Below are 115,343 nucleotides of genomic sequence, written 5' to 3'. Positions count from 1 at the left end.
TGGTCACCACCGTAATATCCGAGCGGTGCACCAGATTTCTGGCAATATACTGCGTCGTGGTTCCGGAATCGATAATTATGTGATCCCCGTCCTCCACGAGACTTGCTGCCATTTTGCCGATTCTCATTTTCTGCTCCAGATTCTGGGTTGACCGTTCGTTGAAGGAAGGCTCGTCATGCGTCCACTGCTCCACGATAACCCCGCCATGGGTTCTCTTCAGCTTGCCCTCCTGCTCAATCTCGGCCAGGTCGCGCCTTATTGTCGCTTCATGGACACCAAATACGCCGGCGAGCGTACTGATCGTTGAGCTGTTATGAAGCCGGACATATTCCACAATTCTCATTTTTCTCTCTGCTGCCAACAAACGAGGTCCCTCCCCATGCAAGTTCATTCACTATAATGCTTGTTTATATCCACTGTTGCGTAAATTCGTTCATTTTGATTATAGGGATGGACTATCAAACGAAGGTTAAATCCATATGAAGATCATGTAAGGATAAGGGAGCAAATCCTGGGAGTCCGCATAGAAGGCCTAACTGCGCATGCAGAAGCAATTCCGCCTGCTCAACCGTTTAGTCAACGGATTCCCAGTTCATTGTAAGCCTTGAGCAGCGTGCGGCGTTCAGGCCTGACCTGATGGGCTTCGCGCAGGCTGCGTTCAAGCAGCTCCCTGCTTACGGAGAGCTCCTCCACGGACAGCGGGCCGCCAACCTGCCGCAATAACTCTTTGAGCGCCCCCGCAGGCGGGATCTGTGCGATCTCCTGCGTAATTTCGCTCCATCCGGCTATAATTCGCCTGCTTTGGTTCGCATGCTCCCCCGCATTATTCCTGTGCCACAGCTCCGGTCCCTCTTCCGCAAGCTTGTGGTACAGCTGGCTGATCTCCATGCAGGCGACGCCTACTTTGGCGCCGTGCAGCAGCTGCCTGCGGCCAAGGCGGATATATTCCATTTCCCAATAATGCGAGAGATGATGCTCCGCCCCTGATGCCGGGTGGGATTGACCGAACTGCAGCATGGCAAGCCCGGAATCGATCAGGGAGCGGATCAGAATCTGAATGCCTTCCTGCTGCCTGCCTGCAATAAGCTGTGCATGATTGACGCATTCCATAAGGGCGGATCGCGTCCTATCCGCAGCGGCTTGCAGATAGGGCTCGCCGGCGGTAATCGCTCCGAACCGCCAATCGAACAATGAAGTGTATTTGCCCAGCATATCGCCGAAGCCTGCAGCCACCATGGCAGGCGGCGCCTCGACCAGGATGTCGAGATCGGCAAAGATCGCATCCGGACCGATGGCCGGAATCGTTTTTTTCTCGCCCCTGATGATGATCGGGGCTCCCTTGGAATTGAACCCGTCCACGGACGGAGCCGTCGGCACGGAGATAAAAGGAATCCCTGTGGTATAAGCGGAATAACGGACAATATCATGCAGGGTCCCTCCGCCTACCGCTATGACTGCCTGTGCATGATGGCGTTGAATATCCAGAATCAGCTGAATGAGCGACGCTTCATCGGCGATCACATCATCCTGGGCATCCGGCTTGATGAAGGTAATGTGGACCTTAATGCCCGACCGCGTGAGCGATGAAGCCAATGCCTCGCCCGCCGCCTTATAAGTTGCCAGGTCGGCAGCGAGAACCACCTGATGGTGCGATTTCTGTTCCAGGTAGGCAGCAACCTCCAAGGCAGCGCCGGGATGAATTCGAATCAGATCCAGTTCCGTCATCGTTGTAATCCCTTCTCCGCCGGGGCCAGAATGGATTTCACATCGGCCAGCGAGGGCCAGATCCAGTCCGGCTGAATATGGCTCGCCTCCGCTTCCTCCATGCTCACCGAGCCCGTCAGAACCAGCGCGGTTTGCATGCCTGCTTTCTTGCCCAGCCGGATATCCGACTCCAGACTGTCTCCGATTACGAGACAGCGCTCGGGCGGAAGCTGCAGAACGTTCAATGCGGCTTCCGCCATCAGCTGCGAGGGTTTGCCGATCACGATATCGACCTCTCTTCCTGTTGCCGATACAATCGCCCCGATCATTCCGGCCACATCGATGGAGTCGCCGTCATCCCGCGGAAACGTCTTGTCTGCGTTCGTCGCGATAATTCTGGCGCCATGCCTCACCGCGCGAAAGGCATCATTCAACTCCTCATAGGTTAATGTCTCGTGGAGGGTAATAACCAGCCACTCCGCAAGCTCCGGCCTCTCCGCCATCAGAATATCCCCAGCCTCCAATTCATCCTTCAAACCTTGATCGCCCAATACCCACACGGGGGAGCTTTCGTAATAGTCCTTGAGAAACCGGGCTGTTACCGTCGAGGTCAGAAGGATTTCCTCCTCGCCGATATCAAGACCAAGCCTGCCAAGCTTGTCATGGCACATTTTCCGGGAGATATTCCCCCGATTGCTCAGAAAGACGATGCGCTTGCCGAGTTGTTTCAGCATGGCGACAGCTTCTGCTGCTCCATCGATCAAATTCGAGCCCTTATAAACCGTCCCGTCCAAATCAATAACAAATCCCTCTATGCTTGTTTTCATCATCCGTTTCCAGCCTTTCACGAGCATGGCTTGCCATCTGCATAATCCTTCCATTTGCGCAGATTCAAGCGTATTTTCTGCTTACTTATGCACTCTTTTGCTCAGGTTCACTATAAAGTTATACTGTTATGCGAATGTCATCAGCATGTTTAGAATATGTAAATTTGTTCCGGCCGCCATCCCTCATGGTCTTCAGCGTGCAGCACGCCTGCCTTTCCGGACGCAATAAAAAAACCGAAGCCCCAATCTGCTTCGGTTCATCACTGCGTGTTTATGCAAATTAAGTGTGCGCGTCTGTGCAGCTTTGTATTGCGCGATTAATCAGCCGTTTTTATATTTGCGGTCATTGCGGATTGATAGCGGCGGGCAGAGGCATGCCTTCCGCTATATATTGTACGCCTTCCTGACAGACGCCATAGGATTGCCAAGGACAGCTCGCGCACAAATGGCCGATATCCGCCGGCACCACCTTTTGCGATATCCGGTCGCATACTTCCCGCCAGCTGAGGCTCTCTCCCGGCTTAAACCCAAGCTTGGCCAGAACGGCATCATCCAGCTGATGAACGGTTCCCCTGCAATGATTCAATTCGTCCGGCGGATACGCCCGGCAGATGTCGTCCGGACCGGTTACAAGCTCCACCACTGATTCCGGCTCGGTCCGCAAAGTCTCATATATAGCTGTCATATTCGCGCAGAAATCCGCAGAATAGCCCATGCCCCGATACCCGAGAAGACATAGCAAGTGATGTCCGCGCAATCGGATCGCCATCGTCCCCAACTCCCCTGCCATGATTATTCATATGTTAACCATTATAACAGAAGAGAGGTTAACCTATCACATGGAATTTATCTGGGAGCCGCAGCAGGTGAGGCCTTTTCGAAAACTATCAACAGTATTCAGTGCGGAGCTCCTTCAAATTCATTCCCGCAAGCTCCCGGACTTTCTGTTTTCGCCCTGTTAACGACCTCTCCCTGCCCATTATATAAATCATCATGGATATGATGGCCGATGCGAAGCGTGGACGACCCGACATAATGACAAATAAAAGAACGCCGGAAACGGTCAAGAGACCGGTTGGGATACGATCCGTGAATGGTGCTGCCATTGAAAAACAGCACATCGCCCGCATCCATGTCCACAGGCACAATCCTGCCGCCCTCCGGCAGATTGACCTCATCGCGAAAATAGGAAAGCGCCGGATCCGCCTCATGCGGACATTCGATATCCAGATTCTGCGTCCGGGGTACGATAACCAGACCGCCGTTCTCCTGATCAACCGGATCGATCGCGGTCCAGGCTGCAATGCACGTCCCGGGCTCCACGCGCAAATAGTAATTGTCCTGATGCAGCGCCTGCCCTCTGCCGCCGGGCGGTTTGAAGTAGAACATGCTCTGCGCCGCCAACGCCTCTTCCTGGAACAGCTCCTTCAGCAAAGCCATGACCGGAGGATGCAGCATATAGCTCTTGGCTCTGCCGATTACCCTGTGCGGATACAAAATCCGCGGAAACAGCTTCAGCGGATCGCCCTTGGCCTCCTCCGGCGAAGCGGGCTCGAAATATCCGGGAAGCACGCCTTCTGCCTGTATGCGCATGAACGTCTCTTTAATCTCGGCAACCTCGTCTGGCTGAAACAAGCCTTTGGCGATCAGATAACCTTCTTCATGGAACTGTTTTTTTTCCGCTTCGCTCAAGTAATACCTGTCGTTTCCCGCTGACATTCAATCACCCTCCATTCACCCTTTTGCCTGTTGCCCCTTACTGCATCAGCCGAAGCTCCCGTCCCAGGCTCTCCATTTATGGTCGGCCGTACGAAAGGATGAGCTGTGGAACTGATAGGAAGACATCTGCGGCGTTCTGAACAAGGAAGCTCCATCATATAAAATGCCGCAGCCGTTGACGAAGCCATACCGGCCCGGTCCTGACGGCCCCTGGCGGACAAAGGAAAAATCGGCATCGGTATGGATCAGACCGTAATCCAGCCTGCTCCGGTCCCATTCGTATTTGGGAAAATCCCTGCTTCCGCTGATCAGCCCCTTATCCAGATCCAGCTTGTATGCCAGATGACAAGTCCTGCCATCCGCCTCATATTGAAGCGATAAGCAATCCTTCTCCTGCGTGAGCCGGATGATCTTCACCCTGCGCATCAGCCGGGCCGATTGCTCATCCAGTGCGAAAGGGGTAAGCACCGTGACAAAGCAGTTCATCGTTCCGGCCCGGACCCGGCTGCTGTCCAGTTCGTAGACCATCTCACTGTCCGCATAACATCTGCGGATCGTCTCGTGCCCCGTCTGCCGGCCGCTTCCCGGGAACTCGATCAGCAGTGCCAGCTCCTTCCGGTTGATGATGGGATTTGTGTCGCCAGGATGCTGGTGGATATGCTGCACCTGACCGGTATACCAGCCATCGCCGGCCTCCAGCACCGCGCCCGGATGCCACAGATTGGCCGTACTGAGCTGCCGGCTGCCCAGCGACTTCGTCCAATCCACCACAATGAATACGCCTTCCTCCTTCAAATAGGTCATCGCCCGGTCCCATATCACACCGTGATAGGGATCCGTCACCCGGGTCCGGCTGTATACCAGCTCCTCGAAGGTCTGAAAATGCAGCTTTTCCGCTGCCACACGCCTGTACGTACCGTCATCGTGGATAAAATCATAGAGGGAGCCGTCCGCATCCCGCTCCCCTTCCCTGAACACCAGCCGGTTATGATAAATATCGGCGCGGTATTTGCCATTGGGAGCGGAATCGCGGTATCCGCCGTCATGTAATAAAATATGCGGCCCGCGGGCAAAAAACACGATGGAATTCTCATCCGCATGTCCATGGTGAGCCTTTTCCGCCGGCGCCTGAATCGTCCGCCGCAAATATTCCCTGGCGACATAGGCATAATCGCCTTCATCGCGGTAGTTAAGCAGGAGATACGTGGAATCCTCTTCCCAGCCGTCGCGGAAGGCGATTTTCTTCCCGATCACATCCTCCAGCACCAGCTCGCTCTGCCAATCCGGCTTGACCGGCTCAAGCCCGTCATCCGCCCAGAGACAGGCGTTTGAGAAATAAGCGGCAAGATAGACCGAGGGCGGCCCCTCCTGATGGGACAGCGCATGGTCCCAGATTTTGCGGGCGGCATATTTCATATGACCGCATCTGTATACGGCAGCCCCTTTCTCCAGACAGGCCAGCCACAAATACCAGAACGAATTGTAATGGGCGTCTCCGAAATCCGGCAGCTGACCATAGGGCGTCAAGATATGCGTGATGTAATCAAAATAATACCTTGTCTGCGGCTTCGCATAATAGTCCGCTTCCTTGTCTGTATGCTGCGCAACCATTATGCAGGATCCAAGCCACAGAGGCAAATACAGCTCGGCATCCTCGATGGACCAGCCGCCCATGGACTCCTGGGCCAGGTAATCGCGAAGCTTCGCCCATTCCCGCGTTTCTTCCGTATCGCCCAGCGCCGCAACCGCCAGAGAAACCGTGAAGGCCCGAAGCATGGAGCGGTTGTGCGCCCCCCACTCCGGATAATGCATGACGGCTTGCACGGAGCTGCGGATGGAATCCTCTATCTGGCGCTTGTCCTCCCGGGAGAGCAGCGCCGAATCCTTCATAAACAAATACCCCTGGATGTAATGGGTCCCCTGGAACATTGGATCAAACGATGTAATACCCTTCTCATATTCCGGATGGCGGTCCCGGAGAGAGTCCGGCACAATCTCCTTGAACGACTCGATGGCGAGCAGCATTTGTCTTGCCTGCACCCCGTACTCTTTCTCGCCGGTAATATGATACAGAAAACCTTCAGTCTGCGCCTGGATAGCCAGGTTTCCCGGAGGGATGTACATGCCGAGAAACTGGTCGGGACGATACGATTCCCGCCAATGCGAAATAGCGGCCTCGTACTGCTTCCTCCCCTCCAGAACCGCCTTCTTGATGTAGTCCAGATACGTTTGCTTGTTCATACCAGGCTCCTCTCTTCAAGTTAAGATACAACAAACTGATATTGTCCCGATCCCGCATGCAGAAGAAGATGATCCGGCTGTTCTCCGGCAACGGCAATGCCCTCGGCCTGCTCCAGTTCCGCTCCATTCTCAAGCACCTGCTGCCCCGGAAGCCGTGGAATCCGTATAGTCGCGGTCGTGTTGGCAGGAATGCGGACATGCATATGCAGCTCCGATCCGTTGACCCGCCAATTGCAGACGATCGGTCCCCGGACGGATTCGTAGAGGCAGTTCACATAATCAAGCCCGCCGCCAATTAGGGGATGAATACGGATATGCTTATAGCCCGGCTGCTCCTCATCCAGATCAATCCCGCCGACGAACCGGTAGATCCATTCGCCTACAGAACCCAGTGCATAATGATTGAAGGAATTCATTCCCGGCCTTTGAAAACCCTTCGCTTCCGTCCAGCCATCCCAGCGTTCCCAGATCGTCGTCGCGCCCTGCAAAATGGAATAATACCAGGACGGATAGCTTTGCTGGTTCAGCAGCCGGTAAGCAATTTCCTCGTGACCGGCCTCCACCAGCACCGTCAGCAGATATTTGGTGCCATGAATGCCTGTCGACATATGCCAATCACTCTCTTCCAGCAGGTGCAGAAGGCGGTTGACCGCATACGCCCTTTTCTCCTCCGGCAGCAGATTCATGGATAAAGCCAGCGCGTAAACCGACTGCGTATCTCCTTTGATCTTCCCTTCTCCATTCACATAAGCGTCATTAAAAGCCGCTCTTACTTCGGTATGCAGCTTTTCAAACCGCGAGGCGTCTTCGGCTTTTCCAATCAGGGAGGCCATTCGCGCCATCAGCTGCACCGAGTAGGCATAATAGGCCGTCGCGAAGACATCATAAGGGGTCGTGGAATGGATGGAGGTATTGGGATAATCATCTGCTCCCCGCGCTTCCGCCATGGAGAGCCAATCGCCGAACTGCGGCAGATCCCCGCGCAGATGACCGGGATGCAGGTCGCTCAGGAACCCGATCCAGCGGGTCATGGCATCATAGTGCCGCTTGATGATGGCTGCATCTCCATAAACCTGATACATCATCCAGGGAACGAGAATGCCTGCGTCTCCCCATCCGGCAGAGGCTGTGTGATCATAGGTCATATCCCCGCCATGCTCTGTTTTGCCGCCCGCGATAAACGGGGCAAAATCCGTAAAAGCTCCCGTCGGCCGCTGCGCATCAGTCAAGTCCGTCAGCCATTTGCTGAAGAAAGGGGCGGTGTCCATCAGATAGCTGGCCGTCCGGAAGAATACCTGGGCATCCCCGCTCCAGCCAAGTCGTTCATCCCGCTGCGGGCAGTCGGTCGGCACACTGACGAAGTTGCCCCGCTGAGTCCATTCAATATTTTGCAGCAGCTGGTTGAGCAGCGGATTGGACGTATCCATGAACCCGGTTTGAGCAAGGTCTGAATGGACCACAATACCGGTAATATCCGTAAGCTCCAGCTCCCCGTCATCATCGCTGCTTATTTCCGCATAACGAAATCCATGCAGCGTAAAATGAGGCTCATAAATCTCCCCCTCCGGACTGCCCTTCAGCACATAAGTGTCAATCTGCCTGGATAGACGAAGATTCTCCGTATAGAGTCTGCCTTGCGCATCCAGAGCTTCCCCATGACGCAGTATAATGGTGATTCCGGTTTTCCCGCGCGTTAGAATCCGCAGGTAACCTACCATGTTCTGACCCATATCCACGATCCGGCTGCCGCTTTCCGTCACCGTCATTGACACAGGCGCAAGCTTCTTCACACTGCGGATTGGCGGACACAGACCCGATACGATCCGGCCTTTATAATCGTAGAAAATATCCGCTTTGCTCCAGACCGAATCATCATAGCCCCGGTCCTCCCATCCGGGCATTTCAAGCCGGGCGTCATAAGTCTCCCCCATATGAAAATCGGTTGCCAGCAGCGGACCGAACGAAGCCTTCCATGAGGGCCCGGAAACGACCGATTGCGAAGAACCGTCTTCATAGTCCACATTCAGCTGCAGCAGAATGCGCGGATCCTTGCCGTAGCGCTGGTAGCCATACATGCCGATATAGCCGGAATACCAGCCATGTCCGAGCAGAACACCCAGCGCATTCTCGCCGCCGGCAAGCGCTGCGGTCACATCGTAAGCCTGGTACTGGAGGCGGATATTGTAATCCGTCCATTCCGGCGCGAGGATGTCTTCCCCGATGCGGCTTCCATTGATATAGAGCTCGTAAGCGCCAAGAGCCGCCGCATACAGCACCGCTTTCCGTATCTGCCGGCGGGCCTCGAAGGTTCCGCGCAGATAAACGGCCGGCTTGGGCCGTTCATGAGTCGGCTGATGGCCTGATTTCAGACCGATCCATTTGCCCTGCCATTCCTTGCGGGAGAGCAGTCCCATGGACCAATGGGCCGTCCTGCTCCATGGCGATTCCTGCCCTGCCTGATCCCAGACCTTCACTTTCCATACATATTCGCAGCCGGAAGCCAGCTCCCGGCCTTCATATGGAATGGGATTCGACAGATCCGACTGGACCCTGCCGCTGTCCCACATATCTCCGGTATCCTGGTCCAGCTGCTGCCGGCTTGATGCCGCCAGAATGCGGTAAGCGGTTTGGCCCGAGCCGCGCCCGGCTGAATCCAGCATCCAGCCGAGCCTCGGCTCCGGGACATCGATTCCGGCCGGGTTCAGCAGGTATTCGGCGCGGAGATTATATGCATGCAAAACCATTCGCTTTTCCTCCTTCAGCCTGATTCTCTTCTTCACCGTGCTTCGATGCGAAGAGACCGCTTAAGAAGTCAGCGGTCTCACGGCACTTTCCTGCATGACGGCAATTACGGCTGGTAGTTGACTTTTTTGTAGGCTTCCGTTAATTCGTTGTCGTATTCTTCACCGCCAAGCTTTTTCCAGCCTTCGATCATGGCATCGTATTCTTTGTCCGGATCGGAGGAAACGATGATCTTGGTTATCGATTCATTGATGAATTTCTTGATTGTTTCCTGATTTTTCTGCGCAAACGGCCGTGGATCCGTAATCTCAACCGTCTTCGGCGTGTATTTGGCAAAAATATCATTATATTTGGTGTTCACGGCCGCATAATATTCAGGATCGAACAGCTTGCCTTTCTCGCCCAGTATTTTCAAAGTGTCATATGAGCTTAACGGCTGTCCCTGCTGGATAATCGCGAGGTCACCGCTTCCGGCATACCATGTCACTTCCCTTGCGTTTTTATCGGGATCGATCGGTATTTGAATGCCATCCGCATCAAGGGTGTAGTGCGTTCCTTCAATGCCGGATTGCAGGGTCTTGATGACTTCGGGATCCGCCATCCAGTTCAAATATTTCATCGCGGCAATCGCCTGCTCCTCTTTGCTGGCTTTGGGCACCATTATGAACATCCCGTAGTCCGCAGCGCCCCCGGCATATTGTTTGCCATCCGAGCTGATGAGCGGATCGATTGGCATCCATCTGGCTTCCGGTACCGCTTTCATCGTCGAGTCGGTCAATGCCCAGCCGGAGTCATTGTTCTCCATGAAGCCGGCCACGCCTTGAGCAATATATTGATTAAGCTGCTGATTGTTTACGTCCGTACCGAATTCCTTGGGGATTAAGCCTTCAACATACAGCTTGTTGAGGAATTTGAACATATCGCGGGCGCCCGGCGCAGCAATATTGGAGATGAATTTGTCATTCTCCCATACCCCTCCGGCCAGGTCCGTACCGTTGCTCATCAGCTTCGGATTAATTCCGAATGCCGAGGACAGCGCATACATGAATGCTTTGCCGATAGCCGGAAAAGCGTATGGCACGACTTTGTCCTTGCCTACGTTGCCGGGATCCTTTTCCTTAAACGCTTTGAGCACCTGATAGAGCTCATCGACAGTCGTCGGCGCCTTCATATTCAGTTTATCCAGCCAGTCCTGGCGGATTTTGAAAACCGCTCCGACATTCGGGTTCGCTCTGAGTGCCGGAATGGCAAAGCGTTTGCCTTCATAGGTGCCCGCTTGATCCAGCGCTTTTTGATTATTCGCCGTAATCTGCGGACCGTACTCCTTCAGCAGATCGTCCAGCTCCCAGATCCCGCCCTGCTGGGCATACTTGAAGAGCGTATTGGTGTCATAGGTGAATATTATATCCGGCGCCTCACCGGAGGCAAGCCAGACATTCAGTTTATTCTCGGCTTCCGCCCGTGCTACAGGCACCATCTCCAGGTCGATGCCAAGCGGCTTCACCTGCTCCTGGGCCCATTTGACAAGCGGAGCATCCGTCAGCTTCATGCCCTCCGGTGCGTTCCCGCGATCATAAATCATAACGCGAAGCTTGACCTGCTTGACGGGCTCATCCGAAGGCTCCGGCGCATCCGTACCCCCTGTGTTTGTGTTGGTCGGCTCCGGCGTATTGGCAGCTCCGGAGCTGGTATTCCCTTCGTTTTTGCCTGAATTCGAGCATGCGGCCAGCAGCAGAAGCGTGAACACCAGGAAGCATGTCAGGCTGATCCTGACCCCTTTACGTACATTGACCATTGTCGTTCCTCCTCATGAATTTGGTAAAAACATCATTTCATCTGCCTACTGCCACAGGAGTAATCAAATATAAGAAAGTATCAGACTCCATCATACTTTGCTTATATTTCTGAGGAAGAATCCTGACTCTGCCTCCAAGGACGGCGAGAGCCGTTTCTTCTTGAAATATAAGAAAGTATCAGACTCCATCATACTTTGCTTATATTTCTGAGGAAGAATCCTGACTCTGCCTCCAAGGACGGCGAGAGCCGTTTCTTCATGTATGAGACGGATGGCTCTTGGGGGAGCTGTCCGGTCCTGCCGGGCGTATCGGGAGGTTACCCTTTTACAGAGCCAAGAAAGGAGCCTTTGACAAAATATTTTTGCAGGAACGGATATACGATCAGAATCGGCACCGTCGCGAAGATGGCTGTGGCGGCTTTTAAGGATTCCTCAATGACCTGAAGCTTGCCCTGCTGCTGCATGACTTCAAGCGAGGTATCCATTTGCGAGAGGAGCAAAATGTTGCGCAATCGAACCTGAAGCGTAAACAGATCGGAGTTGTCGATCAGAATAATCGCGTTCATGTAGCTGTTCCAGTGTCCAACCGCATAGAACAGGCCGATTGTGGCCATCACGGCCCCGGAGAGCGGAAGCACAATGCGCAGCATGTAGCGGATATTTCCGCAGCCGTCCATAACGGCGGCCTCGCGCAGCTCCTCCGGCATATTTTGAAAGAAGGATTTCATTATGATGACATTAAACGCGCTGATTGCGCCGGGAATCATAAGGGCCCAGAGGGTATTGAGCATGCCCAAATATTTGATGAGCAGGTAGCCGGGAATGAGTCCCCCGCTGAACATCATCGTGAATATCATATAGTTCATGAAATATTTGCGCCCTACCAGATCCTTGCGGGAAAGCGGATACGCCGTAAGAATCGTGAAAACCATATTGATCGTTGTCCCGACCGCCGTAACGTAAATGGTGACCAGCAGCGAACGGATGACATTATTGTCCCAGAACACCGATTTCATGGCATCCAGCTGAAAATCAACCGGCCACAGGATAACCTTGCCTGACTGAATGGCATGGCTGCTGCTGAAGGCATTGGCAAAGGTATTGATAAATGGAAAGATACAGACAAAAGCGATGATCGTAATCAAAGAATAGTTGATGACATGGAACGAAACGTCCCAGAACGAGTATTTTCGCGTCCGGCGATATTTGTTTTTACCTGTAGAATCCGATAGCTCTGTCATAGGCTCACTCCTTTATAAGACTTGATTCCAGTTCCATTCATGTTCCAAAAATTCCGGATGCCGCCCGCTCCGTTACCAGATTCCTTCGCGGCCCATCTTATTGGCGGCATAGTTTGCAGCAATGATCAGCATCAGGTTAACGACCGATTGCACCATCCCGATTGCGGTCGTCAGACCGAATCCGCCCTGCCTGATTCCAAGATCGTATATATAGGTGCTGAGAACATCAGCGACATCCATGACCAGCGGGTTCATCAAGGCATAAGGCTGCTCGAAGCCGATGGATACCATATGGCCGACATTCAGAATGAGCAGAATAATGACGGTTGGCATGATGCCGGGAATGGTGATATTGATCATTTTCTTCCATCTGCCTGCTCCGTCAATCGAGGCCGCTTCGTACAAGTGAGGATCAAGCGTCGTCATGGCTGCCAGATAAATAATCGTTCCCCAGCCAACTCCGCTCCAGATGCCGGAACCGACAAAGACGCTGATCCACCAGTTGTTGCTGGCCATAAAATAAATCGGCTCCATGCCCATCCACTGCAGAACCTGGTTAACGATGCCGTACTTGGGCGAAAGCAGCGCATAGATCATCCCGCCCATCAGCACCCAGGACATAAAATGCGGCAGGTACAGCAGCGATTGCGAAATCCGCTTGAAATATTTGTTCCGGACTTCGTTGAGCATGATGGCCAAAATAATCGGAGCCGGGAATCCGAACACCAGCCCCAGCACATTGAGCATCAGTGTGTTCCGTACGATTTTATAGAAATCCGGCAGATTGACCATATCCCTGAACGATTGAAAATGGTTCCACGGACTTTCCAGTACGCCCTTGAACATGTTGTAGTCCTTGAAGGCAATCAGAAGACCGAACATCGGTATATAGGCAAATATAAAGAAGAAGATTAAACCGGGGCTCAAGCAGATATAAAGGTCGAGATTTTTCCGGATTCTTTTCCACAGAGAACTCTGTTTACTCGCAGCTATGCCCAGTGGCAGCTCAGTATTTGCTTTTGTTTGCGCTTCCATAGAATTCCTGCCTTCCTGATAGGATAGTCTTATTGTAAAGCCTGCCGTAAGCGTTTTAAATGAGTCTATCTTTACATTTTATTAGTTTTCTTGCTGTGAGCTGCGCATGCGAAAAACGTCTTCCGATATGCGCAGGGTGTTATAAGCGGGTTTACCGCTTGTCACTTGTCGAAGAAGCTGATGTACCCCTGAATTTTTGGTTTATGGATGGCCTGGTGCAAAGATAAACGGTATGGGTTGTGGACAGCATTGTCACCTTGGTTCAAAACCAACCACGGTATAAATGTGACTGGTTTTGAACCCTATCTGTTAGATTCGGGGTTGAAAGGTCGAAAGTGGATGCTTCCGAGGCAGCTTTCTTGCAGAAAGCTTTGGGCTTATGCTTCTTCAAACTGTCTCCACCTGCTGCGACTGTTAATTGCCGGTCTTCTCTATACGCCGGTGATTTTGTTTAATGAGGCATCCAAATCCTCCATCAGCGAGTCCGCATTTTCCAGCCCGATCGAGATTCGCACCAGGCCCTGAGGGATGCCGCTCTCCCTGGATCCTGCTTCGCTCAGCCACAGGCCGGGCGAGTTAATCAGACTTTCGAAGCCGCCCCAGCTAGGTCCCTCCTCGAACAGCCGCAGCCGCTTCATGAAGCCCGTGATCTGCTCCCTGTCTCCCCTCGGCACGAAGCTGAACAGCCCCGAGTTTCCGGACATCTGACTCTTCGCCAGCTCATACTGCGGATGGCTCGCAAGTCCCGGATAAAGCACGCGCTCCACCATGGGATGCCTCTCCAGAAATGCGGCCACCTTCCCGGCATTCTCCTGATGCTGGCGCATCCGGACAGGCAAGGTCCGAAGACCACGGATCAGCAGCCAGGCCTGATGGGGATCCATCACAGCGCCGAACATCCCCCGCTCCCGGTGGGTGATTTCTTCCATAAGCGTTTTGCGGCCGATCATCACGCCCGCAAGAATATCGCTGTGCCCGCCCATATATTTGGTGGCGGAGTGTACAACAATGTCGATCCCGAAGGCAATCGGATTCTGATAGAGCGGAGTTGCCCATGTATTGTCGACGATGGTCACAATCCCTCTGGCTTTGGCTATGGCCGCAATGGCCTTCAGATCCTGCAGCGTAAACACATTCGATAAAGGCGTTTCCAGATAGATCGCTTTGGTGTGGGGGCGAAGCGCCGCTTCAATCTCATCCGTGCTCTCGCCGGATACGAATGATGTTTCGATGCCGAACTTTGTCATATAGGATTCGAGGAACCCCTTCGTCGGCGGATAGACATGCCGTGGACAGATGATATGGCTGTCTTTCTCCAATACATTCATCAGCGCTGCCGTAATGGCAGCCATACCGGACGAGAAGCATCTGGCTTCCTCCCCTTCCTCCAGTGCAGCGATCTTCTTCTCCGCGATCTCGGTGGTTGGATTGGACACGCGAGTGTAAGTATAACCATGGTTGATCGTTTTGCGTGTAAAGAGCGAGTTCTGGAAAATAGGCGGCACAATGGCTCCCAGGTACCGGTCGTAATCATCGCCATAATGCGTGCATATCTCTTCCTTGGTTAAAGCAGGTCTGTTATCGTCCATTGTTCCACTTCCCTCCGCGAGAAAGGCGCCCGAGTTGATCCGGGACGCCTCCTTCCTGTCATTTCATATGCAATTGTGAGGAATCGTTCATCCTGCTCGAAAAGTTGTATTCCGCTTTATAAGCCGCAGCGGTGCCGCGCCGTCTGACCATGACGCCCCAGCGCATCACATCAAGCCGGTGCTCATATCCCCTGAACAGATATACGGTTGTTCCCGGACTTCCTTCCATCTTCAGGGTCAGCTGTTTATCGGGCATCGTCCAGCTTACTTCCCAGTCGCTGTCCGTATCGCAGACCATGGTTTCCAGCATGAGCTGATAGCCATCCGCATCGCCTGGCGGGCCGGTTTCGCTAAAGTTCAGGTCCGATTGCGGCTCGCCGGAGCAGTGGAACAGCCAGTCGAAGACATGCTCCTCTTCATGTCCCGGCGCAGGGATCACCTGAAACTCGTCCTCCAGCCGGTCTTCATGAAGCTGGAGACGGCGGGCGTAATGGATGCCGTCATAGACATCATCGGCCGCCACCCTGCAGCTGCTGTTCTCCCTGTCGAATTCCTCGATCCGGCCCACCGGCCGGTTCGGCTGATTCAGCCTGTCGACCATGACTGAATTATGGGCAATTGTTTTGCGCTGCCATTCACGGAACAAGTCTGAGCCGTAACCGCTGTTGGAAATATCCCGTGAGATGACTTCGTCCTTATAGAACAGCTCAAAGTTCATCATGTCGGCATGGGAATGGCCCCGCAGAACAAATCCATATTTGAGGAAGACGGACGCATCTCCATTTTGCAGCAGGGCAAAATGTATATCCGGATCCACCCGCGACTCTGCGTCCGGCAGTCCTTTTCCGCGCAGCTCCCCGTCGATCCGTTCCTCCTCCCAATTCCTGCCGAACAGCAGTCTGGCGACGCCGCCGATATTGGCATCCGCCTTACCGGTATTCTCTTTGTCGTAGCATTGGGCAAGGGCATAACGATAGGCGGCTTCATCGTGAATATTGCGAATCCATTCATACTGATGGGCGTAATTGCCGAACTTCAGCAGCGGCCAGCCATCATTCGGATTCGGTAATTCGCCGTTCGGGAAGGCATACATGACCGGATACCGGTACATTCTCAGCAGAGCGTCTTCCATCTCGGGAAATTCATAGCCATAAAGCTTGCAGAAAGCCAGATAGTAGGTCATCCCTTCCGCGCAGTAGAAATGATAATGGAAGGAGGCTTCATACCAGAAGCCCTGGGGAAGCAGGCCGTCGGACAGCTTTTTCTTGATCCCGTATTCGCCCTCCGCAGCCAGCTCGCACCATTTGCGCTCATTGAAGAACAGGCCGATCATGCCTGCCGCAGCTTTCATCCAGCAAATAATATTCGGCGTGACGCCGACCTTCTCGATCAGAAACTCGGCCTCGGGAAGGAAGAAGCGGCGCTTGTACGTCTCCAGCTCATCCATCGTAAATTCATCCCGCACCAGCTCCATCCCGTTGAGCAGCCATATCACGCATACCCCGTCCGTCAGATCGGTGCCGGAGAAACGCCCTTCCTGTCTTGGCGGTGTCCGGACGATGAAGCTGCCATAATTGTCACTGAGAAAGCTGAGCACCTTGCGGATAAACGCCATGTAGGCAGAACCGCCGTACAGGTTGTGCAGCACGGCTGCCGAAAACACCTGCGAGCATACGTTTGCACGGTACATATAGCACCAGGCATCATCCACCTCCTGGGCTGCGCGCAGGCGGCCGCAGCCGCTGCATTTATGCTCATGCGGCTTCTCCGGATCAAAGATAAGCGCAGCAAAGCATTGGTCGCAGAAATAATGATGGCCCCATCCGGCAACCCGGGAGGCATCGTCCTCGTAGCGGGCGACCCATTGGTCGGTGACCGGCTTCATCCTGTCTGCGATCTGGCGGGCCCATGAATGCGTTTTGATTTTATCCCGCACGACCTGCCAGTCCTCTACCAGATTCATCGTATCCTTCATTCGGCTGTTCTCCTCTCGGGCTCAAGCTGCCGATCCCGGTGCTTCAGGCTCTCCACCAGCATCAATAACGTCATTGCCTGTCCATAAGGCATCGGGCAGACCGAAATATCCTTGTAATCCTGCATTGTATCCCCGACACAGGTGCCGTAGGAAACTTCCTGCACCATGCCCTCACCGTCGATGCGGCTCATTACCGCCTGCATCGCCTTCAGCCCGACCTCGCGGTATTTGGCCGGCAGATAGCCCTTGCGTACCGCTTTCAGAATCCCGTAAGCGAAACCCGCCGTTGCCGAGCTCTCTACATAGGAGCTTGAATCGTCAAGCAGCGTATGCCACATGCCCTCTTCCGTCTGCAGGCTGGCGAGCGTCCCGACCTGCCGCTCAAGCGAAGTAACCAGGAATTTTCTAACCCCTCCCGGTACCGGCACGATATCCAGATAATCCACCAGGCCAGCGGTATACCAGGCATTCCCGCGTCCCCAGAGAGCTCCGGCAAAATGATTGTTCTCCATAAAAGTCCAGCCATGATAGAACAGGCCGCTGCGGATATCGGTCAAATATTTGAGGTGGACGAGAAACTGGTGCATGCTCTCCTGCACATAATCGTCCCGGCCCAGCAGCACGCCCATCCGCCCCAGAAACAGCACGGTCATATACAGCGTATCGTCCCATAACTGGCCTTCATTGGCGCTCGTTACAGTCAGATGGGAGATTCCGTCCTCCGGCGTGCGCGGCATGTCCTCCTGGACATATTCGGCCCATTCCCGGCATATTTCCAGATAATCCGGCCGCCTGAGCTCTTCATAGAGATAACTCATCGTCAGCAGCGGGCACATCGTATTGACATTTTTGCCCGGCAGACCCTTCGCAATATGGCGGTCAAACCACGCTGTCAGTTCGTCCAGGATTTCTTTCCTGCCGGTTTCCTTGTAATACAGATAAAGAGCGAACAGGCCGACGCCCTGAGACCAGTCCCACACATCCATCGAGATGATGCTGTCCTTGACGTTCTCCTTGATGGTCGGCTTCAGGTTCCTCATGCCATGCAGTACGTGACCGATCGTGCCCTCAATTTCAGCCCTTGTTAAAGCCCCGATCATTCATCCCACTCCCTTCAACGCTTGATCAACTCCCATTTTACAAGAAATGCAAGCGTTTACTATTGGAGATTCTTGCGTTTATATTAGCTATTTTGACACGGGTCAAGAGGATTTCTCCTCACTTTCGTGCAGTACAGGCAGCCTTATCCGGATCTTCGTTCCCTCACCGACGGCGCTGTTTATAGTCAAGCCGTATTGATCGCCGTACAAAATCCGGATCCGTTTATGGACGCTGATGATGCCCACATTGGTATGCCTGTTTTTCTCCAAATAGTGACCGTACAGCTCGGGGGCCAGCAGCCGCTCGACCATTTCGGATTCCATCCCTACGCCGTTGTCACTCACTTCGATCAGCAGATCACCCTGCTCGGACCAGCAGTCTATCTCGATGATGCCTTTGCCCGGCTTCTCCTCGATACCGTGAATAATAGAATTCTCGATTAGCGGCTGCAAGATGAATTTGGGCACGCGGGAATCCATCAGCCTCTCGTCAAACCGGTAAATCACCTCGATTTTGTCTCCGTAGATGATTTTGTGAATGGACAGATAGTTCTGGATAAAAGCAATCTCCTCCTGCAGCGCCAGCACATCCCCCTTCTTGCCGATGCTTTCGCGCAGCAGCTTGCCCAGCAGATAAACCATCTCGCCGATTTCGTCCTCGCCTTTGATTTTCGCCATACTGTATATCGATTCCAGCGTGTTGTAGAGAAAATGCGGGTTCATCTGCGCCTGCAGCGCCTTGTACTCAAACTGCAGCGTCCGGTATTCCGCCTTCTGCTTCAGCAGCTTCTCCCGGTAGACCGAATTGAACAGATCGTTGATCTTCTCGGCCATAGAGTTGAATTTGGCGGCAAGCAGCCCGACCTCGTCGCGGCTTTTTGGCACAATGACGTGATGATTGAAATCCAGCGAGAAGCTGGACATGCTCTGCAGCAGCAGCCTGATATTCGCCGTAATGTTCTTGGAGATGAACGCCGCCATCAGAAAAGCGATAAACAGCGAGACCAGAATGGTGCTGATGGTCCAATATTTGATGCTGTCCGTACCCCGGGTCAACTGGCCGACATCGATAATCTGAACGATTTTCCATTTGTCGTATACCGTTGAGATCAGCGTGGAAATATAATGCCGGCCGCCGAACGTAAATCCATTTTTGGCTGAATCGAACAGGTACAGCTTGTTCTCCAGATAATATCGGGCGAGCTCCGTAGTATCCTTCTCCCCCGGTACAAACAGCTCATTATTTTCATTCAAAATCAGAATATCGCCGTCCATCAGCGTATGGACATTGGTGATGATGCTGTTGACATAGCTGCTCTCAAGGCCGATCGCGATCAGTCCGATATATTTGTAGGTGCTGATATCATAAAGCGCCCGGGCCATAAATATGGTGCCGTTATCGCCCTGGAACCAGGCCGCTTTCCCCCGTTTATCGCGGATGCTGTCCATATCAAGCCGCTCCATGAGCTTCTCGTTGTAGTTCTGGAACATATTGCGTTCAATCGAATACTGCTTGTCGTTCACATCGAGGATCAGTACGGATAAGAACGTATCCTTGGTAAACAGCAGCTCGCTGAGAAAATCCGTCACATATTTGTCTCTCACATAGATTTCCTCTGCCGTGACCGCCTTCTGGCCAAGCTTTTCATTCAGACTGGAATTACGGAACTGCTGAAACGCGACTTCTTCAATATCCGTCGTGCGCTTCTCCAGATTGATGCCGATCTGGCCGATCAGATATTCCGAGAATTCCCCCGAATTCCGCTTGATTGCCCCGACGGAGACAAAATAATTGATCCCGCTGATCATGAGCACCGTAACCAGGATGATCGCCGTGAACGAGATCAGAAATTTGGTTCTCAGCTTGGCATTGATAAAATAATTGATGATGGTGCGCAACAGCGCCACCCCCGGCTGAAGAATATGAATCCAGGCAGCGGCTGCTGCCGCTTTCCTGTACGAAATGTCTGGCTGGCTTGGTACGGACAATTACCATTCATTCCATGTAAACGTTATCATTTAGCTGGATTGTTTGTCACTGAGATTCGATATCACGAACCTTTGGCGGGTATGAACGGAACAGTGCAGTCCTGAGAGGTACTTTCGGCATCTCGCGCTAAGTGCGACTAATAGATCGGGTAGTGATACATTGACGAGGTACTTTTGGCATCTCGCGCTAGGTGCGACTAATAGATCGGGTAGTGATACATTGACGAGGTATTTTCGGCATCTCGCGCTAGGTGCGACTAATAGATCAGGTAGTGATACATTGACGAGGTATTTTCGGCATCTCGCGCTAGGTGCGACTAATAGATCAGGTATTCATAGTGATATATTGACGAGGTACTTTCGGTACTCTGCCCGGAGTGTGACGGAGCATGTTGACTGTCAACCTCTTTCGGCATAGCAGCTGCCCATCTACATCTCGCTGCCCCTGTTCTTGTATTCCTTGGGAGAGATGCCCTCGATTTTTTTGAAAACCTGATAGAAATAGGCGTATTCCTTGTAGCCGACCATTTCACCGACCTCGTTGACTTTGTTCTTCGGATCCTTGAGCAGCCGTTTGGCCGCTTCAATTCTCGCTTTATAGACCAGATCGACAAAATTAATGCCAGTTTCCATGCGCAGCAGGCGGCTCAAATAGCTGGAGCTGATGCCGAGATGGTCGGCTACGAGTGTCAGACTCAGGTTCTCTGCGAAATGGTTGTTAATATAGTCAACGGACTTCTTGACGACCAGACTGTATTCCTTGTCGCCATTCTCCAGCTTGGTCTTGATCCCCTTGACGAATAAGGCCAAATAATCGGAAGCTGCCTGCATATTCGGCAGACGGTAAACATCATCCAAGATTTCATCAATCCGTTTGTTCATCCCGAATTCATCTCCGGTCAGACGGAAGTAATAACGGGCCGCTACCAGGCAGACATCGGACAGCAGTCCCTTGGCAACCAGAATATTGCCCTCGCTGTAGCCCCTGATTTGTTCAAGCACCTTCTCCAGATGCATGATCATTTCCCCGCTGGTCGCATGCTCAAGCATCTGGTTGAACTGCTCCAAATCGCGGATAATGGATTGCTTGCCCTTTTCCCCGGCCGCATGACCGTTTTCCGGGAACAGAACAGGCTCCTCCGCCCGGAAAAAGCTGCTATCCATCAGCGTCGAGGCTTCGGCAAACGCTTCAGGCAGCTCCCTCAGCTGCTTATACTGCGAGCTGACGGCAATACAGCACAGCAGTCCGTACTGCTCTCTGGCCTGCTCGATCAGCTCCTGGCACACGGCCTGGAGCTTCATTTTGATCTCTCGCGGAGGCAGCGCTCGGGGGAATAGGCCAGCTAATACAAGGTCATCCTGATGGAGCGACTCGATGATCTCGAAGTCCCGTTTGGCTGCCGACTGCCTTGCCATTTCTGTGAGCTTGGCCTGCATGCCCAGCCTGATTCTGGCACTGTCCGCACCCTGCAGCGTAGCGAATGTCTGCTTGGAGCGCACGATCAGAACAGCAATGCGGCTGCATGAGATGCCTAACTGCTCGCAGATGATATACGCTTCCGTCTCCGATGCCCGTGCGCCGCCGATCTGCTCGGAAATAAATTTGCTCCGCAGGAAGGGCAGCGAGCTTTGATGACGCTCTTCCAGTCTGTTGATCGCTTCGGTCATATTCTCATTCAGGCTCAATTCCAGATGCCGGTTCTCCAGCTCCATCACGGCGAGCGCGATTACCCGCTCCAGTTCGTCATTACGCACAGGCTTGACGATAAAATCATAGGCGCCAAGCCGGACAGCCCGCTGTGCGTAGTCGAAATCCTGGTAGCCGGTTATCAAAATCGTTTTGGACAGCGGGAAGGTCGATTGCATCAGCTCGGCGAGGTCCAGTCCGCTGAGTCCGGGCATCTTGATATCCGTGATCAATATATCCGGCTTGTTGTCCAGAATGACCTGCTTCCCCTCGATCCCGTCCTCCGCCTGCCCGACAACCGTGCAGTTCAGCTTGTTCCAATCGATCGTCTGCACGATTGCCTGCCGAATGAGCGGCTTGTCGTCTATCACTACCACACGTTTTTTCACAGGATTTCCTCCTCACGTTTACCAGTTAGCACGATTATAACCGAAGTCAACCGCTTTTTCCCATACTTCGGTAAGAAATGGCCCTGTCGCCCTCTGAAGCGAAATAGTCCGCTCTTTGAAAATAATAAAATAGTGAAAGACTTACATGTGAATCTCGGCCTTGTCTGATATGAAGAGTAGAATTTTTTGCCTTCACATGAGCTTCTTCCACAACTTTGGTTGACAAGTATGGAGACGCACCGGGATGATCGGAAGAGCTGCAGCGGGGTTTTTCCGGCTTACATGGCCGACACCGGGGCTCATTGGCGTGGAAGCCGGTTTTTTCCTTGCTGGGACTGCCGGTTGGGACGGGAGAGCGCCAACTCGGCGCTGCAGCGGGGTTTTTCCGGCTTACATGGCCGATGCCGGGGCTCATTGGCGTGGAAGCCGGTTTTTCCTTGCTGGGACTGCCGGTTGGGACGGGAGATCGCCAACTCGGCGCTGCAGCGAGGCCGGCACTATCGCCGTCGCTTCCATGCAGCAAAGGATTCTCTCAAAAAAGACTCCCCAAACAACAGCAAGCAATTCTGCCCCGCACAACAACGCAAAGACGCCTCCAAAACCACGATAGAGTGGCGGTGGAAGCGTCTATTTAAATACCAGAGCCGGAATCTTAAAAAGCAAAAATGTCTATTGGGACAGTCCCCGAATGGAAAAAAGAGATCTAGCCTTAACACGCACAGCAAGCGGCTCAGGACGCGAAGGCCTGGACATTAACGTTTCGTGTCCAGCGGCTTCAGTTTGGCTTCAATGGATTGGCGCTGATTCTCCAGGAATGGCGGCAGCGCAAGCGATTCGCCCAGGGTCTCGAACGGTTCATCCGTCGCGAAGCCGGGACCATCGGTAGCCAGCTCGAACAGGATGCCGTTCGGTTCGCGGAAATACAGGGAGCGGAAATAATATCTCTCTACGAAGCCGGAGTTATGCAGACCCGCCTGATTCAGGATCCCGATCCATTCCATGAGCTCTTCCTTGTCTTCAATCCGGAATGCAACGTGGTGAACGCCGCCTCTGCCCAGACTGGCTGCAGATAAATCGCTGCGCGGCTCGACCTGCACCTCAGCGCCGGAGCCGCCGTCCCCTACCTGCATAATGATAATATCCTCCTGCCCTTCAACCAGTGCCGGCACCCGGCTCTTCTCCGTGAAGCCAAGCAGCCGAAGCGCCCCTAGCGTAGCATCCGGTTTACGGACCGTCAGCTTCACGGGACCAAGCCCCGTAATGCCGTAAGCAATGGGAACAGGGCTCTTATCCCAGGGTATCCCGCCCTCCACGCCAACATTGCGCTCATCCGAAACCAGCGCCAGCTTCTGGCCTTCCGGGTCCTCGAAGAAAATCACGTTCCTGCCCGCATGGCCGGTAATCGGTGAATGCCTGACGCCTTTCTCAGTGAAGCGTTCGGTCCAGTACCGCAGCGCATCGTCATTCTTCACCCGCAGCGAGGTTCCCGAGATACTGCTCACCCCTTCTTTGTTCGGCCCGATTCCGGGAAAATCGAAGAAGGTAAGCTCCGTGCCCGGCTTGCCCCGTTCATCCCCATAGAACAAATGATAAGCCGAGGTGTCGTCCTGATTGACTGTTTTCTTAATCAGCCGCATGCCGAGGACATCCGTATAAAATTGATAGTTGCCTGCTACGCTTCCTGTCATAGCTGACAGATGATGAATTCCTTTTACATTCATGAGTTTGCCCCGCCTTTCATGCTCTTAGTTTTCTTAACAGCTCAAGCAGCAGCTTCTGCTCGCCTTGGTCCAATGATTGAAATTGGGATGCCTGAAACTGCTCCTGGAGCGGAATAATTTCATTGTAAAGAAGCTGCCCGGCTTCCGTAAGCGAAATATACTTGGTCTTCCATTCCTGCTCACGTCCGATAAGTCCAAGCTCCTCCACCTTGTGAATGAGCTGGGTGATATTTCCTTTGGTGACGACCAGCTTCTCTGCCAGCTCCTGCTGACTGATTCTGCCTGCTGCACCTACCTGAGCCAGGACATCGAACTGTGCGGCAGTCAGCCTCCACTTCTTCAAGTGGTGATTGGTTTCGCGGATGCTCCGGTTGTAGAAACGGGACAGCCGAAACCACAGCAGGATGCCCAATCGTTCTTCCTTCCCGGTTAATGCACTCATGTCCGCATCCTCAAGCACCCGCTTCACCTCTTTCCTGCAGCATTACCGACAAAAATAATTTCTAAACTTGATATCAGTATATAACTAAACTGATAACAAGACAATCCATCTCATCCTCCGCCGATGGCATTCGGAAGCCCTGTATCCGTCATTACCTCAAGGCGATATCATTGAACCGGTTATCCACCGTTTCACGCATCAGCCCCTTCAGCGACCGGATTGCCGTCTCTTCCACTCTCAAGGCATTGTCAAACAAATCAATCATTTCCTTGGCTTTGTTCGCATTCAACCTCCGGACCGGCATCGTGCCGGCATTAATCATCGCCAGCTGTTGGAATATTGAATCCAGCCTGGCATAGGAATCCGCGGCTTCACAGATCTGCGGCATCCAGCGCTCCAAAGCGGCGATGTAAGCATGGCTGTCTCTTTTGGCAGCCCCGTAACAGCGGATAATTTCCCTCAGTCCGGCTTGATCGTAATCACCGCCGCGAAGAGCATGTATGATCGCCCCATAAGCCGAACGGCCGCAGGCATACTCCTTCTCAGGCAGCATCAAGTCATGGGATTCCCATTTATAAATAGCCTGCAGAAGAGACTCCCGGCAAATCTCCAGCTCATCCGATTCGATCCGGGTTTCAAAGGTCTGAACATACCAATAAGGCGATCGGTTACAGCCAAAATCGCCATACGGCAGCGCCTCATAATCTTCTGCGGTGCCATCGGAGATATAGAGCACTTCCCGCTCATCATCATAGCCCGCGGCTATCACGAATTTATCTTTCCAGATAACAGCGCCTGTCCCGCGGTCAAGGGAGTCTTTGATAGCGGCCACCGCCTGCGTCTGATAGAGCGGAAACGTGGGCTGAAAATGAAATCCGGCATTCTGCGAAGCGGTTACGCCCAGAAAATCCGCAGCCAGAAAATGTTCCGCCATCCAGTTGTATGCCGTGACGGATTCCGGGGTCAGCCTCCGGTTAACCGTGAACCGGAAAGCTGCCGTAGTCATACCGGCAAGCATAGATTTGGAACAGGCAATCCATCCCATCGGGAACAAAATCCCGTGCATGGCATCGATATAGGATTCGGATTCTGCGGTCATCCACTGACCGGTTAATAAGACGGCTCCCACTAGAATCACTCCTTCCTTAAAAGCTTTCAGCTTACGCTTCCCGAGACTATATCCGCCTGCTCCGCCGGTTATCAGCGGCCTTCTTATTCAAATTGCATTATCGCGGGGAATGCGCTCCCCACCTGGGGATTGTAGTTCGTTTCAGATCCGGATATCGGGCGGATAATGTCTGGAATAGCTCCATTGCCTGCTGCTCCAGCATTTCGGCAGTCTTTAGTGCTGCAATCAGCTCCACGCTTCTCTCCTGTTCAACATGCCTGGATCCCCCTGTCTCCACGATGCAGCTCTCTATAGCGGCCGTCTGACCCACAAGACGGTCATAGAGACTGAAGGCCACGTCTGCTTCATGCCAAATCCCCAGGATATCATGCAAATAATCTCTGATTTCTTTCCTGGAATAGAGGAAGGAATCCAGAATATAGACAGCTCCCCGCTCATCATATTCGCCTTTCTCCAGTGCTTTCATAAGAAAGGTATAAGCCAGCTTCCCGGAAGCAATTTCCCGTCCAGGCAGCGTTTTATAAGGCGTTTCCCAGTCATAGACTGCCAGCCGGAAGGATTCCAGAATCATTTCCTCCTGCTGAATCTCCACTTTCTCTCCGAAGCTCTGGCAGTACCAGAAGGGCGTGAAATTAAGGCCGAAATTATCATATAGCACAATCCGGTCCTCATCCGTCATCCCATCCTGTACATAAAAGATCCCGTCCTCATCGTCATACCCGTGAATGACACCAAATTCAGGAATCCAATAGATAACGCCTATGCCGTTGTTCAGGCTCTCTCTCACCCATTTCACGGCCTCCTGCCGGTAATGGGAAAAGGTAGCATGCCTCGTTCTTCCTCCATCAATCGCTGTCCATATGCCCAGATTATCGATGGCAGGCTTATGCTCCGTCACCCACTGCCCGTAAGCGGATACGGACATCGGTAGGAGCTGCTCGTGAACAGAGAATTTGAACGCCATTCCGGTATAGCCGGAGAGCATATATTTGGGGCCGGCAAACAGGTTGGCCGCAGTCAATACCGCATGGAGGCTGTCTGTGAACGATTTCGATTCCCGCTTCATAATGAGATGGTCCAAATAAATACCGGACAATATTCCCCGCCTCCTCATTTCACACCGTGCACCGTGCACCGCGCACCCCTCACAGCTGCCAGGCAATGGTTTGTGGCTCCGCATCGCGGCGGTCCAACATAATCCGCTTGAACATGTATATCCTTGAGCCGAATTGTCACCGGCCGCCTCACTCACGCTCCACAACTCCTCCCAGCCGCTGAAGCGTTTGTTGACACAAATGAGCCAATTTCTTCTTCAGCCACTGAGGAGACTCAAGCTCCTTCCATTCTGCTACAAGCAAATGCTGCAGGAAGGCATCCGCATCATAGAAGGTTATCCGGTAAAGGAGTCCATCCCGGGACAGAATCGGGTAGCCCTTCCATGTATCGCCATGGACCGGACGAAGCATCTGTATCCGCGCTGTATAAGGCTTGAGTACTGGGGGCGGATTGCCCGGGCTGTCCGTCTCCATATCCTCGGAATATTCGTAATGCGACTCCGTCAATATGAGCTGCTGAATCTGATCCAGACGCACTGTTATTTTCAACCGCTGGCGGGCACAATAAGCGGCAATATAATCAGCGTTCACTTGGGAAATCAGCTTTAACGGATAGAGTTGCGCTTGCCGGGCGGCTCCCTGATCGGTATAAGTCATCTGAACGACAAGCTTCTGCCGGACGGCATGGCTGAGCAGCTCCAGATTATGCATCATGCGCGGATTAGCTTCAAAAACGGGCAGGCGAAAGCTGCCGCCGCTCCCCTGTTCACCCGTAAAACGCTCAAGCAGCTGCGCAACGCGCCGGATGGCGTCCCCATTATCGTAATTGTAATTCCGGTACCGGTGGGCCAGGTATTTCAGCACCTTCTTCTCATCCTCCGTCATATAGAGATGAGGCAGGACGTAGGCTTTGTCTTCGTAGCAATAGCCCCGGTGCCTGGCAACATATAATAAAGGCGCCCGCAGGGACATTTCCAGATATTCAATATCGCGCTGCGCCTGACGTTTGGAAATTTCGAACTGCTGCGCAAGCTTCGTGCTGTTCGGGTAGCTGCCCTGAATAATCTGCTGGTCAAACCATTGAATCCGATGCATATTGCTCACTTTCAGCAGCCCTCCTTAACGGCAGATGCCCGTTTCCTTCCATTACAGCACTGAACAGTCTTTGCTTGCAAGCGGAATTTATGGAAAAAGGCCCGCCCCATCCAGGGAACGGGCCGTCTTGCGGAAGCCTAGCTGATGGCTTCCACCTTCTCCTGCGGTGCGTTGATGCATCTTTTGCAAACCTTGACCGGCGTTCCATCTGACTTTGTCCGTGGATAAAGCAGTTTTATTCTGGTCCGGCTGCAGACCGGGCATGTTCCCCGGCCGCGCGAGGGCAGACTCCACAGCACGCGGCCTCTTTTAGTTTTTGCCACATGTAAACCCCATTTCATGCCTCAGCTCTTTTTTTAACTATCACAAGTGGTCTGTGACCGGCAGGCATCCGGCAGCCCGGCTGGCTGGGCTGGAAGAATCACGCCTTTCACTACACTTGCACTCATTATAAAACAGCTGGTGCGACATAAAATGTCATCCCAATTGCACTCAGGAAAGAAACATCCGGGCCAAGCAGAAGCCTCCCGCCGCAAGCTTGTATTTAAGCCTGCCTGATTATCTGCTATATTGAAATAGCAAAGGAGCGGAATAACACATTATGGCAGTAACATCCACTACCCCCGAAACCGCTGCAGGCGGCCAGCCCCTGACCAAAGGATTAATTTTGCTCATGAGCGCGGCCTCCGGCATGGCTGTGGCGAACTTATATTACAACCAGCCGCTGCTTGCGGATATCGGGCGCACGTTTCACGTTTCATCCGACGCTGCCGGGCTTATTTCGATGTTTACGCAAATCGGATACGCGCTCGGCTTGTTTCTGTTCGTCCCTCTCGGCGACATCAAAGAGCGCCGCGGTTTGATCACCGCCTTATTGGGTGCCGTCACCGTATCGCTGCTTGGCGTCTGCACCGCTCAGAGCTTAACCTGGATCTACATCGCCAGTCTGGCAGTGGGCATTACGACCGTAGTGCCGCAAATTCTGATCCCCCTGTCCGCTCAAATGGCTTCGCCCCAGGAACGCGGCAAAGTAATCGGCACGGTAATGAGCGGGCTGCTGCTCGGCATCCTGCTTGCCAGAACCGTTGCCGGTCTGATCGGCGGAGCGTGGGGCTGGCGGACCATGTATGCAATCGCCGCCGCGCTCATGCTTGGGCTGCTGATTGTTCTTCGTGCGAAGCTTCCGCGAAGCCAGCCGGGTATGACGGCCTCCTATACGGAATTGATCAAATCGATCGGCGGTTTGATCCGCCAGTTCTCCACGCTGCGGGAAGCCGCTCTGATTGGAGCTGCAATGTTCGGGGGCTTCAGCGTGTTCTGGACATCGCTGGCTTTCTTCCTGGAGGGCGGCACTTATGGCTACAGCAGCCAGGTTGCCGGATTATTCGGCCTTGTCGGGGTCGTCGGGGCCTCCGGGGCTCCGGTTGTCGGACGATTGTCGGACCGATTTCAGCCGAAGGTTCTGGCAGGTCTGCTGATTGCGGTTACGTTCGTTTCGTACCTTTTCTTCGGCTTTGCCGGCACTTCGTTATGGGGGCTGATTGTCGGGATCATTCTGCTCGACCTTGGCGTGCAGGGAACCCAGATTTCCAATCAGGCCCGTGTGTATGCCCTTGATCCCGCTGCCCGCAGCCGGTTGAACACCGTATTGATGGTCAGCACATTTATTGGCGGCGCCATCGGATCAACTCTTGGAAGTTACGCCTGGCATAATTGGGGATGGACTGGAGTCAGCTGGGCAGGAGGCAGCCTGATTGCCGCTGCATGCCTGGTATGGGGCAGTCACAGACTGCGCGGCAGATGACAGATCGGTTTCTATGCATGCCGAAACAAAAAAAAAAGCTGTTCACCGGATCATGGGACTGACCCCCAATGTCCAGTGAACAGCTTTTTTCCTTATATTGCCCAGCCGCCTTTGCGGAATATGGGTACAGTGGAACCATCATGCAGAATGCCGTCGATATCCATCTGATCCGAGCCAATCATGAAGTCAACATGCGCTATACTGTGGTTGACGCCATGCTTCTCCAGCTCCTCAGGCGGCATTGATGCGCCCCCTTCGATATTGAACGCATATCCGCTGCCGATAGCCAGATGATTGGAGGCATTCTCGTCGAACAAGGTATTCAGGAACAACACGCCGGACAGGGAGATTGGCGATTCATGCGGCACCAAAGCCACTTCCCCCAAATAGTGGGAGCCCTCATCCGTATCCACCAGCTGCTCCAGAATATCCTGTCCTTCCTCTGCCTCCACCTTGACAATCCGGCCGCTCTCGAAGGTCAGCTTGAACTTGTCGATGATATTGCCGCCGTAGCTGAGCGGCTTGGTGCTCGATACAATGCCGTTCACACCGTTCCTCTGCGGTACGGTGAATACTTCCTCCGTCGGCATATTGGCCATGAACAGGACGCCATTCTGGCTCGTACTGCCTGCGCCCACCCAAGTATGCTTCTCGTTGAGCTCGATAGTCAAATCCGTTCCAGGCGCTTTGTAGTGAAGCTTATATATCTTCTTCTCGTTAAGCAGCGACACTTTCTTATGTAAGGCTGCGTTATGCTCCTCCCAGGCTCTGACAGGATCCTCCGCATGAAGACGAACTGAATCGAAAATAGCCGCCCACAGCTTATCGATCGCTTCCTGCCCGGATAATGCCGGGAATACCTTCTGCGCCCAATCCCTGGTGGAAGCCGCAGCAACGGTCCAACTGACCTTATTGGATTGGATCGCTCTGCGGAATTCCTTCAACCCTTGACCGGAGGCCTTCTGGAAATTGCCGATCCGCTGTGGATCGATTCCTTTCAGAAGATCCGGATTGGGAGAGATGATGGAAATAAAGGCTGCTCCGTTATCCACAAAAGCTTGCCGTTTGGCCGTTTCCCATTCCGGAAACCGTGTGAACACTTCGTCAGCAGCCTTCTCATATTTCAAGCGGGCTAATGCCTCGTCCGTCCAATCCACATGGACATTGCTTGCTCCAACCTCATAGGCCTTGCCTGCCACAAGGCGGATAAATGAGGCGATTTCGATTGTCGCTCCATTAATAAATACCTCTTGCCCCGGTTGGACGTTGACGCCTACCTTCACAATCAGCTCTGCATAAATTTCCAACAGCTGTTCGAAATTTTTCAAGGACATTTACCTCCTGCACAATAATCTGGAACTAATTCATTATACCCGCAGCGGAAAGGCTAAACAATCGCCGCCCTTACAAACTTCTTTCCCATGCTTTCATAAGGCTTAGCCGGACGGGTAGTGAAGCTAACGAAATGGTCACGATATCTCCTTTAATTCGTCAGCTGCTCCAGCCTTTGTCCGATCCGTGGAAAAACCCGAAAGGCGTTATGATAGAATACTTCTTCATGAAACTTCTCGGGAATCAGCTGTCTGACGAAATTAATATACACCCCGATGGGAGCGAGCGGCCAGTCGGTTCCGAACAGCATCTTCTCATAATTGTCCGCATAGACGAGCGCCCTTCTGAAATGATCCATGAACAGCGGCTCATTCTCGAACCGGTCGAACTTGAGCTGGTCTCCTACAACCAGCCCGGACAAATCGGCGTAAACATTCGGATTTTTGGAAACGACCTCCGCAGCATCCATAACCCAGGGATCGCCCAGATGGCAGATCATGAAACGCACCCCCCTTTGCTGATAAGCCAGCTCGTCGACGGTGAGCGGGTGGGAATATTTCAGAAGGCCGTTCATGGAATACGTATCGCCGGTATGAATCACCACGGGAACATCGTAGTGCTTGGCCAGCTCATAGATCGGACCATAGGTTTTGTCCGTTACATAATAATGATAGTAACCGGCGTAAAGCTTGATTCCCGCCACATCGGAGGATGCAAGCCGCTTCTCTATCCTGTCGAGCTCCTTCTTCTTCTCCGGAGAATCAAGCCTGACCGGATTGATCCCGACGCATTCCATCAGGAAAGGAGGGACGGATTCGGCCAGATCCAGCCCCATGGGATTGGAGGCAAGAGAATCCGGGAAAGCCCCGGCTGTTTTTTCCTGCACGCCCATCCCGATGCCCAGGACAACATCGCTGCGGTCAAACTCCGCTTTAAGCCCTGCTGCGGAATAATCGACACCCGACAGCTCGCGCGCCGTACGGTGAAAGCTGTCGATGTCCGACAAATGAATGTGAATATCGATGATTGGCATAGCTACCTCCATTACGTTTGATTACCGTTGAAAACCTGGCTGAGCATGCTCCGCCAGTTCATTACCCGCCAAAGCTGAAATCGGCTAATGCCCGCATATCCGTGTACGATAACGGGGTGCCGGCGAACGTGTAAAATACGGGAGCCGCCCATACCGTGCTCCCGGCCGGCACCAGACTGCTCTGAGAGACTCCGTGATGGATAACGAGATTATTGGTATACATCCACGCTCTTGATCCCGGATACCGGTTCAGCGCATGCAAAGCAGCGGAGCGGTTATCGCTGCCAAGACGGATTACGCCTTCCGATTCGATTTCCACTCCTGCTTTGCCGCATCTGTAACGGGTCCCGTTGTCCTTCTCCATCCATCCCTGCTCCAATGATTCGCCGGGGAGGAGAAAGCTGTTGATCGTGCTTTGGAAGCTATTGTAGGCCATTTCCGTTCTATTGGTCAATCGGGTAACGCAGCAGAGCACAGGAGCTCCCGGCAGCAGCAGCGCAAATAATGTCAGCTCCATACCGCGGTACCGCTCATGCTTCTCAATATGTGTGTGAAGCGCTATTCCGCTCCACTTATTCCCCCGGTTGTCGGTCAATGAAGCAAACGCGGCGCTTCGCCGCTCATCCTGCTGGCTTAGCGGTGATATACCCTGAACGGAAGCGGAGATTCCGCCATGCCATGGATTCCACCAGGAACGCGGTCCTGCTTCGGGATATGAACTATCCAGCCATTCTTCTCCGTTATGCCTGAGCGAGTGAAGACCTGCGCCAAATGCCGGAGATGCCTCGATGGTCAATGTGCCGTTCGAACAGCGGTAAGTCTGGCCGTCTTCGCTTTGGCGAATTTCCTGTTGAACAGGCGCAAGGCCCACAGGGATCAGTACGGTTCCGCGTTCGATGCTCAGCTCCTCGGTCTCAAAGCGCATCCGGACCGGCTCGATTGAGCCAGGGACCAAAGACTTGAGCGGGAATACTGCCGAATGAAGAGCGTCATCACGGCGGAACGTTTTATGGAAAACCTCCGGCGCGGTCTCAGGCAAGGACAACCTCATCTCGCCGGCAAGCGGCTGATTCCGGTGCTGCTTGATACTCACATCCGCATCCTGCACGACGAATGGATTTCCCCCGTTTACGCTCAATTCCAAATGATCCTGCAGCAGAGGCTGAACCGGATCTCTCCTTTTGCGCGCGAAGGAACGGAAATCCCACCAATCCGGGAATGTGCCTATCGCCAGAAAAGTCGATGCCGTGCGGACGGTTTCACCTGCTGCAAGCCCGCCGAGCTCATATTCGACGCCAAAATGCCATTCCATTTTTACCAGTCTTGCCGAGGGCTCCCAGCAGAATCCGTGGGATAATTTCTCATTCCGGCTGAACAGCCAGTTTTCGCTTATCCGGTTAATATCCCAGTCGTCGTACTGCGCGGCAAAGCGGTCCTTCAGATCGTAATAACGTCCGTCATAGGGAAGCACCAGACCTTCCGAATGATGATAGAAGCCGTCGATCAGGTACAGGCCCTCTCCGCTTGAATCCAAGGAAACCGAAGCATTGCGCACTTCAAAATAACGTTCCACAATTCCGCTGGCATTCAGACGGCTGAAGGCTGTAAAAGCCATGCCCGGAAAATCCTCCGACCGGTAATCCGCTTCCAGCACCATCGCATCTCCCTGCGGATAAATCCTGACCTCTTCCGCTTTCTTCTTGCTGAATTCCGGGGAGTAGGGCTTCCCGATTCTGGGGAAGGTCCAGCTGGTATGATGGCTTCTCCGAAAATGGGAGGTCCAAAGTTCATTGTTGTTCTTGTTCAGTCCCATTGAATACGGTCCGTTCACGGCGACCCAATGGTCCACGATATCTCCCCCGTAACGGCCGGTGTTTCCTTTGAAAATACCCCAGATACGGGCGGTGAATGAAACGGGCTCCGAGCCTTCGGCGATCGCTTTAATCACCACATTTTCGGAGAAAATACCGAAATCCTTTAACAAGTAGGGAACCGCTACCGCGGCCTTGCCTTTGGCCGAAATACGGATTGAGATACGGGGATTCTCAAACTGTATAAATTCGGATGGCGGAAATTCAAGCTCAAATACCGCCTGTTCCTTGAAATTGTTCTCAAAGGTAAGGAAGGCTTCCTCCCCGGCACCAATGTACTGCTCCTGGTTTTTCACGTCCAGCTTCACTCTTGCCGGAAACTTGGGTGCGATCCCCGTCCGAAGCTCCGCATGCCTCCCATTAATCGTCCAATCAGATACAACCGCAGGATGCGTTCGCCAGTCGCTTTGGTCTTCATGGATCGGGAGGAGTTCAAACTCGCCCTCTACGACAACAGTATCCGCAACCTTGACGGTTTGCTCCAACGCGAATTGAACCGTCTTGTCATTGCGTCCGCGAATCGTACACTCCAGAGGCTCTCCCGTCTTGTTCCGAATCCGGTAACGAACGGGATAGCGGCTGCCAAACACCAGATCGTGATCGTCAATTTCCGTATGTATCGCATATTCGCCGGTTTCAATCAGGCTTATTCCCCTGCCTGTTTTCTCGAACTCCACACGCAGTGATGTCCCGTCCTTCTCCCAGGCGTATTCAAAGTAATCAAAGCCGTTCTCCGAACGCCCGTCAGGGCGAATCTCCAGCTTGCGTTTGCTGTCGGCATACCAGTCGAGCCGCTCCAGAGAGGGCCGGAGAGCATCCGTCATCAGGACAGTCGGAATAAAATTCATCAGATGGACCGAATCTTCCTTCTTCTCCCAGAAGAAGCCGGTCTTCTTGTACATGGGAACCGCTTTCGTGTTTCCTGCCCAAGTAAACAAATCCAGCCTGGGCCAGCCCATCTCCACGGTAGTGTCAACGGCTTTGAGAATGAGATCCCTGCCAACCTTTCTTCCGTGATAATCCGGCCTTACATTCAGGAGCGGCACATACAGAGCTCCTTCGTCATGCTGGTATTGGGAAAAGCTGCAGTAGCCCACCACTTCTTCTCCGTCTACAGCCAGAAACACCTTCAGGTTGCCGGCATTCTGAAGCTCCCGCTTGACTCCGTCCGCGCTGCGGATACGGCTGCCCCCTCCCCAGCTCTCCTGGCTGCGGTTCCACATGTCGGCAACAGCCTGCGCATATTGCGGGGTATATTCTATAATCTGGATATGTTCTTGTGAATGACTCAAGCTTAATCTCACCTCTTGTCCGTATAATGGCTGATAGCTGAACGAATTTATTCTAAATTGTAAGGGATATTCCGAGGCCGGTAAAGTGCCACCCTGCCTATATATTCCATCATTCCCCTTTCCGCAATTATTAGGCCGTCCATCGGCATCTGCATAAATAAGAAGAAACGGCTGTCGCCGTCCTTTGGCGGCGCAGCAAGTTTCTTCCCTCAGACCTTACAGAAATCGATAAATGTGAAATTTATACCTGCTATAAGTGGAAAAATGGCAGCTGCTCCAACTCCAAGCCTGCTGCCATTTTTGATCGATGCTCGATTGCAATTATGCTTATCCCAACTTGTCCAGAATATTCAGCAGCTTCGATACTCCTGCCTGCTCATACATCTTAATGGTTTGCAGCAGTTCGATGGATTGCCGTGCATTCTCAGGACTATTCGGATCTCCGCCTTCCGGGAACGGGAACATTTGATGCAGTGCCCCGTAACGACCGGAAATCACTTCATACAATTCTGCCGTTTCCCCAAGCAGTCCCCGTATCTGCTGATCCGCTTCATCCTGCTTGGGCCATCCCGACAATACTTCCTTCACAAATTCCAGCGCGTTTCTGCGGCCGTCGTTGATGACAGCGATGTTATAGGCATTCCCGTTCGGTTCCACATTACCTTCCCGGAATGCTTCGCACCATACATCGTAAGCCTTCAATCCTTTGACGGAATCAGAAGGCGTATTCGTTTCTCTTCCCTCATAATGGTCCACAATCATGCGCAGGGCGTTCCTGACCTGGTCGCGCCGGTTCGTTTCAATAGGCGTATCAAGCGCCAATACGAATATTTCTTCGAGCACGCTACGGCCCAGATTCTCGTAAGCGAGCGTATCCCGTCTGCCGCATTCTTCAGCCAGCAGCAGCCGCTGTTCATCATCATAGCCGTATAGAATCCCGAATTCGGGGAAGAAAATATCCCAGGCCAGGACAGGGTAACCCCGGTCCAGCGAATGATGAATCAGATCGAGCGCATCCGGCAGCGCATGATGAATCTCTCTTTTGTCCATCGCTTCTTTCGCAAGCAGAGAAGGATCGATCAAATTGGTGTTGAGGCCGATTGAAGCTGACAGACCATCGACAAACCTGGCGTGAAATCCCGCGTTTCGCAGCCCCTTTGTCATGCTGTCGCCAAAGTTGTATGCCGTCGGGCCGGCGATATGAACAGTCTTCGGTATAATGTTGATGCGAAAAGCCTGGCCAGTCAGCCCTGCGACCATCGGGTAGGATAAACGTTTATCCGTGTATTTCAGCATCGTGTAAAGGGCATCCACTGCCGTATTCCAGGTTCTAACCTCAGAGATCGTCTCCGAATCCGGTAAAATGACTTTCTTCATGCTTCCCATATCCTTCCTCGTCTTGATATAGGAGTCAACGGTCACACGGATTTTCTCCTGGATAACCTTCTTGCGGGAGCGCGAAATAATCTGGTAGACATTGGCCGTTGAAAGCTCAAATAATTTCGCAATCTCCCGGGGAGACAGCTGATCGAAAAAATGGGACTCGAAAACGAGCCTTTCCCGCGGCTTAAGGCATTCGATAATCCCTGTCAGCACATGAAGCGTTTCCTGCCGCAGCAGTTGTTCTTCCGGGACATCTTCACGGGCAGAACGCTCTTCTGCCGATCGGCTCAGGCGATGAAGAATCGCATCCAGATTATTCCATTCGCCGTGTACAGTCTTCTCCGCCCCAGCGGCCAGCAGCGCAGAGAATGTTTTCTCTCTGGCAGCTGGACTGCTTTTCAGCCGGGTAAAGGCCTGGTTCCGAACGATCCGGTGCACCCACGGCAGGAAGCGTTCCATATCAACCAGCTTCCCAAGATGCATAAACGCTCTTACAAGAGCGTCCTGCACAATATCCTCCGCCAGAAAGGATTCCTGCGTAATGGCTCTGGCATAGCCATACATCTTGGACCGGTGCCGCTTGACCAGCTCTCCGAAGGCTTCCCGCTCGCCCGCTTGGGCGTGCCGCACCAGCTCCGCATCCTCCAGCAGTTCCCAGTTTATGATCTCGCCGCTCCAGTTATCCAAGGGCAAATCCCCTCGCAGTAATAATTGTTGACTCCCTCTATTGACTTACAAGGAACAGGATTTCTGACAGCTTCATAAAAGTTCCATAAAAAAATTCCGGCTGCGCGTGCAGAAGCGGTTTGTCATCGGACTTTTAAGTTGATTATAGCAAAAGAAACCGTTATCGGTAGAGCCGCTGCCAATATCCTTACGGCTTGGTATGGATATCACGTCGCCGGTGTTTCAGCCTCCACTGCCGCGGTGCCGGATCCTTGTGCAGGCTGTTCCTTCACCTTGGCCTGCTCCTCGACCATCGCCTGCTGACCTTTGACCTGAGCCGATGCAAGCGCTTCAGCTAGTGGCTTCTTGCCGTCGAACGCGGCCTTGAGCTCTTCCTGGGCAATGCCGGTAAACTTCGCGAAGAAGTTTTGCGGCAGCTTGTCGAAGTCTTTATAGATGGATGATTTTACCGGCTTCAGGCTGTAGAAGGCTTTAAAATTATGGTTTTCCTCATCTTTCAAGTAATTGGTGCGGACGGAGAAGGTGCCGTCTTGAAGCTTCGATGTGACTCTCGCATAATCATCGCTTGTAATATAGCGAATGAATTCTTTGGCCGCTTCCTGGTTCACAGACTTGGCATTGATTGCAAAAATTTGGCCAAACGACATATTCGAACTGGTGTCCGGACTTTGCGGATCGACAGGAGCCGTGACAATATCCCAATTCTGGATAGCCTTGTCCTTCGCATTCTTCTGCGCTTCCTTGATCTGGGTCATGATATAAGCACTTTCGAACTTCATCGCCAGCTTCCCGGAGATGAACGGATCGCGCAGAAGATAATCCTCATAGGAAGTTGAGCCCGACGACATCATCCCGTTTGGATCTTCGGTATATAATGCGCCGGACTTCAGCCCCTTCATCGCGACTTCAAATACATTCTTCCAAGCCGGCGTATCAATGGTAACCTGTTTGCTCGTCGCGTTGAACATGCTCAGATTCTGTGAGCTGCCAATCAGACTGCCTAACTGATAAAGCTCGCTATTGTAGCCCAGGCTTAATCCATAGACCCGTTTGTCCTTCGCGCCATCTGTCGGAAACCGCTGCGCCAGCTCAAACAGCTGATCCCAGCTCATCTTGTCTTCCGGCATTGGTATACCGTATTTGCTGAATAAATCCTTGTTGTAGAAAATAGCCTGGCTGTAGAAGTTCGGGGAGAGGCCATATATTTTGCCTCCGCCAAGCTCTCTCATATAATCGAGAAGGCCGGGGATCAGCGTCTCTTTGTCGTAATCCTTTTCTTCCGTCATCGTATCCAGCTCCAGCAGGCTGCCGTCCTCCGCGTACCGGGTCAGCTGATCCGCTGACAGCATGATGATATCCGGCTGCTCTTCTTTAATAAAGGTATCGAATTGGGCTTCCATATCCATCTCAGGATCATAGGGACCTGTTTGCTGATTGGTAACGACCGTGATGTCCACATCCGGATGAAGAGCCGAATACACCATCCCCAACTGGCTGTAAAAAGATCTTTCATCATAATACATAATTTTCAGCGTCGACTTTTCATTGCTTGGCTTCGCCCCCCCGTCAAACATGCTGCAGCCTGACAGTATGATCGAAATACCTAAGGCACCAATCACACCAATACGCTTTAAACCTTTCAATTCATCCTCTCCTTTTCCATTTTCCTATTAAAATCTTCCAAATTCCTATTATTGTAACATATTACCGCCTATCAAATTCCAAATTTTCCTTTAAATCTTATCCCGCTGCTTCCAGATGCTGAGAACAAACCTCATTGACATATGTAATTAAATTAGTTACAGTTAAGTCGTAAGTAGCCCATTATGACGAAAGAAGGGATACTAATGAAAATCGGAATTATTGGTACAGGCAATATCGGAGGAAACCTTACCCGCCGCCTCACGAAGCTGGGACATGATGTGCACATCGCGAATTCCCGCGGTCCTGAGACGCTCTCCGACCTGGCTGCTGAAACCGGAGCCAAGCCCGGATATGCGGCAGATGTCGCACAAGGAGCAGACGTGGTGATCGTGACCATACCCCAAAAGAATATCCCCTTGCTGCCTGCAGGCGTCCTTGACGGAGCAAGCAGTCATGCAGCCATCATTGATACCGGAAACTATTACCCGCAGCAGCGCGATGGTCTGATTGCGCCCATTGAGGCCGGCTTGCCCGAAAGCCGCTGGGTGGAACAGCATCTGGGACGGCCAGTCATCAAGGTATTCAACGGCATTTATTCCCAGCACATTCTGGACCGCGGTCTGCCGGCAGGATCGCCGGGACGCATCGCCCTGCCGGTTGCAGGCGATGATCAAGCCGCAAAAGCTGTCGTGATGCAGCTTGTCGAAGAGCTTGGATTTGAAGCGGTCGATGCGGGCGGTCTCGACGAGTCCTGGCGGCAGCAGCCCGGGACTCCTTCCTACGGCGCGGATGCCGGCCGTGACGATCTTCGCCGCAAACTGGAAGAAGCGAGCCCGGAGAGGCCCGCGAACTTCCGCGCTTAAGATATATGCATAAACAGGCCAACCGATATTTTCGGTTGGCCTGTTTTATTTCAAATTTATACCATGTATAACATAAAGCGTCACAGGGCGTCATGGCTGTGATCAGCAACATATTTTTTTACATATATAACTGGCATCAACACAATTATACAGCAGCAAGAGACCATTTTGGCCTCCTGCTGCTTGAACTCCTCTATTTATCTGCTTTAGGAGAGTAGACATTCATATGATCTATATGGGCTATGCTCCCTTTTGCGACACTTTTGGGGCCAACGAATTTCAGCTGGAAGCTGCCGGCATTATACATATAAATTTTGTCTTCGCCGCTGAACCGCACCTCTTTGGGCATGCCCAGAGCTGAAATAATGGATGTGAAGGTCAATGATTTGATTCCGGTAGTCGGGTCGATATTTTGTCCGAATGTGCGGAGATCAAACACGACACCGCCTTTTCCCACCCCGACCGCAAACGAGCCTGTGCCCATGCCAAAATTATAAAACTCATATTTGTTGGAAGGCCCCAAAGTGGGATCGCCCCATTTTTTGTGAACATCCTTGATTAATGTTTTTCCGGATACAAAATCGGAGCCGGGTATTTTGCCCTGCTTGGCAAGGGCATACAGGCTTTTCACATAGGCGCTGGAGCTGTTTTTGACTGCTGCTGAAGAAATCGGTTGCGTGCTGGCAGCCTTCGCATTTGCAATTTGTGCTGCAGCTGTAATCGAGCTTACGGAGATGACCGCAGCCAAGCTCAGCTTGGTCCATTTTTGCAGCGTTGTTTTTTTTGTGTTGTACATGATGAACACCTCGATGAGTAGAATTTTGTTTTTCTACTGCAATCATAAGGGAGTTTTATTCTTAAAGAGTTACAGAAAAGTAACATTGTCATTGCCGGTTTTAAGCGGTTATCCTCTTAATAAAAGTAATATTTTCCATAATATAATAACTTATCAATAATCAGGATCTGCTGAATTTTAATCCAATCTTCTACACAAGGAGTCTGTCCAGACCGATCGCACTAATCAAAAGACGCTCCTTCTTCGCGCCCAATAACTGTTGTGTCCAGTCCACAAAACCGCCGTCACCGATATTGAGCTCTTTCCCCTGAATCGTAGTCTTGATTGTAAACTGCAAACCTTTGTAATACTGATTATCCATCTTTGGTTCCGATACGGTTATATTTAATTTAACGTATTGCTCCTGGGCGAACTGCACAACTCTTGTCAATAGTCCCTCCGTGTCCGGGTAGCCGGCACGACCGCTGAGAATGATTTCGATTTCAGAACCAAATAGGGAATGAAACAGGTCTCTGTAAACCATGATGTGCTCCCAAAATGACTGCTTCTCAAAACCATAGGAGCCTTTATCCTCGCCTGCTGTGACCATGCAAAACAGGTGGAAATGCGGCAGCATCCCGGGGATATTTCCAAAATATTGCGCTCTCACATGCCTGTGCGTCGTACATAGCCGGATATAATCATCGCGGTTTTTCACGGAATGTGTTTTGATCATGTCACCAATATAGAGTGCCAGAAGATTGGTCGCATCCGACACCACTTCCGTTCCTCTCAGAGCGGAAATGATTTTATTCTGGTCGACGGCCGCGACCACCGAAGAGCTCCCAAGCGGCGCTACGGGCGATAATTGTACCGCTGAGAAGGTATGCCTTGCCGCCATTTTCAATACATCCAGTTCAAGCTGCTTCAACAAAATCGCATCGGCATTTGCTGGTTGGACAAAACGGTTCTCGCCGTATCTTTTGAGTAGGTCGCCGGCAGAGGACAGTTCCGCTTTTTCCTGGAACACTTTAAGAAGAAGCGTGTTCAACTCGCTTCCCGACAAGCGCCCGGACAGTAATTCTACAATATCCTGCGTACCCAGCTTGCGTAAAATCCTCGTGAGGTCAGGCTGTTTCGATGGTCCCATACGACGCAACTCCCTCCATTTGACAAAGAAGCCCTTAACCGTTAAACAGAAAAGGGCGCCTTAATCTTGGTTGCACAGCTGTTATTTAACCCTGTCAGCTTCATAAACAGATTTCTGGTTTCCGGCTGTTTTTGAGCTTGCATATGGATTAAATAAACATTAACATACTGGCACAAATGGAGAAATAGAAATTTTAACGCACCGGCCCGTTAAAGCGGTCCTGAATATAATGCCGGCCCCCTGCCTATAGAGAGTCAGGAAGTAGTATACAATCGGAATTTCTAGCTTGCCTTCATTCCAACCCGCCGGATGCTCACCTTGCAGTCCACATCAACTGTCAAGGTCTTGAAGACCTCAATCCATTTCTCATCCGTTTGAATGCTGCGGTTCCAGTAATCCGGCATTTTCGCCCGAAACTGTTCGCCAAATCCGAGTATATCCGATCCTGCGAGCTGCAATTTTTTAATTAATCTCGTAGTACCTTCATCTGTCATGGAGGCAGATATTTGGGACAGCTCCTTCAGATCCTTCTGTTTTCTGATTTTGGAGTTCTCGTTTGGATTCTCATCTATGTTTTCCTCCAGTAGCACCTCCACATGCACCTGCGGCTTCCCATTTTTCAACGAGATTTTTGTTGTTGTTTTTCGATGGGTGGCGCTGATCATCACCATCTCCCGGCTCCCCGGGTGTCTTGGAATAAAGGCTGTATATCCGCCCCGCTTCCTGCCGGTTAAAGCCATATAAAACCCGATTTCGAGGGAATTGGTGTTTCCAACCATTTTATCACCGCTAAAATAGGCAAGTCCCGTTACTTCAATGCTTCCTTCTTCTTCATTCAGTTTGAACAGCGGCAGAATCGGGTCTATCCCTTTGCTCGTTCTCTTGCTCCAGAAAACCCCGATAAATTCATTCGGATATTCCCCTCTCTCGACAGCTTGTTCAAACATGCCCAGCAAATAAAGCGCAGGAACCCTTTCCAGCTGTGGAGCCGCTCGAAGCACCTTCTCCGCCCTGCCTTTGGCGACGCCGAGCCATGCGAGCCTTCGCACCTCCGGGTTCCGTCTTAAATAATCGTTCAAATTCTGAAGTCCTTGACGGGCGACTTTCTCGGAGACCATGATGACACGAAGATGCCCAAGAAACAGCCGGTCCGCCAGCTGCTGCTGCAGCACGCTCATGGCGTCATCCAAGGTATGTCCGCTTGCCGATACAATCCAGACCGGCGATGTGCCGCCTCCCCCTCCCTCATTCGCAGGACCCAAAGGAATACGCCCCGGCACGGCAATTTGCGCGGTAATCTGAAAGTCTATCCCCTGCGGTTCCGGAAAGGATTCCTCCACATGCGTGACCTCCATTTGCTCTCCACCCCTGTTTGGGATTGCAACATCAACAGCAATAGCCAGAACAACAGCCCTTTCTTCAATTTCCAGGCGGTCCCAGCAACCTGTCAGCAACGGGCAGAAGATGCATGCAAGCAGAATTGAGCTGCAGGTTCTTTTTATAAGCTGCGCCGACACTTTCTACACCAATGCAGAGCATAATATCAAACTTGGTATTGGGGTCATAATCATATCAACACACTCCATTTTTTTATCATGACAATAGTAATAATGCATATTCTTCCCATTGATTCCTGTTGTTATGTGAGAGCTCATGGCGCCCGTCGTTTGTTCGCAAAAAAAATAGCACCGGCAAAGGTGCTTCAAAGTGCTTCTTGGCAATTTTTTTATTTTTTTATGCTGAGACGAAAGGTTGTATTATTAACGGTATCGTCTCGGCTTGCGATATACCTGTTGAGAAGCTTCTGGGCCTGAATCGTGGACGTAGGTGACTGAAATCCGGTCTCTCGCAGATTTTTCACAAATTCGCCTTCAAAATCTTTCCGGGCAATGCTTGTGTTATTGAGAAAGGTGTAAGAAATGACATCGTTAGCGGGCTTGAAATGCGAATTCGTATTTTCCCTGGAATTGAAGCTATAAAATTCAATCTCATTGTCACTGTTCAGACCGCCAAGCGCAAACATAACCGTCAGGTGCTCAGGAACGAGCTTTTTTACAGCGGATATTAAGATGGTCTGAACAATGTCAAAGCTTATTCCTTCTTCAATGGCGTTTTTAAGATTTAACGCGATTGGTTCACACGATTCTCTATTGCCCGCATAAGCAATAAAAGCCTTTGAATCGTTGGCTTTTATGAACTTTTGGAAATCTTCCTGAATGATTTCTCCTGACACGGTGTCCTTTACTCTTCCATCACTCATTACGGTAACAAAGCCAGTAGTCGCAACAATTGAAACAAAACTCATATCATGTCCCCCTTTACATACAATGTTCAACAAAAGAAGATAAATTTCCTCTTTCCGTGACGAATTATGTCACAACTGAATATATTCCCCTACGCTTGATTGAAGCAAGCCGATCAGCTCTTCGTTCAAATACTCGTATTCATCCGGTATATGCAGGCAGATCAGCTTTTTACCGGCAAGGGCACCGCTGAATTTTTCCTGCAGTCTGCGGACATGCTTCTTCTCCATCGCGAACAGGATGTCCGCCCAGCCGACATGCCCTTCCGTTATCCTGATCCGGGCATTCTCTTTTGTACCTGCCGAGCGTACAGCGTGACCGCCTTTACCCTGGAAAACCGTCTCGGCCGTCAGGCTCCTCCATCTATTTCGGCTGCATACAAATAATAGATTGATGTTGTCTTCACTCCTGCCCGTTCATTTTAATGTGTCTTATCGAAAAAAGCCATATTCCCCCGCAATCTGACCGATAACCCGGGACATGCTCGCAGTCATCCATCCATCCGTTTCATGGAAAGGCACATAACGGTAACCATCAACCTCGGGGAGCAGTTTTCGGCTTCTATAGTGTTCAAAAAATGACGTGCACACCATATTCTTGACATCAGGCAGGTCGTCCGTTATCCACATATACAGGTGCAGATTCTTGTTTCTCAAATATTCATGAACCCCCAGGTCCCTCAGTTTGCCAGGTTCGAGGATTATTCCGGTTTCCTCCAGCGTTTCCCTGCAGCATACGTCAATCGGCTGCTCATCTGCTTCCTGCAGCCCTTTGGGCAGATCGTAGAAGGAATTGCCTGTTGAATGGCATGCCAGAAATGAATGTCCATCCGTTATTAGAATACCGACCGAGGTTGCTTTCACCGCCATTCTCCCTTTCGTGCCTGCAGAATTCATTCCTCATTGATCATAACATTTTTCAACAGCAAGAAGCGGCTGCCGCATCCCTCTGGCGGTACGGCAAAGTGTGGAGGAATTAAACCTTTCTTAACGTTCAAGAAAAAAACCTTTGCCAACTACCGGTTACCCGGCTGATGCAAAGGCTCCTCGTATTATCAAGCTAAGCTTCATTCCACAGCTGCATAGCAATTTCCTTGAGCAGCAGCGCCTGCTGCCAGCGGTCCGATAGTTCCCGGCTGTCACTATCTGTAATGGCGTAGCCCGGAGGGCCAAGCTCGGTTACAAATGGAAGCACATCACCAGGCATCGCCCTGCTTTTCCAGTAGGACATTCCGCTTGACCACCAGCGCTTGAAATGAGGCAGCATGGGATGCTCGCCCCGTTCTCCGATATCCGCCTGAATCTGCTGTCCGTTCGATACTCTCGCATGGATGGAGGAGGTTCGCTGCAGCAGCTGATCGAACAGCGGTTCAGCCTTCTGCTGCACATCAATCATCTCTCCGGCGGCCACATAATGGGACAGATCAATCGTCAGGCGGAGCTGCTCGACCTCGCGCACATAGCCGGCGGTCCGGATCAGATCCTGCGTCAGCTTGCCCCGATGCGTCTCCACGTGATAGGGAATCTGTACGGCAGCCGCTTCCTCGTACAACCCCTCGAGCAGTGATACAGCCTCGCTTCCGGTGACGAAGGCGTCCGCCACCTGGGAATTGACATAGCTGACGCCAAATGCCTCGGCCTCCTTTAAGAACAGGCGAAGCTCCTCCCGGCTGCCTGGAAAAGATTGTACGCCAAAGCTGAACTGGTACTGATCCAGCAAGCTGCGCCAGCGCCGGGCTTCCGTGGGCTCCGGAAGACGTCCCAGGATGCCGGTAAATCCGGCCTTCGCGATATGCTCGAACTTCTGCTCGGCGCTCCATTCCGTACCGCCTTCCCCAAAGCCGTACATGGCCCACCAGGACTGCTGGATATCGAGCCTCGGAGCTTGCTCCTGATCAGTCCGACTGTCTTCGCCACGCGGCTGATTCCATTCTGTCAATTTCAAGTCCTCCTTCTCTGCCTTGACTCATCGGCCCGCATTGCTGAAGCCCTCATCTCTATTCAATGGAATAGATATGCGGATTCTGACGGCGGCACTGCTCCATGACTTCCATCTGCGCCCTCACCTGAAGCGGCGTTATCTCAAGCTCCGCCCCTTCCGTCAGCGTCCTGTACAGCATCAGGTACACCTGCTCTGTCATATGATCGAAGGCTGACTTGCCGTCCTCAATTTTCAGGTCCCATGAATCATGATGCCAAATCAGCTGCTCACTGCAGTATGCAGGCCTGCCGTTCGCGTCAAGCAGCGGTCCTCTGATCAACTGCTGGGGCGGCGCCTCCGCGGTTTTGTAATATTTCCATTCCAGGCGATGGTTATTGCCATGAAGGCCGCCATGCGTTCCCTGTATGACGAAGGGTTCGCCGGGAAATGCGCTGCAGGAGGAAATCTCGATATCTATGGAGGGATGCCCCACACCATGCAGAAGCAGCTTGACATAATCCTCGGCATCTCCGAAGGTATTGGCTCGATCCATGATGCAGGTGACATTCGGCATCGTATCGCTGCCGAACAGCTGAAGAGCCTGATCGAGCGGATGGGGACCCGTATTCATCAAATTCCCGCCGTTATTGCTCTGCAGCGTCTGCCAATCCCATCTGCGGGCAAAGCCGCTGCTCGTCAAATCGATCTGCACGATTCTGCCCAGCACGCCGGAAGCGATGATTCTGCGGATCTGTACGAAGGCCGGCTGATAACGCGAGTTCTGGAAGACAGCCAGCACCTTGCCGGAGCTTTGCGAAGCGGCAATCAGGCGGTCTACCTCTTCCGGCGTTTTCGCCAAAGGCTTTTCACATAAAACGTGGACGCCGCGGTTCAGCAGATCAAGCGAAATGCTGTAATGCTGCTCGCTAGGCGAGGCATTGACAACAAGATCAAGCTCCTCATTCGCGAGCATCTCTTCCCAGCTCCCGTATGCGCGGCAGCTATATTCCTTCTCGGCCAGCTGCCGGCGATCCGGGAGCGCATCCGCAACGGCTGCGATCCGATAGAAATCCGGAATCTGCTGCAGCAAATTCCCGTGTATGTCCCGTCCGCTCCGGCCCTGCCCGATAATACCAACCTTTAATGGTCCCTGATTCATAATGAATTTCCCCTTTTCAGTGGTAGGATGTTATGCCAGGCGGTCAGGATGAGCCAGCCAGCTTTTGACTTCCTTATAATCATGCTCGAAACGCTCCACAACCGGCAGCGGAGCGAAGCATTCCAGCGTTGCCCAGCCCTCGTAACCGGTTTCAGCGAGAGCCGCGAATAAAGGCTTGTGATCGACGGCCCCGTCGCCAAGCCTGCATTGGATAAACGCTTCTTCCCCGTGACGGGTCAAATTATTAAAGCTGCCTGCCGCTCCGGCTTCTGCAATCCGAAGCTCATCCTTCACATGCACATGAAGCAGTCGGCTGCCCAGCTGAAGAACGGATTCACGGCCGTAACCGGTGTCCGTAATGTACATGTTCCCGGCATCATGAATAAATCCGACATTGTCCTGCCGGATATACTGCAGCAGCCGCTTGCAATCATCCGTCGTCTCCAGAATCGACTGATTATGAATTTCAAGGGCGACGCGGATTCCATAGGCTTCGGCTTCCTCGGCGCACCGGTTAATAAAATAAGCGGCCTTCCGGTAATGGTACTCCTGAGCCAGGAACCCGTTGGGCCCTCCCTGCTGAACGCGGAAGAGTGAAGCTCCAAGCTCGGCCGCCATTGGCAGCATACGCTTGAAATTCTCGAATTCCCCGTTGCTTTCCTTGTCTCCAAGCTCGGAAAACCGCCCCATATATCCCCCGATCGCGGGAATTTCCAGCCCCAGCTCTCCGGCAAGCCTCTTGATTTCCTTGACCCGAAGATCACTGGTGGTTGGCGACAAATGCGGCTCGCGGCCGGCAACTTCCACGCCATCCACGCCAATCCGATGCGCGATTTGCATTGCCTCATGAATGCTGTAGTCGATTAAAGCGCCGCTGAATATAGCAATTTTCATAACTAATCCCTCCATCCGATGAAAGCGGTCAATCCAGCCATAGTTCCATTCCAAGCTTCGAGCTCTCATAAATTTTCCGCACAAGCAGCACGCTGATATAGCCATCTTTTCCCGTGACCAGAGGCTCCCGTTTCTTCTCCAGCGCATCCAGAATATCCTCAATCTGCAGCCGGTGGCAGGTAATCTGAATACTTAACGGATCGGATATGCCCCCGCTTGTACCTGTCTGCTGGAGAGTCGGCTCCTCCAGTCCTTCCACCGACCAGTATGTAATATCGGTGCCGAGGATTTTAATGGTTCCTTTATCGCCGTACAGATTGAGTCCTGCCGGAAAGCCGGGCTTGATACTGGTTGACGCCATAATCGTCCCGAAAGCGCCATTATCGAAATTGACGATAGCCACTCCCAGGTCTTCCGCTTCCATCTGATGGGTTTGCGTGGCGATTTTTCCATAGACGGAAACCGGCCTGCCAATCAGCCACAAGAGAAGATCGATGGAGTGGATACCCTGATTCATGAGCGAACCGCCGTCTTCACGGATGGTTCCGCGCCAGGCGGCGCTGTCATAATAGTCCTGGGTGCGGTAATAGGGAACCGAAACCTCGGCGAACAGCAGCGACCCCAAGGCATCCTGCTCCAAAAGCTGCTTGAGCAGCTGATGCTGCGGCTCGAACCGGCGCTGCGAGATGACCGATAACAGCAATCCCCCCGCTTCGGCGATTGCCGTCAATTCTGCGGCTTCGGCATCATTCATCGCCATCGGCTTCTCGACTACCAGATGTTTGCCCGCCAGCAGCACATCCCTGCCAACAGCATAATGGCTTCCGCTGGATGTCGTCACCGACACGATATCGATATCTTCTCTTGCGAGGAGTTCCTTGTAATCCTCCGTCCAGGCGCAGCCTTCACGCTCACCGACCGCTGCGGCCCTGCCGCTGCTGCGGCTGGATACCGCGATGAGCTTCGCATGTTCAATTTCGTGGATGGCCTTGATATGAAAATCCGCTATCCCGCCGCAGCCGATGATGCCGAACCGCCAACGCTTCATCAATCGTTCACCTCGCGAAGCAGTGCCCGCAGCGCATCCAGGGTCATGCGCGTGCCGGTCATTTGTGAACCTCCCGCCGGAATGAAATGCGTCTCGATCGTAAAAAGCCCCTCGTAGCCATCCTCGGCAAGAGCCTTCAACTGCGCGATAACGGGCACATCGCCGGAGCCGAGCGGCACGCATCTCGGGACTCCATTGCTGCCAATATAGGCATCCTTCAAATGAACATGGCCTACGGCATTCCTGATCCGCTCGTATCCGAGCGGGTAAGCTTCCCTGCCGCCGTAAGCCTCATTGCCGGGATCCCACAAACCGCGCAGGGCGGGAGAGCCGACCATGCCGACAATTTCGGCTACCTCGCCAGCGAAGCCGGCATTGCAGGACGGCTCGTTCTCCAGCAGCAGGACCACACCGGCCTGCCGGGCAATCCCGGCAGCTCTCCCCAGATGCGCTGCGATTTCCTCCAGATACAGCTCAGGCTGCGCTTCACGCCAGAACGAGAAAACGCGGATCCGCCTGGTGCCCAGCAAGAGAGCGATTTCAATCATCCGGTCGAGCTTGCGGAAATGCGCGTCTACGCTTTCCTCCTGCTGCCCGAAGGTATCCCCCGTAGCAGCCGCACGGCTGGGGTCCAGCTTGCATTTGAACAAGGGCGATGCCAGCGCGGACACATACAGCCCGCGCGATTCTACCATTTCGCGTACAACATGCACCTCGTGATCTTCCAGATCCGCAATATTCCGTCCATTAATCACTCGCAGCTCGACATGCGCCAGCCCCTGCTCGGCAGTCCAATTCAGCGCCTCCGTCAAATCCTTCGAGACCTCATCGGTCAGAACACCCAGTCGATTATTTAGCATCTTCTAACGCCTCCTTTGCCGCCCGTTACAAGAACTGTACCTAGAACTATATCAACCTTGACTGAAAAATAATTGACTGATTTATTAACTTATTTGACAATTTAACGTTGGTTCCTTCATCCAAGCATAAACGGTTTTATACATGCCATAAGGTCAAGCAGAACCGGTTGCGCGTTCATTGGCGGCTCAGCCGGTTCTATCCACCATGCAAATACAAGCGCCGTATAGGCCGAATTATACGCAGCCACTCTCTTTTTACGACGATTAGCGCTTGCGCAGCTCGGACGGCGCTACGCCTCTGTACTGCTTGAATTGCCGGCTGAAATAATAGACGCTGCCATAATCCAGGGCATCGGCAACCTCGCTAACATTCATGCCATAGTAGCGAAGCAGATGCTCGGCGCGCTCAATCTTCATATCGATCACATAAGCCTCCAGCGTTCGGCCCATAATCGCGCGGAACTTGCGGGAGAAATACCGCTCGGACAAACGCGCCCGCTCCGCCAGAGAGGATACTGTATGCTTCATCCCGGGAAATTGACGGATGTGGCCGGCAACCTCATGAATGATCGACATCAGCTCCTGATTCTCACTCAGCCCGGCTTCCTCCTCGCATGTCTCCTCGCCAGCGTATTGCAGCAGCAGCAGATAGAGCAGATGTGCAGCCTCTGTCTCACTGCGCGCCTGGTTCTCCACGAGCGTGCGGGCGTAGCGGGTCATGTACGTTTCAAAGGTAAGACGATCCTTAATCTGATGATAGAAAGGATAATCGCATGAAGCTTCCAATGGCATTTGAAAATGTATATAGGATATCGTGAGCGGAGATCGCTCATCATGGCGGCCGACCGTCTCGTCACCCGGCCGAAACAAAAAGCAGCTGCCCGCAGAAACGGGACGATGCACCCCATTCACGATCACTTCTCCTTCACCGCTCCAAACATACCACAGATCAAAATCGTCAAATGGACGGCCAACCGTATTCCACCTCCAGCTCGGTTCGCAGAACACTTTGCCGAATGATGGTGTAAGCCTCAAATCCTCAACTGTAAAAGACATTGCTGAAGCACCTTCCTTCCCAGATAGGCCAAATCGTATAAAAAGTTTGTCTTTACGTGAATGTATTTCCACACCCGGATTCGATAATCTGAACATTAAGAATCACTATATGAAAAAAACCAGGAGGAATCGATATCATGCTGCATCCATTTATGGGTATCAAGGATTGGGATAAAATCGGACTGTCCGTCGCCGACTCGGCCGAACGGCTGCGCCGCATCGCCTGCTTCGACAGGAAAGTTACGCGGATAGCCGCTGGACGGATGATCGCTTGTCCGGAATACGAAATCAAGGGGCTACTTGCCCGTATAGCATGGCTTGACGCCACGCATCACGATCAGCTGCGCAGCCGCTGCAAGCAGCTCCGCATGAGTACGTCCGCCTTCGACAAAAGCCCAGGAACCTCTGTGGATAAGCTGATGGATGCCGTGCTTGATTCCGGCACCACGCTTGAGCTGCTCAGCGCCCTGTTCACCGTGATCAAGCCGGCGCAGATACGAGCGATCCGCGACTATATGGAGCTTGCCCAGCCTATCGTCGATCAGCCGACCCTTCACATCCTGCGCCACCAGCTGCTCGATCGCGAGGATGAAATCGCCTGGGGACAGGAAGCGATCGCTTCTCTCTCTTCTGCTGCCGGCCGGGAGGAGCTGGATAAGGTGCAGCGATGGATCGCTTATCTGGAGCAGCTGCTAGGCGCAGCAGGCGGAGCGGACGGAACCGGTCCGGAGTCAGCACTGCCCGAAGCAGGAGAATTTCAGAACGAACCTTTTGCACTGCCGGACCATAGCCCGCGCGACAGCCGCTACACATCCTCGGTGACCAAATTCAGGGATATTCATTTTGAAGACAGCGACGAAGGACGTTTCAAGATGATGATGTATTCCCGTTACTTTGAAATGTCGCCTGCGGAAGGCGTAGCCTTTGTTCTCTTCGAGACAACCGGCAGACCCTGGGCCTTCTACCTGGATACGGCGCGTCATCTCTGGGATGAGGTGCGCCATTCCTGGTTCGGCGAGGCCGCGCTGCGGAAGCTTGGCTATGACGTATACGAAGCTCCTAACTGGACCGGGTTCTATGAGGTATCCAAAAATCTGTTCGGCGCAGAGGAAGCTTATGTGCATCTGACGGTAGCCATTGAACAGGCAGCCATGAAATACCCGCCCGGCAAGCGCGAGGAATGGGAATTTGCCCGGGATACGGCCAAGGACCCGCTTATGACCACCTTTCAGGATTTCGACTGGGCCGATGAGGTCGTCCATGCAGGCTTTGGCAAGAAATGGGTGATCGATACCGTCTATGACGGCAATATGGAAGCAGCCCGCAGGGACGCCGATCAGACATGGGAGAAAAGGAACCGCTTTATGGAGCAGGTGTCCGACAGGGAGGACAAGCAGCAAAGTCCCTTCGCCGGAAATTATTAATTGCCGCGTTGCCGCACCACAGCCCTAAAGTATTAGGACAGGCCTGGCCGCTTCAGAACGCATAAATGCCGGCCAGGCGTTGTTTTTGTGCAAACTTATAGAACATGAAACTGGGCTTGCATGCTGCTGAAAATACTTGATGAGCTGCCAAAGGACGCGATATACGATTCTTCTTTGCCCTCAATGGAGGGCGAAGTTGTTTCTTCCTGTGCCCTGTTCTGGTCTAAAGAAGCTTGCTGTACATCGCATACGTGCGCCACAGCCGGTAGCCCATATTCTCATAGAAGGCGGCAATCGGCGTCGCGTCAATGACAATGTTGTCAATTCCGCGGCTGCGAAGCATGGCGATGCCCGCCTGTACGATTGCCGCCCCATAGCCGAGGCCCCGGTAAGCGTTGTCAATGCCCAAGGGTCCCACGCCTCCCAGCTCCTCCTTGAACAAGGGCGACCAGTATATATTTTGTGTCAAAAGAGGCGAAGCCGCGTCATTGATGCGGCAAAAACCGATTAAACGGTCCCCGCGCTCCATAATGACAAATTCCCGTCCGCTGCCGCCTTCCTCCCAATACTGGCGGGTGGAATACTCCCATCTTCCCGGAAAATGCTCTCTCATGAAGCTCTCTATACGGCCCCGCTCGTCTTCATGGAGAACGCGGATTGCGGCGTCCTCGAGAACAGGCATATGAATGGGTTCATCCGAACGATATTGGCGCAGCAAATCCTGCAGGCTGCCTGTAGAACGGTAGCCTTTGCTCTCGAACCATTCCGCCGCAGCGTCTCCCTGGTCCGGAAGGCCTGGGAATATGCGTCTGTGAAGATCATTCCCGAGATCGGCTTTAATCACGCCCGCGTCACGCAGCGCCCGCTCCGCTTTCTGCAGCAGATAGCTGCCGATCCCCCGCCCCCGGTAGTCCGTATGAACAAGCAGCGCGCTGATCCACCCCTCATTACCCGGGAACGAAATACCCTCCATGGGATCCATCCATTTCTTAGCGGCTGCAAATCCCACAAGTCGGTTCGTGGATTCATCGATCGCCGCCCAGGAACCGGCAGCGAGCATATTGCCATCCTCCTGCCAGCATTGCCGGAGCAGCCGCAGACGCATCGGAAAGTCGCTGCCGAGCTCTTCGTTCCACAAGTCAGCCGCAGCCTCAAGCTTCAATTCTGCCAAAGGTATAAATCGAACCATATTAATCCATTTCCCTCCTGAAGGTCAAGCTCCCCTGTATTCGCCTGGCGTCGAGCCGGTATGCTTCTTGAACAGCTTGGTGAAATAGCTCTTATTATCGTAGCCCAGCTTCTCTGCAATCTTCTCTACGCTGATGCCGGTTTTATCCAGCAGCTCCTTGGCCCGCTCCATCTTGGCGAAGGTGACATAATTGATAAAATTGTGGCCGGTTTCTTTTTTGAACAGCCTGCTGAAATAACTGGAATTGATATGAAGAATATCCGCGACTTCTTCAAGCGTGATTTTCTTGTTGATATGCTTGGTCACATACTGCTGCGCCTCAAGAATCTCCGAGCGTCTGGACTGGCTGTAAATCAGCTGGACCAGCGGTATCCGCTCGCGGAAAAACTTCTGCACCCAGGCGGCGAGCTCATCCAGCGTACTGATATCCGCAATGGTCTGGTGCAGCACTTCAAGGGAGAAGGTCGTCTGGTAATGCTGCAGGGCCAGAAGCCTGGATTGAATATCGTAGAGTATCTTAAGCGTCCATTCCTTCACGATTTCAGGGGGATAACGTCTGCTGCGGATCAGCGCCATCCACCGGATAATGATGCCGCCGAGCCTGTCTTCCTCTTCCTCCAGAAACGCATCCCGGATTTCCCCGAGCGCATCGGAGTAATGCTCGTACAGATCTCCGCCTGCAAATTCAGTAAACGCCGATCTCGGGTATATGCCACCCTCTGCCAGATAAAAACGATAGGCCGACCCGCCGAGCAGCCAGGAAATTTCCGCGCTCAGCTCGAGAGGATCACCTGCCGCATTCCCGTAGATAAAGGTCGCTACCATTCCGAACTGCCTCTTCAACTGCAGGTGCAGCTCCCGGATCAACGGCTTGAACGCCTCGTAGGCATTTTCCTTTAGCGTCCGGCGATAGGGAATCAGAATAATATATTCCCTCACATTATTCGGAAGGAGCAGGACGCCAGGCTGGGCCTGCATGACTTCCGTCACAGCCGTCATCAACGCCAGCATTATCGGAGAATCCTGAATCAGACGTTCGCGGACCTGGGCATCCGGATTCAGATAGCACATAATCGGCAAGTAGCTCTTCCCTTCAAGCTCGACGCCAAGCAGCTCCGCTTCCCTGATCCAGGCCGGGACTGCTGTTTCGGTCCCATGAAGCATCTTGTGCAGCAGCGTTTGTTTCCGGGCCATCTCATTCTCTTCGGCAATGCTCTTGAAGCTGTCGATTTGGGCGGAAATCCGGCTCCTGTCGGCAAGCTCGCTGCGGATCCTCGTCAACAGCTCAATCATTTGCTGCTGATTCATCGTTTCCTTCAGTACGTAATCGTCAACCTGCAGGCGGACCGCCTTCTGCGCATAGCCGAAATCATCCATGCACGAAAGAATGACAACCCGGATATCCGGTTTAAGCTGCTTGAGCTCGGCTATCAATTGGATGCCATCCATCAGCGGCATGCCAATATCGGTCACCACAATATCCGGCGGCTGAGCCCGGGCTTTCTCAAGCGCGGCGGCGCCGTTCTTGCAGGCGGAGTGGAGCTTGAGCCCAAGCTCCTGCCATGGAATCATGCCGGAGAGAAACTCCAATACCGGGAAGTCATCGTCAACCAACATAACGGAGTACATCAGCGGATCACCTCTCAAGGTTGTTTATTCCGTCGTCAGAATCGGAATCATCACTTGCAGTACAGTCCCTATGCCAGGCTTGGAGTCAATCGCCAGCCTGAATTGATTGCCGTAAATCAGATACAGACGCTCATATACATTGGAGATGCCAATACTCGACAGCTTCACTGACGGCTCAGCCGGATTAATATCCCGGTTACGGCTCATTTCATGCCGCAGCAGCTCCAGCTTCTCATAAGCGATTCCTTCCCCGTCATCCTCAATTGTAATGGTAAGCAGCTTGTCCGCCTTGTGGGCGCTGATGCGGATCAGTCCCGCATTCTGATTCAGCCCGTGAATATATGCATTCTCGATTATAGGCTGGAGCAGGAATCGCGGAATCGGGACAGCCAGACAATCGGATGCCGCATTAATCTCCAAATCGGCCTTCTCGGACTGTCTGAAATTCAGCAGTTCCACATATTTCTTTACAATATGCAGTTCCTCATGAAGCGGCGTAAATTCATTATCCCGCTGAATCGTCATTCGCAGAAGACCCGATAATGAGGACAGGAGCTCGGCATTCTCCTTGTCGCCTTTCATGAGAATACGGAGCCGGATCGAATTCAGGATGTTAAACAGAAAATGAGGGTTGATCTGGGCCTGAAGCATGGCGAGCTCCGCTTTGCGCTTTTGCGTCTGTTCCATCGTGACCTCCGCCATCATCCATTCAATGCTTTCGAGCATCTGGTCGAACATTTTGCCCAGATGGCCGATTTCATCACGGCCCCGGATGTTGGAGCGGATGGTCAGATCGCCGGCTTCTACCCGCGCCGCAACCTGCCCAAGCTTGATCACCGGCTTGGTGAATTGTCTCACCATGTAAATAAACAGAACGAGGAACAGCAGCACCGCCGCGATTTGAATGGCAAAGCTTAGTCTGTACACGGTATGAATCTGGCTGACCGCTTCCTTGTAGGGCTTGAGACTCGCCAGCTCGTACCCGCCGTAAGATAGGCTGTGTCTGCTGAGAAGAAAGGATTCATTCTCATATTCAACCAGGTGGGAATCGGGATTCCGCGCTTTGCTGCTGAATTGAAACGGTTTGCCGACTTTACTGCTGTCCTTGCTGGCGATAATCATCCCCTGCTTATCAAGCAGAACGGTTTCCTGGCGTCCTACATCGTGCCGGAAAATCTGACTAAGCTGATCTTCCCCGATACTGACGATAAGATAAGCGTAAGTCTCATTGGAGGACATACGCAAATTACGCGCGACGGCGATTGAGAAGGGAATGCCGGAACGGCTGGAATCGGGGGTTCTTTTGATCAGACCCACCCAGTCCACCTCGAATGCCGGCAGATCCCTCAGCCGTTCCATCCATGGTTCATTCTCAATGTCGGATGGCTTGAATGCGTCATCCAGCTTAAGCGTGCTGGTAAAGTATTGTCCTTCTGTCGTTATGAGCGTGATATATACATTATCCATAGCGTAAGCAATATTTTCGAGCTTGTCATCGATAAAATATTTGGCCGCCAGCGTATCCTTCGCATAGTCCTGCTGTTTGGAACGGCTGCGCTGCCAGATTTCTTTCAGGGATACGTTGATATCATTCTCAAACATGATGGAATTGGAGATCCGGATCATGCTGTCGAACAAGCCCGATATATACACATCCGCAAGCTCAAGCGATTTTCTCTCATTGTCAACAACCTGGGCCCGGACAATATTTTTGGTCAAATAATCGCTGGCCCACAAGGTGAGCAGGGAAGGCAAAAGCAAACAAAGCACAGAAGTAACGACGAGCTTGTAGCGCAGACTTCTTCTCCAGCTTTTATTTTGAAAAAATCCGGCCATGATTCCCCCCCTGAGCGCTCTCAAATGTAAGTAAGCTGTGCGAGCATGGAGAACAACTAATTGGAGTGATTTTATAGGCTTTCCTATAATTAGAAAAAACACCCTTTCCCGAAAAGCTGCGGATAAAATAAAGTTCGGGAAAGGATGCCGTGCTTATTCTATTTTAACATATTTTGAGCGATTATTTGTTAGCGTCGACTACTTTTTGCAAAGCCGCATTGGCGCTCTTGATCGTGGTTTCGAGATCCTGCTGTTTCAGTATGAATTTCTCCGCTTCCTTCACAAACGCATCATCCAGTTCGGTTTGATAAGCCGGCGGGATATTAAGCGGTGAGGTCGGGCTGTTCTTGATGACATACGACAAGGAATCAGCGTCGATTTTATCGGGGCTTTGGACTTTTCCCTTGACGCCCGCAATAAATTGATCAACATCCTGGTTCTTCCATGCCGAATAAACATTGTTCAGCTGCTCGCCTTTGGTCGTGTACCAGCGGATGAAATCATAAGCGGCCTGCTTCTGCTCCGATTTGTTCAATACCGCCATGAAGTTGCCGTTCGCGGGGCTCAGGCCTGTCTGCCCGTCCGCCGAGCTGGATGGCATTGGCGCAAACGCCGAAACGAAGGTTGCAGGGAACTCATCCGAGCCGCCTGCTTCGGTTATCATCCAGTTGCCGGTAACAATCATGGCCGCTTTCTGGGCGAAATAAACGGAGCGGTAAGCCAGCTTTTGAGAAATCGTGTCGGTATACGGAATTGCGCTCTTATCCACATTCTCCGCCTGATCGCGGATTTCCAGCGATTTGCGGATTTCCGGGCTGTCAATTTTGAGCACGCCGTTATTGATCAGGTTGTTATCCTTCGGCTGGTTGATCAGGCCAAGCTCAAAGTACAACGGCCAGGAGTGAAAGTACGTACCGAATATTTTATTTGCGCCCTCCCCGCCGGAAAGCTTTTTGGAATAGTCGAGATAGTCCTCCCACGTCCATTTGGTCGGGATAGGCAGACCGGCTTTGTCCAGCATATCCTTGTTCAGCAGTACAAAATAATTCTCGTACGTGTCCGGAAGGGCATACACTTTGCCGTTGATGGAAGGATCGACGATATATTCGTCGGTTACGCTGATTCCTTCGGCAGTAAGCATATCATTGAGCGGGGCCAGCAATTCAAGACTCGCGCGTTTCGAATATTCGCTTGAATTGGGGAACAGGGCGATATCGATATTTTCTCCGGAAGCCACCAGCAGATCGAGCTTCTGCATGCCTGCCACGGAATCGTTATTGTCAACAAGCGGAACATATTCCACTGTCACATCCGGTTTCTCCTGTTTATACGCTTCGATGGCCGGTGCCATCTGCTCCTCCGGGAACCACGCAGCCACTTTAATCGTAACCGGTTCAGACGAAGCTTCGCCCCCTGTATTCGCGTTCGTGGAATTCGCGGGCTTGTTCGCATCGGCAGACGTTGAATCCGCATTATTGCCGGAATTACCGCCGCATCCCGCCAACAATCCGACAGCAAGCGCAATCGTAACCGACATACCCCATGTTTTCTTAAACATATGATTCCTCCTCAGGTCTTTTGCGTGGCGCTTTTACGCTCAGCAGCTGGATTTTCCGCTTTAGCTAATCCTACCATCCAGCTTTTTATTAAGAAGCGAAAAAAATTGACCGGTTTAAAATTATTTTTACATTTTTCGGCAGTTTTCATTATTTTTCCACTCCTATCCTTTCACTCCGCCAAAACTGATTCCTTCGATTACATGCTTCTGGCCGATAATAAAGACGGTCAACAGCGGAATAATCGCAGATACCGAAGCTGCCATAATCAAGGAATAGAACTGTCCGTTGCGGTCGGCAAAGGCGCTCATGCCCAGCTGGATCGTGAAGAGCTGCTTGTCGCTCAGGAAAATAAAAGGCGTTTGAAAATCATTCCATGTCCAGATAAAGCGGAGGATGCCGTAAGTCGCCAGGGCCGGTCTTGCAAGCGGCAGCATAATACGCGTGAAGATCGTAAAATGGCCTGCGCCGTCCATTTGCGCCGATTCGATAAATTCATTGGAAATGCCCTGGAAGAACTGGCGCAGCAGGAAAGTTCCAAGGACGCTGAAGCCGCCCAGCAGAATAAGTCCGGTATGCGTATTGTAAAGACCCACAGAGCGGAACATGACGAACAGGGGTACCAGCGTGGCTTCGGCAGGAACCATATAGGTCGCCAGGATGAAAAAAAACAGAATATTCCGCCCGCGAAAATGAATTTTTGTAAACCCGTAAGCGGCCAGGCTGGAAACAATAACGGAAAGCAAGGTGGTGAGCAGTGTTACTTTTATAGAGTTCCAGTAAAACAAGGCGAAATTCGCTTTGCCCGCCCAGACGGCGCGGTAATTATCAATCATTTGCCAGTGCTTCGGAATCCATTCCACGGGATAGTTGAAGATGTCCGTCTCCGGCTTGAAGGATGAGGACAGCATCCAGAAGAACGGCAGCAGAAACAGGAGTCCGATGATGGACATCATGACCGTCATAATGACTTTCCCGGCATTTCCTTTGCGTGAACCCGCGATTCTTTCCATTAATCATGCACCCACTTCCGCTGCGCAATCCATTGCAAAAACGTAATCAGCAATACGACGAAGAAGAGCACGACGGCCATGGAGGAGGAGTAGCCGGTCTTCAAATTAACGAAGCCCTCCTGAAACATGCGGGTGACAATGACAGAGGTGGAATCAGCCGGTCCTCCGTCGGTCAGCACCTTAATGAGCGCAAATACTTTAAAGCTGCCGATGATGCCCGTAATCAGAAGAAAAAAGCTGGTTGGCGTAAGCAGCGGGAACGTAATGCTTTTAAACTTGCTCCAGGCCCTTGCCCCGTCAATATCCGCCGCTTCGTACAAATCATGCGGAATATTATTGATTCCGGCGATATAAATAATCAGCGATACGCCCATATCAATCCAGATCATCAGCATCATCACCGAAGGCAGCGCGTAATGAGTATCTGCCAGCCATTTGGGCGGGTTGTCCATACCAAGCGACATCAACAGCCCGTTCACTGGTCCGTAGGACGGGTGAAACAGCACCTGCCATACGACTGCCACCGCAACGACACTGGAGATTTGCGGCATAAAGAAAATGATTTTGAAGAAGCTCTGCGCGTATACATGCTTCGTCAAAATAACGGCAAACAGCAGCGCCACGGCCATTCCGATCGGAACCGCCAGGATCAGAAACAGATTATGCAGCAGCGTATGGATGAACGCCTCATCCTGAAACAGCTTGATGAAATTATCCATTCCGATGAAGCGGATTTTACTGTAACCGGTTACGAATGACCAATCGGTGAGACTTAACGTAAACAGCATAATAACCGGAATTAATGTGAAGACAATGACGCCCAGAAGCATGGGACCTGTGAACAAATAACCGGCAAGCGTCTCGCGCCTTCTCCTGGCGCTGCTTGATCTTATCCTGACGCCGGGGACTGCCGCGCTCTTTTCCTGTAGCCCCATTTTATCGCCCTCCAACCCTATTCGAACTCATATCTTATTATAAGATTCATCAGAATGGGCACATAAGGCAGGATTATGACTCTTTTGTAATTTTTTTGACTGATGCAAGCGGTTTCAGAGAGATACAGGGAAAAACCCGGAATCTAAGGATCCCGGGCAATTCTGAAAATGTGATAGAAATCGCTGTCGGTTATCAAGGTCTTCATCCGCTTCTTTGATCACGGTATTGACCGGGTGTCAGCCCCTCCGCCTTGCGAAAGACGCGGATGAAATACGAAGGCTGATAACCGACAGCCTCCGCAATCTCGTTCACCCGCAAATCCGTTGTGCGCAGAAGCTCCTTGCCCTTGGCAATACGCACGGCCGCGAGATATTCAATAAAATTGATTCCATGGATTTGCTTGAACGCCCGGCTCAGGGAGAAGGTGCTAAGCCCGCAGGATTCCGCGCAGCTCTCCAGGGAAATGTCTCCTGCAAAGCTTCTCTCCAGCTCCTCCTTGACTCTGTCGACGATCTGCTTCAATTCCCTGTCCTGCTGCAGGAAGATCCATTTCATATAAGCGCCCAAGACTTTATTCTGCAGCAGCTGGAGCATCGCTTCCGGCTCGCGGATCGACAGCAGCTGCTCGTAGAGGCTGCCCCCTTCCTGCTGGCCTGGAGGCTGGAAGCCCGCCTCCATCATCGTGTGCAGCAGGCTGCCAAGCAGCTGCAGCGCGCCCTCCTGCACCGCCTTCTCCGTGACGCATCTGTGGGTCAGCTCCCGGAAGAAGGCTTCCATCCTGCCTGCAGACTCCTCTGCATGCCCCAACCGTACAGACTGGATCAGCTCCTTCTCCAGCGAGAACGGATAGCTTCCGGCTTCACCGCCTGCAGGAAGCATATCTGCAAGCTCCATCACCTGCCAATCCTCCTTGAGATCGCGGTGACGGACTGCTCCCCGCAGATAGGACAGCAGCACCGGAACCTCCTGGACCCTGTCGGGACCGCCATAGCAGATCACCGCCTGCAGCTTGAGCAGCGAGCGGAGCATCTGAGCCAACTCCCTTGCCAAAGTGAGCAGCTGCTCCTTCGTCTGCTGCGGCGTTTCCCAGGCCGGGCACGGGATCAGAATCGCCACGGTCGTGTCTTGAAAATTAATCACTTCCGCCTGCTGAATTTTTCCCTGCACAAATTCCTGGGCGACATTGGCCGCGGCAAACGTCATCAATTGTTCTTCGTTCTCGCGGAACCTCCGCTCTGGAGAAGACAAGCGCCCGATCTGGAGCAGCAATACGGCAATCCGGTCCCCTGCGTTTAGCGGCCAACCGAAGCCTGCCATTCTGTCCATCAGCTCCTCCTCGCTCAGCGTATGGTAATGGCCATTCACTAGCTGCATCAGAAAGCCCGCCCGCAGCGACGGATAAGCACGCTTGAGCTCTGCCTGAATAGCCTGCTTCTCATCGGACATATCCCGCCATCGGCTCTCGATATACCCCATCTCATCTCCGTCGTAGCCTGTACTCCTGTCCTGTTTCCTGGAACCCGGATGATTCGCAGAATCGCCATACCCGATGTCCTGCTCCATGGAAGCGGTATCCCGCCGGGGTTCTCTCACCAGCGCCACCAACCGGTGGATAGGCCGGTACAAGCGGCGGGATCCCAGCCATGACAGCAGTACAGCCAGCAGCAGGCCCGTCAGACTGACGGCAAACAGCGACCGGGATAATAAAATTATCGGACCTGTCATCGCCGATAGCGGCGAAGCGGTTACATAGGTCCACGAGGTTCCGGATCTGGCGAGTTTGCTGTAAGAAACGGAATAGCTTTCATGATCCCACTTGAACAGATAGGAGCCGCTCTTCGCTGCTTTGCTGTTCGCGCCCCTCTCCTTATTTTCCTCCTGCCGTTTTCTGACATCTGTCATTAATGCGGCCCTGAACGGTTCCGAGCCCTCGGCAGCACTTGTTTCCTGAACGATCAATTCCCCGGCATCGTCAATCAGAAGTGAGGTTCCTTCCTTCTCGAGCGCCGTCTCCTGCACCATCGCCGTCAGCTTGGCGCGATCCATGATAAATAATAATGCCCCGTATGATTTGCCGTACACCGGAAGCCTGTTGACCAGCACCACCTTCTCCTGCGGACCGGCTGCAGTCTGACTAAAGTGCGTAAGCCAATAGATGCCTCTCGTATTGTCCAGCAGCCGATTCAGCTGATCCTGTTCTTCCTTGCCGGCAATCTGCCTGATTCCGCCGCTATCGGAGAGGACAACGGGCAGATCCTGCTTGAGATACAGCTGCACCTCGCCGATATACGGATAAGTTGCTTTAATCAGACCGAGGAAGCTGAACAACGCATAGGATGTATTGTATTCCCGCTTCAGATCCGTTTCCTTCAGGCTGGCATCCATTCTGGGATCCAATGCCCATTGGGAAGCAGCCAGCTCCAGCTGCGAGAGGGTCTCGTCCATCCTCGCCGTTGTTCGCCCGAGCAGCACCTGATGGGCGCTAGCCACCGCCCGTTCGATATTGGTTACACCAAGCACATAGGAGGCTATTCCAATCACAGCAGTCGGCAAACTCGTGATGCATAAGACGAGTATCAGGCTTTTCTGATAGAAACGTCCACGGCTTGTCCGCTGTTTCCACCACCGGTTTCCCATATTCCAGCCACGTTTGATCATCTGAACACGCGCTCCTTTAGAGGGATCAAGAAGTCCAAATAGGATCACGGGGAACTTTTTGAACCTGCATGATTAGCCAGTTTTTTTGATGCTTGCCTTCTGGCTTGACTACCAGTTTAACATGTTCAATTGTGAAACCGCCGGTTACGCTTACCCCTCTTGGCGCTTCGCATAAGAGGCATTAATCTCTTCGGTAATCTTCAGCATGTCGGGATCGGACTTCAGTTTGTTCACATAGTCGTCCCAGTCGCTCATCGGCACCTTGCCGAGGATCACTTTGGTCTTCATATCCTGAATTTTCTTGCGAAGCTCCGTGCCTGCCGTCACATTCGTTTCGGAATACAGGCCGGTGGACGGATCGGGAACGCTGACCTTCTCGCGCTCGTCGATGATTTTCTTGTTGCGCTCCAGCATATCGTTTGGCATGCCGCTGCGGTAAGCTCTCAGATATTTATCATATTTGATGAAAACCTGTCCGAGCGCCTGCTGGGCAACGATGTCCTTTTTCGCCTGCTCCGTCACCGTCTTGACGCCGTTTTCTTCCGTATAATGGGTTCCTTTGATGCCGAAGCTCGCCAAATCGCTGCCTTCATCGGAAGCTCCGTAATCCATCAGCTCCAGCAGCCTCTTCATTTTTTCCTCGGGCACCGTCTTGGGGATGGCAAACATGCCGAAAAACCCGCTGTCCTTGTTCACATAACCGTTAAGCGACACCAAGGGAAGGAAATCCGCATTCGGGTCGCTTTTGCGAAGCTCCTCCGTCGGCTCCCAAGCCGCCTCTACCGTATCCTGGAATCCGCCTGCACGGCCCGCCTTCAGCATATCCTTGGCCTGACTGTTCTTCAGCACCGCCAGATCCTCGGGGATGAGCTTCTCATTATAAGCCCGGTTCAGCCACTGGAGCGCTTCCTTCATCTCCGGCAGCAGATTCACATTGACCAGCTTGCCGTCTTCTTCCTTCCAATCGCCGGTGGTATGGGTGAAAGCATTCACAAGGGTACTGAAGTAGGCCATCCCGTTCTGATCCACAAAGCCTGCGTAGCCTATTGTATCCTTCTTGCCGTTCCCGTCGGGATCCTGCTCCACAAAAGCCTTCAGCACCGTGTACAGCTCATCTGTTGTAGTCGGAACTGCGAGGCCCAGCTTGTCCAGCCAGTCCTTGCGGATATAGGGGAAGCCTCCACCCTCCACAGGACGGACCCTTGGAATGCCGTAATTGTTGCCATCCGCCTGCTTCGTATTGGTCCAGGAATCCTCAGGGAATTTCATCAGATTGGGATAATCCTTCAGGAAGGGAGTCAAATCCCAGAATGCCCCCTGCTGGACCATGGTTCTCACCTGTGCCGTGAACGGGTCATCCAGCAGCATCAGATCGGGAATATCGCCCGAAGCGAGCGTGACATTAACCTTGTCTCCATAGCTGTTGGGAGAGACCCAGGTAATATTAAGCTCCGTATTGGTCTTCCTGGCAAACTCCTGCACAACGACATTGTCCGGTCCAGGCGGCTCCGCTGTGTAATACATGGTCATAATATTGACTTTCAATGGAGCTTCGCTGCCTGTTCCTCCATCGTTCGAATTCCCCGCGCTGCAGGCGGAGATAATCATGGTCATCACCAGAACGACGGCAAGGGTCAACCGTTTTTTTGTTAAACGTTTCATAGTTTCATAGCCTCCCGATAGTTTATTTGGTCCAGTTGCTTACTCTTTAACGGCACCGATCATCGAGCCCTTCGCAAAATGCTTCTGCAGGAAAGGATAGACCAGCAGAATGGGAACCGTCGCAATGACAACCGCCGCCATCTTCAGCGTCTCCGGCGGAATCTGCTGCTCCGAGACCATCTCCGCCGCCGCAGCGCCGCCCGCAGCCGTGGAAGAGTCAATAAGCATGTTCTGCAGGAGCACCTGCATGGGCTGCTTGTCAAAATCATTAATGTACAGCAGCGCGCTGAAGAAGGTGTTCCAGTAGGCGACGGCATAGAAGAGGCCGAAGGCAGCCATAGACGGCAGGGATAAAGGCAAAATGATCCGCCACCAGACACTGACATCGTTGCATCCGTCAATCCTTGCAGCTTCCTCGAGACTCGCCGGAATGCTGTCGAAGAAGCCCTTCATCAAGAGGACGTACCAGCCGCTTGTCAGCACAGGCAGAATGAGCGACCAGGTGCTGTTAATCAGATGCAGATCGCGGACAAGCAGGTACGGCGGGATAATTCCCGGATTGAACAGGGTGGTAAGCAGAATCAGCAGCATCATGATGCGCCGGCCCTGCAGCCTTCGGCGGGAGAGGGAATAGGAAAGCCCCGATGTCACGAGCAGACTTAAGGCCGTGCCGACAACGGCGAGAAATCCGCTGTTGCCCATGGCCCGCAGAAACGCGTCCGTGGACATCAAATATTGATAGGATACAAGGCTCCAGTGCGCCGGCCACAGCGTTGCCCGGTTCTTGATGAATTCCGACGGGTCGGTGAAGGATACCACGAATACATAATAAAGCGGAAACAAGGTGACCAAGCCGATGACGGCAAGCAGAGCCGCATTGGCAAAGGTGAACATACGGTCACCGTAGTCTCTTTTCATAATCGACCTCTCCTTTCATTTTTACTTTGTGTAGTTACAAGCCTGGGCCATCTGCACCGACAATCCTTCGAGCGCCAATTCAGTAAACGCCTTCCTCGCCGAATTTTTTGGCCAGGCGATTGGCGCCTATGACCAGCAGCAGTCCGATGACCGATTTGAATACACCCACTGCCGTACTGAAGCTGAATTGTCCCTGCTTGACCCCCAGGCGGTAAACATAGGTGTCAAACACGTCCGCAACCTCGGACACCGCTCCGTTCATCATCAGAAATACCTGCTCGAAGCCGACATCCATCATATGGCCGATGCGGAGAATCAGCAATATGATGATAACCGGCCGTATGCCGGGCAGCGTGACATGCCAGATTTGACGAAGCCTCCCCGCTCCGTCAATCTTCGCCGCCTCGTACAGCTGCGGGTCAATCCCCGCCATAGCGGCAAGGAAAATAATCGTCCCCCAACCTGCGTCTTTCCATATGGATTGCGCCGTCAGCAGCCCCCAGAAGTAGTTCGGGGTCGTAAGAAAATCTATTTTGTTCAGACCCGCTGCCGCAAGCAGCTGATTCACGATGCCTTCGCCTGTGGAAAGCAGCAGGAACGTGATGCCCACAATAATGACCCAGGATAAAAAATGCGGCAGATAGACGATGGTTTGAATGACGCGTTTGTAGGCGATGCTGCGAACCTCGGCAAGCATGACCGAAATGAGTATGGGAAGCGGAAAAAACAGCAGCAGCGACAATAGGTTAATCGCCATTGTATTGCGGAACAGCATCATGAAATCGGGATTGGAGAAGAACCGTACATAATGATCGAAGCCTACCCACGGGCTGCGCCACATCCCCTGATACGGCGAGTAATTCTGAAATGAAATGATGATTCCCCACATGGGCACATATTTGAATAAAATAAAGAAGACAATTCCCGGCAGCGCCAGCAGGTAAAGAAACTTGTCCCGCTTGATTCCGTTCCATAAGCTCTGCTTGCGCAGTTGCTTCACGGCAGAAATGTATGCGGTTTCATCACTTTGCTTCCGGTTCGCCTTATAATACGAAGACATCCTTCCTGCCACCTCCTTTGACTGTATGAACCCAAGCCGCCACCAAGGGTTCGGGTAAGGCCACTTTACGATATGCGGTCATTTCCGGCAATCGCAACTTTTTGCAAAGCGGGCCTGCATGTGCCTGATTGCCCTCTGCTGCGGGGTTCCCGACCTGGCAGCTCCCGCTGCCAGGAGACTTCGCCGTGGATTTCCACCAGTTGACTTTTCTTGCATAATGACTGTCCAGCCAAGAAACTGCCCGTTGAAAATACAAATTGTTGAATGGGGATGCGGATTCCGCGCCGTTATTAGAATGAAAAAACGGCAGCCCTGGACGAAATAAAGTCCGGACTACCGCCGTTATTTGGAGGCGTTTAACCGGGAACGGGAATTTCCCATCCCGGCTGTTTGCTCCCAGGTCTAAGCATTCAACTCTTATTCAGGTCATAATTGGATTCTAAATATAAGCCGCCAGGCTTGCACAAATACGCTCTGAATTGGAGCGGTATCGCCAGAATACGCCTGTTACAGCTTCAGATAATTAACATTGCTGATGTAGACCGTATCATCCGCAGCCGCAGCTGCAGCCCCGGCTGGTTCGTCATGATCCTTTTCGGCGGGCCGAACGTCGATGACGCCTTCATTCTTGATCAGCTTCGTTTGGACTATGCCATACTGTTCGCCCTCGACGCTGATGACGCCATAATTTACGATCGATCCGAGCGAATCGAACAGCAGCTGCGGATCAATCTCCGGCGCAACATCAAGCACCCCGTGTACGATGAAAGAGAGTGGTTCCGGCGTATATTTCAGCTCGCTCGGTGTCAAGCGGTATTCGCCTTCAACGACGCGCAGCTTGCCGACGTAGCTCAGCACCTCCACGGCGGGATCGGTCGTTACGGCCAGCACGCCGTCTTTCAGTTCCACGGGGCACAGGATCGTTCTGTCAGTGTGCAGACGGTCGACTGACGCGGCAAGCCGCTCCGGCGTTACGTCGCGCTCGAACCGGAGCATACTGGCCGCATGGATGCTTCTATGCGGCAGTCTCTGCAGCACGCCCGCATCCAGCGTCAGGTCGCGGTCGATATAGTACGTATCTGCAGGAACAGTAACGATCTTCGCCTTATGCGGATTGACCAGCCTGCCGGACAGCGCGGCCAGCAGGTCCTCGCGGATAACAAGCTCGCCCGTGAACTCCGCATTGCGCAGCTTTTCATCCAGCAGGGCAGTGTCTACGTCATCCAGCAGAACAGCTTTTCCGCTGAAGGAGACCCTGGAGCCGGAAGGCAGCTTGCGCAGGAACAGGTCATCGATATGGACGGGGTCGTTAATCAGAAGCGCGTTATCCATGTATGAAGCGAGACGGCCGTTGTGCTGTATGATCTTCCGTTGAACGACGCTGAGCACGCCCTCGGGGCAAAAAATCGTGCCATTCACGATGATTCCGGCAATGACGCGCTCCAACGATTCGGCATCGGCATCCGGCCGAATAACGATGGTCCCGTTGACCAGAAGATATTGCGGGCTGTCTCCCTCCGCGGCGGCTCCGACCTCGTACCGGTCGTTCACCATATGCAGCTTGACGCCTTCCGGTATCTCGACCCGTACGTTGATGTTATTCTGAGCGACGTTAGCCAGCAAGCCGACGGTCGCTGTGCTGTACAGCAGTAAATTCACGTTCCTGATCATGCTTACGTCATCCATCGTTTGTTCGGCTGCCGTCGTGATGTCCAGCACATTAACATTTTGGATTACTTTATTCATGGCGGGAATCCTCCTGTTCTTGGTTCAGCTTATTTCGCAATAAGCGTAAGGCGGTATGAATACGATAGCGGACGGTGGCGTGGGGGACGCCGGACCGATCGGCGATCTGCTTGCCGGTCATGCCCAGAATATAACGCTGTCGGATGATTTCGCGAAGCTGGGAAGGAAGGTACTGCAGCAGCTCTTCCGTTTCCAGACCAGCCAGGAAATCGAAATCGGTCCAGGGGTCGTACCCTTCGGGCAGCGCGGTCTCGAATTTCGTTCTCCGGCGCCGGTCGTAAAGCAGGTTCCTCATCACCTTATAGAGCCAAGCCCTGCGCTCGTATGCCGCCAGCCGTTCGAGGGTTACGGAATGGGCCAGCGCCCGGACGAACGTCTCCTGCAGCAGATCTTCCGCTTCCTTGTCGTTGCCGGCGATGGATCGGGCAAAGCGGTTCAATTCGGCATAATGCACGGTATACAGTTGTTCGATGATCACGGCAGCCCCCTTTCAATATCCGTCCATTTCAGCTCCATCCGTCCTTCGCATGTATAACGTTCGGGCGGGGAAAAGTGTTGGGCAATGCGCGAACTTTTTTTTCTGGAAGCACAACCCTTGAATTTGAGACTGGCAGGGAGCAGCAGTTCCAGTAGATTGTATATGGGTAATGGCATATTTGAAAAGCACGCCAAAGAGCCAACCATCGAAACGGTTGACCCCTGGACCGTCTATTGAATGCTGAATCGCAGCTCTGGATTGTCTTCTCTGAGCTCATTGACTCGTGCTTCTATAACTGTTTTGTCAAAACCGCCCGAAAACAGATCCCGTTCGGGCTTAAAGGTAATGCTCGTGCCCGTTTCATTCGTCTCACCGACCATCATTAATCCGGTTTGGGGTATCCCGTGCCGATACTCTTGCCGATAAATTCCGCCCTCTCTGCGAATTTCCACGTTCAATACGCGAGATAGCGCATTAATGAACGCCATCCCGATTTCTTTCTCCGCACCTGGAGCGAAAAACGATGTGCCTTCTTTGGAAGCGTTGATCTGTTCGATTTCGGTCAAAACGGTCTGCACCACAGGCTTGCCGGTTTGTGGCAGCAATCGAATCGGAATCCCCCGTCCGTTATCCGTTACCGTTATGCTTCCGTCGTCATGCAGATAGATACCCAGTTCGCTGCAATATCCGGCCCGATGCTCATCGATCGAATTGTCGAGAACAGGCCAAAGCAGATGATGTATATCATATCCTGACTGCGTTGGAGCGCCCAAATAGGCATGCGCTTCATTACGGGCTTCGGTCATATCGATAAAATCGCTGGTATCGATCAAATCCGAAACCGCTGACAGCAAAAGAAGAATCGGAAAACGGCGGTGAGCCGGAATGGTATAGCGTCCTCCGCGTTCTTCCTGAGTCAATAAATCCGCGCCAGACAATGCCTTCAAATGGTGATACAGCTGTCCGGTTGTCCCCATATTCAGCCGCTCTACAAGCTCCGTTCCAGTACGTGGCTCATCCCAAACCTCAAGAAGCAAATCCAGACGCTGTTTATGTCCGAGTGCGGAAATTACTTTCGCCGCCTTGCCTCTATCAAGTCCGAGCAAATCGTCAGATTTTCGTTCCTGCGGCCCGCATCTTACGGTTTGCTGCCCGCTTCGATAATAACCCGAGAAGTAAATCGCGCCATGTTCCATGTTACCATCCTGCAGAAACGCTTCCGTTGACAGCGGTTCGCTCCCTCCTTCAGCCGCCGGTTTCCGCTCTGTTCCTCCCATTTGCCGAACAAGCCGCTCGAGCTCTGACATCTGTGCTTTCAAGGCATCCAGTTCAACTCCGTAATCCCGATCCATTGTATCCTCACTCCTTTTATTCAATAATGCCGCGATCACTTAATTTAACGTAATTACGTAATTACGTTATTACATATATAATAGCAAATATATCCTTCGTTGTAAATGCCAATGGGCATAAAAAACAAAAGGAGCTGCCGCAGCAGCCCCTTCGTCAAATGACTTTCGTTAAGCCAGGTATCGCTCGCTCTCAATCTGATTGAGGTTAATTCGAGCAGATACAAACGTTTATATTTTGTTTACAACTTTATTACGTTTTGGTCACAAGCTTCCTATACGGTTAAATGAGGCAGAACTCTGAATCCACAAATAGGAAGACAGGTGTCCACAATGAAAAAAACAGCCCTTGCGTTATTTCTTAGTATCCTTTTTGTATTTCTAGCCGCCTGCAGCAATAACAGTTCAGGCAGCGCAGCATCTCCCTCCAAGCAGGAGACGGGAAACATGGGAGACCCGTCCAGCCCGCCAAACCAGACGGGAACAGGAACAGATCCGCAGTCTCCTCCGGCAGAGGGAAAAGCCACAATCGTCTTCTCGACGTTCTGGGAGGATGCCAATCTTCAGGGAGCCGTAAAGAAATATGAGGCGCTGCATCCCGATATTGATATCGATCTCCAATATGTGAAGACGGATAATGAGCATTTTACAGCCGATCTTGAAAAATTCGTGGAGACCTCGAACACATCTATGCTGGCAGGCAAAGGTCCCGATCTGATCATGATGGATGATTTGCCGATTGATAAGTATGTGGATCATAAGCTGCTTGCCGATCTGAGCCTTATGATGCAGGAGGATTCGGGCTTTCCAGAGGAAAACTATTTCACCAATATTCTCGATAAGCTGAAGCTGGATGGAGGTCTGTACGGAATGCCGCTTTCTTTCCAGCTGCATGCGCTGGTCGGCGATTCAGACGCCATCAGCCAAAGCGGAATTAAGGTTGACGATAAGAACTGGACATGGAGCCAATTTGCCGAGTCCGCGAAGCAAATCAAGGAAAAGGGCAGTGACAAGAACAAGATCGGGTTTGGCGGCACTCCGAATTATATGCTGCTTCAGATGGTGAACGATAATTATTCCCGGTTTGTGGACCGGACGAAGCGGCAGGCAAATTTCGACTCGGAGTCCTTTACCGGTCTGATGCAGCAGGTCAAAACACTCTTCGACGACGGAGTCATAGGCCCGGGCGTTTTGGGAGCGAATGGGTCTTTCTCTTATTTTAACCAGTCCCAATTCAATTCTCCCAGCGACTACCTCGTTTCTCTGAGGGAATTCGGAGAAGGCGCCAGGCTGTACGTCACACCACATACGCAAGACGCAGGAAATGGAGGTTATTTCACTCCCTACAGAAGTATAGGAATGAACGCCGGCTCTTCAGTGAAGCCGGAAGCCTGGGAATTCATCAAATTCCTGATCTCGGAAGAAGGACAGACCCGTACCAACCTGCAGTCTGCTGGATTCTCCTTCAACAAAAACGTCTTCAAAAAACAAATCCAGCAGCTGAAGGACGCAGGGACGGTGCAGCCCGATAAGGAAGGACCGCTTCAAGGAAAGCCGTTTGCGGTTGATGCCGCTGCGCTCGATCAATTGGACGCCATCGTAAACGGAGAGTTTCATTCCGCCGCGCCCAAATCCTCACAAATTGAAGATACGATTATTCAGGAATCCGAAGCATTCTTCACCGGCCAAAAAACGGCGCAGGATGTTGCCAAGCTGATTCAGAACAAAGTTACTCTCTTCCTTAATGAGTAGAATGATATTGGCGCTATTTAAAAAATGCTATCAGGAACGTAATAAATTTTCTGCGTATTTTTTTTATTTACGGGATCTGTAACGATATTAAAATAAACGTTGCCGTCTTTTGTCTGTACTCCCTCGATTTCATGGGTTCCCACATTTGTAATATTCACAAGGGTTTTGTACGCTCCTGTGTTTGACATCATTGCAATCTGGGGAGTATCGCCTTCCGCTCCGCCTGATGTATAGATTTCCGTATTAACGAGCATATCAAGACCCTGGAAAGATCCGTTCGGTCTGACTATTGCACTGCCTGACTGGGTAAAGCTTGTAAAGCAGGCGCTGACCGCCGCAGCACTGTCCATCCGCACCTGCTCATTGCTGTCAAGAAGGCGGTTTAATGCTGCCGTATCGTAAATGGACCAGGTAACAGTTCCTTCTGCAGTTTGTATGCGTAAAATCGTATAGGTACTGTTGCCGCCGCCATCAACACGGTATGTCTCACCTAATCTTGAGCCGGTCTTATCGGCGTAATTCATATAGGTTAACCGATGAAGATCCGTATAATCATAAGTCGCGCCAGCCGAGTATTGAAGTCTTGCTACCTGAAGCGACCAGTTATACGTTGTTGAGGGATCCGCTTTTGAGCTGAAATAAAAGTAATTTATACCATTGTATGTGTACATATCAAGCGTTTGGCCATGACCGGAATTGGTAATGGTCATTTCATCCACGTAATTAGCATCACTTCCGTTCATGAGCAATCTGGAAAGATAGACTGTCCCCCCAGACCGCTGGGTAACGTACAGATACGTTGAAGCGATATAAGCTTTCTGAACGGCCAGGTTGTGATTAAGTCCCTTGAGATTGAATGCGAGTGTTGCCGAAGCGTTTACTGTTTTCTCAGGAGATGCCGCAAATACGGGCAAAACAGACATTCCAAAAATAAGAACGGCGAGAAAAACAGATGCGAGAATTCTTAGTTGGCTTTTGATAAGACTGAGCGCTTGAACTTGAAACATAATGATACCTCCATTGTATTGGACTAAAATCGTTGTAAGGCTCCGGAAAACTGAGTCTATAACCGGTTTATAAATACAACTAGATTATCCAGTATTAGGATTAATCTTAGAATGGTCAATTAGAACCAAAAAATGTTAATATTCTGTATATGAAAATAGTTATGCGCACTTTCCTATAATATTTACCTTATCATTACTAATTGTCACTTTCGAATTTCCCGCCAGATATTCCGTATAGCCGCACACCGTTTCCTTACCGGTAACTCCTCTTGAGTCGATATATGTTATATAAATTGCCCCTTCACCACTTAAGGTAAGTTCAGGCTTTATTTTCATGGTTTCCCCGCTCTTTATTTTCTTTGTATGAATATCTTTCGAGGTCCCTTTTATTATTCCAGTCTCCACTGAAACAATCTCATAGTCTGATTTATTATGTACGGTTACTGAGAAGCTCTGAAATTGGTAAAGAATATTGTCCTGAAGCCAATTGAAACTAAAATAACTAATAGTATAAAAGAAAATGCTGAAATTAACAGAAGAATAGGCCATTTTTTTCGGTTCATATTCGTACCTTCTTCCATTATTGGTTTAATATTACTACTATTAGAGACGCTTTCAAACTCTTATAAGTTGCACCATTGCTGCCTACTGCGCAATCGAAATTCTAATTATCGATTGGCTTTTTTTCGTTCAGAAACAACAAAAAACCGCCTGGCCGGGAAGCCAATGCGGGGTTTTTGTAAACTTAATGCCTTCGAAAAGCAAATGAACAACTTAATAACAGTCCCACAACTGAAAACACTGATGCCAGATATACCAACACATTATATTGATGCTCTGTACGGTTGTCGTTTAATGCAAACCACAAAACCAGCATGAATATCCCTATAATACTAAGTTGAATACCAAATAATACAATATTCAAAGGTTTAAACCAATGTGCAAACCAATTTGCCAGGAATATAACCAGGACTGCTAGCGGCAAAGTTACTAAAAGGCTGGGAAGTATATACACGGACTATTATAGTACTCCTTCCATTTTCAGATATAAATCAGCTGCTCGATTTTTTATATCTGCTTTAAAATATTTGGATAATTATACCATATAAACTCAATCCAGGGCGGTGCTATATCTGCAAAATGCCCCCAACTGCCAGGCAATGACTCAGGATCGTTGCTTTTAATCTCGGAGAAGTAAGCAAGAAGAAACCCTTCTTTAATTAATCCATTCATCATTCTGCTTAATGTTTGCCTGTATTCTCTCGGTTCTTGGATTTTAACGGGAGACTTGGATTGGTCATACACCCACTCTTGATCCGGATAAGAAGTCACTGCTTCATCTTCGTATGGATGTTTTAATGTGTAACCGTCCCCATTCCAATCCTTGTGGGTTAATCCTGAGAAGAAAGGATTAGCGCACATCAGATGATAAAGCCCGCCCGCTTTGAGAACACGGGATACTTCATGAAATACAACACGTGAATCCGGAACAAACGTAAGGGAATACGGATGCCAGACTATATCAAAGGAAGCAGCGTCGAAACAGGATAAATCCCGCATGTCGCCTTGATATAAACGAATACTAACGCCATAATGTTCAGCTGCAGCTCTATCACGTTCCAATTGGGACGGGGAAATGTCAAGGACCGAGACCAAAGCGCCGAGCAAAGCAAATGCAGCTGACTGTTGTCCTCCACCACTTGCCAGACAAAGAACCGTCTTTCCGGATAAATCCCCCTTAACTCCCAGCCTATCCAATCCCAAATAATCACGGGCTGTCTTTTTATCAAGATCTAGCTTTGGTCGCGTGAATAAGGCATTGGCTTCAGCCAGCGCTTCCCAGCGGGCGTGATTATATAAATAGACATCATCTTTCAATACCGACACCTCCTAAGATCAATATAAAATGGATTTTATCATCCAAATCATATCATATGCAGAGATTTTTTATACTCAGCCATGCTGCGAGTACATCAAATAGACTGAAAAGAGGAGCTGCCCCGGGCAAGCTCCTCCATTATCGTGTCCGCAGCTAATTAACACGGATGTGCAAAATCACATGCTTACGCTTCCTACCGAAGGCTGGCTCCCCCGTCCACGGTCAGGATTTGGCCCGTTATCTGACCTGCCAAATCCCCAGCCATGAAAACGACTGCGCCGGCAATATCCTCTCCGGTCTGCATCCTTCCAAGCGGCATTCGGTCACCGCGCTTGTCGATCTCTTCTTGATCCATGCCCAAGGCTTTCAAGCGCTCAAGTTCCCCATCGGACATTACCCAGCCGGGGTTGACGCAATTGACGCGGATACGATGTTTGGCCAGTGCCCGGGCCAAATTGCGTGTCAAGGTGATGATGCCGCCTTTGGAGACGGCATAAGCCATCGTCGATTCTTCGCCCATACTGGCGTGGAGGGACCCGATATTGACCACGCAGCCGCCGCCGCGCTGTATCATTCCGGGCACTGCCGCCTGGCTCATCAGGTATGCCCCCTTCAGGTTGATGCCGAGCACCTTATCCCAGAATGCTTCATCGGTGCCAAGCAGGTCTGCCCGGGGGAAAATTCCCGCATTGTTTACCAGTACGTCCACGCCGCCGAATTCCAGCTCAGCTTTGCGGATAACGCTCTCCGCCTGCTCCGGAACGGATACGTCGCATTGAATAAACCGGACTGCGCAGCCTGCTTGCGCCCACTGAGCAGCATCCGCTTCTCCGTTTTCAACGACGTCGGCGATTACTATCCGTGCACCGAACCGGACGAACTGTTTCGCGATCGCGCGTCCGATTCCCTTCGAGCCACCTGTTACAACCACCGTTTTTCCCTCAAAATTCCAATCCATTTGGCGAATAGCGCATTCCCCCTTTTCGATCCCGCTTGTCAGTCCAACCAATACCTATGTCTCACCATTAACCTTTTATGCCAGTTGTCGAAATGCCCTCCACAAAATGTTTCTGAGCAACGAAAAACACGAGAATGGACGGGATGACGGATACGAGCGAGACGGCAAGCAGCTGACCCCACTCAACTTTATACTCGGAATCGATAAAAACCCGCAGCGCCACGCTGACCGTATAATGCTCCGCTGAGCTCAAATACAGCAGCTGCCCGAAGAAATCGTCCCAGCTCCATAGAAACGTATACACGATAACGGTTACCAGCGCCGGTTTGACAAGCGGCAGTATGATTCTCAGGAAAATGCCCAAGGACGAGCAGCCGTCGATTTTTGCGGATTCATCCAGCTCGCGCGGTATTCCGCGGATAAACTGCACCATCAAAAAAACGAAAAACGCGCCGCCGCCGAAAAAGTGGGGCAAAATAAGCGGAAGGAACGAGTCTACCATTTCCAGTTTGTTGTACATAATATACTGCGGGACGATGGTCACTTGTCCGGGCAGCATGAGAGTCATCATCAGCAGGCCGAACATCAAGCCCTTGAGCTTGAAATTGATCCGCGCGAACCCGTAGGCTACAAGCGGCGTTGTGATCGCGGCTCCCAGCACGCACCAGAATTCAAGCCAAAGCGTATTGCCAAAGAATCTCGTAAATGTGAAGGACGGGAATGATGTCCAGCCGTTATAGAAATTTTCCCACATCGGCCTGGAAGGCCAGATGGCGGGAAGCGGCATCTCGGCATTGCTTTTTAGCGACGCGCCAACCCACCAGAATACCGGATACATCATCAGGAAGGAAAACGCCAGCAGTATGATATGGTACCGGAGCGAGCCGCGTCGGATAGCGAAGGTCATTTTTACTTCCTGCCTCCTTCCGATTCATAGAATACCCAGTATTTCGAGGCGTAGAAATTGACGGCTGTCAAGAGAGCGATCAGAAACAGCAAGAGCCAGGCCAATGCCGATGCGTAACCCATTTCAAAGTTTTTGAATGCTTTGTCGTAGAGCATGAGCGCATACGTATAGGTCGAGTTGGCCGGTCCGCCGCCCGTAATGATGAACGCCGAGTTGAACATTTGGAACGAGCCGATGATGCCGAGCACGAGATTGAAGAACATAACCGGCGATAGCATTGGCAGTGTAATATGGAAAAACTGGCGAAGCTTCGATGCGCCGTCCACGCCCGAGGATTCATATAAATCCCGCGGTATTTGTTTTAGGCCGGCCAGGAAAATGATCATGGTGGAGCCAAACTGCCAAGTCGCAAGCAGAATAAGCGTGCCCAGCGCGGTATTCGGATTGGAGACCCAGCCGACTCCCGTGATCCCGAACCATCCCAGCATATGATTGACGTAACCGTCCATGCCGAACATGTTCTTCCACAGCACCGCCACCGCGACACTTCCGCCGATTAGCGAAGGAATGTATACCATGGTCCGATAGAATGAGATGCCTCGAATTTCCCGGTTAAGCAAAATCGCCACCATGAGAGAGAAGAACAATTTCAGTGGAACGGAGAACAGAACGTATGCAAATGTGACGCCCAGCGACTTCATAAAGATCGGATCCTCGCCAAATATACGGCCGTAATTTTCCGTACCGACCCACTCCGGGTCACGAAGCAGCGGATAGTCCGTGAAGGATAGATAGAAGGATTGCACAATCGGCCATAAAGTCAGAAGCAGAAAGCCGACAAGCCAAGGCGAGATGTACAGGAAGCCGGCCAAATTGTTTTCGTCCGATATCCGCTTCCGTTTGAAAAAAGCATGCGAGCGACCTGCAGCCAGCTTTTTTGCCCTTGTCGAGTTCAATTTGCGTATCACCTGCTCTCGATAAGATTCGGGATGGGGACCAAGATTTGCAAACTCCCGGTCCGGCCCGATTTGATCCTTCTGTAGGCTTTTTGTCTGCTTAATTCACTTCGGCCATCTTACCCTCGGCATCCTTCGCGGCGGCCATGATTCTATCGAAAGCCTTCTCAATCGTCTGCTTATTGAACATGACGGCTTCCATTTCCGATAGATATACTTTCTCAAAGTCCTGCGCGCCGGCCGGGAGCGGATAAAACTTCTGGCCCATCTCACGCCCTACGTCCAGCATCTCTTTGCCAAGCTTCTGTCCCGGCTCGAGACCGGGCTCGATCGCTTTCCAAACTTCCTCGTTCAAGGGAATGCCCCGTGCCGTCTCCATGATTTTGCCCGCCTCCGGATCCTCCAGGAACCACTTGGCGAACTTGAGGGCCTCGTCTTTGTTTTTGGAATTCTCGGCTACGCTCCAGAACAGCGTCGGCTGCGACCAACCGCCGCCTTGCGCCGCAGTGGGATCATTTACAACAGCAATCTTCCCGGGCATCAAATTCTCCACGACGCCCGCCGAAGCAACGGTAGCCCCTGTTACAAGCACGGCTCCGGAAGCGACCGGATCCAGCTGCGGGTCGCCTTCTTTGAAGCTGATCGTCTTGTCGGGCGGCGGAACGACTCCTTCTTCGCGGTATTTCGCGTACAGCTGCTGCAGGCTCATCCACAGGTCCTTGTCAATGTGCACCGTGCCGTCACCCGGGAAGACGGGGCCTTTGCCGTTTGCCATCTGGTAGGTCTGGAAGGGGAACCACAGCCGGGAGAGATCCTGAATACCGTACCGGTCTTTCGGAAGCTTCTGCCGCGCCTCCTCCGCAAACTCGAAATATTCATCCCAAGTCCAATTCTTATGCGGCGGCGTCAGGCCGAACTTCTCGACATCGGCTTTATTATAAATGTATCCGCCGCCATTCAAGCTGGTCGGAATGCCGTACAGCTTTCCGTTGAATTTAATCGCATCCAGCAGCTTGCTGTCCACAAGACCGGACAGGTCGACACTCGAGACATCCATCAACTGCCCGCGTTTGACGTATTGCTCCATGATCGCCATGTCCATATGGACGATGTCGGGCAGGTTCTTGGCGGCTGAAAGCGTTACCAATTTATCGAAATAACCTTGGACGGCAGCATATTCGGGTTGAAACTTCACATTCGGAAATTTCTGCGAATAGAGCTCGAGCACCTTTAACGTATTGTCATGCCGCTCCTGCGACCCGCCCCACATGATCCGCAGTGTGACGGGCTTTGCTTCCGACTGCTCACCACTGCCCTCTTCGTTCGCCTTTCCGCTGTCATTCTCTTCCGTGCCGGAGCCGGTATTTCCGCCGCCGCATGCCGCCAGGAAAACCAGACTGAACATGAGCGAAATCGTCAATGCGCGCTGTACGTATAGTCCGATCATCTTCACAAAACCTCCTCCAGGTAATGAAGTGCCCTATTCCTGCAACATGTACCTGCCTTCCTCAAAACTCGTAGCTGCCATCCTTGGCGGCAAACTCATAGGCCGTTCTCGGGATCTGGGTCGCAAGCTTGCCTCCGCTGATATCAATCATCGTTCCGGTAATGTAACCTGCGTAGTCGGATGCGAGGAAGCAAATCAAATAAGCGACATCCTCCTTTTTCCCCCAGTACCGCAGAGTTAATGTATCCAGAAGACGATCCTTGCGGTCCTGCGGCAAATCGGCAAAATGGTTCATATCGGTCGGAATCATCCCGGGGGAGTAACAGTTCGCCGTGATGTTCCAGGGACCCAACTCCCCTGCCAGCACGCGCGTGAACTGATGGACGGCCGATTTGGAAGCGGCGTAGGCGGCGCTTCCAAAGGAAGGGACGATGGCCGCGAACGAAGCCGCGTTGATGATCCTCCCCGATCGCTGCCGCTTCATGACCGGAGCGACCGCTTTGCACATCAGGAAGGTCCCTTTCAAGTTAATGTCCATATTGAGATCCCAGGTTTCGATTTTCAGTGCATCTATGGGTCCCCCGCTTGCAACTCCCGCATTGTTGACGAGAATGTCGATACGCCCACGCTGCTTTATCACATCCTCGATCACTTCTTCAATGCGGCCATAATCCCGTACATCGCACTCGTACGGGTAGGCCTGGAATCCGTGATCGGCGAGCTCCTGTGCAGCGTCCTCCACCAGAGACCTGTTCATATCCAGTAAAATGGTGATGACGCCCTCATTGGCGAGGGTACGTGCTATTTCCTTCCCGATCCCTCTTCCCGCACCGGTTATGACGGCCACTTGGCCGCTCAAATTGATATTCATTAAGAAGCCCCCTTCTTCGAAATATTCTGGTCCCGAATAAGCTGATGCATATAATCCAGACTTGCCTGCAGCTCCGCATTCTCGTAAGCGGCAATCGCTTCCGCCGGCTCGCCTTGCTCGTATGGTGTCCGCCATTCGTCAGGCGACGTCTCCGCATTTGCTTGAACATACCGGATCGTCCTGGCCAGCTGATGTGCCGAGCGGGGCGGATATTCCGGCCAATAATCGTCGGCGAGCACGCGTATATGCCGCGCTTCAAGAGCGCCGATCTCGATAGACATGGTAAGATCGGTCATCGATGATTTCCGGAACACATTCAGGAGCGCCGGGAAATCCAGCACGCCCTGCCCGATCGGGCACCGAACGAGCCTGTATCCTTCGCTGCTGAGGAAGCACCTGTAGTCCTTCAAGTGCACATGCTTGATATAAGGCAGGATCTTCTCGGCAAAATCAACCGGCACTTCGGCCGTAGCCAGCGGATTGCCGGTGTCGAGCGTAATACCGAAATGGGGTGAAGCGATTCTTTCGCACAGCCAGATCAATTCTTCGGAGGCAAGGTCTTGATGGTTCTCGACGGCAAGCACGACCCCTTTCTCCTCGGCCATTCGCGTTGCCGCTTCAAGCCCACTCAGTACGTTCTGGAGAAACGGCTTCCATTTGCCGGCCATTTCCCTTCTGTCGCCGCCGATTTTTGCTCCGCCGACTACGGTTCTCACCGTTGCCGCACCAAGCTTAACCGATAAATCGAATATTTCCGAAAGCTTGCTCGGATCATAGCCGCCGGATGCGATCGTGATATACATATCACTCCTGCGCGCCCTCTTTGCAATTGCGGATAGATCGGCTCCTTCCAGAAGGTTCGGCGGCAGCTCCACGCCCCGCAATCCGCAGTTCTCCGCCTGATCCAATAATTGGCCTGGCGTTAGGGGCGACCTTCCGGAACGGGGGTGCAGCCCCATTGCATAAGTGGTGCCGAACATAGACAAACCAACTCGCATGCTGTTCACCTCTTCTTCTTTATTGAAGAACTATTTTGCCGTCCAGCCTCCGTCCACAGTAAGCGCCGATCCGGTCATAAAGCTTGAGGCTTCGGAGGCCAGGAAAAGGATCGGGCCCGCGATTTCCGAAGGCTTGCCCCAACGGCCCATCGCAATATTGTCCAAAAACATGCGGTTCGCTTCCGGATTGTTTATGACTGCGGTATTGAGCACCGTCGCAATCGGACCCGGGCATAACGCGTTAACCGTCACGTTATGGACCGCGAGTTCGAGCGCCAGTACCTTCGTCAACTGAATAACGCCGCCTTTGCTTGAACAATAAGCGCTTCGTTCCGCCAGTCCTACGATGCCCAGCATGGATGCAATATTGATGATTCTGCCGTATTTCTGTTCTTTCATTTGTCTGGCCACCGCCCGGGAGCACAAGAACGGCGCCTTCAGATTCGTGCTTTGCACCAAATCCCAGCTTGCCTCGTCATACTCCTCGATCGGCTTTCGAATATTAATTCCCGCATTGTTAATCAGAATGTCGATCCGCCCGAAGGCATCCGTTGCAGATCGCACCATCGCTTCGACATCTTCTGCATTCGTTACATCGGCCGCAAGTCCGAGTGTCTCTTTGCCTGTTGCCTGTGCCAGATTCGCCGCCGCTTCTACCGCTTTCTCCTCCGTGCGGCTCGTCATGACGACGGCCGCCCCTGCTTCAGAGAGCGCCTGCGCCATCACCAGGCCCAATCCGCCAGTTCCTCCGGTGATCAGCGCAACCCTGCGGTCCAAATTGAATAGATCTGAATAACCCAATTTATATTCCTCCATTACATAGCAGATTCCCGGTTTATGCGGGCGTGTACAGTCATTATGGACCTCGCTTCGACCTTCCCTTATCCACCCGTTAACATCAGCCGGGTGCCAGCAAAATTTTGGCCGTTTTGCCCGGGCCGTAAATCAGCTTGTCGAAGCAAACGCCTCCTTCCTCAAGCGGCGCCAGGCTGGTCCATGGGCTCAGCCGTACTTTTCCCTGGGCGATCCACTGCAGCGCATCTTTAAAATCGGCCTGATTATAGGCGAAAGCGCCGTAAGTCCTGATTTCGTCACGGATCATCTCATTTACCGGCAGCTGGCTTTTATCCTCGTGCAAGCCTGTAAAGACTACACTGCCGCCGGGTTTAACCGCGCTTATGCATCCGTTCCGGGTAATCTGCAGACCGACCGCATCTACCGCAGCATCAAAGTCGTTGATCCCCCTTCTGGCATCTATTCGGGTCGCTGTTAAGGCGCCAAGCTCCCTCGCGATCTCCAGGCGCTCTTCATTGAGGTCAATGACCGTAATATCCTGCAAGCCGAAGATTCGGGCGGCTTGCAGCGCAAGAAGCCCGATCGGACCTGCGCCCATGATCAGCAGCCTGTCGCTCGGATACAGCTTAATCAGATTGCAAATATGAACCGCGCACGCAAACGGCTCGGTGTAGGCGCCTTCATCAAACGATACATGAGGCTCCAGCAAATGGACATTTCGCTCCGGCACGACGACGAACTCGGCAAACGCGCCCGGAAGGTGAGCGCCGAGCAGCTTTCGCTCCGTGCATAACTGCGCCGCGCCCGCCGTGCATGCGATGCACCTGCCGCATGTGACAAGCGGATTGGCGGTAATCCGGTCGCCTACATCGACAAGACTTACGCCGCTGCCAATTCGCTCAACTGTCCCGGAGAATTCATGACCCATAATAAGAGGGGGCTTGCGCAAGGAATTATGTCCCAAATAGCCGCTCAATTCGGATCCGCAGATACCTGCGCGCACGACCCGTATAAGCACCTCGTCTTCACGCGGTTCGGGAACCGCCGCTTGGCGGACAGTCATCTGCTTCGGCCCCTCATATATCAGTGCTTTCATCCCGTACCTCCTAAAGCGTTTTCAAAGAAAACGCTGCTTCGTAAGCATTGCTTATTATCTTCATTGGCTTCTTTCATCCACCAGCGCTCTCTTCTCCCAGCCCTGCTTGAATAGCGGGAGATAATGACCGGGATGGTACGGATGCTTCGCGATCTCTTCCAGATTTAAATCAACGCCGAGACCTGGCAGCTCCGGAGGTTTGATATAACCTCGTTCAACCTTGCAAGCCGGCTCAAGGACGAATTCCTCCCAGGGCTCGTTAAACTCGTCAAAAATTTCATGAAGATAGAAGTTCGGCGTCGCCATATTCAAATGCGCGCATACGACGGAGCAGAGCGGACCTTGCGCGCTGTGCGGCGCAATAACGCCGTTATGGGCGTGAACCATACCGCAAATTTGCTTGGATGCCGAGATCCCGAGAAACTGCGGTTCTAGCTGAATGATATGCACGGCGTCGTGCTTGAGCAGTTCTGCGAACTGCTCTCTGCAGTAGTAATCCTCTCCGCAGGCGATCGGCACGGGGCTTCTCCTGGCCACTTCCACCATGGAGGAGATGTTCTGCGGAGGCACGGGCGCTTCGAACCAGGTCGGGTTGAAAGAGCGCATGGCTTCGGCGAACTGCAGTGCTGTATGGACGCTGAAGCGGTTATGGCCTTCGATCAGGATATCCGTATCCGGGCCGACTGCGTCGCGAACAGCTTCGATGATGTCAAGGGCGAGATTGAAATCCTTTTTCTCCACGGTTCTCCAGGCGCTGCCGAACGGATCGAATTTCAGCGCCGTGTAACCCCTTTGAACAACGACCTTGGCTTTCTCGTAAAAGTTGTCCGGGGTCCTCGGACCTCGGTACCAACCGTTCGCATAACAGCGCAGCTTATCGTGGCATTGACCGCCAAGCAGCTTGTAGAGGGGCTGGCCGGAGGCCTTGCCGATGATGTCCCAGCAAGCGGTTTCAACCGCAGCCAGAGCCGATCCTTGAATTTGTCCTCCGTTCGAATAAACATCCCGCAGCATTCTCAAGGAGATTGTCTCCACATCGAAGGCGCTTCTGCCGATGAACAGATGCTTCAGTTCATGGATGGCCGCCTCGACCGTCTTCGCAAAGCCATTCAGCGTTCCTTCGCCGATGCCGTACACGCCCTCTTTCGTATGCAGCTTGACGAAAAGCCAGTTTTTCCAGGGATTGCCCACGATAAACGTTTCCACATCGGAAATAATCACTCATGGTCACCTCATTTCATTTCTATATTAGAAACAATGTTTCTAATTTTATGGCTATAGTGTATGTGAAGAGTGAATAGTCTGTCAATTGTTTTTGTGCAGATTGACTGAATCTCGTGCTGAGCTATAAAATAAATACTATATTCTATTCTTGAAGAAGCTGCCGGAGCAGCTCCCTTCTCACATTGACACTCCGTGCTGTATTCTTGATAAAACGACAACCAAACCGGAAATAAAATTTCGAATCAGGAAGGGGAAACATCATGACACGCCGAATTCAGACAAAACCTTCAAAGGACAAAGTCGCTTCCTCTACGGTGCTCAAAGCGCTCCACGTGCTGCAGGCGTTAGCTGATTTATGCGATAACAATCCCCAAGGCGCTTCCGTCAGTAAAATTTCGCAGAAATCCGGGGAAAGCCCAAGCAGCGTTTGCAAGCATTTGGCCGCCTTTCAGCAGTACGGGCTTGTCGAGCAGGATCCGTACTCGGAGCTTTATCGGATCGGGATCTATGCGCTTCGTCTGTCCACCTCGGCCCTGAAATCGATGTCCATTCGCGACATTGTCTCCCCTTATCTTCGTAAAATCGCCGACCGGGTTGGCGAAACGATCCACCTAGTCGTTCGCGAGGGACTCCGGGTGGTGTACATCGATAAAGTCGAATCGTCCAAAACGATTCGCATGCACTCTGAAATCGGGCTGCGCAACCCGCTCTATTGCACGGGCGTTGGCAAAGCGATTCTCGCTTATTCGCCCATTTCGCTCGTCGATGCCGTCGTGACGGAAGGCCTCATTCCGTTTACCCCCCAGACCATCACCTCCCGGGGAGCTCTCCTTGAGGACTTGGAACAAATCCGGGCACGCGGCTATTCGATCGATAATTGCGAGCACGAAAGCGAGGTCCGCTGTGTTGCGGCTCCGATCTTAAACCACCTGAAGGAACCGATCGCTTCCTTCAGCGTCGCCTGTCCGAAGTGGCGCCTGCTCGATGAACGCGTTGACGAGATCGGAGACCTGATAAGAGAGATTTCCGCGGAGATTTCCGCACGTTTTGGTTATAACGGCTGATAGCTGCCCTGTCCTCGCTGCACCTTTTGACCTAAACATACCGCTCCTGTCTCCAGGAGCATTCGTATCACTATTTGTATAGTTCTCAGAGCCTTAAATTCGCGCCTGGTTTCATTGTTAACTTTAGAAATCCCCACCCTTCATTATTGGGCGGGGATTTTTTGCATTAAAAAGTATATGGAGGGATGAACTGAAGCGGTCACAGTCCGACATTTTTTGCTCCCTACTGTCCAAGCTCAGCAACCCATTCAGAGAGCCGCTGCTCGCATAGACAAAAATTCAATAAAGGTATAAAAAAGTAGGTAAGCCAATTGGTCAAATGGCTATTTTGATAACAGAGGGGGGGTTACGTCTTGCAATATCCGCCGCCTGACTAAAGGGTCCGCTGCCCAGGATTCCAGGAAATCTATTAGAAGAGGAGGTATTTTTATGGATAAATCATGTCTATACTCTGCACTCAAGACTCATATATCCGGATGGGTGATGGGATTTCATGAGCATCCGCATTTTGAAATATCTGTCGTTGTATTTGGCTCCGGTACCTTCTTCATACACGATGAGGACCAGGCATATCCGATTCATGAGGGCGATATCATTCTTATTCCGCCAAACGTCCCACACAACTTTACTTCCTCCACTTCCATCCGTTTCGCCGTGCTGCAGATTCAGAATTTGCCCGCTGAACTGCAAGCCATCTTTTTTCGCATGACCCGAAACTCTTTTTTGTATTCCCTGAGCTATATCAAGCTGGAACGTTATGAAGCGTTATTCAACAACTGGATCAATTCGGTCGTGGTCGTGCAATCCTTGAACTGCAGCGAGCGGGTGATCAAGCTATGGATCGAATTATTGCTGCTGTTTATTAACGATTCCATCGAGAACGTTCAAGACAAGGGATCTTTGCAAAGCGCCGCGGATTATATCCACAATAATTATGATAAGGACATCCGTATTTCGGAGCTTGCGAAGATGGCGAATATGTCCGAGAATGGTTTTCGATCCGGGTTTAAAAAGAAGTTTGGCCAGTCCCCGAAACAATATCTCCAAGCATACCGCATGTCCCAAGCCAAGCTCCTGCTGGAGTCCTCCTCCAAATCGATTCAACAAATAGGCCATCAGGTTGGATTCCCCAGCATCCACGCCTTCTCTGCATGGTTTCAGAATATTGAAGGCAGGTCTCCTTCCACTTATCGTAAAGAAAAATAAGGGAATTTTGGAATGTTGTGTTTTTTATAAAAGGTTTATTTTTTTTTGTAAATACTTCAATTGGCGATAAATATATAATCATTCCTGAGGCCTGTAAGCGCTTAAAACTCAACGTATCCGCGGAAAAACTGAGAATGGTCACCACGTTTCGACCCGTTCCACCATATGTTTCTATCAAGCATGGGGGGTGTTTATTTGTCGACTTCACCTGCACAGATTGGTCAGCCCGTTCCAAGTGAATCGTCAAGGAAAAAAATGACTAAAGTAACCAAGCGGAATGTCGTAAACGGAATGCTGTTCGTCTCGCCCTGGGTGATTGGATTCATTGCACTTACGATGGTTCCCTTTGTCTTGTCACTGTACTACAGCTTCACCACCTATGACGTGGTCGCAGCGCCCGACTGGACCGGACTCCAGAATTACGTTCAGCTGATGAAGGATCCGATATTCTGGACATCGATCTACAACACCTTGTTTTATACGGTATTTTCGGTCCCGCTGAGCATTGTGATCGGGGTTGCACTCGCGCTTCTGCTGAACTTGAAGATCAGGGGAATGGCATTCTATCGTACCATCTTCTATCTTCCGAGCATCGTTCCGCTGGTAGCTTCCTCGATTCTATGGCTCTGGCTGTTCGATCCCCAGTTCGGATTGATCAACAGCATGCTTGAAGCCATAGGCATTCGAGGGCCGGGGTGGCTTGTCGATCCGGCATGGTCCAAGCCAGCGCTTATCGTGATGGGCCTGTGGGGAATCGGCGGTGCCATGATTATTTATCTGGCTGGTCTTCAGGATATACCGCAGGAAATGTATGAATCGGCCGAGCTGGACGGAGCCGTATGGTGGCATAAAATTGTGTATATCACCTTGCCGATGCTGACTCCCGTCATTTTCTTCAATCTCATCATGGGCCTGATCGGATCTTTTCAATATTTTACGCAGGCGTATATTGTGACGTCGGGCGGTCCCAACGATTCAACCCTGTTCTATTCTCTCTACCTCTACAATAATGCATTCTCCTACTTTCATATGGGATATGCATCGGCCATGGCATGGATTCTGTTCCTGCTGATCATGGCCGCAACATTGATCGTCTTCAAAAGTTCAGCCCGCTGGGTGTTCTATGGCGGCGACAAATAAATTTGGAGGTGTGTATATGAAAGTCCGAATCAGATCCTGGGTATTGCCGCTGTTTGCCGTCTTGCTTGCAATCAGCGTTGTCGCATGCTCTTCTTCTTCTACTCCCGCCGGCACAAGTGAAACCGACGATGCTTCAGTCAATGAGGAGCCTGCTAATTCTTCGGCGGACGGTAAAGTCGTAGAAGTAACGTATTGGCATATGTGGACAAGTGACTGGAAAAAGCTGATCGACAGCCTCGTGGCGGAGTTTAACGAAACCCACCCCAATATCAAAGTCAATGCACTGTCGATTACCGGCGATGCGAATGCCAAATTCCTGACCGCGCAGGCGGGTGGGGATCCGCCGGATGTCATGACGCAATGGAATCAGATTATCCCTTCCTGGGCGGAGAAGGGCGCGATCATGTCCCTCAAGGATTACATCGACGGCTCGGCTCCCGATCTGGGGGATTGGATGTATCCCATCGTCCGGGAGATTGGCACCTATAATGGCGAAATGTATGCCGTTCCTTTCTCCATGAACACCTTTGCCATGTTGTATAACAAGGATGTGCTGGAAGCAGAGGGCTTCGATCCGGAGAAGCCGCCGTTAACCATCCAGGAGCTGGATGCGATGCAGGATAAGCTGTGGAAGACGGATGATCGCGGCTTCATTCAGCGGGTCGGATTCATGCCGAGCTGGCTGACGCAGTGGACCGCGCCATTTGGCGGAAGCTGGGCGGATGCCGAAGGAAATCCAACTGCGACCGATCCGAACAACCTGGCTGCGCTGGAATGGTTTCAATCCTATGCGGAGAAATTCGATCCTACCAAGGTAGCCGCTTTTAATAAAAGCAATACCTCCAACGTGAATGCTGCATGGCCATTCCTCAGCGGCAAGCAGGTTTTCGCCGTCGACGGAATGTGGAGGCTGGTCGATCTTCAGAAATATGCGCCTGACCTGAACTATGGGGTCACACCGCTCCCTTATCCAGTCGAGAACGGGAAGCCAAACGCAACCTGGGTCAACGGCAACTACAATATCATTCCTGCAAAAGCCAAACATCCCAAGGAAGCGTGGGAATTCATCCTGTGGCTGACCGGTTATCATAACGAAGAATGGGCAGCATCCATGCTGAGCAAGGGCGGATGGATTCCCGCGTCGCCGAAGATCACCGAGCAGCAGCCGTATCAGGATTATCTGAATGAGATTCCGGCAAGACGGTCGTTTGTCGATTTGCTCAGCAGTGAGAATGCGGTCATAACGCCGTTAATTCCGGACCAGCAGTACTATTGGGACCGCGCGGTCAAAGCTGAAGAGGATGTCATGACCGGGAAGAAGGACCCCAAGAAGGCGCTTGAAGATCTGCAAAAGGAAATTGAAAATGAAATTTCCAAAAATACAAAATAACTGATAACGGGTGGAAGGAAGGACATACGTCTCTTCCTTCCCTTCACCAGGAAAGGGGAGAACCGGATGGCTGCGATCAGTAATCGGACGTCAACCCGAAAAAAACAGGAAATGCTCAGACAAGGAATAGGTCACATCATTCTCATACTGCTTGGCTTATCCTTTCTGTTTCCTTTCATATGGATGCTTTCAACAGCCCTTAAACCCGAAGCACAGATATTCAAATGGCCTCCCGAGTGGATTCCCGAACCGTTCATATGGTCGAACTTCCCGGAAGCGCTGACCTTTGTTCCATTCGGCTCTTATGTCAAGAACACGCTGATCATATGCTTCTGGTGTGTGGTGGGTACGTGCCTGTCCTCCGCTCTGGTGGCATATGGCTTCTCCAGAATACAATGGCCGGGACGGAATCTTCTATTCATCATCATGCTGGGCACAATGATGCTTCCTTACCAGGTCACCATGATTCCTTTATTCGTTCTGTTCAAGCAGATCGGATGGGTTGGAACCTTCAACCCGCTGATTATCCCCTCTTTCTTCGGGGGAGCGTTCTTTATCTTCCTGCTTCGCCAGTTCTTCCTCACCATACCGCATGAGCTGACGGAAGCTGCGAAGATCGACGGCTGCTCCGAGTTCCGCATCTTCTGGCAGGTGATACTCCCGCTCGCAAGACCTGCCCTTGCCACGGTTGCATTATTCACATTCATGAACACCTGGAATGATTTTCTCGGTCCGCTCATTTATTTGAATGACGATTCCATGTACACCGTCTCGCTTGGTCTGCAGCAGTTCATCGGTCAATATGGAACGCGGTGGGGCATGCTTATGGCTGCTTCCACGGTTGCTGCCTTACCTATCATCATTCTGTTCTTCTTTGCACAGAAGACCTTCATCCAGGGCGTGTCGACTACGGGAATCAAGGGATAAGTGATTGATATGAATCATAGCTTGTATAGAGATATAAAAGAACCTGCTTGCATTCGCAAGCGAAAGGAAGGGTTAGTATGAAAATCGTTATTATCGGAGCCGGCAGCGGCTTCGGCAGCAGACTGAGCATTGACATCATGTCCAGGGAGTCTCTACGGGAGGCTACTATTTGTTTGTGCGACCTGCACGAGGAGCGCCTGAAGAAAGTTACGACTTATATTCAGAACACGATTGATAAGTATAACTTGCCCACTAAGCTTGAGAGCAGCACAGATCGTACCAAGCTGCTGCCCGGCGCTGATTTTGTCATCACCTCTGTTTCAGTTGGCGGCGGAGCTTATTACGGCTTCCCCTATAACATAGAGGTAGAGATACCCCGCAAATATGGCATTGAACAAACGGTTGCCGATACCTACTCTGTAGGTGCAGCATTCCGTCTGATGCGTACCGCCCCTGTTCAACTGCAAATTTGCCGCGAGATGGAGCAGTACTGCCCTGACGCCTACCTGCTTAACCATACCAACCCGATGGCAGGGCTTACGATGCTGCATTCCACGGCCAGCAGCATTAAGAATGTGGGCATCTGCCACGGCGTGCAGCATACGAGCAGCGTAATCACCAAATTCATCGGTTTGAAGGATGAGGATGTCACTTACAAGGTCGCCGGGATTAACCATCTTGCCTGGTTCCTGGAGTATCAGCGAACAGACACCGGTGAGGATCTGTATCCTATGCTGCGCGACTTGCTGGATAATCCTCAAACGGATGAGCAGAGGGAGTTCCTGAAGAAGGAAGCCGTACGTGTCGAAATCATGCGCAAGTTCGGTTACTTCCCGACAGAGAGCAACCATCATGATTCCGAGTATTTGCCATATTTCCGCCGCAATGCGGATCTGATGAAGCAGTACTTCCTCAAGCCCAGAGATCCTGTCCGGGATTCACTTGGCGAAAAAGCCCGCGAGTGGCTCAAGGATAGCATGGATAGCGAGCACCAGCTGTCCGGCGATTTGCGTATGTCCAATGAGTACACCTCGGGCATTATGGAGGGTATCGTAACCGATCGCCCTTTCCGCTTCATTGGCAACGTGATGAACAAGGGCCTGATTACCAACCTGCCCGGCAAGCTGTGTGTTGAGGTTCCATGCTTTGCAGACAGACATGGTATCAACGCGTCCGTTGTTGGCGACCTGCCCACCCATCTGGCTGGTTTCAATCATGCTAACGGTACTTGCGTGCAGTTGACCGTTGAATCCATTCTCGAGAAAGATAAGGAGAAGGCCTTCTATGCGGTCGCTCTGGATCCCAATGCCGCTTCCATTCTGTCCCTGGATAATATCCGTAAGATGTTCGAGGAAATGTGGGAGGCTGAAGGCGACCTGCTCGAGTGGTACTGGAAGGATAGCATCACCGAACGTTACGCCTTGAACTGATAAAAACAAAAGGGCTATCCAATATGAAGATTCACTTTCTCTGGTTACGCGGTGCCCCGAGATACGCCCGCTTGAATAAAAGGTAAAGCTGCCAGGATAAACCGGCAGCTTTACCTTTTTTACTGAACTAACGTTTTCCTTAACCTTATTTTGGATTTAATCGATCACGCCTCCTTCCAGATTGCCGGAGAATCGGGGGTTGACCGAAGGTGCCGATCGGGCTGTCTGTGGCCGCATATACGTCCTTCATCTCTACCAAGCCGTCCGCCGCAGGGACTTCTCCGTGCATGATCTGCACGACGAGCTCATCCGGCGTCGATTTGAAATCGCCCATCAGCATCGCCGGGAACTGCTTCCGGGCGCGGATTTCGTGTACTCGGCTCCAGATCAGCTCGATCTCTTTCACTCTCGCCGTCCGGCCTTTGTGATCCAGGTGCGTATTGAACACGAGGAATTCGGTTCATCCGCCTTATGACGGATATGTGCCCACGTGCAGATGCGGGAGCTCCCGCTTACCTCACGTCATGCCGGACATTTGCGAAATGGCCATAATACGCCTCGCAATGATGCAGGCGAAAAAATTTTACGCGGTCTACATTAAACGACAGACTATTCTGTCACCACGCTTCTATACTAACTATTGGATCGACTTTTCTTACTTATCCAATCTACTCACGGATGCAGAAATTCGGGAGCTGACGGGCAGCACGGGGCTATCGTATAGAAAGACGCGCCGATCCCGACCGGTAGTATCGATCACTATGTATATCATCTATAATCGGAGGTAACTCATGGCCACCATTATTGGAAGAATTGCTCTTCAGCCCGCAGCCGTACGTCCCGGCGAGCCCGTGCGTGTCGAAGTCTTCGACAACGACGACAACCCGCTCAGCGTCAGCTCCGTGCAAGTATCGGTCAACGGCAAGCCTGGCGCCCTGCATTATCTTCAGTTTCCGACCTCCGGCCAGCGCAGGTTGATTGTCCGCGCACGGGCGGCGACCGGCGAGACCGACCAGCAAGTCGCGCTGGTCGATGTGGCCGGCGCGCCTTTGGAATTCCTGTCGTATCAGAACCGCAGCGACATCGCGATGATCGGCGTCTCGCAGCTGCCGACGCAGCCCTACACGGCGGTTCTCACGATGGGTTCGACCATTGACACGCGATCCCCGCATCTTCAGCAGACAAGACCATTCATTTCTCCGCAGCCGGGCAAGGTTTTCGCGCAAGATTCGCTGGCTGCACGTCTTGCGACTCAAGGCGCACTGGGCCGCATCATGTCGGAAAACCCGCAAGCGCTGACCCGGATCGAGACCCGGCGAATGATAAACACGCGTGCGAATGCGAGCGTGCAGACGGACAAGGGCATCCGACTCGCGCCCAAGGCTGCCAAGCGGCTCACGGTGGGCGCGGTTTACGATTTAACGAGCTTTCAATTAAACGAAATCTTCGGTGAGGCCGCCACAGCGCCCCGCATGGAATTCGAGTGGGAGTTCGGCGATGGCAGCACCGCCACGACCCGCACGCCGGTAGTCAGCCATGACTACTTCCCGGCAATCGACCACTCGGTGGGCATCGGTCAGTTCGTCGTTTCTTGTCACGTCAAACACGCGGGCATCTCCGTCAAACGGACGCTTACCATTCACTCGGCTTATGCGATTTGCAAGGCTGCCGGCACGGTCGTGCCTCATGTCACGGCCGACCTGTTCGCACACAAGCGTTATAATATGCTGACCGGTATGTTCACGGTCCACAACGTGGAGGACACGCCGATCGTCCTTGATCGCATGTCGATCACGACGTTGGTTGATGATGGTGACGCCGTTACGCTGCCACGGCCGTACGTCAATCTCAAGCAGCCGATCACGATCGCCGCACGCTCGGCATCCATGGTCGGCGTCAACGTCCCGTTCGTGACTGGCCCCCCGGAGGCCGGACAGCTGCATTTCGACGTCAAGAGCTTCACGGTTCTGTACGCTGGAACGGCAGGGACATTGCCAGTACGGTGCAGCGCCGTCTTCGACGTTCCGGTATCGGAATGGGGCATGAAACCGAAGCCTTTCCTCCTGCCCGAAGTTCCGCCCGAACAGCGCAAACCGTGGCCCTGGGAACTGGTTGAGAATATGATCGCGGAAGTCGTCAACCCCGTAGTCAATCCGGTTAGTCCCGGCAATGCCGTGCTTGACACGAAGACGGGCACCTTAGCCGTCTCCTTGGGAGCCTTGCAAAACGCTGCGAAGACCAAGGCGCTCGCGCGCGACCAAGGCATGCAAACGTTATCCGCAGTATACGCGCCGGTCGACAAGATAATGGAGGTGCGCCGCATGGCCGCACCTGCCGCGCGGTTCCTGTCGCACGAGATCAAGCGCGAAACGTTGAAAGTTAATCTTCCCAAGTTTACCCCGAAGCTGCCGACGCTTGACCTCGGAGGCAGCATACACACTCTCAATGGTCCGCCGCTGCCCGGCTTCATCGCCGAAGGGCAAGTGTGCGATCCTGATAACCTGTCCGAAGAGGATCTTGCCGCTGCCGCTGCCGGACAGCTGGTGTGTCAGCTCACCGAAGAAGTCAAGGATGTCCTCATGCCGGCGCGGTGGATGAACGCGCGTAAAGGAGACTGCATTCTTTCTCCCGGCGGCGACGGAATCATCGGCGGTCTGATGTTGAACGTGAAACCGGCGCAGTGGTACAGCCATTCCGGGATCATGACGCGTAATTACGATGAAATCACCCATAGCACCGGCAGTCAGAAGCGTCTGATGGACCATCTAATCGGGGTGCTCGCCGACGGCTCCGATGGCTTCGAGCCGAACGTTCTGAAATACATCTGGCCGGGTGCGATCACGCAGACCGTTCAGCACTCAATCGAAGGGGAAGACTTTCCCGATCCGGAGTACGACAAGAATTATTCCGTTTCCGCTTTCGGACCGCATGCCGTTGGCGTTACCCACAACGACCAGTTCACGATGATTCCACCGCTGGTGGTAAAGCCGGATCCGATGCAGGAAACGCCAGCGGTTCGCACAGCGCTGCACGCTATCGCAACAGATGCGCGCAATAATGCAGGGCGGCCGGGCGTCAAGCCGAAGTATCACTATCGATGGTACTGCTACACCGACCCGACCATCGGTCTCGGCGAGCCGGAAGGCCCCGAAGCCGGTTGGGCGGCCGGTACCAGGGCCTCGGTATGCTCCTCGTATATTTGGCTGCATGCCAAGGCGCGCGGTGCGCATCTCGAAACCGGCCAATCGCTGGTGACGCCTACGGACCTCGAGCCGAGCGATATTGCTCAAGGGGCTACCGTTCGGCCCACCACGCCTGACGGACTGTATAACTATTCCGCGCAAGAGCGTTTGGACGCCGCACATTGGCTATTCGACACGATCTATAATCAAGCTTACGAAAAAGCGGGCTGGTTCGGCGAAATTCTTACAGATGGCGCGGATGACATCGCCAATCAGTTCCTCAATGCATTCGCCAATGACGATGCGGACGGGAAAGACAGCGACGAGTGGAAAAATACGACGGATGCAGACGCCGTATCGCCGGATAACATGCTGTGGTGGGACGGTCCCTCGCTCGGCGGGCTCTACGGCTTCGCGGAGCCGGCGATCTACCGCGAACCGCGCATGGAGAGCTACACGGTCAGCAGGTGGAAGAAGGTTCTGAGCCGCGGAACCGTTCGCGGAAAAGTATACGGCGAAGCCGCTGCGGTCGCCGGCGCTATAGTTCAGGCCTATGACGGCAAGACGACGTTCACGGGCGCCGACGGAAGTTATTCGCTTCACGACGTACCGCTTGGAGGCTACTTGCTCAAAAGCTCGAAGGTGATAGACGGCGTCTTGTACTCGGCCCAGATCAACATCAATCTGAACGTCGCCGACCTCGTGGCGGACATCCATCTGCAGCCTCCTTCGGATCGTTACCGGCTGGCCCAAATCTTTATCGACTTCTGGGGCCGCGATTACGAGAATATCGGTTCCGATGAAATCCTGGATCCCGGTCCCGAGTACTTCGAGCTCGAATTGGGTCCGGACAAACTCGTGAATTCTGCCCACCGTACGTACAAATGGGGCGGCGAGATGCGGGTGGAGTATGCGATAACCGTGAGGCTGCTTGTCAACAACACGATCGATGCCCAGGTACAGGGCACGCTGTACGAGGGAACGAGCGAGGATAACGACGACCTCGATGGCCAGGGCGGTCTCACATTCCAGATAGGCGTCGGTCAAACCTCCGGAGCTTCGCTCACGATTACGAATACGGACGAAGATGACGACGACGCGGGCGTCTTGACCATCTCGCTTAAAAATGTCCGCAACACAAATTAGTCCTGCACTTGGTAGACGGGCTCGTTGATCAAGCAGAATTCAATCTGGAAGAAAAGAAACTGCTGTGTATGTTAAAGCAAGAAAGCATGCGATGTTTCAAAGTTCAGACTGCGGAGCAACTGATCCGTTCTACGAAGCTGGTTCGATTAAATAATAGTACAATTTCTAATTCAAATAGGGCTCTCCCGAAAAGGTCTGAAAAGACCAGGGGACAGCCCATTTTTTTTGTGTTTTCAAACCAAAAACTTTTTACCTGTCAATGGAAAGGTATGCACGCCCCATTTCATAATAAATCTGCATGCTTATTTGAAACCCTTGTGTTGTATACGTCAGGATTTACAATATTTTTTATTTTTTCGCCACTTAATCCCATCAGTATATTGCGGGCCGTCATTTTAGCCATTTCCATCCTGGTAGCTGCAGTTGCGCTTCCGATATGCGGTAATACTACTACATTATCAAGAGAGACCAGAGGATGGTCAGCATGAATCGGCTCGACTTCAAACACATCAAGGCCGGCACCCCAGATCCGGCGTTCTTGTAATGCTGTAATAAGCGCTTGTTCATCAATATTGCTTCCTCTGGAAGTATTAATCAGAATACCAGTCGGTTTCATCAATGAAAGCTCTCTTTCCCCAATCATTTTACGTGTTTCCAAAGTTGCCGGGGCCAGCATCACTACAAAATCCGAAGCTTGAAGCAGGTTATCAAGCGAGCTATATTTTACACCCAGCTTGTGCTCCATGTCTTCTCTTCGTCTCCTGTTATGATACAAGATCCTCATACCGAAGCCGGAAGCTCTTCTGGCTACCCCCATACCAATTCCACCCATGCCGATTATGCCGATTGTGGCATTGTAAACATTTTGTCCGGTTAGCAGCATTGGCCCCCAGCCTCTCCAGCTGCCTTCCTTAATATAATTGGCAGCCTCCACTACTTTTCGCGCAGTTGCAAGCAGCAAGGCAAATGTCAAATCCGCCACCGCTTCAGATAGAACATCGGGCGTATGCCCGACAAGTATGCCTCTTGCGGTTGCCTCCGCGATATCGATATTGTCATAACCGACTGCCATCGTACTGACCACCTTCAGTTTGGGAGCCGCTTGGAATACATGTTTATCGATCCGATCCGAAACATTAGTAAACAGAGCATCGGCATCCCGGACTTGTTCCAGCAGCAGCTCACCCGGAATCGGCACATTTTCCTCCTGCCACATGTAGGTGGTGTATTTCACTTCCAACATTTGTTTGACACTATCCGGAATACATCTGGTAATAACAATCTTCATGAAATCCACTCCCGAAATTAATAAGCCTCTTCAAGCAGCGCGATGAAACCTTCAACCGTTACCGTACGTGGATTGTTACGAATCAGCCGATCGATTTGCACCGCCTTCTCCGCAATCCCGGTCAATTGTTCCTTCTTAATCCCGATAGAGTTAAGCCGTGTCGGCAATCCGATTTGCTGCAAGATATCTGTGATATAGGAGACGACAGCCTGAATCTTGTCCGATGCTGATTGGAGAGGTGGTGCAGGAATATGCAATGCTTGTACTAATTTATCGATTTTCCCGCCTGCAGTATGGGCATTAAAATTAATTACATAGGGCAGCAGAAGTCCCGTTACTTCTCCGTGAGGGGATTTGGTCAGGCCTCCGATCGGGTAGGCTAACGCATGAGCCGCAGCCGTACCGGCATTGGAAAATGCCAATCCGGCTAACAAGCTGCCCAGAAGCATGTTGGATCGGGCTTCCAGATTCGTCCCCTGCTGGACAGCCATTACAAGATTATTGGAAATGAGTTCAATCGCTTGTAAAGCCAATGTATCGCTTATCGGAGCTGAGCCTTGAAATAAAATGTCGCCTTCCGCTTGAATATATTTGGAATCCTTGGCAAGAAAGGCTTCAACTGCATGACATAAGGCATCTATGCCTGAGCAAGCCGTTATATAGGGTGGCAGCTGCAGCGTCAACTCCGGGTCCAGCAAGGCTGCAGCAGGTCTCAAGTAATTGTTGGAAATGCCGACTTTGATATTATGATCCGTATCGGTTACGACAGCTACCGATGTTACTTCGGAGCCTGTGCCTGCCGTAGTGGGAATAGCGATCAAGGGAGCAATCGGCGATGGAATCGCGTTCTCGCCAAAATAATCCTGCGGCCGTCCCCCATGTGCTACCAGCAGGGCGACTACTTTGGCCAAATCGATGCTGCTGCCTCCACCCAGACCGATAATGACATCCGCATTAATCTCCTTTTGGGCATAATCATAGCACTCCAGTACGACCGAAACCGGAGGTTCCGAAGTTGTGCCGTCAAACACTTTCACCTGGAAGTCATCTTTCTCCAATATAGTCATAACCGTACGAAGTAAGCCGGATTGAACGATCCCCTTATCGGTAATGAGAAATACATTACGGGCATTCATGTTTTTTAATAGCTCGCTTAATTTATTAATGGCGCCATTGCCGAATATAATTTTACCCGAAGGGAAATAAGACCATGTATTCCTCATATACTGATCATCTCTTTTCAACTAAATGTCAAAAACAACTAATTTTTCGTTCGTCATTTCTTGAATGGCATACCTCGGACCTTCTTTACCATAACCGCTGTCCTTCACGCCGCCGTAAGGCATAGTATCGGCCCGAAACGTGGATACATCGTTGATCATAACACCGCCGAATTGCAGCTCCTTGGCAGCCTTGAACGCCAGTTGAAGATCAGAAGTGAAGATCCCTGCCTGCAGCCCGTAATCAGAATCATTTGCGGCTGCCAACGCTTCATCAATGTCGCTATAGGCAGTAATGCAGATGATCGGGGCAAACACTTCCTGGCACATTATCTTCATCGAGGATATGGTATTGGTCATAATAGTCGGGTATAAAATCGCACCCTGCCGATGACCTCCATAAGCGATCGTCGCCCCCTGAAGAGCGGCTTCCTGTATCCACTGCTCTGCCCGAGCCGCTTCTTTGTCCGATATCATCGGCCCGATATCGGTTTCCTCCAGCTCAGGGTCGCCTACCTTGAGCTTCGATGCCGCTTCAATCGACTTTTCAACAAAAACATCGTATACATCTCGATGCACATAAATCCTTTGTACGGATATACATGCCTGCCCCGCGTTACCAAAGCCTCTGCTTACGCATAATTGAGCGGCTTTTCCTATATCCGGTGCGTCTTTATGAACAATATTGGGCGAGTTGCCTCCAAGCTCCAAGGTCACCCTGCGGATACCGGAGGCTGCTTTAATCTGCTTACCAACCTCCGTACTCCCTGTAAAGGTATACATCGCTATGCGGCTATCCTCTAATAAATACTGCCCGATTTCTTTTCCAGGGCCGTTGACGATATTTAAAAACCCTGGCGGAAGTCCAGCCTCCAATAGAATTTCCGCCATTTTGGCAGCAATTTGCGGTGTTACGCCTGCCGGCTTTAAAATAACCGTATTGCCTGCGGCAAGGGCGGGCGCAATTTTATGCGCTACTAAATTGAAAGGATAATTGAAAGGTGTTATCGCGCAGAGCACGCCTACAGGAACCCGCAGCGTAAAGGCGATTTTATTGTCATTGCCCGGCTGTGCCTGAACAGGCACTTCATGTCCTTGCAGTCTCTTTGCTTCTTCAGCAGACGCGATGAACGTCTGGATCCCCCGTTCAACCTCCGCACCGGCGTCTTTCAGTACCTTGCCGCCTTCCCGAACAATCGTCAGAGCAAGCTCATTTTTACGCTGCTTAAACAGTTCGGCTGCTCTCATCAAAATTTCGTACCTTTGATAAGGAGTCAGCCTGGTTGTTCGGAATGTGTCCAATGCGTTGCCAATGGCATGACTCACTTCCTCCAGGGATGATTTAGTCACCTTAACAATCACATCACCGGTATACTTATTGAAAACATCAAATGTTTCTGAGCCCACGATCCATTGTCCGTCCACCAAATTCCCTAACGCTTCAACGGTATGCTTTGACATTCTCCAGCTCCTCTCGAAATGATGACAGGAGAACCCGGTCATTGCCGGGTCCCCTATCAAATCCCCTAGTCTATGCGGTATCTCTGAATATATTCTTCATCGACTTCGGTTCCCATTCCCGGTACATCCGGAAGCAGTACTTCCCCATCTACCATGGTCAGTCGGGTTTTCAGCATTCCATTTTCTTTTTTCAAGCTTCCGCTTTCCAGGAAGATCGCATTAGGCAGGACGCACAGCACATTCACATTTGCAGGACCGCCCCCATGACTTGCGATATGATGTCCAGCCGCATCCGTGATGGCTCCGATTTCCAACCATTCCGTTGGTCCTCCGGCTCTTCGGTTATCCGGTTGATAAATCGATGCGGCTCTGGCTTGAACGGCATCATAAAATTGGAATTTAGAGTAAAAGTTTTCACCGATTGCAATCGGGATATCCAATGCTTGGGCCAATCGCGCTGAGCTCTCTTTATGCTGCGGAATCAACGGCTCTTCAAACCATCTGATGCCCAGCTGCTCGTAAGCCCGTCCCCGGCGAAGCGCTTCTTTTTCATCAAATCCCTGGTTGGCGTCAACCATAATTTGAATATCCGGCCCTACTTCTCTTTGCGCTATTTTAATCCGTTCAATATCATTCTCCAACGAATATTTGCCTACTTTTAGTTTGATTGCCTTGAACCCCTCTTCTACCGTTTCGATGCATTTTGCGACATATTCCTTTTCGGTATCCACATACCATCCGGCCATGCAGTAAGCAGGGATACGATCACGAACGGCGCCCAGAACCTTTGCCGTCGGAAGATTCGCTTTCTTTCCGATAATGTCCCAGAGCGCGATATCAATGGCAGAGATAGCAAAATGCGAGAAGCCCTCAGCACCGTGATAGTCAGCAATGCTCCACAATTTTTTGCGGATTTTACGGGTAAAGTGCGGATCCTCGCCAATGAGATGCGGACCCAATTCCGATTCCAGCATGAGCTTCAATATCGCTCCGCTTGCTTTTCCTCTACCGAAAAAGGTCGTAGCATAACCTGTAATACCTTCATCCGTATAAATCTTGGTTATAACCTGAGTACCTGCATCATACGTGTGCAGCGCATCCTTCATTGGATTTTTAACTTCCGTTACAATAATGACAGCTTCCAGCTTTGTGATTTTCATATTAAACCTCCATGGAATAGTTTCTATTAACCCTTGATACCTGAAGTAGCAATTCCTTCAATAATGTGGCGTTGACAAAAGGCATACAATAATAAAACCGGCAATTCAGCTATAAATGCTCCTGCCATCATAAGATGCCATTGAGTTACAAACTCTCCCTGGAAAGTACGCAAACCGACTTGAATCGGCTGCAGGGCTACCGAGTCAATGACAATAAGCGGCCATAGAAAGGAGTTCCATTCGCCCAGGAAAATAAATATGCCCAATGTCACAAATGCAGACTTTGCCAGAGGAATGATAATATTCCAGTAAATCCTAAAACGGCTGCACCCGTCTATTCTCGCCGCTTCCTCAAGCTCGACAGGTATGGTCAGAAAAAATTGTCTCAGCATAAACACCCCGAAAGCCGTAAATAATTGGGGGAAAATCAATGCGTTATACGTATTGAGCCAACCGAATTCTTTCATAATCAAAAAATTGGGAATCATCGTGACCTGCTGCGGGATCATCATGGTTGTCAAAAAGCATAGAAAGAGAATGCTTTTCCCTTTAAAATTCAATCGTGCAAATGCATAAGCTGCCAATGACGAAACGAGCATGGCTAAAATCGTGACCGAAACAGCAATAAAGAATGAGTTTAAAATAAACCGTCCCATCGGGATGCTTTGAAAAACCTCCACATAGTTGCTAAATCGAAATGTCTCGGGGATCCACCGAATTGGGATTTCGCTTACTTCCTCCAAATTTTTCAATGATGATGATACCATCCAAATAAAAGGGAGTACCATAATTCCGGAAAAAGCAATTAATATGATGTACGTAATTAAATTTGTAATCCGCTTCAGGGTCGACCGCTTCATGGCGATGGACGACGCTTTTGCCGTAGTTTGGACCGTTTCCAAGGATTAGGTGGCCTCCCTTCGATGATTGACATAGGACTGAGTCAAAGTAACAATTAATAGAATAATGAATAATACCCATGCAATTGCTGAAGCATAGCCCATATTGAAATACTTGAATCCTTGCTGGTAGATGTATAAAACCAGCGTGTTTGTCGAAGCGCCGGGACCACCTTCCGTCATAATTAATGCATACCCAAACACTTGGAAAGAATGGATAATCGAAATCACGGTTATAAAAAAGGTAGTAGGCCGCAGCAAGGGAAGCGTGATTTTCCAAAATATGTTCCACCTGCTTGAACCGTCAATTTCAGCAGCCTCATATAATTCTTTGGGTACGTTCTGCAAGCCGGCCAAAAAAATAACCATATTATAGCCGATTGTTTTCCAGATCGTAACAATGATGATAGAGGGTAATGCCCAAGTGGTACTGGTTAGCCATGTAGGGGGATTCTGAATTCCGAATTCCCTCAATAATACATTGATCAAGCCGACATCAGGGTTGTATAACCACTTCCAGACCAGCGAGATCGCGACCGTTGAAGTCATGACAGGGAGAAAATAAACCGTTCGCCACAGGGCAATACCGATTATTTTTTGATTTAATAACAAGGCAGCAGCCAACCCCAAGGCGATACTTAAAGGAACAACACCTACCGCATACCAGAAAGTATTTTTCAGCGCTATCCAAAATATTTTGTCTTGGGTGAATATGTTGATGAAGTTCTCAAAGCCAACGAATTTGGGACTGGATAATGTATTCCATTCATAAAAGGAAATAACAAGCGAAGATACCAGAGGCACTACGGTAAAAATCGCAAATCCGATTATGGCCGGCAGCAAAAAGTAATAGGCTACCATTGTCTCGTTTAATAAAAACTTTCTTGGCATGCTGCACTCCCCCCAATATAAATGAATGAACCGGACAAGAGGGGCCAGAATCCTTTTCCGGTCACCATTACGTGTTTCCTTACTTAGGCATGATTGCGTTCACTTCGTTCTCTATGAGCTTCAGCGATTCATCGATATTTCCGTTCTTATCCAGGAAATAAAGACTCAAATACTTTTTAATAATGGTGTCGGTTTGTGTCCAAACGGGATTCGTAGGCTTTACAGCGGAATGCTCCGTGTAACTTTCCAATGCGACATTGCGATCAACTTTAAATTTGTCGCCCGGCAAATACCTGGACTCGTCATTCAGAATGGACTCTCTGACAGGAGCGGAAAAACCGGTGCTGATCAGAATTTCCTGACCCTTCGGACCGTTAATAAACTTGGCCAATTCCCAAGCCGCTTCTTTGTTCTTGCTGGCCTTCGGTATTGCTAAACTTGTAGGAGATAAGGCGCCGATACGGTTCTGGGGGCCCATAGGGAATAAAGCGATATCCCATTCGAAATTAGCCTTTTGCATAGTTGCAATAAACGAACCCGCATCAAAGTGCATAGCTATTTTTTCATTCATGAATAGTGACTGAGGAGTGTCATTGGTATAAACGCTGGGGTTGGGTGCAATTTGATGCACATAGATGAGGTCATGTAGATACTGGAAAGCCTTTCTGCTTTCGGGTGAGTTTAGAATAAATTTTTTCCCGTCCGGACTGAAATAATCGCCGCCCGCTTGCCAGATATAGCTGGCCCCTATGTCCGATATTTCCCCTTGAAAGCCAATCGCGTACACCTTCTTATTCGGATCGGAGCTGTTGTTGGTCAGCTTTTTTCCCTGCTCGATCAATGTGTCCCATGTCCAGGTATCATCCGGATATTTAACGCCGGCCTCGTCAAAAATCCTCTTGTTGTAGAAGATTGTTCTGCCCGCCGAATTTCTAGGCAAAGCCCAAATCTCCCCGTTATATTCCATTGCTTTCATCAATCGTTCAAAGTTGTCGCCGAAATTTTCTATATCCCACTCGTCTTTAATCCATTTGGTTTGCGGCTCCAATACTCCGGCTGCGGCAAAAGAAATCAGGTCATTGGCTGTGAAGTTGATAAGATCCGGCTGGGTGCCGCCCGTGAATGTAGTCTGAATTTTGGTTAAATACTCGGCTGGAATATAAACAGGTTCAACCGTAATATTAGGATGCTCTTTCATAAACGCCTCAATTACGGCAATGTGCAAAGCTTTTGTATCCGTATCGCCCCAGAAGGAATATTTAATCGTCACTTTTTTATCCGGATCATTTTTTGGCGCCGATTCGTTGTCCGAGGCCTGCGTGTTAGAAGCTGTGGAACCGTCGGATGCCGGACTACCTGAACTGCAGGCGCTTAAAACAACAATCGACATTGCAATCAGAGCTATAACTTTGAATATCTTCATTTCTTATCACCCTCCCGAATTGTAGTTCATACCAGCCATGCTTAAAGCTTGCTTGGAATTCATCTAAATTCGCGGATCACCTCCAATTATAATGTACCGTCTTCAAGACAGCGCTTACAAAACGGCATGCCTCCCCCGTGCTCAAGCCCACATCTTGCAACTTGGTTCCACCATTCAAAGAAAGAACCCATTCAATATAATCGAATGCAAGTGTAGTGGGCTTGTACTGCTGCCTGAGCATTGCAGATACGCGTCTATCGATCGGTTCTATGCAACTCTATAACACGGTAATTTACAAATATGCTATTCCTTTCTTTGCAATAAACGATTTTTCGCATCCCAAATGTGCTTAGTAACGGCTTCCTCGGCACGATAGATATCACGGAATCGAATTGCCTCCACAATTTTGACGTGCTCAGCTGCAGCCTCACGCTGGTCCACTTCACCCCTTACATGATAAAAACGAGCGATATGCAGATGACAATGCATGCCTTTGTACGCATCGGTTAGAAATGAATTTTCTGTCGCCTGTACCATGGTCAAGTGAAACAGATGATCTAATTGATTAAATTCAAGCACCTCCCTGTAAGATGACCCCATCTTAATGGCAGAGATTTGTTCGATTAATCTGGTCATTCCATCTAAAATATGTAAACGGTTGTAGCGGATTATATTTCGAACTGCGTGCGTCTCGATTAAAATTCGAGCCTCCAACATATCGGTCATGCTTTGATCATCCAAAATACCGCTGACTCTGTATCCCTTATAGGGTTCAAGTATAACTAACTTCTCGGAATGAAAGCGGGAGAGTACTTCTCTTAGCGGGATGGGGCTAATATTTAACTCCTTCGATAGATGATCAATATTAATCTTTTGTCCAGGAGATAATTTCCACTCAAAAATCTGCTCTTTTAACAAGTTGTAAATATACTCGGTTGTAACCCCTTTTTCCATATCCATTCACTTCCACCTTTCCTTGGCTAAGAAAAAAATCATGGACACTAATCAGCGTGATAATATATTAAAGATAATCAATCATATATTATCTGTCAATAAAAAGTTTGATTAATGCTATTAAATACAAAGGGTTTTCTTTAATAAAAGACTGGTAAAAACCATGTTGCCCAATAGAGCTCAGCTGCAGAAAACAGGCAGGCATCTTCAGAAGCTTACGGATATTCGAATAATGGTCTTATCCTGTGCATGATGAAGCACACACATGATGATTTTCCTGAAATTTTCTTGTTAAATCAAGTATTTAAGGGATTCCGCGCGACTCCCTTAATCCATAATAACATATGTGAAATCCTATTGATTTTTCATAAAAACAAGACGTTCTCTTCATTTTATCCAATCAATTATGCGTCCATAAAATAGGGGATTTAAGTATACTTATATGCAGTAATTTTATGCAGAACTAAAGTAAGAAAAAAGGTTTTTCAACAATAATCATATATTATTATGCGGGTAATACCTAATATAATATATGATTATTCAGATAATTGGCCTTACGGGGATGCATTTCTCGAAGAGAAAATGCATTGAAACCGACCCAAAAAGGCAGCCTGATCCAATATGGATCAGGCTGCCCGACTATCTATAATGTATGATCCAGACCGCGATCTCCTATCCTCACCAATTCCCTATCCGCCAAGTTTGGCGGCTTGATTGTTGTTTGCTTGCCCTTTATGCGCTCATTCACTCTCTTTCATGACGAATTATTTGACGCTCTGTAACCAATCGTTTGCTTCTTTAGTTAGTTGATCTCCTCCATCCTTATACCAACGATTCACGGCATCGTTGAATGTGATGTCAATATCGATATCGCCGGCTATAGCTTTCACCACATATTCCTTAATCCGGGTATCGGTAATCTCCGAATATTTGGCCGCAGATGGCAGCACAATTCCTAATTTATTTTCATAGGAAGGAAAAGTATTGATAACATCCATGGTTAGCTTATAGCGCTGGTCTGCGCGCGGTCCGCCAATGACGCTGAAAAATTCCGGATTCGTATTCTGTACAGGATTCAAGATCCAATCTCCTAATTTCTTGTAACCGGGATCATATAAAGCATGCTTGACCCAATCCGGATTCAGCAGCCTTCGTCCCTTCTCGTCGCTTTTCCACTCCAATCCGTCAATCCCGTAACTGAGGTATAGATAGGCTTCTTCATCGCTTGTAATATAATCGACGATTCTTAGTAATTTGGCCAGCTTCTCAGGATCCTTCTCCATTTGTTTTCCAAACACCATTGGACTGCCCTGAAAACCGGAACGATAAAAGCCTTTGGCTCCGTTTGGTCCTGTTAACGACGGCAAGTTAATATAAATCGGCTGGGGCACTTGATCATTAAAGTCGGTGAACAGCTTAGTCGCGTACATAGTGTCCGGATTGTTCTTATTATCCTCAAAGAACTTTTGCCACTCTGGACTATTTTTGACCCATCTGTAGTTAATATGGCCGTCATTATCCCATTGGCTGTCCTCAAAACCAAGGTTATCCATATATCCGATCTTGCCTTCAGAGAACTTGGTCGCCAGGTCTTCAACTTCTGTGCTTCTTGCGTTATCGGTAATAAATTCCGGCGAAATCAGTTCCATCTCATACCAGCTATGAAGCCTCTTCAAGGCTTCTTTGGTTTCATTAGTTGTGAAACCAAACTGCAGCTTGCCGTCACGCTCAACCCAGAGGAACGGATTGGTTCCGTAGGCGCCGAAGATGGATTGAAACCAGATCTCGCCGTCTTCGGTGCTTGCATTCGACAGCGCATAGGTGTCCTTCTTGCCGTTCTTATCGGGATCATCGTTTCTGAATCGTTTGAAGGCTTCTTCAAGCTCATCCAACGTTTGCGGGACCTTATTGATTCCTACGTTCGTTAACCAGTCTGCCCGAATGTTTGCAGTGAGCGGTACTCCGCCTTTGGCTGCGTAGAAGGGCAGGGCCATGTTTTTACCATCGATCTGGACGCTTTGAAATAAATCAGCCTTCTCGATTTGAGGATAATAGTTCGGCATATTCTTCTCAATCATATCCACGGGAACTTCCGCCAGGAGACCTTGGTTGGCGTACTCGCTTACATTCAACAATGGGATATAGGATAAGAAGTCGGGAATCGTGCCGGTGGCAAACATCGTATTTAACTGCTCATTCCGATTTGTACTGTCAAGCGGGACAAATTTGAGCTTGACGTTAAACTTCTTTTCAAAATATTGCTGGCCAAACGATCCCTCCTTCTCCGGAGATGTCGGAAATTGAACGGTATACTCGTACGTAGGCGTGTTCTTAAAGTATTCAGGCGTCTCCACCTTGGCAAGAGCATCTGCGATCAATTTATTGTCGGCCGATAAGGAAAAGGGGTCCGTGCTATCCGTGGCTGTATCTGCTTTTGGGGCGTTGTTCCCCTCCTGATTTTGCTGATTGCCCGTACAGCCCGCAAGCATTGCGGCAATCAGGCACACAATCAAGGCTGCCGTCATTGGTCTCTTTTTCCATGTCATCCTTTAACCTCCCAATATTCGTTTACGATTCAAATTGCTCCTATAAATCGTCGTGTGAATCAGCCTTTAACCGCTCCCATAACCACTCCTTTGACAAAGTATTTTTGGATAAACGGATAGACGCACACAATGGGAATCATCGTGATCAGGATCCCTGCCGCCTTGATGCTCTCTGCGGTGGGAACACTATCCATATTGGCGAATCCGATTGTGCTGGCCATCAACATCTGGCTTTGTTCAATAACGAGCTTTCTAATCAGAACCTGAATCACTTGTTTATCCAGTGACTGAACATAGATCAATGAATCAAACCATGAATTCCAATGCGCAACGGCCACCCATAGGCTGATTGTCGCGATCGCCGGCCCCGACAGGGGGACAATAATATAAAAGAAGGTTTTCCAATCACTTGCCCCGTCCATCTTGGCTGATTCATCCAGACTCTCGGGAATCGTCATAAAAAAGTTCCGCAGAATCAGAATGAAGAAGGAGTTGAATAAAAATGGAGGAGCCAGAATATAAACCAGCGGGTTATCCAATAACCCCAAACTTTTAATCAAGATAAAGGTAGGGATCAAGCCGCCTGTAAAAAACATCGTAAAAATGAAATAAAAGGTGAACGTTTTTTTTAATGGTATTTTTTTTGAAAGCGCATAGGCTGTCAACGCCATTAAAAATACGCCTGCAATCGTGCCGATTACGGTTCGGCAAATCGTATAGAAATAACCGGTATAAATAAAGGTTGTCTTGAAAAATGCCGTGTACGCCTCCGGAGTAAATCCCTGCGGCCACAATAATACAGTGGCACTGGTCCCGCCTGCGGCCAACCCTTCACGGGTACTTAACGACAAGCAAATCAAGTATACGACCGGATAAATGATTGAAACGCATAATAAGATAAGCGCTGTGTAGTTGAAATAATCAAACACGGTGAAGCGCTTTCTTCTTTCGACGGGCATTTCCGTCACCTCCTACCATAATCCGGTTTGGCCGAATCTGTTCGCGACCCGATTCACCAGGAGAACCAGCGCTAAGCCGATCGCATTCTTGAATAAACCCACAGCCGTGGAAAAGCTGTAATTCATTTGTGTAAGGCCCACGCGGTATACATAAGTGTCAATAATGTCGCCGACCTCATATACTCTCGGATTATACAGATTGAAAATCTGGTCAAAGCCGGCATTCATCAGATTGCCAATATTAAATATCATCATAATAATAATGACATTCATAATCGAAGGCAGCGTAATACGCCAGATTTTCGTGAACCTGCCCGCTCCGTCTATGGTTGCCGATTCATAAATTTGCGGATCCACGCCAGTAATAGCTGCCAGATAAATAATGGAGCCCCATCCGACGCTTTGCCAAATATCCGAGACGATCAGTACGGGTATGAACCAATTAGGATCGGCCAAAAAGTAGATCGCCTTGCCGCCCAGCGCCTTAATGATATTGTTCACAAGTCCGCTGACGGGAGATAACAGCTCGATCATGATGCTTCCGATAATCACCCATGATAGAAAGTGAGGCAGATAACTGATCGTTTGGACGATTTTCTTAAACTTGTCATGAAATATCTCATTTAATATAAGAGCCAGAACGATGCCGGACGTGTAAACGAATAGGAGCTTCAAACCGCTAATAATCAGCGTATTTCTCAATACTCTTATAAATTCGTATGTGTGGAACATCTGATTGAAATTCTCAAAACCGATCCATGGGCTTCCCAATATACCATCCATAATTTGAAAGTCCTTGAATGCGATCGTCAGGCCATACATAGGAATGTAGTAAAAAATGAAATACCAGACAAACGCCGGCAATAAAAACAAGAGCAGAAGCTTCGATTTCCGGCATTCTTTAATGAATACAGCAAGCCTTGAATTTGCGGCATTCTTATGTCTTAATTTCCCGTTTTCGCGAGTGATCGCCCAAGGTTTTGACACCTGAATTCCTCCTTAAGCTTGACGGCTACGCATATAGAACGACCAAACCTTCTTCTACGGCTACCGGGTAGGTTTCGAGACTCTCCTCTAATGGCTCGACCGCCACATCATAACTCTTTACCAGACACTTGTGGGGGTTGAAGAGCGATTTGCCCGTTGTTACATCAAATTCCCATCCATGCCAGGGGCAAGCGAGTATTTCTCCCTCCCGCCCATAACGGTAGGTGCCAGGTAATGATGGCAATGTCGTCCCGGTAAGTCTGCCCTTGCATAAAGGCGCTCCTTGATGCGGGCAGCTGTTGCGCAGGGCATAATAGCTGCCGTTTGCGTTGAACACGCCAACAGACCTCCCCCCAACCTGGACGATCTTCCGCTGACCGGGTTCCATTTCAGTTGTTTTACATACCACCAAACGTTCCATAAACAAGTGCTCCTTTACTCATAAGTTATAGAATGCCTTCGCGTTCTCGAAGAAGATACGCCGCTGCAGCTCATCCGGCAATTTCGGAAAAGCACGTCTGGGCGAATCAAAGTCCCAGTGAGGATAGTCACTGGCAAACATCAGGATATGCTCGGCATCCATAGCTTCGAGCATCGTCAGCAAATACTTATCATTATCAGGACGTTCGATCGGCTGGCTTGTCAACCGGACATGATCCCGTAAAAATTCGCTTGGACGTTTTTCGAGCCATGGCACCTCGTAACGCAGTCCTTTATATTCCGCATCCAGTCTCCACATCAATGGAGGCAGCCAGGAAACTCCTCCTTCCACGAGTACAATCTTGAAGTTGGGAAATTTAACAAACACTCCCTCGGTCAAGAAGCTGACCAAATGCGCCTGGAACGCAAGAGACAAACAGGTATGGAATTCAATATACCGGCTGGGATGACCCGGAGTCGGCTGATGATTGATGCCCATTCCGTCGGTACCGGGATGGATAGCGAGCGGGAACCCGTATTTCTCGCAAGCTTCGTAAATCGGATAATATTGTCGCTGACCGAACGGAGCGCGGGCGCCGGAATCAGTCATGACCTGCACGAAATGCGGATGTCCCGCCCAACGCTCAATCTCTTTGGCAGCTCCGATGGGGTCCTGAGTGGCAATATATAAGGAGCCTTTAAATTTGCCGTCATGATTGTATTTGTCCAGCCACGTGTCGGCAAGCCAGTCGTTGTAGGCTGCCGCTACCGCCGAAGCCATATCGGGATCCGGGAGGTTGTTCAGCATAGCGCGGGGCAGCAAAATAGCAAAATCGACATCGTATTCGTCTATAAGCTGCTCCCGCAAAAAATCGGGGTCGGAGCCCGCTCCTCCGCCTCCCGGCGGCGCCGCATCCTTCCGGTTTCCCTGAATGTTGCCGTACGCGCGACTCAGAGGACGGTACCAGTCCTGCCATGGCTGCGGCAAATACTTGTTCAATTCTTCTCTTGATTTGGGATACACATGTACATCACAATCAATAATACCTTTCTTCACTGCAGTCTCTTTTGTCACTTGAATTTCCTCCTTAAATGACTTCATCTGCTTCATCGTTAGCGTCTCCGAGCTCAGTGTCCCTTCCTGTATTTGTGAATTTTGTGTGAATGCATCTACAATGTAAACATACGAACATGCAAATGCAATAAACATGTTTCCGGCCATGCACTCTTATGCGGCCCGGCAGTACCATGTGCTGATCCACAATTATGCTGAATGCACAGTATTTTATAACCACTGCTCCCTGCTTGACCCGCCGGCTGCATCGTTCCTCATGCATAATCCTCAAAAGTGTCCAGCCACGCGATGCACAATTCATGCGTAATACACCATTACAGCAGTCCAAATGCCCGTTGGTGCATGATAAGCTGCAGCAGCGGACCCACCGGAGGCAAACCGCGCGTCAACGAAAAAAAGCCCAATTCGTCCTTAATTTCCAGACGAAATTGAGCTTTGACCGGTATAATGTGAAGGCAGCGTCCATCATTATATGTCAATAGACAAAGGATACGGCTCGCCTTATTTGCGGAAATCGCCAGGAGTCATGCCAACCACTTTCTTAAATACCCGAATAAAGGAAAACGGATGCACATAACCAACCTTTAAAGCGATATCCTGCACGGGCTCCATCGTACTTTGCAGAAGCTCCTTAGCGCGAGTCAAACGAATTCGAACCAGGTAGTCAACGAATTTTTCCCCATACTCTTTCTTAAACAATTCGCTTAAAGCGCGGGCATTGATATTAAATTCATCGCTCAAGTAAGCAAGGGAAAGATCGGGATTCGCATAACACTCTTCAATATATTTTTTAACTTCGTGGATCAGTTGGTAGTTGGCCCTGCTTTCCCTCAGAGAACGCAGCTCCATCTCTAATGCTTTCATGATTTGATGGGTACGGGTTTGAAGCTCATCGAGCATCTCAGCTTTCTGCAGCATTAAGGTCAAATCAGACAACGCGGTTTTTGTCCAAATGCTCTGAACCTCCAATGAAACCGCATTCATTTCTTTGTCCAAATAAAAGATGAAGTAATTCATTAAGCTTGTTATATCCTTATTCGAAAGTAAGGCCATCTTCATTTCTTCAAAAAAACGCAAGAATAAAGCATCCCATTCCTCACCCATACGATAAACCTTGACGATCTGATGGACAAGCTGTAAATGAGTGAATATGTCCTGTTTGGGTTTGAGAATAATATCCGAACTGTTAATAACCCGTTGATTCCCCAATATCGCTTTGTAATTGAGATTATCCGATGCCTTTTCAAGCAGCCCGGGCAAATCAGCAAGATTGTCAGTATAGCCCGACATGCCAATCGTAACCGTAAAATCCAAATTATCATTGACCCAGGCGATCGCTGTGCCGCACATTTGCGGGATGGAGCTGCTCAATTGCTCTTCAAATTGTTCATGCTTATTGTTCAAGAAATATAAAATGCCCAACCTTGAATGGGTAATCCACTCGCACCATATAGAGATGAAATGATTTTGAGCCATTTCATTAACCATGCTCTGAATGACAAATTTAAGCAGATATTGGTCCCGATCCGAATACTGGACTGAAAATTCTGGATATTTATCAATCTCTAATATGCCGAAGGATACCTCATCAAAGCTTTCCTCCTGCCCAAGCCGCCTCATGTTCGTTTTCCATTCTTCAAGCGTAAAGGCGCGATGTCCGCTCATCAGCTCCATAAAGAGATGCCGGCGTATGTGAATAAGATCTTCGGCGTATTGGTTTTGAAAAGTATTGGATTGTTCCAGAAGATTATCGATGGCCATAGAGATAAATCTCATTTCGTCCGGTTTGCCTTTTCCAAAAATATCATAGTTCTTATTGAGGAAGAACTCATTGATCCGATTCATAATCGATTCGATAGGCTTGTAGTTTTTTCGGGTCACATAAACAATCCAGAGTACGCCGACGAGCAATGTTAAAAAGCAGGTAGCGACCCAAAAATAAGCAAAGCCCGAAAAGAAACTAAAGCTTTCCGCGTTTTTAATTCCACTGCTTATTATCCAATTGGTAAAATCGGATTTTACTTTTACGATTTCTTTGCCTTTGGCGGTATCTTCCTTGCCTTGTTCAACCGCCGTGCTGAAAATCAGACTTCCTGCTCTATCGTACAGATTGACAAAATTGATATTGTGGCTGGACATATTCATAACCAGGCTTCGAATTGTACTCACGCTTATGTTCACGACAACAATCCCCTGATCTCCGGTCAGAAAGGGAACTTTTCTTACCAGTGACACGACTTCGCTGGATTTTCTTGCTTTCTGGTCGTAGTACATTCGTTTCTCCGACCAGGAAGCGGTCAGATTCTGATTTAACTGCAATAAGATGAAATCCTTGTCAGCGAACTGATTAAAATCCGAATACATATTTTCACTCAATACCATATGGTCGGCTTGACGAAAAACATAAACGGAGTCAATATCCGGAAAATCCAATGAAAGACTTCTTAATTTTTGAACAATTTCATAATTTTCATATGTTCCATATTTGTGATCCTTGAAATATTGGATGAAGGTGGTATCAACCAATATTTCTTTAGTCACCATTCTTTCAATCGGCCGCAAAAAATTTTCCAATACCTGGCTAACCTGTTCGCTGAAAACATAAGTGGACTTAACTGTCGTTTTTTTAATATTTTCACTAATTGCCAAAAAGCTGATCAAGAACAATACACAAGACAGCAAGAAAAACGCAGGAAGGTACGAAAATAGCATTTTGTAAAACCAGGATCTGGTCTTTTTCATGTTCATCTCCTCCCCATAACTAAATTTATACTGCAACTACGGTTTCCAATATGTCCCACTCTCATGGTATTCTTCAGCCTGCCTACCGTCAAGTTCATTTTACCGCCGAAAATAAAGTTCTGCGGCGGCCTAAAAACGTTCGTTTCCCTTATTAATCGTACCGGGGGATGCGGCGGCTAACATCAAGCTGACTAACGGGAGCCATGCCCTGGAAAGGCTCAGCTCTCCCGCATTTGACCATGATCGCCCTTTACTGAGCGGGCAGCATTCTATTATGCACGACTGCAAGGTTTGAGAAAAAAAAAGCCCCTTGGTATGATTTATGGTCCCAGGCGCTGACTGGCTGCCGGACCATAAACAAACCAAGGAGACTGCAAAATGCGTTCTGCTCAAAAGGAGATAATTAACAAAAATCCCATTCACGTAATTTGCAGACGCGCCGTTACCGGATAATGATCCGAAGGAAACATGCCGTCGATCCGGCGCCGGTCGATCTCTGCGGAGAGCACCTCCATCTCGGGAGTAACGAAAATATAATCGATCACGCCTCCCTCCAGATTACCGGAGAATTGGGGGTTGGCCGAAGTGCCGATCGGGCCGTCTATGACCGCATATACGTCCTTCATCTCTACCAAGCCGTCCGCCACAGGGACTTCTCCGCGCATGATCTGCACGGCGAGCTCATCCGGCGTCGAATTGAAATCGCCCATCAGCATCGCCGGGAGCTGCTTCCGGGCGCGGATTTCGCGGATTCGGCTCCAGATCAGCTCGATCCCTTTCACTCTTGCCGTCCGGCCTTTGTGATCCAGGTGCGTATTGAACACGAGGAATTCGGTACCATCCGCTTTATGACGGATATGTGCCCACGTACAGATGCGAGGCAGTGAGCTGTCCCAGCCTTTGCTGGATTCCACTTCGGGATTCTCCGACAGCCAGAAGGTATGATCCTCGATGAGCTCGAGCTCGTCCTGCTTGTAAAAAATTGCGCAATGCTCGTCTTCATTGCCCCCGCGGCGTCCCGCGCCGACCCAGCCGTATTCGTCAAGCATCAGCTCCTCGAGCATATGAGCGCGGGCTTCCTGCGTCCCGAGGATGGAAGGAGCATGCTCGCGAATCATGCGTGCGGCCTTGTCGCAGCGGTAGACCCAGGCATGGTCACCGTCGCTCGCCGTACTCGTCCGCAGGTTGAATGTCATCACTGTCATTTCCATCTGATATCACTTCTCCTTTTTTATATAAGCCCAGCGAAAGATCAGTTACCTGTGGTCGACAGGGGGTTCCACTCGCTGTTCCAACTCCCCTGCCGACTTTTCCGCAACTTCTTCACCGGCCTTCTGCAAGTCTTTAGCCTTCAACCAGCCGCTGCTTCAGCGCCTGAATCTGTTCGGCCTCCAGACCGATCGACAGCAAGTAGCCCTCGGCATCCCCGTAGGCTGTCTTCACATGGTTCAGCAGCACAATCATATTCTCCGGCGGAGAACCGAGATGAATTTCGTACTGTTCCGGGCTCACCGTCATTGGACGGCCTTTGCGCAGTTCCTCCATCAAGGGAGCGAGACATACGGCCGTGAGAGCGTAGTCCTCCGCGATGATCTCGTGCGGCACGCCTGCCAGATCAAGCAGCAGAGCCGCGACTATGCCGGTGCGGTCCTTGCCCGCCTTGCAGTGAAACAAAGTCGCACCGCTCCCGGTGGAGCTGGCCAGGAGCGAGAATACGCGAAGCATCGGTTCCCGGGAGCCTTCAATAATGTCAATATAGAGCTCTCCCAGGCTGCGCAGATAGTCGCCCTGAGCTGCATGAATCAGACTGATGTTATGATAGGCTGCATCTCCTGAATCGGCGAATACGTCCCGCTGCTCGGCCAGCTCGCTGCTGTACCTCAGGTCAATGACCGTAGAGACTCCTCTGTTCACGAGGTTTTCCCGGCTTTTCCCGCTAA

At 51.1% G+C, this 115,343-nt stretch carries 92 protein-coding genes (2 of these 92 running past the window's edge); 11 read left to right on the top strand and 81 right to left on the bottom strand.

What is annotated here, in order from left to right; translation table 11 throughout:
• The 21 genes from AC0YOB_RS01525 to AC0YOB_RS01425 all read right to left on the bottom strand — a co-directional run.
• Positions 1 to 364 carry the beginning of a DeoR/GlpR family DNA-binding transcription regulator gene (locus AC0YOB_RS01525; RefSeq protein ID WP_475791244.1) on the bottom strand. The gene continues 398 nt to the left of window position 1, outside the view, so 364 of the gene's 762 nt are visible here — the first part of the coding sequence; its start codon is at positions 362 to 364; its stop codon lies beyond the left edge, outside the window.
• 212 nt (positions 365 to 576) lie between these two features.
• Entirely contained in the window at positions 577 to 1,725 is a 1,149-nt protein-coding gene (locus tag AC0YOB_RS01520) for a sn-glycerol-1-phosphate dehydrogenase (RefSeq protein ID WP_475791243.1), read from the bottom strand.
• Entirely contained in the window at positions 1,722 to 2,531 is an 810-nt protein-coding gene (locus AC0YOB_RS01515) for an HAD-IIA family hydrolase (protein WP_475792278.1), read from the bottom strand. The genes AC0YOB_RS01520 and AC0YOB_RS01515 overlap by 4 nt, the downstream gene beginning before the upstream one ends.
• Positions 2,532 to 2,874: 343 nt before the next feature.
• The gene (locus AC0YOB_RS01510) at positions 2,875 to 3,300 is read right to left on the bottom strand and encodes a DUF1284 domain-containing protein (RefSeq protein ID WP_475791242.1); all 426 of its coding nucleotides are present in this window, start codon (positions 3,298 to 3,300) and stop codon (positions 2,875 to 2,877) included.
• Positions 3,301 to 3,428: 128 nt separating this feature from the next.
• On the bottom strand, positions 3,429 to 4,250 hold the full coding sequence (locus AC0YOB_RS01505; protein WP_475791241.1) for a phytanoyl-CoA dioxygenase family protein: 822 nt from the start codon (positions 4,248 to 4,250) through the stop codon (positions 3,429 to 3,431).
• 45 nt (positions 4,251 to 4,295) lie between these two features.
• Positions 4,296 to 6,491, bottom strand: coding sequence for a heparinase II/III family protein (locus AC0YOB_RS01500; RefSeq protein ID WP_475791240.1), 2,196 nt, complete (start codon positions 6,489 to 6,491; stop codon positions 4,296 to 4,298).
• A 20-nt stretch (positions 6,492 to 6,511) separates the two neighbouring features.
• Entirely contained in the window at positions 6,512 to 9,235 is a 2,724-nt protein-coding gene (locus AC0YOB_RS01495; protein WP_475791239.1) for an alpha-L-rhamnosidase, read from the bottom strand.
• Between the two features lie 104 nt (positions 9,236 to 9,339).
• Entirely contained in the window at positions 9,340 to 11,028 is a 1,689-nt protein-coding gene (locus AC0YOB_RS01490) for a type 2 periplasmic-binding domain-containing protein (protein ID WP_475791238.1), read from the bottom strand.
• 317 nt (positions 11,029 to 11,345) lie between these two features.
• Complete coding sequence (locus AC0YOB_RS01485) at positions 11,346 to 12,269, bottom strand: carbohydrate ABC transporter permease (protein WP_475791237.1); 924 nt, start codon at positions 12,267 to 12,269, stop codon at positions 11,346 to 11,348.
• A 72-nt stretch (positions 12,270 to 12,341) separates the two neighbouring features.
• A complete protein-coding gene (locus AC0YOB_RS01480; RefSeq protein WP_475791236.1) occupies positions 12,342 to 13,304 on the bottom strand; it encodes an ABC transporter permease in 963 nt (320 codons plus the stop codon).
• A gap of 431 nt (positions 13,305 to 13,735) precedes the next feature.
• Complete coding sequence (locus AC0YOB_RS01475) at positions 13,736 to 14,893, bottom strand: trans-sulfuration enzyme family protein (RefSeq protein WP_475791235.1); 1,158 nt, start codon at positions 14,891 to 14,893, stop codon at positions 13,736 to 13,738.
• Positions 14,894 to 14,951: 58 nt separating this feature from the next.
• Positions 14,952 to 16,868 carry a heparinase II/III domain-containing protein gene (locus AC0YOB_RS01470; RefSeq protein ID WP_475791234.1) on the bottom strand — a complete coding sequence of 639 codons (1,917 nt, stop codon included), beginning with the start codon at positions 16,866 to 16,868 and terminating at the stop codon, positions 14,952 to 14,954.
• Positions 16,865 to 17,968: a beta-galactosidase BglB gene (gene bglB / locus AC0YOB_RS01465; RefSeq protein WP_475791233.1), complete on the bottom strand. Its 1,104-nt coding sequence runs from the start codon at positions 17,966 to 17,968 to the stop codon at positions 16,865 to 16,867. The genes AC0YOB_RS01470 and bglB overlap by 4 nt, the downstream gene beginning before the upstream one ends.
• Positions 17,969 to 18,070: 102 nt before the next feature.
• Positions 18,071 to 19,957: a sensor histidine kinase gene (locus tag AC0YOB_RS01460; protein WP_475791232.1), complete on the bottom strand. Its 1,887-nt coding sequence runs from the start codon at positions 19,955 to 19,957 to the stop codon at positions 18,071 to 18,073.
• 429 nt (positions 19,958 to 20,386) lie between these two features.
• Entirely contained in the window at positions 20,387 to 22,033 is a 1,647-nt protein-coding gene (locus AC0YOB_RS01455) for a response regulator transcription factor (protein ID WP_475791231.1), read from the bottom strand.
• A gap of 752 nt (positions 22,034 to 22,785) precedes the next feature.
• Positions 22,786 to 23,754 carry a ring-cleaving dioxygenase gene (locus tag AC0YOB_RS01450; RefSeq protein ID WP_475791230.1) on the bottom strand — a complete coding sequence of 323 codons (969 nt, stop codon included), beginning with the start codon at positions 23,752 to 23,754 and terminating at the stop codon, positions 22,786 to 22,788.
• 16 nt (positions 23,755 to 23,770) lie between these two features.
• On the bottom strand, positions 23,771 to 24,196 hold the full coding sequence (locus AC0YOB_RS01445) for a MarR family winged helix-turn-helix transcriptional regulator (protein ID WP_475791229.1): 426 nt from the start codon (positions 24,194 to 24,196) through the stop codon (positions 23,771 to 23,773).
• 151 nt (positions 24,197 to 24,347) lie between these two features.
• Positions 24,348 to 25,325 carry a hypothetical protein gene (locus AC0YOB_RS01440; RefSeq protein WP_475791228.1) on the bottom strand — a complete coding sequence of 326 codons (978 nt, stop codon included), beginning with the start codon at positions 25,323 to 25,325 and terminating at the stop codon, positions 24,348 to 24,350.
• Between the two features lie 97 nt (positions 25,326 to 25,422).
• Positions 25,423 to 26,421: a cysteine peptidase family C39 domain-containing protein gene (locus tag AC0YOB_RS01435; protein ID WP_475791227.1), complete on the bottom strand. Its 999-nt coding sequence runs from the start codon at positions 26,419 to 26,421 to the stop codon at positions 25,423 to 25,425.
• A 148-nt stretch (positions 26,422 to 26,569) separates the two neighbouring features.
• Complete coding sequence (locus tag AC0YOB_RS01430) at positions 26,570 to 27,475, bottom strand: helix-turn-helix transcriptional regulator (protein WP_475792277.1); 906 nt, start codon at positions 27,473 to 27,475, stop codon at positions 26,570 to 26,572.
• A 137-nt stretch (positions 27,476 to 27,612) separates the two neighbouring features.
• Positions 27,613 to 27,798, bottom strand: a complete 186-nt coding sequence (locus AC0YOB_RS01425; protein ID WP_475785520.1) for a hypothetical protein — start codon at positions 27,796 to 27,798, stop codon at positions 27,613 to 27,615.
• A gap of 278 nt (positions 27,799 to 28,076) precedes the next feature.
• Between AC0YOB_RS01425 and AC0YOB_RS01420 the strand changes: the two genes are divergently transcribed.
• Complete coding sequence (locus tag AC0YOB_RS01420) at positions 28,077 to 29,279, top strand: MFS transporter (RefSeq protein WP_475791226.1); 1,203 nt, start codon at positions 28,077 to 28,079, stop codon at positions 29,277 to 29,279.
• Between the two features lie 92 nt (positions 29,280 to 29,371).
• Here the strand turns inward: AC0YOB_RS01420 and AC0YOB_RS01415 are convergent, their stop codons facing one another.
• The 5 genes from AC0YOB_RS01415 to AC0YOB_RS01395 form a co-directional block, all read right to left on the bottom strand.
• Positions 29,372 to 30,613, bottom strand: coding sequence for an aminopeptidase (locus AC0YOB_RS01415; RefSeq protein WP_475791225.1), 1,242 nt, complete (start codon positions 30,611 to 30,613; stop codon positions 29,372 to 29,374).
• Between the two features lie 149 nt (positions 30,614 to 30,762).
• On the bottom strand, positions 30,763 to 31,644 hold the full coding sequence (locus tag AC0YOB_RS01410) for an amidohydrolase family protein (protein WP_475765716.1): 882 nt from the start codon (positions 31,642 to 31,644) through the stop codon (positions 30,763 to 30,765).
• 61 nt (positions 31,645 to 31,705) lie between these two features.
• On the bottom strand, positions 31,706 to 34,807 hold the full coding sequence (locus AC0YOB_RS01405) for a GNAT family N-acetyltransferase (protein ID WP_475791224.1): 3,102 nt from the start codon (positions 34,805 to 34,807) through the stop codon (positions 31,706 to 31,708).
• A 327-nt stretch (positions 34,808 to 35,134) separates the two neighbouring features.
• A complete protein-coding gene (locus AC0YOB_RS01400; protein ID WP_475791223.1) occupies positions 35,135 to 36,877 on the bottom strand; it encodes an RNA polymerase sigma factor in 1,743 nt (580 codons plus the stop codon).
• A 206-nt stretch (positions 36,878 to 37,083) separates the two neighbouring features.
• A complete protein-coding gene (locus tag AC0YOB_RS01395) occupies positions 37,084 to 38,520 on the bottom strand; it encodes an ABC transporter substrate-binding protein (protein WP_475791222.1) in 1,437 nt (478 codons plus the stop codon).
• Between the two features lie 204 nt (positions 38,521 to 38,724).
• Between AC0YOB_RS01395 and AC0YOB_RS01390 the strand changes: the two genes are divergently transcribed.
• A complete protein-coding gene (locus tag AC0YOB_RS01390) occupies positions 38,725 to 39,384 on the top strand; it encodes an NADPH-dependent F420 reductase (RefSeq protein WP_475791221.1) in 660 nt (219 codons plus the stop codon).
• Positions 39,385 to 39,577: 193 nt separating this feature from the next.
• Here the strand turns inward: AC0YOB_RS01390 and AC0YOB_RS01385 are convergent, their stop codons facing one another.
• The 12 genes from AC0YOB_RS01385 to AC0YOB_RS01330 all read right to left on the bottom strand — a co-directional run bounded on the left by AC0YOB_RS01385 (position 39,578) and on the right by AC0YOB_RS01330 (position 50,549).
• Positions 39,578 to 40,180, bottom strand: coding sequence for a YjgB family protein (locus AC0YOB_RS01385; protein WP_475791220.1), 603 nt, complete (start codon positions 40,178 to 40,180; stop codon positions 39,578 to 39,580).
• Between the two features lie 190 nt (positions 40,181 to 40,370).
• On the bottom strand, positions 40,371 to 41,309 hold the full coding sequence (locus tag AC0YOB_RS01380) for a hypothetical protein (RefSeq protein ID WP_475791219.1): 939 nt from the start codon (positions 41,307 to 41,309) through the stop codon (positions 40,371 to 40,373).
• A gap of 281 nt (positions 41,310 to 41,590) precedes the next feature.
• Positions 41,591 to 42,826, bottom strand: a complete 1,236-nt coding sequence (locus AC0YOB_RS01375; RefSeq protein ID WP_475791218.1) for a Ger(x)C family spore germination protein — start codon at positions 42,824 to 42,826, stop codon at positions 41,591 to 41,593.
• 209 nt (positions 42,827 to 43,035) lie between these two features.
• Positions 43,036 to 43,614: a hypothetical protein gene (locus tag AC0YOB_RS01370; protein WP_475791217.1), complete on the bottom strand. Its 579-nt coding sequence runs from the start codon at positions 43,612 to 43,614 to the stop codon at positions 43,036 to 43,038.
• A gap of 69 nt (positions 43,615 to 43,683) precedes the next feature.
• The gene (locus AC0YOB_RS01365; protein WP_475791216.1) at positions 43,684 to 43,842 is read right to left on the bottom strand and encodes a hypothetical protein; all 159 of its coding nucleotides are present in this window, start codon (positions 43,840 to 43,842) and stop codon (positions 43,684 to 43,686) included.
• A 201-nt stretch (positions 43,843 to 44,043) separates the two neighbouring features.
• A complete protein-coding gene (locus AC0YOB_RS01360) occupies positions 44,044 to 44,475 on the bottom strand; it encodes an NUDIX hydrolase (protein ID WP_475791215.1) in 432 nt (143 codons plus the stop codon).
• Positions 44,476 to 44,671: 196 nt separating this feature from the next.
• On the bottom strand, positions 44,672 to 45,550 hold the full coding sequence (locus AC0YOB_RS01355; RefSeq protein WP_475791214.1) for a sugar phosphate isomerase/epimerase family protein: 879 nt from the start codon (positions 45,548 to 45,550) through the stop codon (positions 44,672 to 44,674).
• Between the two features lie 58 nt (positions 45,551 to 45,608).
• Positions 45,609 to 46,691: a Gfo/Idh/MocA family protein gene (locus tag AC0YOB_RS01350; RefSeq protein WP_475791213.1), complete on the bottom strand. Its 1,083-nt coding sequence runs from the start codon at positions 46,689 to 46,691 to the stop codon at positions 45,609 to 45,611.
• Positions 46,692 to 46,721: 30 nt separating this feature from the next.
• Complete coding sequence (locus AC0YOB_RS01345) at positions 46,722 to 47,585, bottom strand: sugar phosphate isomerase/epimerase family protein (protein WP_475791212.1); 864 nt, start codon at positions 47,583 to 47,585, stop codon at positions 46,722 to 46,724.
• Positions 47,586 to 47,613: 28 nt separating this feature from the next.
• Positions 47,614 to 48,633: a Gfo/Idh/MocA family protein gene (locus tag AC0YOB_RS01340; RefSeq protein WP_475791211.1), complete on the bottom strand. Its 1,020-nt coding sequence runs from the start codon at positions 48,631 to 48,633 to the stop codon at positions 47,614 to 47,616.
• On the bottom strand, positions 48,633 to 49,493 hold the full coding sequence (locus AC0YOB_RS01335; RefSeq protein WP_475791210.1) for a sugar phosphate isomerase/epimerase family protein: 861 nt from the start codon (positions 49,491 to 49,493) through the stop codon (positions 48,633 to 48,635). Before AC0YOB_RS01335 ends, AC0YOB_RS01340 begins: the two co-directional genes overlap by 1 nt.
• A 264-nt stretch (positions 49,494 to 49,757) precedes the next feature.
• Positions 49,758 to 50,549, bottom strand: coding sequence for a helix-turn-helix domain-containing protein (locus AC0YOB_RS01330; RefSeq protein WP_475791209.1), 792 nt, complete (start codon positions 50,547 to 50,549; stop codon positions 49,758 to 49,760).
• 137 nt (positions 50,550 to 50,686) lie between these two features.
• Between AC0YOB_RS01330 and AC0YOB_RS01325 the strand changes: the two genes are divergently transcribed.
• Positions 50,687 to 51,973 carry a hypothetical protein gene (locus tag AC0YOB_RS01325; RefSeq protein ID WP_475791208.1) on the top strand — a complete coding sequence of 429 codons (1,287 nt, stop codon included), beginning with the start codon at positions 50,687 to 50,689 and terminating at the stop codon, positions 51,971 to 51,973.
• 223 nt (positions 51,974 to 52,196) lie between these two features.
• On the opposite strand, the gene AC0YOB_RS01320 is transcribed toward AC0YOB_RS01325, so the two are convergent.
• From AC0YOB_RS01320 to AC0YOB_RS01255, 14 genes are all read right to left on the bottom strand, one after another.
• Positions 52,197 to 53,162 (bottom strand): GNAT family N-acetyltransferase, encoded by a 966-nt coding sequence (locus tag AC0YOB_RS01320; RefSeq protein ID WP_475791207.1) that lies wholly within the window; start codon positions 53,160 to 53,162, stop codon positions 52,197 to 52,199.
• A 24-nt stretch (positions 53,163 to 53,186) separates the two neighbouring features.
• Entirely contained in the window at positions 53,187 to 54,791 is a 1,605-nt protein-coding gene (locus AC0YOB_RS01315) for a helix-turn-helix domain-containing protein (RefSeq protein ID WP_475791206.1), read from the bottom strand.
• 24 nt (positions 54,792 to 54,815) lie between these two features.
• Positions 54,816 to 56,627 (bottom strand): sensor histidine kinase, encoded by a 1,812-nt coding sequence (locus AC0YOB_RS01310; protein ID WP_475791205.1) that lies wholly within the window; start codon positions 56,625 to 56,627, stop codon positions 54,816 to 54,818.
• 181 nt (positions 56,628 to 56,808) lie between these two features.
• Positions 56,809 to 58,185 carry an ABC transporter substrate-binding protein gene (locus AC0YOB_RS01305; RefSeq protein ID WP_475791204.1) on the bottom strand — a complete coding sequence of 459 codons (1,377 nt, stop codon included), beginning with the start codon at positions 58,183 to 58,185 and terminating at the stop codon, positions 56,809 to 56,811.
• Between the two features lie 11 nt (positions 58,186 to 58,196).
• Positions 58,197 to 58,334, bottom strand: coding sequence for a hypothetical protein (locus AC0YOB_RS01300; protein ID WP_475791203.1), 138 nt, complete (start codon positions 58,332 to 58,334; stop codon positions 58,197 to 58,199).
• Positions 58,335 to 58,347: 13 nt separating this feature from the next.
• A complete protein-coding gene (locus AC0YOB_RS01295; RefSeq protein ID WP_475791202.1) occupies positions 58,348 to 59,196 on the bottom strand; it encodes a carbohydrate ABC transporter permease in 849 nt (282 codons plus the stop codon).
• Complete coding sequence (locus AC0YOB_RS01290; protein ID WP_475791201.1) at positions 59,196 to 60,131, bottom strand: carbohydrate ABC transporter permease; 936 nt, start codon at positions 60,129 to 60,131, stop codon at positions 59,196 to 59,198. The genes AC0YOB_RS01295 and AC0YOB_RS01290 overlap by 1 nt, the downstream gene beginning before the upstream one ends.
• Before the next feature lie 202 nt (positions 60,132 to 60,333).
• Entirely contained in the window at positions 60,334 to 62,790 is a 2,457-nt protein-coding gene (locus AC0YOB_RS01285) for a helix-turn-helix domain-containing protein (RefSeq protein ID WP_475791200.1), read from the bottom strand.
• Between the two features lie 150 nt (positions 62,791 to 62,940).
• On the bottom strand, positions 62,941 to 64,452 hold the full coding sequence (locus tag AC0YOB_RS01280) for an extracellular solute-binding protein (RefSeq protein ID WP_475791199.1): 1,512 nt from the start codon (positions 64,450 to 64,452) through the stop codon (positions 62,941 to 62,943).
• 39 nt (positions 64,453 to 64,491) lie between these two features.
• The gene (locus AC0YOB_RS01275; RefSeq protein ID WP_475791198.1) at positions 64,492 to 65,370 is read right to left on the bottom strand and encodes a carbohydrate ABC transporter permease; all 879 of its coding nucleotides are present in this window, start codon (positions 65,368 to 65,370) and stop codon (positions 64,492 to 64,494) included.
• A gap of 79 nt (positions 65,371 to 65,449) precedes the next feature.
• Complete coding sequence (locus tag AC0YOB_RS01270) at positions 65,450 to 66,430, bottom strand: ABC transporter permease (RefSeq protein WP_475791197.1); 981 nt, start codon at positions 66,428 to 66,430, stop codon at positions 65,450 to 65,452.
• Positions 66,431 to 66,937: 507 nt separating this feature from the next.
• Positions 66,938 to 68,176 carry a hypothetical protein gene (locus AC0YOB_RS01265; RefSeq protein ID WP_475791196.1) on the bottom strand — a complete coding sequence of 413 codons (1,239 nt, stop codon included), beginning with the start codon at positions 68,174 to 68,176 and terminating at the stop codon, positions 66,938 to 66,940.
• Positions 68,169 to 68,654 carry an RNA polymerase sigma factor gene (locus tag AC0YOB_RS01260; protein ID WP_475791195.1) on the bottom strand — a complete coding sequence of 162 codons (486 nt, stop codon included), beginning with the start codon at positions 68,652 to 68,654 and terminating at the stop codon, positions 68,169 to 68,171. The genes AC0YOB_RS01265 and AC0YOB_RS01260 overlap by 8 nt, the downstream gene beginning before the upstream one ends.
• A 230-nt stretch (positions 68,655 to 68,884) precedes the next feature.
• A complete protein-coding gene (locus AC0YOB_RS01255) occupies positions 68,885 to 70,006 on the bottom strand; it encodes an ATP-binding protein (RefSeq protein ID WP_475791194.1) in 1,122 nt (373 codons plus the stop codon).
• Positions 70,007 to 70,450: 444 nt separating this feature from the next.
• On the opposite strand from AC0YOB_RS01255, the gene AC0YOB_RS01250 reads away from it, so the two are divergent.
• On the top strand, positions 70,451 to 71,755 hold the full coding sequence (locus tag AC0YOB_RS01250) for an ABC transporter substrate-binding protein (RefSeq protein ID WP_475791193.1): 1,305 nt from the start codon (positions 70,451 to 70,453) through the stop codon (positions 71,753 to 71,755).
• 17 nt (positions 71,756 to 71,772) lie between these two features.
• Here AC0YOB_RS01250 and AC0YOB_RS01245 read toward each other — a convergent pair whose 3' ends face one another.
• The 12 genes from AC0YOB_RS01245 to AC0YOB_RS01190 form a co-directional block, all read right to left on the bottom strand.
• Positions 71,773 to 72,762, bottom strand: a complete 990-nt coding sequence (locus tag AC0YOB_RS01245; protein WP_475791192.1) for a phage baseplate protein — start codon at positions 72,760 to 72,762, stop codon at positions 71,773 to 71,775.
• 159 nt (positions 72,763 to 72,921) lie between these two features.
• Positions 72,922 to 73,167 (bottom strand): hypothetical protein, encoded by a 246-nt coding sequence (locus tag AC0YOB_RS01240; protein WP_475791191.1) that lies wholly within the window; start codon positions 73,165 to 73,167, stop codon positions 72,922 to 72,924.
• 663 nt (positions 73,168 to 73,830) lie between these two features.
• A complete protein-coding gene (locus tag AC0YOB_RS01235) occupies positions 73,831 to 74,640 on the bottom strand; it encodes a class I SAM-dependent methyltransferase (protein ID WP_475791190.1) in 810 nt (269 codons plus the stop codon).
• Positions 74,641 to 74,834: 194 nt separating this feature from the next.
• Positions 74,835 to 75,599, bottom strand: coding sequence for an SDR family NAD(P)-dependent oxidoreductase (locus AC0YOB_RS01230; RefSeq protein WP_475792276.1), 765 nt, complete (start codon positions 75,597 to 75,599; stop codon positions 74,835 to 74,837).
• Between the two features lie 67 nt (positions 75,600 to 75,666).
• On the bottom strand, positions 75,667 to 76,506 hold the full coding sequence (locus AC0YOB_RS01225; protein ID WP_475791189.1) for a carbohydrate ABC transporter permease: 840 nt from the start codon (positions 76,504 to 76,506) through the stop codon (positions 75,667 to 75,669).
• 2 nt (positions 76,507 to 76,508) lie between these two features.
• Positions 76,509 to 77,396 carry a carbohydrate ABC transporter permease gene (locus AC0YOB_RS01220; RefSeq protein ID WP_475792275.1) on the bottom strand — a complete coding sequence of 296 codons (888 nt, stop codon included), beginning with the start codon at positions 77,394 to 77,396 and terminating at the stop codon, positions 76,509 to 76,511.
• Positions 77,397 to 77,562: 166 nt separating this feature from the next.
• Positions 77,563 to 78,909 carry an ABC transporter substrate-binding protein gene (locus AC0YOB_RS01215; protein ID WP_475791188.1) on the bottom strand — a complete coding sequence of 449 codons (1,347 nt, stop codon included), beginning with the start codon at positions 78,907 to 78,909 and terminating at the stop codon, positions 77,563 to 77,565.
• Positions 78,910 to 78,970: 61 nt separating this feature from the next.
• Entirely contained in the window at positions 78,971 to 79,780 is an 810-nt protein-coding gene (locus tag AC0YOB_RS01210) for an SDR family NAD(P)-dependent oxidoreductase (RefSeq protein ID WP_475791187.1), read from the bottom strand.
• Entirely contained in the window at positions 79,780 to 80,778 is a 999-nt protein-coding gene (locus AC0YOB_RS01205) for a sugar phosphate isomerase/epimerase family protein (protein ID WP_475791186.1), read from the bottom strand. The genes AC0YOB_RS01210 and AC0YOB_RS01205 overlap by 1 nt, the downstream gene beginning before the upstream one ends.
• A gap of 30 nt (positions 80,779 to 80,808) precedes the next feature.
• Complete coding sequence (locus AC0YOB_RS01200) at positions 80,809 to 81,579, bottom strand: SDR family NAD(P)-dependent oxidoreductase (protein WP_475791185.1); 771 nt, start codon at positions 81,577 to 81,579, stop codon at positions 80,809 to 80,811.
• 97 nt (positions 81,580 to 81,676) lie between these two features.
• Positions 81,677 to 82,669, bottom strand: coding sequence for a zinc-dependent alcohol dehydrogenase (locus AC0YOB_RS01195; protein WP_475791184.1), 993 nt, complete (start codon positions 82,667 to 82,669; stop codon positions 81,677 to 81,679).
• A gap of 60 nt (positions 82,670 to 82,729) precedes the next feature.
• Positions 82,730 to 83,890 (bottom strand): mandelate racemase/muconate lactonizing enzyme family protein, encoded by a 1,161-nt coding sequence (locus AC0YOB_RS01190; protein WP_475791183.1) that lies wholly within the window; start codon positions 83,888 to 83,890, stop codon positions 82,730 to 82,732.
• 263 nt (positions 83,891 to 84,153) lie between these two features.
• On the opposite strand from AC0YOB_RS01190, the gene AC0YOB_RS01185 reads away from it, so the two are divergent.
• The 6 genes from AC0YOB_RS01185 (at position 84,154) to AC0YOB_RS01160 (ending at position 91,050) form a co-directional block, all read left to right on the top strand.
• Positions 84,154 to 84,957 carry an IclR family transcriptional regulator gene (locus tag AC0YOB_RS01185; protein WP_475791182.1) on the top strand — a complete coding sequence of 268 codons (804 nt, stop codon included), beginning with the start codon at positions 84,154 to 84,156 and terminating at the stop codon, positions 84,955 to 84,957.
• A 429-nt stretch (positions 84,958 to 85,386) separates the two neighbouring features.
• On the top strand, positions 85,387 to 86,163 hold the full coding sequence (locus tag AC0YOB_RS01180) for a helix-turn-helix transcriptional regulator (RefSeq protein WP_475791181.1): 777 nt from the start codon (positions 85,387 to 85,389) through the stop codon (positions 86,161 to 86,163).
• A gap of 195 nt (positions 86,164 to 86,358) precedes the next feature.
• Positions 86,359 to 87,303 (top strand): carbohydrate ABC transporter permease, encoded by a 945-nt coding sequence (locus tag AC0YOB_RS01175; protein WP_475791180.1) that lies wholly within the window; start codon positions 86,359 to 86,361, stop codon positions 87,301 to 87,303.
• A gap of 16 nt (positions 87,304 to 87,319) precedes the next feature.
• On the top strand, positions 87,320 to 88,693 hold the full coding sequence (locus tag AC0YOB_RS01170; RefSeq protein ID WP_475791179.1) for an ABC transporter substrate-binding protein: 1,374 nt from the start codon (positions 87,320 to 87,322) through the stop codon (positions 88,691 to 88,693).
• A gap of 66 nt (positions 88,694 to 88,759) precedes the next feature.
• Positions 88,760 to 89,620 carry a carbohydrate ABC transporter permease gene (locus AC0YOB_RS01165; RefSeq protein WP_475791178.1) on the top strand — a complete coding sequence of 287 codons (861 nt, stop codon included), beginning with the start codon at positions 88,760 to 88,762 and terminating at the stop codon, positions 89,618 to 89,620.
• 77 nt (positions 89,621 to 89,697) lie between these two features.
• Entirely contained in the window at positions 89,698 to 91,050 is a 1,353-nt protein-coding gene (locus AC0YOB_RS01160) for a family 4 glycosyl hydrolase (protein WP_475791177.1), read from the top strand.
• A gap of 145 nt (positions 91,051 to 91,195) precedes the next feature.
• Here the strand turns inward: AC0YOB_RS01160 and AC0YOB_RS01155 are convergent, their stop codons facing one another.
• Positions 91,196 to 91,498 (bottom strand): hypothetical protein, encoded by a 303-nt coding sequence (locus AC0YOB_RS01155; protein ID WP_475791176.1) that lies wholly within the window; start codon positions 91,496 to 91,498, stop codon positions 91,196 to 91,198.
• Between the two features lie 343 nt (positions 91,499 to 91,841).
• Here AC0YOB_RS01155 and AC0YOB_RS01150 point away from each other — a divergent pair, with 343 nt between their 5' ends.
• Positions 91,842 to 95,378 (top strand): carboxypeptidase-like regulatory domain-containing protein, encoded by a 3,537-nt coding sequence (locus AC0YOB_RS01150; RefSeq protein WP_475791175.1) that lies wholly within the window; start codon positions 91,842 to 91,844, stop codon positions 95,376 to 95,378.
• A 283-nt stretch (positions 95,379 to 95,661) separates the two neighbouring features.
• Here the strand turns inward: AC0YOB_RS01150 and AC0YOB_RS01145 are convergent, their stop codons facing one another.
• The 16 genes from AC0YOB_RS01145 to AC0YOB_RS01070 form a co-directional block, all read right to left on the bottom strand.
• Entirely contained in the window at positions 95,662 to 96,666 is a 1,005-nt protein-coding gene (locus tag AC0YOB_RS01145) for a 2-hydroxyacid dehydrogenase (protein WP_475791174.1), read from the bottom strand.
• Between the two features lie 17 nt (positions 96,667 to 96,683).
• Complete coding sequence (locus AC0YOB_RS01140; RefSeq protein ID WP_475791173.1) at positions 96,684 to 97,889, bottom strand: iron-containing alcohol dehydrogenase; 1,206 nt, start codon at positions 97,887 to 97,889, stop codon at positions 96,684 to 96,686.
• Positions 97,890 to 97,910: 21 nt separating this feature from the next.
• Complete coding sequence (locus tag AC0YOB_RS01135; protein ID WP_475791172.1) at positions 97,911 to 99,347, bottom strand: aldehyde dehydrogenase family protein; 1,437 nt, start codon at positions 99,345 to 99,347, stop codon at positions 97,911 to 97,913.
• Between the two features lie 65 nt (positions 99,348 to 99,412).
• Positions 99,413 to 100,507: a mandelate racemase/muconate lactonizing enzyme family protein gene (locus AC0YOB_RS01130; protein WP_475791171.1), complete on the bottom strand. Its 1,095-nt coding sequence runs from the start codon at positions 100,505 to 100,507 to the stop codon at positions 99,413 to 99,415.
• A 26-nt stretch (positions 100,508 to 100,533) separates the two neighbouring features.
• Positions 100,534 to 101,409: a carbohydrate ABC transporter permease gene (locus tag AC0YOB_RS01125; protein WP_475785586.1), complete on the bottom strand. Its 876-nt coding sequence runs from the start codon at positions 101,407 to 101,409 to the stop codon at positions 100,534 to 100,536.
• A gap of 3 nt (positions 101,410 to 101,412) precedes the next feature.
• On the bottom strand, positions 101,413 to 102,297 hold the full coding sequence (locus AC0YOB_RS01120; protein ID WP_475791170.1) for a carbohydrate ABC transporter permease: 885 nt from the start codon (positions 102,295 to 102,297) through the stop codon (positions 101,413 to 101,415).
• A 79-nt stretch (positions 102,298 to 102,376) separates the two neighbouring features.
• Positions 102,377 to 103,720 carry an ABC transporter substrate-binding protein gene (locus tag AC0YOB_RS01115; protein ID WP_475791169.1) on the bottom strand — a complete coding sequence of 448 codons (1,344 nt, stop codon included), beginning with the start codon at positions 103,718 to 103,720 and terminating at the stop codon, positions 102,377 to 102,379.
• A gap of 303 nt (positions 103,721 to 104,023) precedes the next feature.
• Positions 104,024 to 104,680, bottom strand: a complete 657-nt coding sequence (locus tag AC0YOB_RS01110) for a GntR family transcriptional regulator (protein ID WP_475785589.1) — start codon at positions 104,678 to 104,680, stop codon at positions 104,024 to 104,026.
• Positions 104,681 to 105,438: 758 nt separating this feature from the next.
• Complete coding sequence (locus tag AC0YOB_RS01105; RefSeq protein ID WP_475791168.1) at positions 105,439 to 107,220, bottom strand: extracellular solute-binding protein; 1,782 nt, start codon at positions 107,218 to 107,220, stop codon at positions 105,439 to 105,441.
• A 59-nt stretch (positions 107,221 to 107,279) separates the two neighbouring features.
• Positions 107,280 to 108,179: a carbohydrate ABC transporter permease gene (locus AC0YOB_RS01100; protein ID WP_210039479.1), complete on the bottom strand. Its 900-nt coding sequence runs from the start codon at positions 108,177 to 108,179 to the stop codon at positions 107,280 to 107,282.
• Between the two features lie 12 nt (positions 108,180 to 108,191).
• Positions 108,192 to 109,166 (bottom strand): ABC transporter permease, encoded by a 975-nt coding sequence (locus AC0YOB_RS01095; RefSeq protein WP_475791167.1) that lies wholly within the window; start codon positions 109,164 to 109,166, stop codon positions 108,192 to 108,194.
• Between the two features lie 25 nt (positions 109,167 to 109,191).
• Positions 109,192 to 109,587, bottom strand: a complete 396-nt coding sequence (locus AC0YOB_RS01090; protein ID WP_475765608.1) for a Rieske (2Fe-2S) protein — start codon at positions 109,585 to 109,587, stop codon at positions 109,192 to 109,194.
• Positions 109,588 to 109,605: 18 nt separating this feature from the next.
• Positions 109,606 to 110,661 (bottom strand): amidohydrolase family protein, encoded by a 1,056-nt coding sequence (locus AC0YOB_RS01085; protein WP_475791166.1) that lies wholly within the window; start codon positions 110,659 to 110,661, stop codon positions 109,606 to 109,608.
• Between the two features lie 501 nt (positions 110,662 to 111,162).
• Positions 111,163 to 113,403: a helix-turn-helix transcriptional regulator gene (locus AC0YOB_RS01080; protein ID WP_475791165.1), complete on the bottom strand. Its 2,241-nt coding sequence runs from the start codon at positions 113,401 to 113,403 to the stop codon at positions 111,163 to 111,165.
• A 419-nt stretch (positions 113,404 to 113,822) separates the two neighbouring features.
• Positions 113,823 to 114,614, bottom strand: a complete 792-nt coding sequence (locus tag AC0YOB_RS01075) for an endonuclease/exonuclease/phosphatase family protein (protein WP_475791164.1) — start codon at positions 114,612 to 114,614, stop codon at positions 113,823 to 113,825.
• Positions 114,615 to 114,747: 133 nt separating this feature from the next.
• On the bottom strand, positions 114,748 to 115,343 hold the 3' portion of the coding sequence (locus AC0YOB_RS01070) for a tyrosine-protein phosphatase (RefSeq protein WP_475791163.1). 142 nt of this gene lie beyond the right edge of the window; the window shows 596 of its 738 coding nt (coding positions 143-738); its start codon lies off the right edge, out of view — the gene reads right to left on this strand; its stop codon occupies positions 114,748 to 114,750.

The sequence above is a fragment of the Paenibacillus sp. JT31N17 genome, assembly GCF_056269255.1.
This window is presented reverse-complemented; position numbering and strand designations above follow the sequence as displayed.

Bases quoted from the DNA above. Each gene is read 5' to 3' on its own strand.
- AC0YOB_RS01315 (WP_475791206.1), bottom strand. From the start codon at position 54,791: ATGTACTCCGTTATGTTGGTTGACGATGACTTCCCGGTATTGGAGTTT.
- AC0YOB_RS01150 (WP_475791175.1), top strand. From the start codon at position 91,842: ATGGCCACCATTATTGGAAGAATTGCTCTTCAGCCCGCAGCCGTACGT.
- AC0YOB_RS01350 (WP_475791213.1), bottom strand. From the start codon at position 46,691: ATGAATCAGGGACCATTAAAGGTTGGTATTATCGGGCAGGGCCGGAGC.
- AC0YOB_RS01130 (WP_475791171.1), bottom strand. From the start codon at position 100,507: ATGAAAATCACAAAGCTGGAAGCTGTCATTATTGTAACGGAAGTTAAA.
- AC0YOB_RS01310 (WP_475791205.1), bottom strand. From the start codon at position 56,627: ATGGCCGGATTTTTTCAAAATAAAAGCTGGAGAAGAAGTCTGCGCTAC.
- AC0YOB_RS01165 (WP_475791178.1), top strand. From the start codon at position 88,760: ATGGCTGCGATCAGTAATCGGACGTCAACCCGAAAAAAACAGGAAATG.
- AC0YOB_RS01490 (WP_475791238.1), bottom strand. From the start codon at position 11,028: ATGGTCAATGTACGTAAAGGGGTCAGGATCAGCCTGACATGCTTCCTG.
- AC0YOB_RS01205 (WP_475791186.1), bottom strand. From the start codon at position 80,778: ATGCGAGTTGGTTTGTCTATGTTCGGCACCACTTATGCAATGGGGCTG.
- AC0YOB_RS01185 (WP_475791182.1), top strand. From the start codon at position 84,154: ATGACACGCCGAATTCAGACAAAACCTTCAAAGGACAAAGTCGCTTCC.
- AC0YOB_RS01295 (WP_475791202.1), bottom strand. From the start codon at position 59,196: ATGGAAAGAATCGCGGGTTCACGCAAAGGAAATGCCGGGAAAGTCATT.
- AC0YOB_RS01520 (WP_475791243.1), bottom strand. From the start codon at position 1,725: ATGACGGAACTGGATCTGATTCGAATTCATCCCGGCGCTGCCTTGGAG.
- AC0YOB_RS01195 (WP_475791184.1), bottom strand. From the start codon at position 82,669: ATGAAAGCACTGATATATGAGGGGCCGAAGCAGATGACTGTCCGCCAA.
- AC0YOB_RS01285 (WP_475791200.1), bottom strand. From the start codon at position 62,790: ATGATCAAACGTGGCTGGAATATGGGAAACCGGTGGTGGAAACAGCGG.
- AC0YOB_RS01345 (WP_475791212.1), bottom strand. From the start codon at position 47,585: ATGAAAATTGCTATATTCAGCGGCGCTTTAATCGACTACAGCATTCAT.
- AC0YOB_RS01325 (WP_475791208.1), top strand. From the start codon at position 50,687: ATGCTGCATCCATTTATGGGTATCAAGGATTGGGATAAAATCGGACTG.
- AC0YOB_RS01510 (WP_475791242.1), bottom strand. From the start codon at position 3,300: ATGGCGATCCGATTGCGCGGACATCACTTGCTATGTCTTCTCGGGTAT.
- AC0YOB_RS01265 (WP_475791196.1), bottom strand. From the start codon at position 68,176: ATGAATAAAGTAATCCAAAATGTTAATGTGCTGGACATCACGACGGCA.
- AC0YOB_RS01080 (WP_475791165.1), bottom strand. From the start codon at position 113,403: ATGAAAAAGACCAGATCCTGGTTTTACAAAATGCTATTTTCGTACCTT.
- AC0YOB_RS01445 (WP_475791229.1), bottom strand. From the start codon at position 24,196: ATGAGTGCATTAACCGGGAAGGAAGAACGATTGGGCATCCTGCTGTGG.
- AC0YOB_RS01340 (WP_475791211.1), bottom strand. From the start codon at position 48,633: ATGAAGCGTTGGCGGTTCGGCATCATCGGCTGCGGCGGGATAGCGGAT.
- AC0YOB_RS01470 (WP_475791234.1), bottom strand. From the start codon at position 16,868: ATGAAGGATACGATGAATCTGGTAGAGGACTGGCAGGTCGTGCGGGAT.
- AC0YOB_RS01485 (WP_475791237.1), bottom strand. From the start codon at position 12,269: ATGACAGAGCTATCGGATTCTACAGGTAAAAACAAATATCGCCGGACG.
- AC0YOB_RS01305 (WP_475791204.1), bottom strand. From the start codon at position 58,185: ATGTTTAAGAAAACATGGGGTATGTCGGTTACGATTGCGCTTGCTGTC.
- AC0YOB_RS01290 (WP_475791201.1), bottom strand. From the start codon at position 60,131: ATGGGGCTACAGGAAAAGAGCGCGGCAGTCCCCGGCGTCAGGATAAGA.
- AC0YOB_RS01075 (WP_475791164.1), bottom strand. From the start codon at position 114,614: ATGGAAATGACAGTGATGACATTCAACCTGCGGACGAGTACGGCGAGC.
- AC0YOB_RS01225 (WP_475791189.1), bottom strand. From the start codon at position 76,506: ATGACCTTCGCTATCCGACGCGGCTCGCTCCGGTACCATATCATACTG.
- AC0YOB_RS01410 (WP_475765716.1), bottom strand. From the start codon at position 31,644: ATGCCAATCATCGATATTCACATTCATTTGTCGGACATCGACAGCTTT.
- AC0YOB_RS01450 (WP_475791230.1), bottom strand. From the start codon at position 23,754: ATGAATGTAAAAGGAATTCATCATCTGTCAGCTATGACAGGAAGCGTA.
- AC0YOB_RS01335 (WP_475791210.1), bottom strand. From the start codon at position 49,493: ATGCTAAATAATCGACTGGGTGTTCTGACCGATGAGGTCTCGAAGGAT.
- AC0YOB_RS01105 (WP_475791168.1), bottom strand. From the start codon at position 107,220: ATGACATGGAAAAAGAGACCAATGACGGCAGCCTTGATTGTGTGCCTG.
- AC0YOB_RS01390 (WP_475791221.1), top strand. From the start codon at position 38,725: ATGAAAATCGGAATTATTGGTACAGGCAATATCGGAGGAAACCTTACC.
- AC0YOB_RS01255 (WP_475791194.1), bottom strand. From the start codon at position 70,006: ATGGATCGGGATTACGGAGTTGAACTGGATGCCTTGAAAGCACAGATG.
- AC0YOB_RS01415 (WP_475791225.1), bottom strand. From the start codon at position 30,613: ATGTCCTTGAAAAATTTCGAACAGCTGTTGGAAATTTATGCAGAGCTG.
- AC0YOB_RS01300 (WP_475791203.1), bottom strand. From the start codon at position 58,334: ATGAAAACTGCCGAAAAATGTAAAAATAATTTTAAACCGGTCAATTTT.
- AC0YOB_RS01380 (WP_475791219.1), bottom strand. From the start codon at position 41,309: ATGGGACCATCGAAACAGCCTGACCTCACGAGGATTTTACGCAAGCTG.
- AC0YOB_RS01140 (WP_475791173.1), bottom strand. From the start codon at position 97,889: ATGAGGAATACATGGTCTTATTTCCCTTCGGGTAAAATTATATTCGGC.
- AC0YOB_RS01475 (WP_475791235.1), bottom strand. From the start codon at position 14,893: ATGGACGATAACAGACCTGCTTTAACCAAGGAAGAGATATGCACGCAT.
- AC0YOB_RS01120 (WP_475791170.1), bottom strand. From the start codon at position 102,297: ATGCCAAGAAAGTTTTTATTAAACGAGACAATGGTAGCCTATTACTTT.
- AC0YOB_RS01275 (WP_475791198.1), bottom strand. From the start codon at position 65,370: ATGAAAAGAGACTACGGTGACCGTATGTTCACCTTTGCCAATGCGGCT.
- AC0YOB_RS01090 (WP_475765608.1), bottom strand. From the start codon at position 109,587: ATGGAACGTTTGGTGGTATGTAAAACAACTGAAATGGAACCCGGTCAG.
- AC0YOB_RS01370 (WP_475791217.1), bottom strand. From the start codon at position 43,614: ATGAGTTTTGTTTCAATTGTTGCGACTACTGGCTTTGTTACCGTAATG.
- AC0YOB_RS01100 (WP_210039479.1), bottom strand. From the start codon at position 108,179: ATGCCCGTCGAAAGAAGAAAGCGCTTCACCGTGTTTGATTATTTCAAC.
- AC0YOB_RS01480 (WP_475791236.1), bottom strand. From the start codon at position 13,304: ATGGAAGCGCAAACAAAAGCAAATACTGAGCTGCCACTGGGCATAGCT.
- AC0YOB_RS01135 (WP_475791172.1), bottom strand. From the start codon at position 99,347: ATGTCAAAGCATACCGTTGAAGCGTTAGGGAATTTGGTGGACGGACAA.
- AC0YOB_RS01215 (WP_475791188.1), bottom strand. From the start codon at position 78,909: ATGATCGGACTATACGTACAGCGCGCATTGACGATTTCGCTCATGTTC.
- AC0YOB_RS01270 (WP_475791197.1), bottom strand. From the start codon at position 66,430: ATGTCTTCGTATTATAAGGCGAACCGGAAGCAAAGTGATGAAACCGCA.
- AC0YOB_RS01330 (WP_475791209.1), bottom strand. From the start codon at position 50,549: ATGTCTTTTACAGTTGAGGATTTGAGGCTTACACCATCATTCGGCAAA.
- AC0YOB_RS01495 (WP_475791239.1), bottom strand. From the start codon at position 9,235: ATGGTTTTGCATGCATATAATCTCCGCGCCGAATACCTGCTGAACCCG.
- AC0YOB_RS01365 (WP_475791216.1), bottom strand. From the start codon at position 43,842: ATGGAGAAGAAGCATGTCCGCAGACTGCAGGAAAAATTCAGCGGTGCC.
- AC0YOB_RS01505 (WP_475791241.1), bottom strand. From the start codon at position 4,250: ATGTCAGCGGGAAACGACAGGTATTACTTGAGCGAAGCGGAAAAAAAA.
- AC0YOB_RS01430 (WP_475792277.1), bottom strand. From the start codon at position 27,475: ATGCATCGGATTCAATGGTTTGACCAGCAGATTATTCAGGGCAGCTAC.
- AC0YOB_RS01160 (WP_475791177.1), top strand. From the start codon at position 89,698: ATGAAAATCGTTATTATCGGAGCCGGCAGCGGCTTCGGCAGCAGACTG.
- AC0YOB_RS01110 (WP_475785589.1), bottom strand. From the start codon at position 104,680: ATGGATATGGAAAAAGGGGTTACAACCGAGTATATTTACAACTTGTTA.
- AC0YOB_RS01170 (WP_475791179.1), top strand. From the start codon at position 87,320: ATGAAAGTCCGAATCAGATCCTGGGTATTGCCGCTGTTTGCCGTCTTG.
- AC0YOB_RS01500 (WP_475791240.1), bottom strand. From the start codon at position 6,491: ATGAACAAGCAAACGTATCTGGACTACATCAAGAAGGCGGTTCTGGAG.
- AC0YOB_RS01515 (WP_475792278.1), bottom strand. From the start codon at position 2,531: ATGAAAACAAGCATAGAGGGATTTGTTATTGATTTGGACGGGACGGTT.
- AC0YOB_RS01385 (WP_475791220.1), bottom strand. From the start codon at position 40,180: ATGTACAACACAAAAAAAACAACGCTGCAAAAATGGACCAAGCTGAGC.
- AC0YOB_RS01245 (WP_475791192.1), bottom strand. From the start codon at position 72,762: ATGTTTCAAGTTCAAGCGCTCAGTCTTATCAAAAGCCAACTAAGAATT.
- AC0YOB_RS01180 (WP_475791181.1), top strand. From the start codon at position 85,387: ATGGATAAATCATGTCTATACTCTGCACTCAAGACTCATATATCCGGA.
- AC0YOB_RS01230 (WP_475792276.1), bottom strand. From the start codon at position 75,599: ATGGATTGGAATTTTGAGGGAAAAACGGTGGTTGTAACAGGTGGCTCG.
- AC0YOB_RS01420 (WP_475791226.1), top strand. From the start codon at position 28,077: ATGGCAGTAACATCCACTACCCCCGAAACCGCTGCAGGCGGCCAGCCC.
- AC0YOB_RS01280 (WP_475791199.1), bottom strand. From the start codon at position 64,452: ATGAAACGTTTAACAAAAAAACGGTTGACCCTTGCCGTCGTTCTGGTG.
- AC0YOB_RS01250 (WP_475791193.1), top strand. From the start codon at position 70,451: ATGGGAGACCCGTCCAGCCCGCCAAACCAGACGGGAACAGGAACAGAT.
- bglB (WP_475791233.1), bottom strand. From the start codon at position 17,968: ATGATCGGGGCTTTAACAAGGGCTGAAATTGAGGGCACGATCGGTCAC.
- AC0YOB_RS01210 (WP_475791187.1), bottom strand. From the start codon at position 79,780: ATGAATATCAATTTGAGCGGCCAAGTGGCCGTCATAACCGGTGCGGGA.
- AC0YOB_RS01320 (WP_475791207.1), bottom strand. From the start codon at position 53,162: ATGGTTCGATTTATACCTTTGGCAGAATTGAAGCTTGAGGCTGCGGCT.
- AC0YOB_RS01115 (WP_475791169.1), bottom strand. From the start codon at position 103,720: ATGAAGATATTCAAAGTTATAGCTCTGATTGCAATGTCGATTGTTGTT.
- AC0YOB_RS01145 (WP_475791174.1), bottom strand. From the start codon at position 96,666: ATGAAGATTGTTATTACCAGATGTATTCCGGATAGTGTCAAACAAATG.